Below are 105700 nucleotides of genomic sequence, written 5' to 3' on the forward strand. Positions count from 1 at the left end.
GCCTTTTTGATGGATGAACCCCTCTCCAACCTCGACGCCAAGCTGCGGGTCCAAGCCCGCGCCGAACTCAGCAAGCTGCACAAAAAGCTGAGCACCACCTTCATCTATGTCACCCACGATCAGGTAGAAGCCATGACCATGGGCAGCCGCATCGCCGTGATGAATCAGGGCATTTTGCAGCAGGTCGATACCCCCCAAACCCTCTACGACCAGCCCAACAACGTTTTCGTCGCTGGCTTCATGGGCAGCCCCTCCATGAATTTCTTTGACGCGACTCTGAAGCCCGAGGGCGATGCATTATTCATTAAAGCGGGCGCGTTGCGATTGCCGATTCCAGCAGAGGAGCGATCGCGCTACCAGCCCCACATCGGCACCCCCGTCATCTTCGGCATCCGCCCCGAAAACATCTACAACCCCAAATTTGCACCCCCTGGCATCAACCCCTGCGAAGTTGAAGCGACGGTCTCCGTCGTCGAAATGATGGGCCACGAAGAAATCGTGTATCTTGCCTTGGCGGACGGGCATGAATTTTTAGCCAGAGTCGATCCGCGATCGCGCTTCACCCCCGGCGAAATTGTCCGCGTCAGCTTTGATATGAATCGGTTTCATCTCTTTGAGCAAGCCTCCGAGCATGTCTTGGCTTAAAACATGGGCTGCTGAGGCATCGGTTTTCTGCCGTCGATTAACGGTCTTGGCTTAGCTGACCAGTCTCACTTCGCCTGCTTTTCAAACCATTTAAGGGCATCACCCCCAAAGTCTTAATGCGAGAACTGGGTTAAGGGCGATCGCCCAAACACACCTCGATAATCCTCAGCATTTAGGAGGGTGATTATACTGAATGCGTCTACCTAATCACCCATATCAGGGCATTAGACTGACAAATTTCCAACTAATTAGCTGCGTCAGGGATCCAGACTTGAATTTTCCGCCTAACTACAAGTTGACTAATGTAGAGTCAGCTATTACTTAGACAGCTTCTCAGCCTACTGTTGAGATAGCCGAAAACCATTTTCTCCTACGTCTGAAAATCAGATCTCCAAACATGTACAGCCCGTTGCGCTAGCTGTCGTTGCCTAGAAGCAATTGCATTAATAGTCCACTCTTCAGCAGCAATATTGCGCGTCAAGTTATACACACTCTGCTGATAAGCATCACTTTTAGCTGCATAGAATTCGTTACCAACCTGGCGATTAAGACTTGGTTCTAGAGGAGTCAAATTACCAATTCGATATGTTACAGCCTCAATTTGGTCTTCTGAAAAGGCTCTTCTCCAATCTTCAGTAGGTGATTCGGGCAAAATGTGCTCAATAGAGAAGCCATCTTCACTAATGTCATTTCGTTCTGAAGCATCTATCTCAAGCTTCCAAAGTATATACCTCACTAGCTTCCTTTTCTGGCCTTTTGTAGAAATTGAGAGAAAGGAGAAATCTTGAGAGAACTTTTCATCGGAAACATAAACTGAACGCAGATTTTCAAAAACCTGCCTTGGAACAACTATCTCGCCATTCATAATGCCAATAGCCACCCTATTGTAGAGGGTTTCTAATTCATTAGGGTTTAGGCTGCTCACAATGGTATAGCGAAAAGATAAAACGCAAACCAGTTTCAGTAAGCGGACAAAATCTTGAGGTGAAAATTTTTCATATGCAGCAAATAAAGTTGGATAAGCCTGTTTCACTCGAAAAAGCTCTAGTTCCCGAATATAGTGCTGACTATCTGGGCTATCGCGCCAGAAATCGTCATCAGAATTTCCAAGAGCAACAAAAAGACTGCTATAGTTCTCAAGCTGGTCTAGCAAATCGAAAGCTTGCTGACCATCTTTCACGCTATCTCGAACTATTTTGAACAGCCTTTCACGCCTAACTCGGGTTCTTTGAAGACTTAGATAATATCGAAGAAACTCAGGAAATTTCTCCATCTGCACGGTGTTAATAATTCTTCGCCACTGCCGTTGAGCTTCTTGCAAATCATCTGGCCCCTCAAATTGGGAAAATAAATAGTTTTTCAATAAATCTGTTGAACTCAGCTCTATCCCTCTGGCATTTAAAGTTTCAAATACAGTATAAGCATTTAGCTCATCCTGAACATTGATTTGAATGAATAGTAACTCCTGAGCTATTATGTTCGTCAAAAATTCGGCAAGTTTTTCGCCATCCTGAACTAAATTCTGAAGTTCACCTATATGACTTGAAAAATATTGAAAAGCCTGCCAAAGTAGCTGATTTGATTTAGAAAGAGAGCGAATATTACGTGGCCTTCTAAGGTTGATTAAGTTGCTTTGATAGAAATCATTGTTGTTTTCATTCAAGATAAGCTTACTTGAATAACGCAGAGAACGTGGATCTCTATCACTTAGATAAGTTCGTTTCAGGATTTCTTGTCGTTCCTGATTAGCTTCTTTGCACTTTTCTCGCTCCACGAGATTTTGAATTTTTTCAATTACAGCTATAGCAATAACACTTAGAGTGGCTAATCTTTGTTGCCCATCGATCACAGTAAACTCTTTGTCTGAAACGTCGGAGCTTTGTAAAACAAGAGCTCCCATATAATGACTAGAGTCAGGCTTGTTACGAATGATCAAAATATCTTGCCAAAGATCCTCCCAATTCTCTTCCTTCCAGGAGTAATCACGCTGAAAAGGTGGAACTCTGTAAATCTTGCCATTACCAATCAAGTCACCGAAACTAGTGGTACGTGTATCTAGTAAGTTGCTTCGGGCCATATTTTTTGGTGAAGAGGTCAGTCTTATCCTTTAAGTTATCAAGCAACTGCTTATTTTTGCCAGTCCGAAACAGGGCAAGTAGCCAGAATTACGTTACTACGGACGGTCTAGATGCCATTGCTAAGTGTCAAAAGATACTTGCCGGCGCACAGCTTCACCTTTAGAAAATGGGATCTCTCACCGGGCACGGTAGATTTTCGGTGTCATCTCCGTCGGTCAGTTGTCGAAATGTTCGGCCAAAATGGCTGTGGCTATTTAAAGTTAAGCTCCAGGGTGATCGCCATAATTAGGTTTATCGGTACACTTCAGCAATGTCTTTACCCGCTCGACCCATTGTTGCAGCAGACATGGATAGGGAGATCGTCTTGAAACTGGCTGGTGCCTACCAAATTTTTGCCATCTGCAATTGGAACCCCGGTAGTTCTGGGTCGCCGCTGACCCTGTCAGGGTTTTCCAAAATCTCGGGTGCTTGACCGGGGCGATAAACATGCACTTGGCGCGGTTTGCGATCGATCAGAAATCCGAGCAGCGCTCCATTCGCCATGTATTCTTCCATCTTGGCCTGCAGTCCGCTCAACGTATCGCTGGATGACTTTAGCTCCACGACAAAATCTGGACAAATTGGCGCAAAGGACGCCTTCTCGTCCTCTGTTAGTGCATTCCAGCGTTCGAGCCGAATCCAGGCGGCGTCGGGCGATCGCGTTGCTCCATTGGGTAGCGTAAAGCCAGCACTTGAGTCAAACCCTAGCCCGTTACCATCCTGCTCAGCCCAGTTACCAATCTGCACAGCTAAATTGAAGTTACGGTTTCCCGTGTCAGAAAAGGCAGGTGGCATGATGATCACCTCTCCGTTAGCATTGCGCTCAATCCGCAGCTCACGATTGGCCTGACAAAATTCATAAAACTCTGCCATCGTCATCTCAATCGGCATCGGCAGGTTTACCGTCAGAGGAAAGCTCTCCGTCTGAATCAGCAGCGTTGTCATGGGTCACCTTTGGTCGCCTAGTCGCAAGGGCTTGGGATTGATCATTACCGTTGATCCTAGTGCTAATCCAGTCAGATGATACTAAAAAGGCACCCAACGGCTTGAGCCTCACGCTGCGTCACCCCTTAGCCTCTAGTCATCAACCGTACACGTTTGGATAGGAGCGGAAAGGCGTTATGTCTAACCTGCTGCAAATTGGGGAATTGGCAAAACAGACCGGACTGTCAATCCGCACCTTGCGGTACTACGACGAGATTGGCCTGCTGGTGCCCTCGCACCGCACCGAGGCCGAGTATCGACTCTACAGCGAAGCCGATATTGCTCGACTCCAGCAAATCTTATCGCTGCGGCAATTGGGGTTTGCGCTCAAGGAAATCCGTGAGTGTCTGGAGAATCCTGAATTTTCCTTGCCGCAAGTGATTGACCTGCATCTAGCGCGCCTGCAAGAGCAGATGGCGGTATCGCGATCGCTCTTCACCCAGCTCAGCCAGCTAGCTCAACAGCTCCAAACCTCTCAGTCCGTTGCGGTTGAAGACCTGATGACCACAATGGAGACGATCACCATGACCCAGCAATATTTGACCCAAGAACAGCACGATTTACTCGCAGCTCGGCTCCAGCAGGGCCAGGCCGAATGGCAGCAGTTCCTGACCCAAGCGCGATCTCAGCTCGCTGAGGGGCGCAACCTCAACGATCCGGAAGTCCAGCAAATGGCGTGGCAGTGGCGCACCAGCATTCTCGAGTTTGTCGGTGGCGATCTCCAGCTCTACGAAGCCCTGACTCAGCTCTACCAACAAGCAGGCGCTGAAGCGGCGAGCTGGGGCACGCTGGATGGCCCGACCTTGGAATACATTCTCAAAGCGGTGGCGATGCTATCCATGCGGGAAGAGTTCGTGGGGTCTACCCTGGGTCGCTTAGCGCCAGCAACCCAGGCGGTGCTCACCCAAGGCCAGTCAGCCATGCGAAACAAATTGCAGATTCACGACTTCATGGGTACGGAAGGTCTGCTGCTGGGACTGCTAGCAGTGGAAACGAGCGTGGCCGCCCAGGCGCTGGGGGAACAAGGCGTGGATTTCGCCACCGCAGCAACCCTATTTCGCGACTGGTTAGCCGACTGCGCCACGTCACCTGCCGAAATCCCGGCCAACATGCCGTTTACCCCCCGCGCCCACCGCGTATTAGAACTGGCCGCTCAGCAAGCACAACAGCAGGGTGACGACCAGATTACCCCGGAACATTTGCTGCTCGGTATTTTGCAAGAAGGCGAAACCGGGGGCGGCATGGCCATGCGCGTTTTGCAGGCGTGTCAGGTGGACTGCGATCGCCTAAAGCAACAACTCAGGCCCTAGCAGGGAGACCTTTGGCCGAGGGTCGCCTGCCCGGAGTGTCTGTTTCACGCCAGTTGAGTGACTCTTGGCAGGGCTCATACTGCGGCCTGGTAATAGAGATGGCGCTGTGCAGATCGCTCCGTTCATTGCTTTGCATAAACCTGAGGGGATGAGATGAGGAAGCAGGACTTTATCAAATCCAAGTTTCGTCAGGCAGGCAGCTTGTCTGCTGCGGGACAGCCGAGACGGCTGTCCACACTTAGATGTAAAGCTTTTGGGCTCTCGGCATTTGACTGCGGATTGCGATATCTGGAACCTTGCAACCCAGCATCACGCCTCGCGATCACCCCCCGGTTTAGTCTTGTGCAACCATATCCGCCTGCGCCTCTGACACCGGCTTGCGCGTCAGCAAATACAGCAACGGCCCAAAAGATCCGGCCACCAAAGTGATGCCCAACCAAGGCCAGGGATTGCGCTGCATTTTCTGCGCGTCTTGCCACATCCAGATCATCACCAGACCTAACGCAATCACCAGGTCGGCAAACACCTGGCCCGCCCCAAAACTCTGAAAGTGGGGCATTAAAATCCCCAGATATCCGTGATACCAAAGCGCCGCGCCACTGAGGGCACCAAATAACATGAGCGTCAAAATAATCAGGCTACGGTTCATAGGACACATCTCGATAGGCAGCAATATGGCTCAGTATTGAGGGCTCAGGTTATCGCCGCAATTACCTGACAGGTAATTGCAGCCAGTGGGTCTGGCGATCGACCATCAGTCCGCACAGTTTTCATCATGCCGATGTATTCCCATGCTCGATACCTTGCGTCAGGCGCGTAAATATCGTCATCTCAGCCAGTTAGAGTTGTCCTTACGGCTGGGGGTGTCACAACGGCACATCAGCTTTGTCGAAAGTGGGCGCGCCCGGCCCAGCCGAGAACTCTTAGCGGCCTGGCTGCGAGAATTAGAGGTGCCCATGGGCTTGCAAAATGAGCTGATGCGGCAAATTGGCTATGCACCGATTTACAGCCAGACGCCGCTACATGAGCCGACCCTCGCCCCGGTAAATCGAGCCCTTGAACGGCTATTACAAGCCCAAGACCCGATTCCAGCCTTAGTGATCGATGCCCACTGGAATTTGTTACGTCTCAATCGGGGTGCGGCGTGGCTGGCGACAACACTGACTGGCGGCAGGGTCAACCTGGCTGAGGCCCAAGCTATGAATTTGTTAGATCTGCTCATCCATCCCGAGGGGCTCACTCAGTCGATCCTCAATCTGCCTGAAGTCGGCCCGGCCTTTCTCGCCCGGTTGCGCTACGAGGCGGCGATTCATCCCCCGCTCACTGAAAAAGTCAACGCCTTCGAAGCTCTGCTCGTCGCCAAACTCGGCCAGCCCCCTCTGCCACCCGAGGACTTGTCACCGACTGACCCCGTACTGACGACTCGTTATGCCACACCCTGTGGGGAGTTGGCTTTTTTCAGCATGTTCACCACTTTTGGAACACCGCAGGATATTACGCTGGCATCCTTACGGGTAGAGCATATCTTTCCGGCAGATCAAGCCACCCATGACATCCTCAAAGCCCAGATTCAGTAGGGATTCGACCGATCGCTCATCGTCATTGGGTGGCTGAAGCCTTGATCACGACGAGAGGCCCGAATTGACGTCAGCGCTTGATGCACAGTTTCTTTGATCTTGTCAAACGAGCTAGCGATGCGGCACCTCAATGCCTTAGCGGTGAATGATTTAGTCAATGCTGGAGGCTGGAATGTTACGTTCGCGTTTTAACCAAAAAGTGCTGATGACGATACCCGCGATCGCTAATATCGCCATGGGATAAAACACAAAATTGTACGTGCCAAATAAATCGCGAATGCGGCCAGTAACCAGCGTGCCGATGAGCGCCCCGATGCCGTAGGCGGTAAACACAATGCCATAGTTTTGGGCATAGTGCTCCGGATCAAAAAAGTGCAGGGTGATGGTCGGAGCCATGGCCAGCCAGCCGCCCAGACAGAACCAGAACAGGCTAAATGCCACTAGATAAAGGGCCACCTGTCCGGTCTGCGCATTCATCATCAAAAGGCAGGCGATGAGAATAAGCGTGTAGGAAAAGATGGCGACATGTTGCGGCTTAAAGCGATCGCTTAGCCAGCCAAAGAGGGGTCGACTGACTCCATTAAAGACGGCAAACATAGAGACACTAATGGCCGCCGTTGTGGGTGTAATTTGGATGATTTCTTCCCCCACTGGCCCGGAAATGCCAATGGCACTTAAGCCGACCAGAGTGGCGATCGCATAACAAATCCATAGCCCATAAAACGACCGACTCTTCAATAAGTTATGCGGATAGCTATGGGGCTCAAGCTGTTGAGCTTTAGCAATATCATGCTGTGGATGCCATCCCAACGGCGGCAATTTCATCACTAGGGCCAGCCCTAGAATAATCAGAGTAAATGCGACGCCTAAAATCCGTAACGTTGGTCGCACCGTGTAAGCGCTAATCAAATAATTGGCTAAGGGAGCAGTGATAAAAGGAGACAGCCCAAAGCCTAAAACTGTTAGGCCCAACGCTAACCCCTTTTTATCGGGAAACCAGCGGGAAGCCACGACCATCGGCACGCCATACACAATGCCGACCCCCATGCCAGCAATCACACCATAGGTCAGCGCCAAGACGCCAATCTGATTAGCAAAACTGGAGAGAATGTATCCTGCCCCCACCACAAGTCCGCCGATCGCGGTCGTGAGCCGAGTACCAATGCGGGGAATGTAAAAGCCCGCGATCGGCATGGTCGCCGCATAAAAGACGAGCGCCAACGTAAAGGGCAACAGGCTTTGGGTGGCACTAATACCGAGTTCTCCTTCTAGCGGAGTTCTGAAAATGCTCCATGAATAGACCGTTCCTAAGCACAACAAAATCGTCATCCCCAAAGGCAACAAAAGCCATCGACCTTGCTCGGCGGGTCGGCCCAAAATCTGCACATTAGGCACATTCTCATGTGTGATATTCATGACATATTTAAGCCCCACATCACTAGATTGAGTGCAGAGGCAGCGCACATTCTAGCTGCCCGATCCATGAATAGCGTATGGAGCTTTCATGACCCTAATTTTTATAGAAATGCTTATTATTTAGACCCGCAATACCGCCTCGTTTGTGATGGCAGAAGGAACAAAGGAGAGCATAACAACCGACGTTCTAAAACAGAGGTCATGCAGGCTAATCGTTGGGGCAAACAAACGGTTGCAGATCGGACTTTGCCACCATGGTTTGCGTGTCGCCTCGCACAGCATCTGCATTTGCGTGGGGTGTTCCAGTACTTCCATGAGGCGCACCGCGATCGCCTCTCGTGCAAAGAAGTCCACCCGCCAACCCTGGTGCCCCTTCCGCATGGCCTTTTCCTCACAATGTGTCGCTCAGTGTCGCTGCTCTTAGCCGCTTTGAGGTGAACCTGATCGATATTTAGGAGTTCTTAAAAATACGTTGAGACCCTCGCCTCTCGATGGAACGCACACTTACAATGGCGACGTTCACTCCACTAAATTTCATCCATGTTGCATCGCATGTTTCCCACAGCAGGTTGGTTAGCGGCTCTATCGTTATCGGCGGCTTTGCTCCCCATCGGCACAGCCCAGGCGCAGTACACCGACTTGACTGAAAACCAGTCTTACATTCGGGGCTGTCGCCAAATTAAGCAAGGGGCGAACGCGATCGTTTACGACAATACCGACCTGGCGAATAAACCGGACAATCAAATCGGCACTTTATTTTCGGGTACGCAAGTGGTTTTGACGGGGGTGCTGCGGGAAACCAGCGACTACACTGCGGCCCAGGTGTATTTAGCGAATGACGATCTCACCACGACGCAACCCGTTGGGTGGGTCAATGCGAACCAGCTTGCTCCCTGCTCCGGCACGACTCCACCGCCAACCAGCAACACCTGCTTCCGGCCACGCACGACTCTGATCGTTCGCAGCGGTCCCAGTTTGAATGCCGCTAATACAGGTATGACCTTCACGCCAGCGTCGTTGATTACGCCCCACACGCAACCGCCCAGCTTCGAAGTCAGCAGCGATGGTCGCGTATGGCTGCATGTTGATACTTATCGCGGCCCCAACTGGGTCGCCAGCACTGGCCCCAATGGCGCAGGCAGCAATCTTAATACGGAGCCGTGTCGATAGAGCAGGCCATGATGAACCTCTAAAAGCGCTATTTGAACAGCCGTCCGATCGCTGAGTCAGCGTTTCCCCGTTTTGACCTGGAGCGGCTGGGGCGGACTCGTTGGCCCGGCACTGTCGCCCTTGACGGCAAGGCGACGGTGACAGCGATCGCCTTCAGGAATGCTGTAAACTAGCCCGCAAATCGCTACTTTGAGGGCGCTTTTTCATGGAATCCAGCTTTTTGACAACGGTCTTTTTGCCCCTAGCGCTGTTCATCATCATGTTGGGCATGGGCTTGGGATTAACCCTGGCCGACTTTCGCCGCATTTTGACGGAACCCAAAGCCGTTGTGCTGGGATTGGCGGCTCAACTCATCGTCTTGCCTGTGATTGGGTTTGCCCTGGCGGTAATTCTGCCATTGCCGCCAGAACTCGCCGTCGGCGTAATGATTTTGGCGGCTTGTCCGGGGGGACCAACCTCCAATCTTTTGACTTATCTCGCCAAAGGTCGGATTGCGCTCTCCATCACGCTCACCGCGATCGGGAGCTTAATCACGGTCTTTACGATTCCCCTGGTCGTGAACGCAGCGATGGGCTATTTCATGGGAGTCGGCTCCGATTTACAACTGCCGTTTATCCAGACCGTGGTGCAGATTGCTGTCATTACGTTCGTGCCTGTCAGCTTGGGCATGTTGCTGCATCACTATGCTCCGCGCCTAGCCGCCACCGTCGAAAAGCAGGTGAAATGGCTCGCTCTAGTGTTTCTGGGGCTAGTGATTGCCGGACTCTTGCTCAAAGAGCGCGACAACGTCCTGGGTTTCTTTGCCCAGGTGGGCTGGGTCACGGTGCCGCTCATCGTGCTGTCGATGTTGGCGGGCTGTGGGTTAGCGATCGCCGCCAAGCTCGATCGCCCCAGCACCACCGCCATCACGATTGAAGTAGGCATTCAAAATGGCACGCTGGCGATCGCGATCGCCAGCGCCCCCACTTTTCTCAACAATCCGACGATGGCCATTCCGGCTGCCATCTACAGTTTGATGATGTTTGTCATTGGCGGCGGCTTTGCATGGTGGGCGCAGCGCCATATGCCCCCCCTCAGTCCACTCACCAGCCCCCCAGAAGACGAAGAAGCCACCCTGTTGCGACGCTAAACACCGTCCGATAAGGTGCCAATTGTGAGCCGCGATCGTAGGCATCGCCAAAATTAGCTGTAATAATGCTCAGAAGGAAAATCGACAGGAAGCATATGGTTGATTTTGGGGTTCGGAGCTGGCGTCTGAGTCGTCATTTACGGCAATACGGCAAACGGTGGCTGTTAGTCGTGTTGGCCTTAGTGGGCGCGATCGCCTTTGCCGGCTGCAATCCGTCACAATTCACAACGGCGGAGGCCACCTCGTCACGCATCGTCTTTAGCTCCCTCGGCGACCCCAAAACCTTTAACCCCGCCCTCAGTCAGGAATATCCCAACATTTTTCTCTACACCTTTGAGGGCATGGTCACTCGGGATGGCATCACCGGGGAAATCGTGCCGCAAATGGCCGAATCTTGGGACATTTCCGAAGATGGCTTGACCTACACCTTCACCCTGCGCGAAGGATTGAAATGGTCTGACGGTGAACCGATCACCACCGACGATGTCATCTTCACCTACGACGACGTCATCTTCAATGAAGCGATTCCGACCTCGGCGCGAGATGTGATGCGCATTGGCCCCGAAGGCAAACTGCCCAGCATCACCAAACTGGACGATCGCCGCTTCCAATTCACCCTGCCAGAGCCCTTTGCCCCGTTTTTAGAAACTACGGGCAATGGCATCCTGCCCGCCCACATCCTCCAAGACTCGGTCAACACGTTGGATGCAGAGGGCAGTCCCCAATTCCTCTCCATGTGGACGACGGGCACCCCCCCCGAAGAAATCATTGGCAACGGCCCTTATCGCCTCAAGCAATATTTGCCGAGCCAGCGTGTCATTTTTGAGAAAAATCCCTACTACTGGCAAACCGACGATCAGGGCAACCAGCAGCCTTATATCGAAGAACTCGTTTGGCAGGTGATCGAGTCCACTGACAACCAGCTTTTGCAATTCCGGTCTGGCGGCCTTGACACCATTGGCATCGGCCCCGACGAATTTGCCCTGATGAAGCGTGAAGAAGAGCGCGGCAACTTCACCATTCACGAAGGCGGACCCGCCCTGAGCACGTTATTTATCACCTTCAATTTGAATAAAGGGGTGCGGGATGGTAAGCCATTAGTCGATCCAGTGAAATCGAAATGGTTTAACTCCGTCGCCTTTCGTCAGGCGGTGTCGTATGCGATCGATCGCCAAACCATGATCAACAACATCTATCAGGGCTTGGGCGAACCGCAAACGTCACCGCTACCGGTCCAAAGCCCGTTTTATGCCAGTCCCGCCGATGGCATGCCCACCTATGAGTACAGCCAAGAGAGAGCGCGCGCACTTCTAGAGTCCGACGGCTTTCAGTACAACGCCGCCGGGGAACTGCTAGACGCCGAGGGCAATCGCGTTCGCTTTACGCTACTCACCAACTCGGGCAACAAAATTCGCGAAGCGACCGGTGCACAGATCAAGCAAGACCTGAGCAAAATCGGCATCCAGGTCGACTTTCAGCCCATCAGTTTTAACGCTTTGGTCACCAAACTCAGCGACAGCCTCGACTGGGAAGCTCACATCATCGGCTTTACAGCGGGCTTAGAACCCAATGGCGGGGCCACCGTCTGGCTGCTTGATGGCTCTCTTCATGCCTTTAATCAGCAGGCCCTGGCGGGGCAAGAACCCCTCACCGGCTGGGAAGCTGCCGATTGGGAAAAAAGCATTGCCGACATCTACATCCAAGCGGCGCAAGAAGTCGATCCAGAAAAGCGCAAGGCGCTGTATTTCGAGAGTCAACGCTTGACTCAGGAATATCTGCCCTTTATCTATCTGGTCAATCCCCTCAATCTCGGTGCGGTGCGCAACACCATTGAGAATGTGAACTACTCTGGCATCGTCCGCCCGTTTGCCCTGTGGAATGTGCAAGAACTGAAACGCACCGAATAGCCATCGAGAGGGGAGCAGCCCATTAATACAACCGCCTCGGCTATTCACGATGGGGCACTCATGCGCAACCGACCGACCGGCCCATGCCCGCCCTCAAGCAGGGTCGGCAAGCGCGATCGCGGGCAACTCGCAACGTTTATTCTTTTTATGCCAAAAATAGGCATTTTTAATGACGCTACAAAACTTCAAACAAATCCAGCAATCAGGCCAAAAGACGTTGCGAATTGTTACGCATGGCGCTGTACCCCTTATCTGACAAGGTTTTTCTGCTACAAGGTTGATAGGTTTCTCAACCTTTTTAGCTCTGTGCTAGCAGCTTCTGTACACGCATTGTTGGGTTTTGTAAATAGCCTTCTGCTGAATAAAAATCCAGCCATTTAGAGTTGTTACCGGAAGCTCATCGCCACCCCTGAGACCAAACTGATGGGATGAAGGGTGGCGGCAAACGTCAGGCTTGAGGGTTGACTAGCCAAGTCATTTTGGGATCTAGATACGTCACAAAGGAGTCATCACTGCATGTTCACCAACGTCAAGCCCACTGTGCGCCACATTGCGCCCGATGATCTGAACGGGCGATCGCTGGTAAAGGTGGTCTACGTGGTGCTGGAGCCTCAGTACCAGAGCGCTCTTTCGTCGGCCATTCGGGCAATTAACAGCAACAACTCGGAAGTTGCGTTTGAAGTCAGCGGCTATTTAATCGAAGAGCTCCGCAGTCAGGAGAACTACGAAGCCTTTAAGCAAGACATTTCGGAAGCGAATATTTTCATCGCCTCGCTGATCTTTATTGAAGACCTGGCCGACAAGGTCGTGGAAGCGGTGCAGCCCCATCGCGACAACTTGGATGCTGCCGTTGTCTTCCCCTCCATGCCCCAGGTGATGCGCCTGAACAAGATGGGCAGCTTCTCGATGGCGCAACTTGGCCAGTCCAAGAGCGTCATTGGCGAATTCATGAAGAAGCGCCGCCAAAAGAAGGGCAGCGGCTTTGAAGACGCCATGCTGAAGCTGCTGCGGACGTTGCCCAACGTGCTGAAATACCTGCCGGTGGAAAAGGCCCAGGATGCCCGGAACTTCATGCTCAGCTTCCAGTATTGGCTGGGCGGCTCCCCGGAAAACCTGGAAAACTTCTTCCTGATGTTGGCCGATCGCTACGTCTTCACCGACCACGCCATTGAGGGCGCACCTCAGGTCGAGATTGGCGACTATGCCGAGCCCGTGACGTTCCCCGATGTGGGCATCTGGCACCCGATGGCGACTCAAATGTTCGAAGATCTCAAGGAGTATCTGAACTGGTATGAGTCCCGGAAGGATCTGCCGGAGGATCTGCGGGATCCCCTGGCTCCCTGTGTGGGTCTGGTGCTTCAGCGGACGCACCTCGTCACCGGGGACGAAGCCCACTACGCGGCGATGGTGCAAGAGTTGGAATATTACGGGGCGCGAGTGATTCCCGTATTCTCCGGCGGTCTGGACTTTGCCAAGCCGGTGAACGAGTACTTTTTCGATCCCCTGGATAAGGATCGGGCGATCGTTGATTCCGTCGTGTCTCTGACGGGCTTTGCACTGGTCGGTGGACCGGCACGGCAGGATCATCCGAAGGCGATCGAAACCCTGCGCCGCCTGAACCGCCCCTACATGGTGGCGCTGCCCCTCGTCTTCCAAACCACTGAGGAGTGGGAAGAGAGCGACCTGGGTCTGCACCCGATTCAGGTGGCGTTGCAGATGGCGATTCCCGAGTTGGATGGCGCGATCGAGCCCATCGTCCTCTCCGGTCGCGACGGCATGACGGGCCGCGCCATCACCCTGCAAGACCGCATCAGCTCTATCGCGCAGCGGGCAATCAAGTGGGGCAACCTGCGCCGCAAACCCAAGCTCGACAAAAAGCTGGCAATCACCGTCTTCAGCTTCCCCCCGGATAAGGGCAACGTCGGTACTGCCGCGTATCTGGACGTCTTCGGCTCCATCTACAAAGTGCTGGAAGCCATGAAAGGCAACGGCTACGACGTGCAGGATCTGCCCGAGTCGCCAGAAGCCCTGATGCAGGAAGTCATCCACGATGCCCAGGCCCAGTACGCCAGCCCTGAGCTGAACGTGGCTTACCGCATGTCCGTCCCTGAGTACGAGGAGCTGACCCCCTACTCCACCCGGTTGGAAGAAAACTGGGGTGCGCCTCCCGGACATCTGAACACTGACGGGCAAAACCTGCTGGTGTACGGCAAGGCATTTGGCAACGTGTTCATCGGCGTGCAGCCCACCTTTGGCTACGAAGGCGACCCGATGCGGCTGCTGTTCTCCCGGTCCGCCAGCCCCCACCACGGCTTTGCGGCCTACTATACCTACCTGGAGAAAATATGGGGCGCGGACGCGGTGCTGCACTTCGGGACCCACGGTTCGCTGGAATTCATGCCCGGTAAGCAGATGGGCATGTCCGGCACCTGCTACCCCGATAGTCTCATCGGCACTACGCCGAACCTCTACTACTATGCGGCGAACAACCCCTCCGAGGCGACGATCGCCAAGCGACGCGGCTACGCCGAAACCATCAGCTACCTCACCCCGCCCGCTGAGAACGCCGGACTGTACAAAGGGCTGAAGGAACTGAGCGAACTGATCGGCTCTTACCAGTCCCAAAAGGACAGCGGTCGGGCAGTGCAGATTGTGAACGCGATCGTGGAAACGGCGCGGGTCTGCAACCTGGATCGCGATGTGGAGTTGCCGGAAATCGACGCCAGCGAAATGTCCGAGGGCGATCGCAGCAACCTGGTCGGCAAGATCTACATCAAGCTGATGGAAATTGAGTCGCGCCTGTTGCCCTGCGGCCTACACGTCATTGGTAAGCCCCCGACCGCTGAGGAGGCGATCGCCACCCTGGTCAACATCGCCGGACTGGACCGCGAAGAAGAAGGCATCATGAGCCTCCAGCGCGTGATCGCCGAAAGCATCGGTCGCGATATCGACGAAATCTACGCCAACAGCGATAAGGGTGTCCTCGATGACGTGCAACTGCTGTACGACATCAACCAGGCGGTGCGCGATGCCGTCGGTGCCCTCGTCCACGAACAGGTAGACGCCGAAGGTCGTGTGTCGATGGTGTCGCGCCTGAACTTCCTCAACATTGGCCGCAAGGAGCCCTGGGTCAAGGCGCTCCACGATGCGGGCTACACCAAGGTGGAAGGGGAAACCCTCAAGCCTCTGATGGAATTCCTGGAGTTCTGCCTGGAGCAGGTCTGCGCCGACAACGAATTGGGCGCATTGCTCAAGGGTCTGGAAGGCGAGTACGTCCTCCCCGGCCCCGGCGGCGACCCCATCCGCAACCCCGACGTACTGCCCACGGGCAAGAACCTGCACGCGCTGGATCCCCAGGCGATTCCTACCCTGGCGGCGGTGCAGTCCGCGAAGATTGTGGTCGATCGCCTCCTCGAACGCCAAAAGCAGGAAAACGGCGGTCGCTACCCCGAAACCATCGCCACCGTCCTCTGGGGCACCGACAACATCAAGACCTACGGCGAATCCCTGGCGCAAATGCTCTGGTTCGTCGGCGTCAAGCCCGTCCCCGATGCCCTCGGTCGGGTCAACAAGCTGGAGTTGCTCTCGCTAGAAGAACTCGGTCGTCCCCGCGTCGATATTGTGGTGAACTGTTCCGGTGTCTTCCGCGACCTGTTCATCAACCAGATGGCCCTGCTCGATCGCGCCGTGAAAATGGCCGCCGAAGCCAACGAGCCTTTGGAAATGAACTTCGTCCGCAAGCATGCCCTGGAGCAAGCGGCAGAAATGGGCTGCGACCTGCGGACGGCAGCGACCCGAATCTTCTCCAACGCCTCCGGCTCCTACGCCTCCAACGTCAACCTGGCAGTGGAAAACAGCAGTTGGGAAGAGGAAAGCGAACTCCAGGAAATGTACCTGAAGCGCAAATCCTTCGCCTTTAACTCCGACAACCCCGGCGTCATGGACGAATCGCGCGGCATCTTTGAGTCCTCGCTGAAGAAGGCGGAAGTCACCTTCCAAAACCTGGACTCTTCGGAGATTTCGCTGACGGATGTGTCCCACTACTTCGACTCTGACCCCACCAAGGTCGTCGCGAGTCTGCGGGGCGACGGCACCAAGCCCGCCTCCTATGTGGCCGACACCACCACCGCCAACGCCCAGGTGCGCACCCTGTCGGAAACGGTCCGCCTGGATGCCCGCACGAAGCTGCTAAATCCCAAGTGGTACGAGGGCATGCTTTCCCACGGCTACGAAGGCGTGCGGGAACTCTCGAAGCGTCTGGTGAACACGATGGGCTGGTCGGCAACGGCGGACGCGGTGGATAACTGGGTTTACGAAGACACCAACACCACCTTTATCAAGGATCCGGAGATGTGCAAGCGCCTCATGGATCTCAACCCGAACTCCTTCCGCCGCATGGTCTCGACCCTGCTGGAAGTGAACGGGCGCGGCTACTGGGAAACCAGCGATGACAACATCGAACGGCTGCAAGAGCTGTACCAGGAAGTCGAAGACCGCATCGAAGGCGTCGAGTAAGCGCAAAAAAGGGAACGGTTCCCTGAGCGACTTAAAGGGGTAGGCGATCGCTTGCCCCTTTCCGCTATATTTGAGCCCACGTGATGTGACGAATTGCCATGACGTACGCCCCCTCTCAACTGCTGACCTTTGAAGCTTTCCTAGCTCAGTACCGCGACGAGCCAGCCTTTGAACTGGCTGACGGAGAACTCATTGATATGGAACCGACTGGCCCTCATGAAGCGGTTGCGGGAAAAGTGGCCAGCAGGCTTAACCTGGCCATTGACCGGATGAGTACTGATTGGTTGATTCCCCGAACGTGCATTTTAAGACCCTTTAGTGACCAAGCCACTGCGAGACGCCCCGATGTCACCGTATTGGATGAAAGTGCATTAAGAGACGAGCCATTATGGGAGCGAGAGCCAGTCATCACCCAAAGCACTTCAGTCAAGCTGGTAGTCGAGGTCGTCAGCACTAACTGGGAAACCGACTATGCCCGCAAGGTTGAAGAGTACGCGCTGATGGGCATTCCTGAATATTGGATTGTGGATTTTCGGGGACTGGGTGGTGTGGCGTTTATTGGTCGGCCCAAACAGCCCACATTCACAGTATGTCAGCTCGTCAATGAGGACTATGTAAAAAGCACATTTCGGCTCGGGCAGGAAATCGTCTCTCCAGCATTTCCCGACTTAGCCCTAAAGCTGAATGATGTAATGCCTTTGTGATACTAAAGCCGTCTGAAATAATTATCTTGGAGCAGGCTAAAGTTTTTATCTACTGCAACTTATGAGTCTGGATACAGCATTTCTCACTCTAGTGAGGTGCAGTAGCAGCAATTTGTAAACCAGTTTTTAATGTCTGTCAAAGAAACTTCCTTGAATGCCTTTTCTAAGGCTTTTGCTAAGTCGGGATACGTTCTTGCTTCAAGTGACCGTAGTATCGACTTGACCTTTGACCAGAAATTCTCAATCGGCGAGAACTCAGGTGAGTAAGGTGGCAAATAAATGAGTGAGGCTCCCGCCTGATGAATCATATCCTCAATTTCTTTACCTAAATGAATAGAGCAGTTATCCATGATTACCCAAGCTCCTGGCCATAACTTTGGCACTAGCCGCTGGGAGATGAAAGCCTCAAAGGTCAAGCCATCAAAGGCCCCCATGATACTTGCACTAGCTAATAATCCAGTTAAGCTCAGGGCTCCGACCACGGAAACATTCTGACCTCTTTTCTGAGGTCGTTTGCCATGAGCACGTTGACCTTTAGGAGCGCGCGCCCGGAGTCGAGTCAAAGCCAGATTCACTCCAGATTCATCAATAAAGATGAGGTTTTTAGCCAAAATCCCTCGTACTAACTGCCAAAACTCTACCCGCTTTAGCTGGACGCGCTCACTTTCCTTTTCGTCGGCGTGGAACGTCTTTTTTTTACGGTCAGGTCAAGCTTTTTAAGAGCTCGATTAATGGTTGAAGTACTGACCCAGAGGTCAGTTTTTGCCGCCAGTTGTACTCGTAGTTCTGCCAGGGTCGCGTCATTTTGCGCTGCCACTAATTGTTGCAGCACATCGAGATGTACACTCGTGAGCTTTGGGGGTGTCTGCTGCGTTCGGATTTTGGGGGCGAAGGAATCGGTTTCTCGATATTGCTTCAATAACTTCTGAACAAAGCTTGGGGCAACCCCAAATCGTCTTGCTAGCTTTCGTTGCGAAATCGATTCGTCTTCATGTGCCTTGATGATTTTTCGACGGAACTCGATAGAGTAAGCTTTCATCCCTGTCTCTTAGCAAATTCCAAAACATACTAAGTGTATCTCACGAGACTGGAAAAGGCTGTATAGTAGCCGGACATCAAACTCTATGCGCAATCCAATCAAACAAAGCGTTCTATTTGATTGATCGTTCTAGCGGCTTATTTTTCTCTACTGGAAGTATCCACAGATGATGACAACTGGCATCGCTGATGCAGTGGGGCAGCGATCATAAAACTTGTGAATTTGAGTAATGAACTTTTGCCATCTTTACGGAAAACCCCGCACAATTACGGAAGACAGGGATGTATATTTTCGCAGCACTGCCGTATTTTTGCGCAGATTCTCGCACCACAGGGATCGTTTACAGTGACGGATTAAGTCATTTAAGGCTGGGATGGGTTGAATTTTAATTAAATCTGCGAAGCTCTCCGACTACTGCATCTACTTATAATTTGCGTAAAGGCAGTGTATTGATTGTCTTTTTGAACTTGCAGGCCAGTTCATGCTGCTTTCTTTCTCTGTAGAAACTCCGGTTGAGTTCGGTGAAGTTTTCGACAGGTTAGCCGATATCTTTTCTCAGTTTCATCAGGCGACTCAACTTGAAGACCTGTTAGCCTGCGGAGTACAACACACCCGCTACTTATTTGGCTGCGATCGCGCGCTGATTTATCAGTTCACCGACGGTGGCGATGGGGCCGTTACCGCCGAATCTGTGGGCGAAGGCTGGTCGCCGACGTTGGGACAACTGATTTACGACCCCTGTTTTGAAAATGTTTGGGGCGAAAAATTTCAGCGCGGAGAAATTACCGCGATCGCCGATATTGAACAGAGCGATATCGAGCCTTGCTACCGCGAGTTAATGATGCGGTTGCAGGTTAAGGCCAATCTCATCAGTCCGATTTTGCTGCCGTCACCAACTCCAGAGGGCACCGCCCAGTTGCCCGTGTTATGGGGACTGCTGATTATTCATCAATGCGGCGAACCGCGAGAGTGGGCCCCGATTCATCGGCAGGTGAGCCAACACTTGGCCGCGCAGCTGGGCATTGCGATTCGCCACCTGCAGACCGCTCAAACCCTGGTAGCCAGCCGCCGAGCAGTGGAGCCATGGCAGCAGGCTGCGGCACTAGCTGGGTGTGTGATGTGGCAATGGCAGCTAGACACTGACATCATTCAATATTCGCCGCAGTGGCGATCGCTGCTGGGCTATCAACCCCCAGATATTGAGACCGATTTCAATGCGTTGCTGGCGTTGATCCACGCGGATGATCGCGAACGGGTACGGGCCGCCATGCGTCAACATTTGGAGCACCGCACCGCCGCCTATCGAGTTGAGCATCGGCTGCGCTGTCGCAATGGGCAGTGGAAATGGGTCTACAGCCAGGGGCAAGTGACAGCTTACCGAGCCAATGACACGCCCCTCAAGTTTGTCGGCATGATGGTGGATATCAGCGATCGCAAAGCGCAGGAATTAGCGCTGCAACAGCAGACTCAGCGAGAGCGCGCCCTCTACGAAGTGATTGATGTCATTCGGCGATCGCTCGATTTTCAACATATCTTTGCCGTGGCGGCGACACAAGTGGCCCAATGCTTGCAGTCCCGAGTGCGGATTACGCAATACATCACCAACGAAACGGTGGCCTGCTGGCGAGCCGTAGCGGTAGATGGCGGCCCCCATGACTGGACAGCAGAACAAGAAGCGCAAATTTGGGTAGATGTGCCTGACCAGGATAATGCGATCGCCGCCCAACTCAAGCAGCTCCAAGTAGTGCAGATCAGCGATACCGCCGACATCAGTCTCACCGATACCGTCAATCAGCCCTATGCCCAATCATTTCCTGGGCACTGGCTGATCGTGCCCATTGCGATTGAGACGGAGGTCTGGGGTGCCATTGCAATGACTCGCCCCAGCCTAGTTGACTGGATCCCCGCAGAAGTGGAGCTAACCCAACGGATTGCCACGCAGTTAGCCAATGCGATTCATCACGCCCAGTTACATCGGCAAACGCAATTGGCTTCAGAGCGTGATGCCTTAGTGCTCCAAAGTATCGACGAAGGCATTTGGGAATGGCGCGCCAACACGGGCATTGACCAGATCTCCGATCGCTATTGGGAGATTTTAGGCTACGACCCACCCGCAACACCGCCAGCCTTGAGAGACGAACTCGCCCGAGTGCATCCTGACGATCGCCAGTGGTTGGTAGCTTCCATCGAGACCCACCTTTATACGCAGCAACCTTTTCAGCAAGAATTTCGGCTACAGCATCGCGACGGTCATTACATCTGGGTGCGGGTGCGAGGGCGCGCCATTTGGGATGAGGACGGCAATCCCACCAGAATGCTCGGCACTGTGGAAGATATTAGCGATCGCAAAACCCTCGACGTCAGGCTCCGTCAACAGGAAAAAGAGTTTCGAGGGCTGGTGGAGAATAATCCCGACGGCATCATGCGGGTCAACCGGCAGTTTCAGATTTTGTATGCCAACCCGATGATCGCCTCCAGAATGGGGGTACCCCAAGCAGATTTGCTCGGTCAAAGACTCAGCGATTTAGAGCTGTCTCGATTGGTGAGAAACCGCTGGCAAACGGCTATTTCACGAGTGTTTGAAACGCAGCAAGAACAGCTACTTGAAACCCAAGAAATGCTAGCGGGTCAAGAGCAGACTTTTTACTCCCGCATTGTGCCAGAGGTGAATGAGAGCAACCACATTCAATCGGTTTTGATCATTTCTCGCAATGTGACCAACTTGCGGACAATACAAATTGCGCTGCAACAGCGCATTCAGCAAGAGCACAAGCTGCGCCTAATGATGCAGCACTTTCGCGCCACCTTGAATCTGGATGAAATTTTATCGACGGCGGTGGTTGAGCTGCAAACGGCCTTTTATGCCGATCGCACTTTGGTGGTTCAACTCTTTGCCGATCAGTCACGACAGGTCATTGCTGAAACCCGCGATCACCAATATCCCAGCCTGTTGCACACCCGGTGGGAAAATGCCCCGATCACCTCTCACTGCCTTGCCCTTTATCGAGCGGGGCAAGCCCAGATTGTGCCCGATATCGCGCAGGCCGACTGCGACCCGGAGGCAGTAATCGCCGCTTGGCAGCGGGCAGGCGTCAAGTCGGCCATGGTGGCCCCGTTGACCCAATCGTTGGGAGCCGAAGCTAACGTCTGGGGCTTTTTGATCACCCAGGCCTGCGCCACCCAACGCGATTGGCATGCGGATGAATTGCACCTGCTGCAACAGGTGGCCGAGCAGCTGGCGATCGCCATCCAACAGTCAGAACTGTATCAACAGCTGCAAGCCGCGAACCAAGAGTTGGCCAGCATCTCGACCACCGATGCCTTGACCCAGATTGCCAATCGTCGCCATTTTGATAACACCCTCGAAGATGAATGGCTGCGGGGGCAGCGTCACCAGCGCGAGATCAGCCTGATCCTCTGTGACATTGATTGGTTTAAAGACTTTAACGACACCTATGGTCATCCGGCGGGCGACACTTGCATTGCGGCGGTGGCTCAGGCTTTGCAGCAATGTGTCAACCGCTCGACAGACTGCCTGGCGCGCTATGGGGGCGAAGAGTTTGCCCTCATTTTGCCCCACACCAATCAGGCAGGGGCGATCGCCATTGTGGAACAAATTCGCGAGGCGATCGCAGCGCTTGAGATTCATCACCCGGCCCCTCAATCCAGTGGTCGACTAACCCTCAGTTACGGCATTGCGACGGTGATGCCGGTACCAAGCACGACGCCCCAATCGCTGATTGCCTTAGCTGACCGTGCCCTCTACCAAGCCAAGCAAGCTGGCCGCGATCGCTACGTTATTGCCGATGTCAGTGCTCCGCCTGAAGAGTAACGAGCACTGGCACGCGCCGGATAGGCGTTAACTTGCCAATAGCCACTCCCATCCCCGAGAGTGGGCAGTGCCCAACCCGCACAGATCCGTAGCTGGTTTGGGGACGTTATAGCGTTGCGCAGATAGCTCCATTCATTGATTTGACAGAAAAACGAGGGGCTTAGGTTAGGAAGCAGGACTTTTCAAATCCAACCCAAGTTTTGTTGAGCAAGCATCTTGCTTGCCCCAGGACAGCCGAGACGGCTGTCCACACTTCGATCAATGCCCATACTTTAAACTTTTGGGCTCTCGGCACCTGACTGCGGATTGCTATATTGCAGCGCACAGTCCGAAGACAAAAAGCCCCCTGCTGGTTGCAGAGGGCGGTGCTCTCAGAAAATTCTTAATCAGCAGTACTCGTTGACTGAATCGCTATCAGACCTTGGCAAGGCGGCGCTCTACTTGGAGGGCCGGTAAGCGATCGATGACGCGCTGCATCATGGTGCTGGCATTCAGCGCGACCTCTTTGGCACGGGGGCTGTGCACCATGAGAAACATCATCAGCGGATCCACTGCCGACACCTCGACGCGGCCATCCGGGCGCTCTTGCACGACGACGTTGCAGGGAAATAACACACCAGCCTTATCGTCCTCTTCCAAAATCTGAAAAGCGGTTTGCGGATGACAAGCTCCCAAAATGGTGTAGCGCCGAAAATCGATATCCAGCTTTTTCTTAAATGCCGCCTGGGCATTAATTTCAGTCAACACGCCCATGCCTTCTGCCTTTAGGGCATCGGTCACTAGCGCGATCGCCTCATCAAACGAGGCATTCACAATTTTGCTGAAGTGATACATAGCTTCCTCATGGCGCCCCAACAAGCGGAGCAATTCAAAGTTCTATATTTACAATACTACAAATTATCAATTGAATAACTATATAGTTGAATATTATTGCATGAGTGAACGGGTGACTGGTGCGGATGTAGGCCGCAACTTTGCCGTCAGTGTCAGCCAGGCGTCCCATGCTCAGGCCGCAAAGACTCAAGCGTCCACTGTCGTCCAAAAGGATGCGATGGCTCGCAGCTTCCTCACCAGGGATCTTCCAATAGCGTGTCGGGCAGACGCAGGGTGGCACCGGTCGTAGTTTGCATAATTTGCGTAACGGCACCGCTCAGGGTCTGCGTCACCAGGGCATATCCCTGAGCACTGAGGTGGATGTGGTCACGATATAAAGCGTCTGGGTTAGCGGTGGCTTGGAAATCGGCCAGAAAGTCAATGTAGGGAATCTGCTCGAGCTCGGCGAATTGGGTCACCCGTTGGCGGGCAACGATTTCGTAGTCACGGGAGCCCGGTGGCTGAACTTCGCGCAACAGCGGCGTCATCGCCAAAATCAGCCGACCATCGGCTTGGTCGGTCAGCTGCTTGAGTTGTCGCACCGCTTCGAGATTTACTCCCACGCGATCGCCCCCTTCTTGCCGCACCGCCTCCAGTTCAGGAATGGCGGGCGACTTGAGAAACCGTCCAGCCACTTCGACCAGCGCCAAGGGCGGATACCGTTGGGGATAAGCGCGATCGCGACCCACCTGCACCGATGTCGGCGCAGTGGCAAACAAGTCGTCAGTGTTGAGCAATAGCACCACCACTTGCGAGTCAAAGGTGCCAAATTTCAGCGCGTAGGCCAACTCATTGCGCGGTCCCCAAGAATTGGCCGAAGCATTCAACACTTCGACCTGGGTGTAAGGCCCGGAGAGCGTAGCGGTGAGCTGCTGTTGCAACCGCTGCGACAAGATTTTTGACTGGTCAGTCCACCAGCCACCATTGGCAATGGAATCGCCCAAGAGCAATATCCGTAAGGTGTCTGGTGTAGGCTGGGGGGCGATCACGTCTCCCCGCATGGAATATTGGTTGATCTCAAAAACGTTGCCAAAGCGCTTGGTGCGCTGGTTGGGGGCGAGTCGATACCCGGTCTGAGTATCGGCAACGTACAGCGGGGGCTTGCCAAACCCCAAAAAGACTCGCAACGCTAGCTCGGCAGCGCCCAATATCAGGATGAGCAGCCCAGCAATAATCAACGTGAGTTTCACCGATAAGTCTCCCAGCGATGCCTTAACAGTTTAGAGGATGCCCCATCACGGCCTTCGATGCGAATGCAACAATCTATGAAGGTTACTGTGACTGTCCACCTCAAACGCTTTGAATGAACTAGCAAGGGTTAGCCTGATAGGCGTCTGGGTTACGCAAGCACATGAAGAAATCACTGTTTTTATTTAGCGCGATCGCGGTGGGCATTTTGTTTCCGCAAGGTCACCATTACGCCTATCTGATCCGCTACTTGATCATGCTGATTCTCTTCTGCTCATTGCTGGATCTGAAGATCGATGTGAAATCAGCCCTGAATCCCCGCTTGGGCACGATCATCGCCATGATGATGGCGATCGCGGGCATTACCGCCTGGGTCAGCAACTGGGTCAGCCCCGAACTGGCGCTCGCCGCCTTTATGATTGCCATGGCCCCAACCGCAGCGGCAGCGCCGGTCATGACTCGATTTTTAGACGGGCGAGTGGACTATGTGATGTCTTCGGTGATTGTCACCAATAGTTTCTCAGCGATCGCCTTGCCGTTGGTCTTGCCCTTGTTGAATCCGAATGGTCATACCAGTATTGACCTCACGGGGTTGGCGAATACTCTGACCGTGATTTTGCTGCCGTTGGGCCTCACCCAACTGATGCAAAATTATGCTCCCGCCCTAGTCAAAGCTTTAGAGCCTGTGCGGAGTACCGGCTTTTACTTTTGGATGGCAGCGATTTACCTCTCGACAGCCAAAGCAACATACTTCATTGAAGTTGAGTCGACCTATCCCTGGATCGTTATTTTAGAAATTGCATCGGTCTCGCTGCTGCTCTGTACTTTTAACTTTGGCCTGGGCCGCTGGCTCGGGGGCTACGACTGGGGCCAAGAGATGGGCCAATCCCTCGGACAAAAAAATACCCTGTTTAGCATTTGGGTCTGCCTGACATTTTTGACGCCCGCGATCGCCCTCGGCCCCATGTTTTACGTGGTATTTCAGAATCTCTACAATTCCTATTTGCTCGCTCGCAAACCGCAGTTGAAATCGGGCTAGAGTCATGTATTCCAGCGTTTATTACCTGCTGCGCTCTAAACAAGATGGTCGCCACCTCGCCGCGCGTCCCGAGGGGCCAGAGAGCGATCGCACCTATTTGCTCATCTTCTCAGCAGATCATGAAGCCCTGTCGTATTTGAGCGCCCATGCGCCCGAGGTGCGCGATCGCTTTGCGGTGGAATCCGTTCCGGCGTATCAACTGAAAGGTATGCTGAGCCGCTGGGGCTTTGCGGGTATCGGCTTAGTTAGCGATCCCAGCGGCCCCAAGGTCGAGTTTATGCAGCGCGATCGCCTCTTTTAACGACTGGCCCTAGCGAAATTCAACTATCGGCCGGAGTTCCGAACCGTGAGCGAGTAACGCCTCCGGATCAATAGCTAGAGCCTGAGCGAGTTTGAGCAAAGGTTTTAACCACACCGCAGCCTGGGCGGGGTCTTCTTGTCGTAGCCAACTCAGCCATTCCGCACTGTGCTGCCAATACAACTCCTGCGAACGCACCAATGAAATACCGCCCAAACGGTAACCCAGGTTAATCAACCGTCGCAGCCAATCCACATTCTCGACCAGATGCTCAGGCCGGGGATTATCGAGGAAATGTCGTAGCGATCGCCAGATGATCCCCTCCAAGATGCGTTGCCCTTCAGGAATGGCACAATCACATTGAAACTGCTGGGCCTCTTGGGCGATGCTCTCTAGCTGCATCAGGTGCACCGTGCCTCGATTGAGCGGCCCCCCATTCAAGTCAATCGTCTCTTGATCTAACATCCGGAGGCTTTCTAAAGCCCGATGGCGGATCGCCACTTCTGCGGCTACTTGGAGTTCTTGGGGCACGGTTAGCCCATCGCGGTGAAAAGCTTTGAGCAGGCCGTGATTATTGCGATAAACCTGATCGTAGAGCTGATCCAAACGCTGTAGCGTATCGCGACTAAGGAGCTGCATAATGCGGTGCCGCTCTTCGGCAAACAGGGTCTGCAAATTATAAGCATGATCCCCGAACGCCTCGTTCATGGCTAAAATCACCTGCGCGGCGCTGCCACTGCTAAACGCTGCCAACACAGTCTCTTTGGCCCGTTGATAATCCAGCCGTCGCCGGAAACCGCTGACACTACAGTGGAAGTCCCAACCGCCGAGATGCAGCACAACAAAGCTGAGATCGGAGCGATCGCCCATCACATCTGACATCACCTGTAAGCGACCCACCGCAAGGGACAACGGCCCCATGCGCTGCACCTGATAATCATGCTGCTGAATGGTGTAGCAATAGAGGCGCTGTTCCGTTTGATAAGGCGTAAACAGGGAGCTCATGGCATAGTGCGCCACCACCTGCTCCAAGCTCACCTGAGAGGGAATCGCCAACTGACGATAGACGCCCGCCGCATTGTGAAACTGCGGCACATTGCTGAGACCAGGTTCGAGCTGATTGATGAACTCGGTTTCTAGCTCAACGCCGCTGATTTCGCCCGCCAGTTCGATCGCCCGCGCCGCATAGCGCAAAATCTGCGTGCCCTCGGGACGTGACACCTCATCAAAAAACCAACCGCAACTGGTATACATCAACAACGCATGATGCTGCATTTCCAGCAGCCGTAGCGCTTCGACCTGTTCGGCATGGGTCAGCGCGTGATGCTGATATTGGCGAAAGAACTGCTCGCGACTCTGGGCCGTGCGCTGACGAATCACCTGCACGTAGCCATTTCGCGCCGCCCAGGGATCGGTAAACAAGGCAGTGCCATACTGCTCAAAGATTTCGGCCAGTTCATTCCGCAGCCAGTCCAAGGCATCGCGCAGGGGCCGCCGCCATTTTTGATGCCACAGGCCACCGCCGCCGCAACCGCAATCGTCTTGCCAGCGATCGACCCCGTGAGAACAGCTCCAAGCCGTGACAGGCTTCAACACGGCCTCCCAGGTGGGCGGACAGTGATGCAAGTAATAAGCGTAGTTCGTGACCGTCCACCCCTGATGGGGAAATTCTTTGGTCACGGCATAAGCGAGGGTTTTCTCCGCGCCGCCTCGGTGATGCCCAAAGGTCTCGCCATCGGTAGCGACGCCCACTAGTTGCGACGGCCGATGATCGCCCCGTACCGCTTGCCCAATACGTCCGGCGAAATGCTGCGATGAACTCAGCACATCGTTAAAGCCCATGTCGCGCGAGATCGGCCCGTCATAAAAGAAGACATCAATGTAGCGGTGAGTGTCGTCCGCATTGCGGCTAGGCAAGTAACAGCGATAGGGCCGATTGGGATCAATTTGGCCGCCGCCGACTTCGTGCCAGTCGGGCTCCGGCTCATCCGCCGTGGGAATCGTGCGACACCGCTGCACCTGCGACGGTGCCAGGATGGTGAACTTAAAGCCTTCATCTACCAGAGCTTCGAGGGTGGGATAGTCCACCGCGGTCTCCGCCAGCCAGATCCCTTCGGGCTCACGGCCAAAGCGGGCCACAAAATCGGCCTTACCCCAGCGAATCTGCGTCTGTTTGTCGCGATCGCTCGCCAGAGGCATGATGATGTGGTTGTACACCTGGGCGATCGCATTGCCGTGGCCCGCGAAGCGATCGCAGCTCTCGCGATCGGCTTCTAAAATGCGGCGATAGGTTTCGGGATCATGGCGCTCCATCCAACTCATAAGCGTGGGGCCAATGTTGAAGCTGATGTGAGCAAAATTATTGACAATATCAATCACCTCACCCTGCTCATTCAAAATGCGGGCGTAGGCATTGGGGCGATAGCACTCGTGGTGAACCCGCTCATTCCAGTCGTGAAAGGGCGCCGCACTGGGTTGATGTTCGACCGCCCCCAGATACGGATTTTCGCGCGGCGGCTGATAAAAATGCCCATGAATACATACGCACACCCCCAACGCCGTTTGGGGATCAGGCGCAGTCTGCACGGGCATGGTTACTGGAGACAAGTTGCTGGTTTCGCTCATATGCTCAAAGCACTGGGGATTATGTTCATCGGGCTGAGACATCGCCTTCGTCAACCCTCGGGACTTGATTTAACTATCGCCATGACATCGGGCGTGCTTCTTGGCTGCAATGCCAATGCGTATCTGGCCGATATTTTGAAAATAATAAAGTCTATGTCTGAGCGCTTTCCATTACTGCGACGATCAGAGGCGTAGCTAACTCGTCTTAAAAGATGCCTGATTTCGCAAAAGATAATCAATACTCACCGCTTTTATCGCGCAATTCTCTAAGGCTGAAAGTTAGTTTATGAAGCCATACAACAGTCAAACAATTCATCTGTAACACTGATCACCAAAGCGTTTAGGTCGTTACGAATCAGCGAGGAGCACTGGGTATAAAGCTTATCCAACTTTTTGTGAATCCCTGAGTTACACCGTCATGATCCCCTCAACAATGCTTTACAGCCAACCACCGCTGCCAGGGTTTGCCGCGACGGTTTGCCTCAAAAAGTTGAATGCTCCAGTGATGACTGCACTAGGTGCATCCCCTGCCGGTGCTGATGCGGCATGGGTAACGGCCAGGGATCTTTCGGAAAAATTTATCTGGCGAATGTTGAGATTCGCGGAAATTTGAGAACACTAGGCGAAAGCATAAGTAATTATCCGGGAGTGGTCTCCCGTTTTTTCTATGATGCAGTGGCCCTCAATCAGCATTATTGTGCCGACCTATCAACGGGAAGCGGTGCTCTGCAGCACTCTCACCGACGTGCTCAAGCAAGACTATCCCGATTATGAAGTCATTGTGGTCGACCAGACCCAGACCCATCGGCCTGAGACCCAGGCTTACTTAGACGAGCTAACCGCCAAAGAGCAGATTCAGTATTACCAGTTGAGTTGGGCCAGCCTGCCTGGAGCGCGGAATTACGGGGTGGAGCGATCGCGCGGCGACATCATTCTCTTTATCGATGATGACGTGGAACTGCCCGAGGGCTACCTTTACGCCCACGCCAAAGTGTTTATGGAGAAGCCCGAGGTCGGGGCCGTGGCCGGGCGCGTTTTTGACCGCATGAAGCTGGGCGATGATCCCGATTCATCCATTGACCAGCTGCCGCCCGAGGCGATGGATCCGGGGATCGCCTGGTATCACATCGATCTCGTCCACACTACCCAGCCCCAGCAGGTGATTAGCGCACGGGGCTGCAATATGTCCTTCCGACGAGAAATTTTCGGTAAACACGGTCTCCGGTTTGACGAGCGCTTTCGGGGCAATGCCGTGCGCGAAGAGTCCGACTTTTGCCTGCGCTTACGCGAGACCGGGTACATCGTTTGGTATTCGCCGGAGGCCAATCTGATTCATCTGGGGGAAGAAAGCGGCGGCTGTCACGATATCAGCACGCGATCGCTGGCCTACCAGATCACCTTCTATCACAACCACTTTTTGATGGGGTTGAAAAATCTCACCCCTGGCCAAGCTCTGCGGCTTTACGCCAAACTCTTTGACTGTCACGTGTTGGGCCATCCTCCCTGCTACAAAAGCGGCTCACCGATCAAAGTGGCGACCCGCTTCGTCTTTTACTGGCTGGGCTTTTTAGACGCGATCGGCACCCTGATCAAAACCGGCAAAAAACACCGCGTTTACACCACGCCCGCTGACACCCCCATGTCCCTCTCGGCTCAATATTGAGTCGGCCCGCTAGGGGACGCTCCCTTTCAAAAGGGAGCGTCCCCTGAAATCCCTGAAATCCCTTCAAACTATCCAACCTCAACGGAAACGTACCCATGAGAGTTTTGGTCGCCAGTCACACCTACATCGTTGACCTGAACTGCGAAAAGTTTCGCACCCTAGCTCAGGAACCCGATGTCGAAGTCACCATTGTGGTGCCCCAGCGCTGGAAGCCGGGCGGCGTACAAAATCGCATTATCGAAAAAGAAGCCTGGCAAGACGGGCGTTTTCGCGTCGTGCCCATTTCCAACTTCAGCCAAAACAACCAAGGTATGTTGACCTTTGGCCTGGATTTGGTGAAGTTGCTGCGCGAGTTTCGCCCCCACGTCATCCAGGTTGAGCAAGGTTCTAAAGGGCTCGCCTACGCCGAAATGATTACCCTCAATCGGCTGCTGGGCCTCAACGCCAAAATGCTGTTCTTCACCTGGTGGAACCTGCCCTACGAGCTGAAATTCCCCATTTCCCTGCTAGAAAAATACAACTTGGGCGGCACTGACGGCATTATCTCCGGCAATCAGGACGGAGCCGATATTTTGCGCGATCACGGCTACCGTGGCCCCATCCGCGTCATGCCCCAACTCGGCATCGACGAAACCCTCTTTCGGCCCCAACCCCAACCCGAACTCAACGAAAAACTCGATATTGCCCCTGATGACTTCGTCATCGGCTTCGTCGGGCGCTTCGTCGAAGAAAAAGGACTCCTGACCCTGATGCAAGCCCTGGGGCAACTCAAAGACCACCCCAAGTCTTGGAAATGTCTGCTCCTGGGTCGCGGCCCCTTAAAAGATGATCTGCAAAAACAGGCAACAGAAATTGGGATCAGCGATCGCATTCGCTGGGTCGAAAGCGTCCCTCACGATGACGTACCCCGCTACATCAACCTCATGTCCACCCTGATTTTGCCCTCCGAAACCACCTACAAATTCAAAACCATGACCGCCGTCGGCTGGGTCGAACAATTTGGCCATGTGCTGATTGAAGCCATGGCCTGTCAAGTGCCCGTCATCGGTTCCAACTCCGGCGAGATTCCCCACGTCATCGGTGATGCCGGACTCATCTTTCCCGAAGGCAACGCCGATGAGTTGAGCGATCGCATTCGCACCCTCATGGACTCCCCCGAAACGCACACCGACCTCAGCAAACGCGGCTACGACCTGACGATGGAAAAATACACTAACCGCGCTCTCGCCAAGCAAGTCCTCGACTTTTACCAAGAACTGGTCGCATGAGCCAAGTACCTTTTTTGCCCCGAATGGAAATTTTGCAACCTTTGCAAATTGGGAGCAAGGCAGGGGAGCTAGGGAGCAGGGGAGCGAGAGGGCAGATATGAGGCATTACTTACGATGTGGAATGACGAGTCACTTTAATGTGCTCGCGGCAGACCAGCGGTCACAGCCGATCGTGGACTGGGGCGATCGCCCTCACTCCCTCACCCGAATACCCTTTCGTGAGGTCCAGGACGGCGGAACGTCTTGGTGGATGAGGGTCTGGGGGAAAGCCAAATTTCCCCCAGTCGCATCGCCATAAACTCACCGACATCATCGCCTAACGACCTCTTCCCCCCACTCAACCGACTCCCGGACCACACGAAAAGCCTCTACCCCATCACCAACAGCAATGCCCTCCTTGCCCCGCTTCGCGCCGCCCCTCATCCCGTTTAACTGACCCCTTCCAACCATGAGCCAGCCCCTCAAAATCCTCCAAATCGTCCCCTCTATCTCACTGGTTTACGGCGGCCCCAGCCAAATGGTGCGCGGCTTTTCCCATGCCTTAGCTGCCGCTGGCGCTGACGTCACCATTGTCACCACCGACTCCAACGGCGACGTGGACGAAGCCCCCCTCAACGTGCCCCTCAACACCCCCGTCCCCGAAGACAACTACACCGTCTACTACTTTCGCTGCTCCCCCTTTCGCCGCTATAAGTTCTCTCTCGACCTCCTCCGATGGCTGTGGGATCACGCTCAGGACTACGACATCGCTCACGTCCACGCTTTGTTTTCCCCTGTCAGTTCCCTAGCCGCTACAGTTTTAAGGCAACGAGGTGTTCCCTACCTCATGCGACCCCTCGGCACCCTCGACCCCGCCGACCTCAAAAAAAAGCAACAGTTCAAAAAACTCTACGCTGCCGTTCTAGAACGGCCCAACCTCGCCGGAGCCGCTGCCATCCACTTCACCAGTGAGCAAGAAGAGCGCATTTCCGAACGCTTTGGCACCGATACCCCTGGCATCGTTCTGCCATTGGGCGTGGCTCCACCGCCACCCGCCGCGATCGAGATTGACGTCTACAACCAGTTTCAGATTCCCCGCGATCGCCCCCTCATCCTCTTTATGTCACGCCTGGATCCCAAAAAAGGCATTGACCTGCTGCTCCCCGCCTTGGAAACCTTGCAGCAAGACGGCGTGAACTTTCATCTCGTCATGTGTGGTGCAAATCCCCAAGATCGCGCCTACGAACAGTCGGTGTACCAGCGAGTCGAGCATTCGGAACTGCGATCGCACGCCACCCTCACGGGCTACGTCTCTGGCGACACCAAAGCCGCCCTCCTGCAAGCCGCCGACCTCTTCGTGCTCCCTTCCTACTACGAAAATTTCGGCATCTCCGTCGCCGAGGCGATGCTAGCCGGTATGCCCGTCGTCATCTCCAACCAAGTCCACATCTGGGACACCATTCAGCAAACCGACTCCGGCTGGATCTGTGAATGCACGGTCGAGTCAGTCACTGCTCAATTACGAGCAGCACTACAGTCCCCAGAAGAACGTACCCAACGTGGCCTTAACGCCCAGCGCTGCGCCAAAGATCACTACAGTTGGGACGCCATCGCCGAAAGCGCGATCGCAATTTATCGAACTAACCTCTAGAATATCAAGCCGTTATCCATGAAAAAATCAGAGGATACGTAGAAATTAAAATGTTAACTCATCATCGTCATGGCAACGAGACCAATAAGGTGAATGTATTTGCCCAATCTCCTAAGTGCAATACTACAGAAGTACATCCACTTTTCCTTCTACATCTCAAGCATCTCATCGATAAATTTTCCTTGTGCTTACCCTACATTCCTTGTATTCCTATTCAATCTCAAATCGGCAACATCACATGAAGATTTCTTTTTTAGTCGCAGGCTTTAAAGTTATGACGGGAATTACGGACTATACCCTGGCATTGGCTAAAGAATGCTTGGAGCAAAAACATGTTGTCCAAATTCTTGCCTTAAACGCAATTTCTAGCCGTGATGAGGCAAAAATTGTTAATACCTTCGGTGGCGACATTCTCAGGACTATTACGACTGTAGACATCCCCCTTGCTATCAGCGATAAGGTTGACATGATCGAGCAACATCTACAAAGTTTTGATCCAGACTGGATTAGCATACAATTCCAATACCAATATTTTCGGCAAGGCAGTCTTGATAGCTTAAGCTACCTTGCAAGATTTCTGCGTAAGCAAAAGTCGAAAGGCCGAATGACTAATATTTTCGTTCACGAAATATGGCAAGACCCAACCGATATTGACGCCCTTAAGAATACTTTTGTGAGACGAATTAAGCGCCTGGTTATCACCAATTTTCTGAAGTCCTCTAAAGCAGATCTAATTCTCACATCCAATACAAACTATGTCGATAGTCTTCAGGCTTCGGGAATTTCGTCTAAGCAACTTCCTGTCTTGAACACGATCCCCATATGCAGTAAGAACTTGGACCTGGTCAACCAAGAAATTCACAACTGTAGTGGACTAGATCTAATGCGAAATAGGCTAAAATACTGCATGGTTGGCATCTTAGAGGATGTTTGAGAATTCATCCGAGGTATCAAATTAGGCTAAGCGTCGCACCATAATCCGAATCATAGCGAGGTAGATGAATGCCTCNNNCTCAAGGGCTGATGGTTCGTATCTTCAGCTTATGGCGAGTGAGCTTTTTTACTGACTGAGCGATTTATCAAACATCCTCTTAGGCTCACTAGTCCACCATCCCCAAGGCATATGGGAAATTGAACCACTTCTTTCAGATCTCTTAGTATTTGCGCAGGAATCCCAACGCGAAGTTTTGTTGGCCTGGGTGGGACGCCAAAATGTTGGTAGCCGTAAACAGTGGAATCGTGTCGTCAAGCGTTACCACTCTAAACTGAATTTCGTAGAATTGGGGAAACGTGATGCTGAGTTTGTTTCTCAATTTTTGCAGGCATGTGACTGGGGTTTATCAACTACTCAGTTTGAGTTTCTAGGGAAAAGCAGCTCAATTTCAGCAATGTTGTGCCATGGATTAACGATTCTATTTAACGAGAAAAATCCCGATTTTAATGTCGAAAGCCAACTTTCTCCCTTCTATTCAAGAGAACAAATTTCGTTTGGCCTTCCAGATTCTTTAGTACCAATTAAACATCCATGTCTTTCCAAAAATGCTCGAATCGCTCAAAAATTCTCAGAAGTTCTGGCTTGTGAGTTGTGAAGCCAGCTATCCGTAACACCAACACCAGAGCAATTTTATAGCTCTTTCCAGTTTAGTGAGGTGCGCTTAATACTGCTTGAATTGCTCTGAGCAACGGTCATGAAAGCTTATACCGATCTGAAATGAAGTTGAGCATAATGAGCGGAGTGTCCTTTACTGCGGTTTAGCAAGGGCCCGACTTTTTGTTTTTGAGATCAGCGAGACGGCTGAGTACCTAGAAAAAAGCCTCAAGCAAGCTCAGCGAGGAAGTCAAAAAGAACGTCTGCTGATGCTGTGGTGGGTCAAAACGGGGCAAGTTAGCCAGCGCCAGGAACTCCATGAGCGTCTTGGTCGGAGCCCCGCCACCGTGACCCGTTGGTTAGCGACTTACCGACAAGGTGGACTCTCCGCGTTGTTAACGGTCAAGACTGTCCCAGGAGCGACCCCCAAAATTCAAGGGGCCGCCTTGAGTAAACTGAAACAACAACTGGAGTCGGCAACTGGCTTCAGCAGCTATGGAGAGATTGTCGAGTGGCTGCGAGAAGAGTGTGATTTAGACCTGAAGTACGATACGGTCAATCGCTTTGTACGTGAGAAGTTGCAAGCCAAACTCAAGGTGCCTCGCCCGCAAAGCCTCAAACAACACACCGCCGCCGTGAACGGCTTCCAGCAAACTTCCGCCCGGTCTTGAGGGAGTTCCAAACACTGCTCGATATCCCGAAACTGCGCTATCTGACTCAAGATGAGAGTCGGATAGGCCGTAAAACCGAGACCTCACGGGTGATTACGGCGAAAGGAGTCAAACCGAAAGCCAAAGTGGCGTGGCCTCGGGAAGCCTTCTGGCTGTACGGGGTCGTTGAACCCTTGAGTGGTTGGCACTGGACTCAACAGCATGACCACCTGAATAGTGAGCATTTTCAGCAGTTTATCGATGACCTCTCTCACGCCTTGGGCGATACGGTTGTCGTGATGCAGCTAGATGGAGCCCCGGCTCATCGCGCTAAAGCCCTTGTCTGGCCCGATAACCTCATCCCAGTTTTTCAACCACCCTATTGTCCTGAGGTGAATGCGATTGAGCGCCTATGGCAGTATCTCAAGCGACAGTGGAAGGGCGAAAACTTTGACTCTTTAGCAGCATTGAGGCAGCGAGTGGAGCAAGCGTTAACCCACCTCAGTGCCTCGCGGGTGCAGTCGCTAACCTCCTTTGATTTTATTCTCGATGCGCTGCTACAAGCCGCATTCTAGACGGCTCTATTCTGCTCACCCTCATTTCCGATTGGTATGAGAACCGCTACATTCTATAAAACGCTTGAGGGTGCTAGGCATATTTACAATAGGTCATATTGTTGAAGTTATTTGAGCGATATAGATGAGGGAGAAATTGCGATCTCACGCTACCTTTATAAACTACGTCGCTGGTGACACAAAGCCGCCCTGCTCCAAGCTTCTGACCTTTTTCGCTGCCTTCTGAGTTACGAGAATTTTGGCATCTCTGTGTCTGTAGATTCTCTCAAGCAGTAATTTTGGCGAATCCACTTGCACTCCTTGTAAATTAGGATTGCGTTGGAACACTAATTAACAAGCAGAGTTTGGCTGAGTCTGTGAATGCACGGTCAAGTCCGTTACTACTTAATTACAGGCAGCGCTACAGTCCCAAGAAGAACGTACCCAACGTGGCCTTAACGCCCAGCGCTGCGCCAAAGATCACTACAGTTGGGATGCGATCGCCGAAAGCGCGATCGCAATTTATCAAAACCTTCTGGGCAACCAATAGGCTCACAAACGGTCATGCCTATTTAGCAATAATGCCGATAACGTGCCCAAGTCGTAACTGCCGGAACTCCCTCTGCAGACAATCACTATTGAACATCCAATCCACATCCACTCACTTACCCGAGCCGCCAATACTCACCACGTCAAGATCCCAATTGTCAACAGAACGATTTCCCCATAGAGCGTTTTTGCTATTCTCGCTATGCTAATAGCACACGTATTCGCCCTTACATCTGCCCGTGTATTCCGAAGAGCGCCCCACCTTAGTCAAAGATCCTGAACGGCTCGAAACTATCCTCAAAGAGCTGCCTCTAGAACCCGGCGTCTACTTTATGAAAGATGCGCGGGATCAAATTCTCTACATCGGCAAATCGAAAAAGCTGCGGAATCGGGTGCGATCGTACTTCCGCGACACCCATCGCCACATGCCGCGCACAGCCATCATGGTGATGCAGATCGTCGATATCGAATTTATCGTCACTGACACTGAGGCCGAAGCCCTCGCTCTCGAAGCCAATCTGATCAAGCAGCACCAGCCTCACTTCAATGTCCTGCTCAAAGACGACAAAAAATATCCCTACCTTTGCATCACGTGGTCGGAAGATTATCCCCGCATTTTCGTCACCCGGAAGCGCCGTAAAAACCTGAAGGATCGCTACTACGGCCCCTATGTCGATGCCGGACTGTTGCGCCGCACTCTCAGCATTGCCAAGCGGACTTTTCCACTACGTCAGCGTCCCCAGCCGTTATTCAAAGATCGCCCTTGCCTGAACTACGACATTGGGCGCTGTCCCGGCGTCTGCCAAGAGCTGATCTCCTCCGAGGATTATCACAAAACCGTGCAGCGGGTAGCGATGGTGTTCCAAGGCCGTACAAATGAATTGGAGACCATTCTCACCCAACAAATGGAAAAAGCGGCTGAAGAGTTGCGGTTTGAGCAAGCTGCCCAAATTCGTGATCAGCTCCAGGGATTGGAGCGGTTGACAGCCCATCAAAAGGTCGCACTGCCAGATGATACGGTATCACGGGATGCGATTGCCCTCTCCAGCGATGACCAGTTTGCCTGCATTCAGCTCTTCCAGATTCGGGCCGGCCGCCTAGTAGGACGGCTCGGCTTCAATGCCGATGCCCAAGCCGGCACCCCGGGTGAAATCCTCCAGCGGGTATTGGAAGAGCATTACTCCATGGTCGAACCGATTGAGATTCCAGCTGAACTTCTAGTGCAGCATGAGCTTCCTGATGCCGATATTTTGGCGGAATATCTGACTGAGCGGCGCGGTCGCAAAGTAGTGATTGAGGTACCCCAGCGACAGACTAAAGCCGAGTTAGTCGAAATGGTCGAACGCAACGCCCAATATGAGCTGGTACGCACTCAGAAAGTCGCAGATCGCAACGCTCAGGCCATGCAAGACTTGGCTGAAATTCTCGATTTACCCGATCAGCCAAAACGCATCGAAGGCTACGACATTTCTCACATCCAGGGTTCCGACGCCGTCGCCTCCCAAGTCGTCTTTATTGACGGAATGCCTGCCAAACAGCATTATCGACACTACAAAATCAAAAATCCAGCAGTCCGAGCTGGGCATTCTGACGACTTTGCCAGTATGGCCGAGGTGATCCAGCGGCGGTTTCGGCGATATGCCACTGACCCCAACAAACAGCGAGTAGGCAACCCCGACTGGCCCGATCTAGTGATGATTGACGGTGGCAAAGGGCAACTTTCGGCAGTGGTGGAAGTGCTGCGGGAGCTCAACTTGCTGCAGGAGTTGAACGTGGTCAGTCTAGCCAAAAAGCGTGAAGAAATTTTCGTGCCTGGGGAATCTTTGCCCCTTAAAACCGAGGCTGAACAACCCGGTGTGCAACTGCTCCGGCGATTGCGCGACGAAGCCCATCGCTTCGCCATCAGCTTTCACCGCAAGAAGCGAACAGATCGGATGCGGCGATCGCGTCTATCCGATATTCCCGGTTTAGGCCAACATCGCCAAAAGGAACTGCTGGCAGCCTTTCGCTCTATCGACTACATCCGCGAAGCCACCACAGAACAACTGGCACAAGTTCCTGGCATTGGTCCCCACATGGCGCAGCAGATTTACGAATACTTTCACCCCGCCACTAGGGATGACTATCAAACAACCGCTAGACAAGTGATTTAGGCTTCACAAACATATCAAAGGCTGGACGAATGGTGTCCTAACCCAAAATCCAATTAATTTGCTAGCTGTTGCAGATCAAGCTTCTCGCCTCAATCGCTTAGTAGCAAACCAATATGAGCATCCACTACTCCCACACATCTTTGAGCGCAGTACGGGCTGCTAGGTGATTACGGGTAGTTGTTAAAATTTCAGCTTCTCGCTCTAGCCGATTTTCAGTATCAAGCATCTCCAATAGCGCTTGCTGCTCATCTGCCGCATCATATAGGTTGCTGGCAACCCAGTAAGACAACTCTTGAGGCATCGATGGAATGTTGCTCGGCAATTCAACTTCCCGACTAGTTAATTTGGCAGATAAATGAACAACGTCTCTTAGGAGCTGATCAACTTCGTGAACTAGGGTAGATAAATCTTGTTCGGTTGGCTGATCATCAATCCACTCGACTAAGCCTACCAAGTAAGGCTTTTCGCGAACATAATCTAGTACCCTAAATCTCTGCTTACCGATAGTAAGCATCTTCATGCGATCATCGGGCAATTTTTGTGAATGCAAGACTTCGGCCGCACAACCAATGCGAGCAGGTGATTTAGTTTCGGGATCAAACATCAATACTCCAAAGCTGCGATCGCCCTGGAGTATTGTGTTCATCATGATTCTGTAGCGAAACTCAAAGATGTGGAGGGGCAAATGAGCCCCTGGAAATAAGACGAGTTCAGGTAAAGGAAACAGCGGAATTTCTCTAACAGCCAATGAAGAAGCAGGCATTTATCTTGTCTTGCCGTGATTGCGATAATAGTAATGGCTAGCAATTTTTCTTCAGCCAACCAAACAGTTTCATTGTATCGCATCATTTTTTAACATGTAGCTGAAATAGAGCTATTCCTAGCTTTACCCAAGACATCTTCCAAGAGTTGATTACTCATCTAGAGTTTGACTTCGATGTCAACTCCAGCCGGCAGGTCCAATTTCATGAGTGCATCAATAGTTTTAGAAGAGGGCTGATAAATATCAATGATGCGACGATGAGTTCGGGTTTCAAAATGCTCTCTCGAGTCCTTGTTAACGTGCGGTGATCGCAATACACAATAGATCTTCCGCTTAGTCGGCAAAGGAATTGGCCCAATTGCAGTAGCATTGGTGCGATTAGCTGTATCAACAATCTTTTCACATGAGGTATCCAGTAATCGACGATCAAAGGCCTTTAAACGAATCCGAATTTTTTGCTGCTGAATAGTTGCCATGCAAATTACCTACAGTAGATTTTCAAGGTTCAACGTTGGCGTTAAAAGACCAACAATAGTGAAAAAGAGCACAAGAGGAGAGCCCCAGATAGTAGAACTCTCCTCTAGCAGAATCAACGAAAGTGCTTAAGCCACGATCTTAGATACAACGCCAGCACCAACAGTCCGACCGCCTTCACGAATAGCAAAGCGCATCCCTTGCTCGATCGCGATGGGGTTAATGAGCTTCACGGTCATCTTGATGCGGTCACCGGGCATCACCATTTCCACCGTGCTGCCATCATCAGCAGTGTAAGCAGAAATTTCACCCGTCACATCAGTGGTACGAATGTAGAACTGGGGCTTATATCCAGCAAAGAAAGGTGTATGACGACCACCTTCTTCTTTCTTAAGGATGTAAACCTCGCCCTCAAATTCAGTATGGGGAGTGATTGTACCGGGCTTCACCAGTACCATGCCACGCTCGATGTCATCTTTCTGAACACCACGCAGCAACACACCTACGTTGTCACCCGCTTGACCTTGATCCAGCGTCTTCTGGAACATTTCAACACCCGTCACGGTGGTGCTGCGAGTGTCTTTAATCCCGACGATCTCGATGGTCTCGCCAACCTTAACAACACCCCGCTCAATCCGGCCAGTGGCAACCGTACCCCGCCCCGTAATTGAGAAGACATCCTCAACTGCCATCAAGAAGGGCTTATCAACGTCCCGCTCAGGCGTGGGAATATAGTCGTCAACGGTATCCATCAGAGCGAGAATCTTGTCGACCCACTCATCGTCACCCTTAGCGATCGCGGCATTGGCAGTCAACGCTTCTACAGCTTTGAGCGCCGAACCAGTAGTGATAGGAATATCATCGCCTGGGAACTCATAATCACTCAAGAGTTCACGCACTTCTAGTTCTACCAGTTCGAGAAGCTCTTCATCGTCGACTTGATCTTGTTTGTTCAAGAACACGACGAGTGCTGGTACGCCGACCTGACGGGCCAACAGAATGTGTTCCCGAGTTTGAGGCATGGGGCCATCAGCAGCGGAGCAGACTAGAATAGCGCCGTCCATCTGAGCTGCGCCCGTGATCATGTTTTTCACATAATCTGCGTGACCAGGGCAGTCAACGTGAGCATAGTGACGATTTGCTGTCTCATACTCAACGTGAGCCGTGTTGATAGTAATACCACGAGCCTTTTCTTCAGGTGCGGCGTCAATATCCTCGTAATTACGGGCTTTTGCGCCACCCGCTGCAGCAAGTGCCATGGTGATTGCTGCTGTCAACGTGGTTTTACCATGGTCAACGTGACCGATGGTGCCAATGTTGACGTGAGGTTTGTTTCTTTCAAACTTCTCTCGTGCCATTTACGTTACGTGTCCCTAAACTAAACCTACGCGTTCCCATTGTTTTTAGCGATGATGGCTTCTGCCACAGTCCGAGGTACCTCTTCATAGTGGCTAAACTCCATCGAAAAGATGCCACGACCTTGGGTCTTAGACCGAATATCGGTGGCATAACCAAACATCTCAGCCAAGGGAACTTTGGCAGTTACCTTGGTGATGCCTTCTTCAGATCCCATACCCTCAATATGACCGCGACGGGCATTGAGGTCACCAATAACGTCCCCTAAGAAATCTTCAGGGACTTCAACCTCAACTTTCATCGTGGGCTCAAGGAGTACAGGAGAAGCTTTTAAGACGCCCTCACGCATAGCCATCGACCCTGCAATCTTGAAGGCTACTTCTGAAGAATCAACGTCATGATAAGAGCCGTCTATCAGTGTAACCTTTAAATCGATCACTGGATACCCGGCTAGAATACCAGATTCACAAGCCTCTTTCATCCCTTGCTCAGCAGGAGGGATGAACTCTTTCGGAATCGTTCCGCCGACAATTTTAGAAACGAACTCAAAACCGCTACCCACTTCGGTTGGCTCGACTTCGATGACAACATGACCATATTGTCCTTTGCCACCACTTTGACGAATGAACTTGCCTTCCACTTGAGACGATTTCCGAATCGTTTCACGATAGGCGACCTGAGGATTACCGATGTTGGCTTCTACTTTAAATTCTCGCAGCATCCGATCTACAAGAATATCTAAGTGGAGTTCTCCCATCCCAGCAATCACAGTTTGATTGGTTTCAGGATCGGTACTCACTTTAAAGGTCGGATCTTCATCCGACAGCGATTGCAACGCTTTCGAAAGCTTGTCCATATCCTGCTGAGTCTTGGGTTCAACTGCGACAGAAATGACTGGCTCAGGGATATAGAGAGATTCTAGGATTACAGGGTCTTTCGGCTCGCAAATCGTATCTCCCGTAAAGGTATCTTTCAATCCCAAGACAGCTCCGAGATCGCCGGCTCGCAACTCGTCCACCTCGATGCGATCATCGGCTTTCATCACAATCAAGCGGGAGACCCGTTCTTTTTTGCCTTTAGTGGCATTGAGAACGTAGCTGCCTTTTTCTAAAACGCCAGAATAAACCCGAATAAAGGTCAATCGACCGTAAGGATCTGACATTATTTTGAAGGCAAGGGCTGCAAAAGGTTCATCGTCATCGGCTGGTCGGGCTACTTCACCGCCATCAGGAAGCATGCCCTGAATGGGCGGGACCTCGGTCGGAGCAGGCAAGTAATCTACCACGGCATCTAGCAGCAATTGCACGCCTTTATTCTTAAAGGCTGACCCACACAGCATGGGAACAATCGCTCCGGTCAACACTGCATGTCGAATTCCAAGTGCAATTTCCGACTCGCTCAACTCTTCCCCTTCCAGATACTTCTCCATCAGGGTGTCATCGGTTTCAGCGATCGCTTCAATCAGTTCCGTACGATATTTTTCCGCGACTTCCAGCATTTCGACAGGAATGTCGGTGTCGACCATATCCATGCCCAAGTCATCGTTGTAAATACGAGCTCGCATCTTCACCAAATCAACGACGCCAGTGAAGTCATCCTCTGCGCCAATGGGAATCTGAATCGGTACCGCATTCGCTTTGAGGCGATCTCGAATCTGCTGATGAACCCGGAAGAAATTTGCTCCGGTTCGATCCATTTTGTTGACGAAGGCAATGCGAGGCACTCGATAGCGATTTGCTTGCCGCCAAACGGTCTCAGACTGAGGCTGAACACCACCAACAGAACAAAACACCGCAATCACACCGTCCAAAACCCGCATGGAGCGCTCCACCTCAATAGTGAAGTCAACGTGGCCAGGGGTGTCAATAATATTGATCTGATGTTCGCGCCAGTTGGTACTAATAGCCGCTGCTGTGATCGTGATGCCACGTTCACGCTCTTGAGCCATCCAATCCGTGACCGCAGTGCCATCGTGAACTTCTCCGATTTTGTGAACCACACCGGAGTAGAACAGAATCCGCTCAGTTGTCGTCGTCTTGCCAGCATCAATATGAGCGGCAATTCCGATGTTTCTAACTTTTTCGAGAGGATGAGTGCGTGCCACAACGTTCTCCTTAAGCCATTCAGACAGCTCGATGTTCAGCACATCGCTGCTAACATCAAGCATCCGACGCGAACTACAAAGGTTCAGACTCTAATAACGATAGTGAGCGAAAGCTTTGTTGGCTTCAGCCATGCGGTGGGTTTCTTCGCGTTTGCGCACAGCACTTCCAGTCTCATTTGCCGCATCCATCAGCTCATTCGCCAACTTCATGGCCATGGTTTTACCGCCACGAGAGCGAGAAAACTGGGTAATCCACCGTAACGCTAGCGCTGTGCCCCGATCTTGACGAACTTCCATTGGCACCTGGTAAGTCGCACCACCGACTCGGCGAGCCTTAACTTCAACCAGTGGCGTCACATTTCGCACAGCCTCTTCAAAGACCTCTAAAGGATCACTGCCGGTTCGCTCAGCAATGATGGTGAAAGCGTCGTAAACAATGCCATTCGCTACGGATTTTTTACCATCCAACATGATCCGACGAATCATCATGCTAACAAGGCGACTGTTGTAAACCGAATCGGGAGGAACCACCCGTTTTTGTGCAGAAGTACGACGAGACATATCTATCCTTAAGCTGAAATAGCAAACATGCTGAAAAGTTTGTGGGACTGGTTAGTTGCGGGCAAGCCCCAAGCCCTAAGGGTTGTATAGAACCACTACGAAAAAGCTGTGTGCCCGAACTTACTCTTTGGGGCGCTTAGCACCATACTTAGAACGGCCTTGGCGCCGATCTTTGACGCCTGCGGTATCTAAAGTGCCGCGAATGATGTGATAACGCACACCTGGCAGGTCTTTAACACGACCGCCACGAATCATGACCACAGAGTGCTCTTGCAAGTTATGACCGATGCCAGGAATATATGCAGTCACTTCAAAGCCAGAGGTCAGACGAACCCGCGCCACTTTGCGAAGTGCTGAATTGGGCTTCTTCGGAGTAGTTGTATAAACACGGGTACACACACCACGCCGCTGAGGACAGCTCTTGAGCGCTGGTGATTTGGTTTTCTCTTGTAATTTGGCTCGTTCTAGGCGAACTAACTGCTGAATTGTTGGCATTGGGTCGTCAAATTAAGTTGAATGGTGTGAATTTCTATTGAGGTCACAAGCTCTAATCATACTGAAGAAAATCAGCGTGTGTCAACGAAAACATTTTGCAGCCGTCTAGGAACAGTTTTCTAGTTATTGAGTAAGCGGATGAAACCCTTGGCAAGAGAGTGGTGTGGCCTGATGCACTGGAGTCACTTTTTGCATGGCAGCAACTTTTCAAGTGACAGGTAGGTTTTGGCAAGCGGCAGTCGGGCTTCAAGACACCCTGGCGACAATTGATTGTTAGAGATTTGGGAAAGTCAGGTGGTGGTGGCTTGTTAGCCATCGACTATTGATGACACAGGTAACGACAGTTTTGACGCACTCTGGGAATATGCGCTCTGGGAATAAATGTTTGGTGTAGGTCAGCGTCGATCGCGGCCTCTACCACGCTGCCTTTTGAGTGATTCTTCAGATTAGTCACTTAAGGCGGTATTGATTTGGCTCAATACCTGCTGAATCTCAAAACTATCAGGCGCATCAGGGTGATTCAAGAGGTAGTACTTGAGATCGGTCTTCGCTTCAGATAATTTCCCTTCGCGATAGTAGATGAGGCCACGATCGCGGCGCTCCATCAGGGCATTCGGCAAGAGTAATAAGATGCGGTCAATCGCAGCTAATGCCCGGGCAATATCCTGCCGCTGCAGATAAATAACTTTGAGGTTAGTGAGGATTCGCGCGAGAAATGGTTTTTTGCCAATGGGTTCCAGGTGCTGTGGCAGCATTCGGGCTTCTGCCCCGTACATGGTTTTGATGCGATCGCGGCAGTCTTCTTCAAACATGACTTCGCCCTGGTGAAAGGCATCGACAAAAATCGCCATTTCCGCCAGCGTTGGGCGAACTAGAAAATGACCGGGCATGCCGACCCCCGCCATGGGAAAGTCAATGCGGTTGGCCAGTTCTAAATAAACCAATGACAAGGTGATGGGAATCCCGGTACGACGCTCAAGTACGTGGTTTAGAAAGCTGTTTTGGGGATTGTAGTAGTCCTGGGTATTGCCAACGAAGCCCTGAGCCGCGAATAGATAATCATTAATAGCGCGAATAATTTTGAGGGGATAGGCTTCTGCGGGTAGGCGATCGCGCAACTCATCGGCCATCTGGTCTAGACGCTGCAGGTAGGTTCGGCAGTCTACCTCGGGATACTCTTCTTGCGCAATGTAAAGAGCCGCTAGGGCTAAATTGATGACCTCATCCGGGCGCTGAACTTCTGTGGTAAAGCGATCGCGGGCCAACGATGAGCTCATGTACTTCCCCTATAGTCGCTACCGGTACCGTATTGCAAAGCATCTAACCAACGATGGTACTGGTATTGCTGCTTTTCAGAAAGCGTAGTTGTTAGCGGTTGGATGGCTCGAGCGGCTGGCCGCAATAAGGAGTATCCGGCCAGGGCAGTGTAATGAGGTAGCCAGCGAGCGATCGCGCCTACCCCCACCTGCGGCAAAATTTGCGCGACCAGAGCCGGATGCTTCACAGAGGTCCGTAAGAGTGTTTTAGCCAGTGCCGGGAACTGCACCACATCTTGCAGAAACGGCTTGAGGGTCGCGTTCCCCAGAGCGGCCATGTCGCCAAAAATCGTCCCGAGAATGCGGTTGATTTGGTCTGGTGGCAACGATTGCTCCATACCCACGCGCATCGACTCTTGAAACAGCCACGTCACAGACAAGTTGGGCTGATAAGGCTGCAGCCAACCTAACTCAGCCGCACCTAACGAATTCGTTTCCAAAGCTTCATCAATGCCACGGGTTAACCGCGATAAATGGCGAATCATGGCCCCAAAACCACCAAAGCTCAAGGGTGACTGACTGCCGCTACTATCTCCCACGGGCAATACCCGGCCCCAAGGATATTGCAACGGACTATCGCGATAGCAGGGAAAAAAGCCAAACAATGCTCGCTTAATATCGAGTTGACTGAGTTCAATTTGCTGATAGTCGGGCAAGAGTTGCCAGTAGTCATCGAACAAGTCGGTCAGACTAAGCCGATCAGGATGGCTATCGACATAAGTAAATAAGTAAGTCGTGCGACCATCTCGAGCCGGAAAAGCCTCCCAAAAATACTGGCATTGGCGGCGCACTGGCGTAAAGGAGACGATCAAATCACCCGTCTCGTTTTCAACATAGCCATCGGCACAGGTCCCCACCACCAGACAAATGCCATCGGGTTGGCTGCCCTGCCGCGCTTGCTGCACCAGTGGCGAAAAGTGGCCCATCGCATCAATCAACAAGCGAGCTTGGAATTGTTGATCGCCTGCGGTGACCGCCACGCCATTAGGATGTACTGAGGCCTTCTGAAATGCAGTCTGCTCGACCAGAGTGCCGCCGGCTGCGACAAATTTCTGCTTCAGCGCCTCTAACAGATAGACCGGATCAACCCCAACGTTCAGCACATCGCGCACCCAAACCGGCTCACTATCACCAAATTGGATACGGGCGGGATTGTATTCAGTGGCGATCGCCTCTTCTAGCTCTGCCTCAGACAACAGATCTAGCTCCACCAAGGTTTGCAGCTCGTGGCGCGAGATATTCCATTCCTGGTCACGTCCCCGCAATGCCCCTTTTTCTAAAACTGCGACTCGCCACCCCTTTTGAGCCAGCGTAGCCCCGAGCAAAATGCCCAAGGTCCCGCCGCTGATCACTACATCCCACTCCACCGTAGGTAGCTGTGTCTGCGCTTGATGGATCACCTGGGGCACGGGCCAATTTCCCTGACGATATTGTTGCCAGCGCGTATCGGCCATCTGCAACCCGGTAAGAGTCTGCGGTAAATGGGCCAGCCAGTCGGCTGTCGTGCGGGAAGGGGACAAAGTCATCGGCACAATTGGTTGAAATTCAGCAATTTATCGGAGATGGCGACGAGCGGCATCGGGAATACTAGAGCCTAAATAGCAGCCACCGGTCGGCTGTTGTAGGCCCACGGTTGAATAAGAGACAATGCCACAGCCAACTCCACCTTCAGAACCGAGAGACAATCCATTTTGGGCCTATCGCGACCCGCACTCCGGGCGCTGGGTGACTTTAATGACTGCGCAACAGTGCCAGCAACTTAGCCAGCCGGTATTCAAGCCGCGCAATTCACAAACTCCATTATCAGCTCCGGAAGAGCTTATAGACTCAGACGCTTAGCCTGCAAGCCTGCAAAAACCGCCCTTAGATCCTAAACTTTTGTTAAGTATCTAAGGGCAGTTTGACATGTTTATTTCGCGCCGTCATTGGCTAGCTGGGCTGACAGCAGTGGTCGCTCTGGTCATGAGTTGGACATTAGCAGCCTCACCGGCCTGGGCTCTGGGCGGGCCGCAACCCACTATTGGCGAACCCGCACCTAGCTTTACCTTGCCGACCAACTCTGGGCAGGGAGAGATTGCTTTGGAAGATTATCGGGGTCATTGGGTGGTGCTTTATTTCTATCCGCAAGATGGGACTTCGGGTTGCACGCTAGAGGCTCGCCGATTTCAAGAAAGTCGAGCCGACTTTCAGGCCCTCAACGCAGAAATTGTTGGCGTGAGCGGCGATGATATCAGTTCTCACGAAAGTTTTTGCGCTGCTGAGGGCATTGAGTTTCCGCTGCTGTCTGATGTGCGCGGTGAAAAGCGTGGTGAAGTGAGCAAAGCCTATGGCTCTTGGCTGACGGGGCGATCGCTCCGCCACACTTACTTGATCGACCCGGACGGCATTTTGCGCGAGCGCTTTTTAGGCGTGCGACCTGCAATTCACAGTCAAGAGGTTTTGCTCACGCTAGAATCATTGCTCATGCCGTCAAACAGCACTGCTAGCTAACGCCTGGGGAACGGTTAAAGGCGCGATCGCAACAATCTGCCATGGCATCCTTAAAATAGAACTCATCAAACAAATAATTTGCGAAGGAGAATCATGCAAACTTTGGCCTTGACTTCAGACAATGTGGAAACGGTATTAGACGAACTGCGTCCCTATCTGATGGCCGATGGCGGCAACGTTGAACTCGTCGAGATTGACGGCCCGACTGTTCGCTTGCGTTTACAAGGGGCTTGTGGCTCTTGCCCCAGCTCCACAATGACCCTGCGCATGGGCATTGAGCGTCGCCTGCGCGAGTTCATTCCTGAAATCGCCGAAGTTGAGCAAGTCGTTTAGCGAGATCGTTACAATTACAGCCAGAAAAACAGCCAGCCATTACCATCTAGGTCGTAGTGGTTGGCTTTGTTTTTGGCTTTATTTACGAGCCTTAGATTGAAAGCACCTCTATCAAATTGCGTTTGCTCCGCCTTGTGATAGCCCGGTTACTCACCGACGACGATTACTTTTAACTCTTACATTTCGATGATGAGTTGATTGTCTGCATCAATCTCATCTCTAAACTTGAAGTGACTTCAGTTCGGGCGGTTACTGTCAGTTGCTTACAGCAGGTTATTTTTCAAGGTTAGTTGTTGGCTTATTGACTGATTAGGCAAATCGTTTTGCCTGGCTGGATAACTCAGCCAACTGGGCTAGCAATCGTTTAGGCTGAAAGCGAGCGATCGCAACTCAAATGATCTATGTACGCAGTAATTTACGACGGCAACTGTAATTTGTGTGTCACGCTGGTGCGCCTGCTAGAGCAACTCGACCAAGGCCAGCAGTTTCGATATGTGCCGATGCAAGACGAAGAAATGCTGAGCCAATGGCACATTACCGCCGAGGACTGTGAAGCGGGGATGATTTTGCTAAATCCGCAACAGCCTGAGACCCGCTGGCAGGGCAGTGATGCCGCAGAAGAAATTGGCCGCTTGCTGCCGTTAGGAAATCTCTTTGTACAGGCGTATCGATCGCTGCCGGGAGCCAAAAATGCTGGCGACGGTTTTTATCGATTCATTCGCGACCATCGCTACGCCCTCTTTGGCGGACGTGACGACCTTTACGAGTCAGCGTATCAAGTCTGTGAAAGCGATCGCTGCTCCCAAATTTGACCATATCTACTTAAGTAAATTACGCACAAAAAAGCGGAAACCGGAGTTTCCGCTAGCTCTTCGTGTTGTTTGAGGCAGGATTAAACCACTGAGATGGATTTAGACCGGACGCAAAGTCAAATCAGTCTTCGTAAATGCGGCACTCTGGCGCATCTGGATTAGCTGAGCAATATCGCTCCAAGGAGTTAGTTACGACAGGCTGGCGTTGATAAAACGCGACTTGTAACTCTTCAACGGTTTCCCAAGCGATCGCCACTTCGACATCAGATGTTCCTCGCATCTCAGTCAGTCGACGGGCATGTTCTAAAGCCGCCTGCAAACGAGTTGCTAACGAAGGAGACGGAATTACTTTTGCCGGAGCAGTCGTATTCACAGGAGCCGCAGCAGTTGTTATGTAAGTCATAGCAGTTGTGAGTTGATGGTTATCGGTTGAACTAGATATAGCCTAGCGATAAACCCAGCGAATAGGCGAGCGATTTGAATATAAGTTTTTTCTATGTTTTATGAGTTTTTCTTACTCCTTGTCAGGAACTGTTGCTCCGCATAAAGTTACCTATATTTTGAACAGCAGCGGTTTACTTTGCTGCCTGAAGACTGGCATCGCGCACGGCTAGCGTGGAGATTTTCCACTCCCCGGGCATATGCGGCGATCGCACTCGCTAGAACAACCGCCAATCAGCTGGCTCCGGTAGACAGGTCAGAGTGTCTGCAACCGGTAAGCCATGGGGATCATTTGGGGATCAAACTGATGAGGACAATTAATTTCGGTCAGCGTAAGCTAACTAATCGCAGTAGACTAATGAATAAGCATATATACACATAAGACTTATAGATACCCATGGCAGGCAGTGAGACTCCCGACACTCAACTTCAAGGTACGCTCTCGGAACGTGAACTCCAGATTGTGGAACTCGTCGCGGCAGGACTTACCAACCAAGAAATCTCTGAGGAGTTGGAGATCAGCAAGCGCACAGTCGATAATCACATCAGCAATATTTTGACTAAAACTGCCACCGGCAATCGTGTGGCGCTGGTGCGATGGGCACTCCAATGGGGCAAGGTCTGTATCAATGATGTGAATTGCTGTACGCTGCCCAATGTGGATCAGCAGGGATCGATATCTTGAGCGCATGGCAGATTCGATAGAGCAAAACAGCACTTCGGCCCAGCCGACTTCCGCCCAAGCGGCCGTTTCCGAGCAGGTTGAATATCGCTTGCATAGTCCCCAGTTGCCCTTAGCGGTTTATCGGGAAGTGGCGGCCCATTTGCGGCAAATTGAGGGCGTGAATACGGGGTTGTTACCCCAGACCGCCAAAGAATTTGACTATTTGCAAAGCCAAGTTGGCGGGGTGTGGATTCGCTACAACGCCGATGCTGCCGAGCAGTGTCAGCCCCAGGTAGAAGCGATCCTGACCTACTATGGCGATCGCTACGGCCAGTGGGAGACCTTAAGCAAATAGCGACATCATTCCTCACAGCGGATGGGCAACAGGGCAAGCGCTCGCAAAGCGATGGCTGAGATCGGCCAGTGCAAGTTTCTCTCGGTTGTTGCCCACCCCATGAGCCACAGACTTCACAAGAGACAGTAAGGGTATGAAGACGATTCAAGCGCTACGGGGCACCCGTGATATTTTGCCGGATGAAACGCCGCTCTGGCAGTGGGTCGAAACAACGGCCCGCGACCTGTTGCAGCGGGCGGCTTATCGTGAAATTCGGCCCCCCATGTTTGAGCAAACTCAACTGTTCGAACGGGGCATTGGCGAGGCGACCGATGTCGTCGGCAAGGAAATGTACACCTTTGAAGATCGGGGCGGTCGTTCCCTGACCTTGCGGCCTGAAATTACGGCGGGGTTAGTGCGAGCCGTCAATGAGCACAAACTCACCGCTCAGGGCAGTGTGCTACGGCTTTGGCATGTGGGGCCAGCGTTTCGTTACGAGCGGCCACAAGCCGGGCGGCAGCGGCAATTTCACCAACTCGATGTGGAGCTATTGGGGAGTCGTGATCCGCGCGCAGATGTAGAGGTGATTGCGATCGCTACCACGCTCTTGCAGACCCTGGGGCTCAAGTCCCTCACGATGGATCTCAATTCAGTGGGCAACGGTGACGATCGCCAGCGCTACCGCGATGCCCTGGTAGACTTTTTGACTCCCCACAAGGCCGACTTAGACGTCGATTCCCAGAATCGTCTAACCACCAACCCCCTCCGCATTCTGGATAGTAAGGACACCAAGACCCAAGAAATTGTCCAAGCGGCTCCTAGCCTGCTGGACTTTTTGAGTCCCGATTCGCAACAGCACTTTGATCAGGTGCAGCAGTACTTAACAGATCTGGGCATTGCCTACAACCTCAATCCGCGCCTAGTACGCGGGCTCGATTATTACACCCACACTGCCTTTGAAATTCAATCCGCCGATTTAGGAGCGCAGGCAACGGTCTGCGGCGGCGGTCGCTATGACGGTCTGATTGCGCAACTGGGCGGGGCCGATACTCCCGCCATTGGTTGGGCGATCGGGCTCGAACGGCTGACGCTACTGCTCAAACAATTGGCGGTGGAACCGAGCACCGCAATGGATGTGTACATTGTCTCGCGGGGTGAGGCGACGGCAGGTAAGGCGCTACAGGTGGCGCAAGCTCTCCGCCAAGCAGGCTTAGCAGTGGAGATGGATTTGAGCGGATCGGCCTTTGGCAAACAATTCAAACGGGCCGATCGCAGCGGCGCGGTTCTCTGCGTCATCTTGGGAGAAGCCGAAGCCGAACAAGGAACCGTGCAGCTCAAGTGGCTCACCTCAGGCGAACAGTCAGAAGTCAGTCAGACATCTTTGACGCAAGCGGCCGATGAGCTGGTGCAAAAAGTGCGCCAAGCCCAGCAAGCGACCTAATTTCACAAACATTTGCCGGATTCGATATAAGTCGATAGGATGACCGCTATACTGCGTAAACTTCGCACTTGCTAACGCAGGACGGGCTATGGCGTATTGGGAGTTTTTACTACAAAAAGAGGGCGATCGCGACTGGCTCCCGTTGGAGACGGCCCACGTTGAAATTTCGGAAGGGCGATATCGCATCATCGCCCACAGCAGTTATTGCCAAGCCGACGTCAACATTCGCCTCAGTCGCCTGCTGACAGAGCAAATGCCGCCCCAACGCAAAACCCTTAGACGCACGGGCACGACTAACGAAAACGGGTTGATGGTGGTCATTCCCTTCACCCATCTCACGCCAGGACACTGGACCGTCACTTGTACCGCTGCCCAAACAGAGGGGAATGCGCCTTGGGAATTTGGCGTACAGCTAGAAGTACTCGCGATCGAATCTGGGGTGGAATATTGGGAGACAGAACTCGATGAAGCATCCCTGGCCGAGCAGCTCACCTATTCTCCGCCCCTAACTACCTCTTTGCAATCGGCTAATCAAGCGGCCTTACCGACGGCTACCGCCACTTGGACGGGCTCAGATGCCACTCCCGCCGATCCGTTCACGATTCAGACCCCGCTCGCAGATCTGCCCCTGCGTTTGCAATTACAGCATCAAGCCCTGGTGGCCCAGACGGCTGAGCCATTAGCTTTACAGGGACAGGTCATGACTTTTTCCCAAGTTGAGGGCTTAGCTGGGGAAGGCACACTGTGGATACAACTTCGAAATCCAGAAACAGGGGCGGTTGTCCATCAATCGGCGCGGGCGCTTTCCATCGCTGCACTACCGAGTCGGTTTGAGATCATAATGCCGCTACCCAGCGTCAGCAATACGCGGCTCCTGATGGGGGAACTTAGCCTGTGGACGGCGTCTGACCCACCACAGGTATTGGCCATTCAGGGGTTCACCGTGACCCTTAACCTCGATGCTCTACTAGAGGTGGTGGCTAACCAAGCTGAGGGAACGGCCAGCAATCGCTTTGAAGATGTCGCCACCGCAGGCGACCCGCCTGATTCCACGCCTGCAGAGAATACCGCTAATCGCATTGCTAATCCTTTATCGCCGCGTTCCGTGCCATTTCGGCAAATTTATCTGCCGTCGAATGGGTTAACACTGCCTCCGGTCATTTATCGACCTATAGATAAAAAAACGGTGGGCGCACCGACGCTGCCGCGACTGTCAAATCAACCCGAACGCGATCGCCCAGCGCCTAATCCCCCTGATAATTCAGCCACCACAGAATCGACGCCGAAACCTCTCACCTTGCCCCCCTTGGGTGCAGCAGCCAAATCTTACTCGGTCCCCGCCCCTGAGGTTACCGACACGACGGCATCACCACAATTACCAACGGTGGGCAAATCTCCCTCGTCATCGCCGATCGCCGACGCAGCTTCTGACCAATCTGCCGCCACTGCTCAATCCCAGGCATCCACAGCGGCATCTGCTGACACCACATTTGAGCCCGACCTCCAAGGGCGGTTTTGGAATCGGCTCAGTGCCCTGGCCGAAGCAGCCCAAAAAGCCGCAGCAGAACATAAAGCTCAACTGGAAGCCGCAGGTGTCCAAGATATCCCAGCGACCGACAGCCAGCAGTCGAGCAGTGATGCCGAGATCGCCGCTAATACCGATGAGCCGATCAACTATGAAGTCGTCGTGTATGACTCCGACGATGAGCCAATTGTCGAAGCCCTTGATATCACCACAACTGACAGCGAGCCCCTCGTAGAGGTGCTCCAACCCGGCGAACCCAATCGTCAGGAATTAGGCGATGTTCCGGTTCCCGAATGGGTCTTCCCCCAGGGCGAACTCGTCGCAGGGCAACCCCTACCCATTACCGTCCGCTTGCCACGCTATCCCCGACGGCTGGCAGTCAAAGTTTGGGTGACGGATATTCAAAGTCGCACCCTCGTCGATCGCCCCCGCTGGTTAATGAACTGGTCACCCACTGCAGAAGGCGACCAAACCGCTTTTTTGCAGTTGCAGGTTCCCCTCGGGAGTATCGAAGCCCAATTTGAAGCGATCGCGATCGACCTTGCGACCCAGCAGGAAAGTTATAAAACTAGCCTCGTTCGTGAAATCTTACCTGCCAATCCTCACACTTCAGACAGCGATGCTCCTCTGTGAGCATCTGTTGGTTGACGATATTCATGACAAACAGCCTAGATATGAGAGCAGCAATCGGCAATCGTTAAGAAATGCAGCAATGACTGTTAAGCAATGCAGCATTTCTGGCCATTTCACAGTACGCTAATCTGTGAGTTTGCTCGTGCAACATTGCTCTGGCAAGCTTTTGACGCTGTATTGAGTGATAGGAATATATAGTTTATGGCAGCTTCTTTTTTACCCACAATTTTGGTTCCTCTAGTCGGCATCGTCTTCCCCGCTGCGGCAATGGCCTTCTTGTTTCTGTACATCGAGCGCGACGAAGCCGCTGACGCGTAACATTAAATCAACTCATCTCTAAATAACTGTGACCTTTATCTTCCGTCAATGGAGGGTAAAGGTCTTTCGTTTTATCATGAAGGTAGGCAATAAGTCCTAACATATCGGCCATTTGAGGCAACTCAGGAACGATGAAAGGACTCAAAAGCAAATTTTTATGTCTGTCATTGCTCGTAGCGGGGATCGCCTGCATTTACTATCCTCACTGGCGACAGACTTACGCGACGACAGCCATCAGCACAGAATTTGAGACAATAGTCACTGATCGCTGGTTACCTTTGAAAAGTGCTCAAGAACACTTCATTTTGGGGACTATTCAAGTTTTAGAAGGATGGACATATTGGGGCGAGCTATCCAGTCCCGTAACGACTTCCTTTCAGTATCAGGGAAAGCACATTCTCATAGCCGTTCGCCTTCAATCAAAACAACAGCCTTTCCCTTTCATTTTTGATACAGGGATGAAAACATCTCTTATTGATAGGCATCTTGCCGAACAGACTCCCTTTTTAGTATCTTTCCGTATCAATCCCCAAACTCTTTACGGAGTCGTAGAGCACGTCCAAATTGCCGATGCTACTTTTCATCAAGTAGGTACTTTTGCTGTCCCATTTAGTACACCTGGACAGCCGCTCTTTTGCCTGTCAGACAGTGGTGCTCTTGGGGGTAGCCTCATGCATCACGGCATTTGGCAAATCAACTATCAAAACCATACATTAACTGTCTCCGATGACATTTCTTCCTTGGATCATATCCAAGGAGCAATTACCTTACCTTTTGAATTAGTTGATCTTAGACCCATAGTAAGATTAACGGCTAACCATAACGTTGAAATTCCAGCCATGATCGACACCGGTTGGAACGGCAGCATCCATCTAGCTGACATGTCAGCTAAGCAATTAGGAACTCAACATCTACAGCCCATAGACATCTCTGAGGGACTCGTAGAAACGCTTGGTGGCTGGAAAAAGGTTCGGCAGAAAACCGTAGAATTGTCACATTTATCAATCGGCAGTTTGTCCTTAAATAATTTCCCGGTTTCTGTTGATGTAGATCAACCTTTATATTCAGACACGCTCATTGGCAATGACTTTTTAGAACACTTTATTCTCACGCTTGACTATACTCAGCGACAACTTTATCTATTTCCCACAGACTTTTTTGACGAGCTATATCCCTCACATCCTCTGTACGGTTTTCAGTCAATGATGCAGGGAAATAAGTTGATCATTACAGGACTTCGTCGACCGTCTGCAGCTGTCCAAGCAGGACTACAGATTGGGGACCAAATCATATCAGTCAATCAAGACCGCTACGATCGCTTGACCTCTCAGCAGGTATGTAACTTTATTCAACAGCCAATGTTGAGTCGCTACACTGGCCTCATTAAGGTTCAGGTCAACAGAGACGGAGATTTTCTGACATGTGTAATTGACCCAGATAAACCGGCCTTCGCATCTTCGAGCAATTCTGGCTGCGCTTTTTAAGCGCTTACCCATTGGGTTCTACTAATGATAGGCAACGAACACATGATATGGGGCAGTAGTTGCCAGAAGTTTGATTCAGTGACGAAAATCAAACGATTCAGGTTATTGAGGAAAATGACCTAACCTGACACCTCATAAAGTTACAAATTTACTCTGCATAGTTAAAGTTATTGCAGCTCTTCAGAAACCTAAACTGAATCTGGGAGCTTGATGTGTGGCAGCTCAAAATTGAGGTCTAACAACATAGCTTTGTTTTTTGTTCGTACTCTGCTTTAGGATTTTGATTCGTCCCTTAAAGCAACGCACAGCCTACAGAGATTTAAAGCTTACACACGAATTTCAAGAGAGGCTGAATCTGAGCTTCCAAACCCTTGATTCCTTATTTTCAACAGATAAACCAAAGGTTCTCATCCAAAACAGAAATAAACTGCTCAGATGAGAACCTTTAAGCATCAGCGAGTTTGAACGTTGAGCGTACTAGACCTCAACAGTTCTAGCCAGACTTGATTTAGCGGAAAGGAGGTGCATACAGCAGGCCACCCTCTGTCCACAGCGCATTCTGACCACGATCCAGATTGAACTGAGAACTGGCTCCTAGATTACGCTCGAAGACTTCGCCATAGTTGCCAACATGGGTAATAGCGCGAGCCATGAAGTCATTAGAGATTCCCATGTCTTCACCTAGCGTGCCTTCTTCTCCTAGGAAGCGAGCGATATTAGGATCATCGCCCCCTTGGAACTCAGCGATATTCTCAGAAGTAATGCCAAACTCTTCGGCCTGAATGAGGCCAAAAGTCACCCACTTCACCACGTCAAACCAAGCGGAGTCATTGTTGACTGTCAAAGGCCCTAAAGGCTCTTTAGACATCGTGACATCGAGCAATACGTGCTCATCAGGAGTCGGTAGGGTGCTACGACGAGCAATCAACTGAGACTTGTCCGAAGTCATGCCTTCGCAACGACCTTCGTCATAGGCTGCATACGCAGCGTCAGCATCTTGGAAGACCACAGGTTCGAAGTCAACCCCTAACTTCCGCATCTGGTCGGTCAGGTTCAACTCAGTAGTCGTACCCGTTTCGACGCAAACTGCACGGCCAGCAAAATCTTCTAGCGAAGTGATACCGCTGGCTTCTCGTACCATCATGCCTTGGCCGTCATAGAAGGTAGTCGGGCCGAATTCCATACCCACTTGCGTATCCCGGCTCAGTGTCCAAGTGGTATTACGGGACAACATATCAACCTCACCACCAGCTAGCGCAGTGAAACGCTCGGTAGAGTCAAGACGACGATACTCTACAGCATCAGGGTCATCAAATAAGGCTGCAGCTACAGCCCGACAGACATCGACGTCGAGTCCAGAATAGACACCGCTCTCGTCGACGAAGCTGAAGCCAGGAATACCCCCATCGACACCACAGACTAGTTGTCCCCGCTCTAGAACAGCAGCTAAACGGCTACCACCAGCAGTCGCTGTAGTCTCTTCACCACCATCGGCATCACCGCCGCTAGCAGCATCATCGGTCGTTGGACTTGCACAAGCCGTCGCTAAGGAAAGGGCCAGCGCTAATCCGAGAAAACCCCATTTTTTCATTGGGTCACACCTCACTAACTTATCGTAATCACGTATTCATACAGGCTGCCCCAGAATAAGCAGCCCATCATGGCGTTGGAAATCAGTTCAACATAGGCTTAACATTCCAACGCATGAAGAAATATTTTTGTATCTTAGGTCACTTTGTGAAGAGTGCGGGCACCAGCGACTTAAAAAATCTGACCATAGGGAGAGCTCATAATGAGGCTACCAATGGTTTTGATAAGTTAAAGTCACAAAGGGTTGGCTAAAGAATGGTGCTGAGAGTTTGGTCTGAAGATCGGATGGTTCAAGCTGAGTTCGGACTGAATGCTCTGCTCGGTCGGAAGAAGTTTAGTCGAGGGCTCTGTCAATGCTCAACATTCGAGTGCGGCTTAGCAACGAACTTTGTGCCGTGTCAAAAAAATGCGTGCTGATAGTCCTATGCGCCTATGGGGTTGATTGGCTCAGATGGCCTTACTGGTCTTCGAAAGCAAGCATCGCTCTACCAAGCGTTCATGCTGACCGCAGCACAAACGTGGGGCATAGTAGCTAACCCTTAGCTAATCATCCGGTAAACGACTCTGAAGATTGCTCAATTATTCGTCTTCACCAGGCTCAAGAGTAAGGCTTGATTGGATCGTAGTGATTAGGTGCCAGCTTGCTATCAGACGGCTTCAATGAGCCGCGCGGTCAGGCATACGGTGACGGTCATTTCAGAAAAGTTGAAGAGGTGACCTAGCCCTTGCACGACGGGGCGTAGACTACTGACGAATCAATGCCAGCCTGACATCAGACTAATTTTAGCTTTGGGCAATGTCGCGAATTAAAGGGATGCGGCTGCGGATATAGCAGTTGAGGTTAGCGGTTTCTACAGTATCTAGCGATCGCTCACCCGATACCTGATCAATTAGCCAATGCACAAGACTATTGTCGTCGAGGCTCAAGATGCGATGACTTTGAGACTGTTCAACTAGAGCCCATAATTGACGAAGCAGATGAGGGTTCATAAGATGAATCTCTTAATGTTTACTTTAGATTTCGAACCTAGATTTAGGTTACTGCATGGGTGGAATAGCTTGCAGCGGTTTGCAGTGTTTGTTCATCTTTATCGCTAAAGCGTAATGTTTCTCGCGAAAGGATGTCGCATTGCGTCGAGTTGCAACAAATCACGACGGCGCAACTCATATTGGCTTCAGGTTCGACCACGCCAACGTGATGCCTCCCTTGATCATCAGTCAAAAAATAACGGGGCCACAAACCATTGCAGCCCCGTCAAGACATTTCACACTGTGCGGTCTTAGGATTCCGGCACCAATTGAACAATCAGCGCACGGGTATCAAGACTCTGCACCTTAGCCACGTCGTTCAGGTCTTGCACAATGCGCTCTAGTAGTTCACGGGCGCGATCGCGATGCTGATGCTCCCGTCCCCGTAGGCGAATTTGAAACTTAACGTGATTACCCTTGTCAAGCCACTTGGTCGCCCGCTCAATCCGAATGTCGTAGTCGGAATCATCAACATTTGGGCGCAGCTTGACCTCTTTCATGGTCGGCTTGGAACTTTGCTTCTGCCGCTTTTTCTGCTGATATTGGTGCTTGCCGTAATCGAGGATCTTAGCGACGGGCGTATCCTTGCCTTCTGATACGACGACCAAATCAAGCCCGACTTCTTCCGCAATGCTGACCGCATCTCGGGTATCCATGACGCCACGGTTTTCATTTTCGTGATCAATCAGTCGCACTTGCGGCGCTTTAATGTTGTGATTGATGTTCGGCTGCTCAGGGCGTACACGGCGATTGGTAAACCTTCTTCTAACGATAGCGATTTCCTCCGAAACTCATTAGGGTGCAGTGTGCTCTAAACATACCCCAAGCTTGCCCGCCTTGCCATCTATCAACCTGTAGACGTTAATGGAAAGCAATGAAAACAGCGACCTGCAGCATAATTGTGAACTTTCGCATTGCAGAGTTGGGACCACCGCAGACAGTCGTAGCGAGGGTTATAGAGGCACTGGTAGCATGATAGCCCGAGGTCGGTGGAGGCAATGCTGGGCAAATCGATGACGGTCAGTGACGAGTTAGCGCTCATGGCATACCTAGAAAGTTTTGTAACCTCCCAGCGACTCGGGAGAATCGATGCGGTGTTAGCCCACAGAACTCGTCATGTCACGGTAGTTGCCGAAGATTTTCATGATCCCCACAATGCCAGCGCTTTACTGCGAACGTGCGATGCCCTAGGCATTCAAGATGTACACGTGGTGGAAAATTACAACACCTTTAAGGCGCGGGTGGGAGCGGCTTCGGGAGCGACTAAATGGGTGACACAACATCAATATGGCGAGCCAGAGCAAGACAATACGCTGCTCTGTTGTGAAAAGTTGCGATCGCAGGGCTATCTCATTGTGGCGACGAGTCCGCACCTTAACGCGGTGCCCCCCGAAACCATGCCCCTGGATCAAAAATTAGCCGTCATCTTTGGGAGTGAGCAGGATGGCGTCTCGCAACGGGCGATCGCGACCGCCGACTATCAGCTCAAAATCCCCATGGTAGGTTTTGTCGAAAGCTTGAATGTCTCTGTCAGTGCCGCCGTGTGTCTGTACACGATGATGCAGCGGCTCAAATCTCTGGAGGTGGCCTGGCAACTGAGCGATCGCGAAAAACAAGCTCTCCGGCTAACTTGGCTTCGCCAGTCAATCCAACATAGTGCTGCGCTGGAACGGCGGTATTGGCAACAAATCAGATAAACTTTTCGTCTCACTGCTAGCAGCTAAGCTTAACCCTCTCTAATCACGAGGCGAAGCGGGTCAGAATAAGCAGCGGGGAACTTCCCATGGCACAATGGATTCGCCTTGCAGTTCATGAGTTAGCAACTATGCGCGGCAATTCCAACAACCTTGCCATCATGATTGTGCTGAATATCGTCGGCGTCATGTTGGTATTGGGGGCAATTCTAGTAGTGCTGCGTGGCTTGGGTTGGGTACAGCAAATTCCCGAATACGTTACCTGGGCAATGTTGCTCCTATCTCTAGGAATTGGTATCTTGGGCGGCATTCGTTCCGCTCGCTAAGTAAGCTGGTTATATGCGACGTCTTTCCCTACCGAGTCGAATTTTTCTGGCTTTATTAGGCACAACCCTGCTGATATGGGTGTTGCGGGGCATCACGATTTTGTCATTCATTCCAGGCATCATCCTCTGGTTGCTGTTGTTGCTCACCATCGGGGCCGGAGTGATTACGAGCCTACAGCGGATGCGATAGGCAACTGACGAAATTTTGATGCCCCCACTGTCCATACCGTTGCGATGGACTACTGGGCAGGCTTTGGCACGAGCTCGGTCGGCGATTCAAACATGACTGTGAGCTGAGAGTTGGGCGTCTGTCGGCGCATTAATTGCAATAAGGCATCAGCATCCTGATACCGCCGAAATCTTTCCACGACTGCGATTTTGGCCTCGGGCAACTGACGCACGATACACCAAGGGCGTAGCTGAGTTTGATAAGTCATGGAGTTCACCATTAATGAGGACAAAGAATTGACAATGAAGTGATCATCCTTAAACTCGACAGCGAACCATTTGGATCACTGCTGGGGGCTTTTACCCCAGATTTAATCGCGCAAAAATCAAAACCAGCCGCAGGAAACGGCACAGGTGTCTGACGATTTCACAATCCACTCGAGAAATCACGCCTACGTCATCCCAGGCCACAGCAGATAATGGCTCTGACCTGGGATGACGTTAATTGCCAATTCTGAGAAATACGGTCTAGGACTGCTGCCAGCTGCAGGCTGTTGTCGGCTAAAGCAGTCATTGCGTAAAGACTAGCACCAAGACACTAAATAGGCGTACTGTTTTGCATTTGTACACAAAATATAGCGTTCACACTCTGGGTGTTGCTCAACGAGTCTTGCTCAACTCCCCATTGCAAAGTGAGCAAGATTTTTTATGATTGCCACAAGCGATCGCAACTTGACTGGCTAAATTATCGTGGACGACGAACAAGACCAAACACTTCCAGACAATTCAGAAGGTTCTGACCGATCTGAGAAGCCCAAACGCCGATCTCGCGCCAAGCGCAGCAAAAAATCCTCCTCCACTATGCCGGCGCTGCCACCAGCGGCAGGGTCGATCGCAGGGGGCATTTATAAGGTGCAAATTTTTTATCTTGCCGCCCGCAATACCAACCCCAAAGCGCCGGTCAAAGATGCTTTGTGGTTTGCGACTTATCCCATCATCCCACGAGTCGGGGATTGTTTATTCCACGATGGCGTTTATTACCAGGTTGAGCGAGTCTTTTTATACGAAAACATGGGTCCAGGCTGGTACGCCGATGTCGAAGTCTCATTTTACGGGCGACGGTAGAAATATGTGACCATAACGGCAGAGTGAGCGGGATGCTAGCCGTATGTTGAGGGGTGAGATCGCAGCGTTGACTGCGGCATTTTTGTGGGCATTATCGACGGTGATTTTTGGGCGGTTGGGCAAATCCCTGAGTCCGCTAGTTTTGAATTTGGCGAAAGGGGGAATCGCGATCGCCTTAATTGTCCTCACCCTCGTCATTCAGCAAAATTTACAGCCCCAATTGCCGCCTGCCGCGATCTTCTGGCTAATGCTCAGTGGCGTTGTCGGCATCGGCTTAGGCGATACGGCCTATTTCAAATCGATCAATCACTTGGGAGCGCGGCGTGCCCTGCTAATGGAGACTCTCGCTCCGCCGCTGACCGCTTTAATTGCTTTGATTTTTTTGCAAGAACGGTTAGGCGCGATCGCCTGGTGTGGCATTGTGCTCACCGTCGGCGGCATTGCCTGGGTCATTTCAGAACGGGTGCCCGCCGCCGACCAATATTCTTTCAACCTGAAAACGGGGCTGCTCTGGAGTGTGCTGGCCCAACTAGGACAAGCCAGTGGGGCAGTGATGTCGCGCGGGGCACTCGCCAACACCACCGTTGATCCCCTATGGAGTGGTTTGCTGCGCATTGCGGCGGGTGCAATCGTGCTCGTGATTTTAGTCAGCAGCCGGGGCTCGATTCGCCAGCAGTTCATCCCCTTGCGATCGCGACAACTCTTGCCGCTGCTCGGGATCGCCGCTTTTTTAGGAACCTATCTAGCAATTTGGTTACAGCAAATTGCCTTCAAATTTACTCCCGCTGGCATTGCCCAAGCCCTGCTGGCGACCAGTCCGCTCTTTGTGTTGCCTATCGCCGCCAGTTTGGGCGATCGCATCACCGGAAGAGCCGTGCTCGGGGTCATGATTGCGATCGCGGGAATTTGGCTGCTCATCGGCACATCCTAATTCGAGGCAGGTGTTGATAGCCCGAAGATCAGGGGGGCCACCCACCGAAGAGATTACAAACCGGTTACGTTACGATAAAAGCGTTACTGGCTTCGAGGTAGCCCGACAGCTACTGGCCAAACCGTTGATATATCTGGGAATTAACGCATATCACCATGGTTCAAAAAGTCCAAAAATCCAAGCAAGAGTGGAAAGCGCAACTCACACCTGAGCAGTACCACGTCACCCGCGAAAAGGGCACTGAACGAGCTTTTACTGGGGTTTATCACGACAACAAAGAACCCGGTACTTACAAGTGCATTTGCTGTGGCACCGAACTATTTCGCTCTGATGAAAAGTTTGACTCTGGCACTGGCTGGCCGAGCTTTTGGGCTCCTGCCAATACCGAGAATGTAGAAACTGAAACCGATCGCAGCTTTTTTATGGTGCGGACTGAAGTTCACTGTGCCAACTGTGGTGCGCACTTAGGCCACGTCTTTAACGATGGTCCGGCGCCCACTGGCCAGCGTTACTGCATCAACTCAGCCTCCTTAGATTTTGAGAAAAAGTCTTAGCGGCAATGTCCTATGTGGTCGCTCATTGTGGCTGCGATCGCCGATGAAATCAACCTTTCCAGCACCGCCTAGCAGAGTCATTGTGGTGCTGGATTATTTTTTCAAACCACAATCAGGGCCACTTCAGGCAAGTGCGACTCACCACAGCATCTTTGAGAAAGCTGTGACTCAATCTTTCCATTGCTAACAGGCACCATGCAACTCAATGTTGACGTGAGCGGGCAGGGTTATCCGCTTTTATGCTTGCACGGTCATCCAGGCAACGCCGCTTGTATGCAGGTATTCACCGAAAAATTATCCCGGCGCTACACTACAATCGCGCCGGACTTACGGGGATATGGCCATAGCCGCACAACCCAGCCCTTTGCGATGATTGACCACTTAGCAGATTTATCCGATTTGCTGGATCAGTTGAATATTCAGCAATGTCTGGTTTTGGGGTGGTCTTTGGGCGGTATTTTAGCCATGGAACTAGCGCTCCAACAGCCTCAGCGAATCGCCGGTCTCATGCTGTTGGGCACCGCCGCGCGTCCCCGTGGCAACCATCCCCCCATCAGTTGGCAAGACAATGCGCTCACCGCGATCGCGTCATTGATCAATAAAGTCGCTCCTGGTTGGCAGTGGAACATTGATACCTTTGGCCAGCGATCGCTCTATCGCTATCTGATTCAGCAACATACTCCCCAGGCTTATCAACGACTTGCCAACGAAGCGTTCCCCGCCTTTCTACAAACCTCAAAACCGGCCCAACAAGCCCTCAATCAAGCGTTACGGGCTGGCTATAATCGCCTGCCGGATCTCGAAAAGATTGCCATTCCCTCATTAATATTGTGTGGTGAGTGCGATCGGCATATCACCGCTCAGGCCAGTCACGAAACCGCTCAACACCTCCCCCACAGTACTTTCAAGCAATATCCCCAAACCGCCCATCTCTTTCCTTGGGAAATTCCTGAGGGGGTGCTGGCCGACCTAGAGCACTGGCTACAAACCCACTTTTGAGCTGGTTGCGCCATGGGGGATGAGGCGCTTCAGTCAGTCTCTGAAAAGACTTACATCTAAAGCGTTTACGCCTTTTCACCAGCCCCTATACTAGAGGCACTAGCTGGCAGCAAACGCTGGGAGAAAGCGATGGAATGGCATGTGAGTGACGCTCAAAGTTTGAGAGTAATTGATCGCGAAATCGGCGATCACATGTTTACTCCGTCAGAATATGAACTCGTGCGTCGCGTGATCTATGCCACTGCCGACTTTGAATTCGCCTCACTCATTCGCTTTTCAGAACACGCTCTGACCTCAGGAGCCGCCGCATTGGCTGCGCGCACCACCATTGTGGTCGACGTCCCGATGGTGCAGGTGGGCATTGCCCCCCCCATTCAAGAGACTTTTGTGAATCCGGTCTATTGCAGCATGGATGCCCTGACCCGTCCGCAAAAGGGCAAAAGTAAAACGGCCTGGGGCATCGAGACCCTGGCGCAGCGCTACCCAGAAGGCATCTTTATTGTGGGTGAGTCTCAAACCGCTTTAGAGTCTCTAGTTGACCTGGTTGAAAATAACCAGGTGCGACCGGCATTGATCATTGCAACGCCAGCCGGTTTCCTCGATGTCGATGTGCTGAAAGATCGACTCCAAGATACGATGGTGCCTCACATCAGCATTAATAGCCAAAAGGGTAACCCTGTCTTGGCCGTGGCGATTATGACAGGACTGATTGATCTAGCCTGGCAAGCCTATGGCAAAGCCCCCAAAGCGATGTAGACAGAAGCCGCACGGCTGGCTCAGCAAGAACACCATCCCAATTCAAAGCAATAGCGGGTTGGCAACGGTTGGAGCTGTCCGCCGTTCAGCACAGATTGTTCTGGGCAAATCTCATGACACCTTTGGCCCAGGGTTTAGCTCAGCGGCGTAAACCAATCAGATAGAGGCATTAGCGCATAGCTACTCGGGAGAAGCAACCGGGTCAGAGCGATCGCGTTCCCATAGAGCTCAAAAACAGCAGCCAACAAAAAGCGGCGTAGCATTGCCACGCCGCATCTGCATTAGATTCAGTGAATTAGCCGTATCGAAACTTACTCAATAATCGTCGGGGCCACCAAGGAAGCCGTACGCTCAGGCGATGCGATCGCGCTAAACATGGGTTGATCCGGCTGGTCAGCAATCAACACCATGGTGTCTTGTACTCGATCCAGCACCGCAACCGTCTTCGCATCGTAGGTTTGAGTTGCCAACTTGGGATACAACCCAATCCCAATCACCGGCACCAGCAAGCAGGCAGCGATGAAAGACTCACGAGGACGAATATCCAGCATCAGCGGCGTCTTTTCGATTACCTCACCCGTGTCGCCGTAGAAGATGCGACGCAACATGGTGAGCAAATAAATCGGCGAAAGAACAACACCAATCGCCGCGAGCACAATGATGCTGACCTTGAACGTCAGGGTGTAAGCGTCGCTGGTAGCCATCCCGAGGAACACCGCGATCTCGCTAACAAAACCGCTCATGCCAGGCAGCGCTAGGGAAGCCATCGCTGCAGCCGTAAAGAAAGCGAATGCAGCCGGCATCTTGCGCGCCATGCCACCCAGTTCAGTCATATCCAGCGTGTGAGTCCGCTCGTAAGTCACGCCAGACAGGAAGAACATCACTGCCGCAATGAGACCGTGAGAAATCATTTGCAACACAGCACCGCTAATACCGACGGTGGTGAAGGCGGCAAAACCAATGAGCACAAAACCCATGTGTGCAATGGAGGAGTAGGCCATACGACGCTTCAGGTTGTCTTGACCAAACGCATTCAGCGAAGCATAGACAATGTTTACAACACCCAGAATCGCCAAGAAGGGCGCGACAAAGACGTGGGCATCAGGCAGCATCTCGATATTCATGCGCAAGATGCCGTACCCAGCCATCTTCAACAACACGCCCGCGAGAATCATCGAAACCGCAGCAGGCGCCTCACTGTGAGCATCGGGCAACCAAGTGTGAAAAGGGAAAATCGGCAGCTTCACGCCAAAGGCCACAATCAAACCAGCATAGGCAAATAACTGGAATGGCAAGGAATATTCCTTGAGGGCGAGGTCAGTAAAGTTGAAGCTAACTGTGTCGCCATAGAAAGCCATGGCCAGCGCCGAAACCAAAATAAAGATGGAACCGATCGCCGTGTAAAGAATAAATTTGGTTGCTGCGTAACGGCGCTTTTTGCCACCCCAGATCGAGATCAGCAGATAGACCGGCACCAACTCAACTTCCCACATCAGGAAGAACATCAGGATGTCTTGACACAGAAAAACCCCGACCTGAGCGCTGTACATCAATAACAGCAAGAAGTAATACAGGCGGGGTTTAGTCGAAATATTCCAAGAAGCGAGAATGGCGAGGGTCGTGACGAGACCACTCAAAATCACGAGGGGCATTGAGAGGCCATCGGCAGCAACCGTCCAGTTCAGACCGATTTGCGGTACCCACTGGTAAGTCTCAACGAGTTGCAGGCCAGCGTCTTGCAGAGAGTAGTAGCGGCCAAATGTAAAGAGAATGAGGGCGAACTCGGCCAGGCCTGCGGCCAAAGCGTAGCTTCTTACAACTTTATTGTCATTACCGGGGAGGAATGGAATTGGCAAACTTGCCAGAAACGGAAAAAGGACAATCGTGGTTAACCACGGAAACTGCTCGCTAATCATGACATTCACGTGAGTTCTACTGAACAAGTGCACATAGAACGCCGGTTTAGGAGTTGTCTAGCTCAAGGCTGATGGATACATCTGAGCAATGCATCGTCTCATTTTCGCAGCGGCCTTACCCAAACAGTAAAGGTCGGAGGAGTGTCAGCAGGTGATTTCCAAAACTATTGAAAATCTCGATGACTAGGCGAACCAACCGGGAAATTCAAGGTGAGCATTTTTACTCATCCAATGCATAGCCCTAGTATAAGCAACTTCATTAACTTTTGCGAAGGAAGTTTTACGGAGATTGTCAAAAAAATATCCACATCAAGCGCTCGCAAAGGATTTCAAGCGTAGCCTCTTGAATACATGATCAAAATCAATGTGACTAACCACTCGATATTATGTAAATAAATGTCAATCACGCCCATTTAACTTGTCCCCTTGATGCTCGGACAGTTAGCGAATTGAGCAGCGTGAGTCGGCTTGCCGCAGCCGTTTCGCTTTTGGCTAGGTGTCATTTTTCGCATGCGATATAGCCGCTCAACATTGGAGCAGCCGACGGAGTTATTCACAAAGTCCCAATGCCCATTTTTTTCTTTTCAGGAAATATTTTTGTAGCTGGCCAATTTGACGGATGAGTCAATACTTTGATGACCATTTCTCGCAAAGGACAACTGGCTGTTCGTCTGAGATTCAAGCAAATCGATTAGCAGATATGCCTCGGTGTAGCAGGTACAGCCACATAGGTTGGCTGCAAGGTGATCCGGGTAAAAGGCTAGGCCATTCTGGGGCGGGGAAAATGTCTGCGCACAGTTGGTGCTGAGGCCAACTTGATGCACAATTGGCTCAACTTATGGTGTGGTCAAAGGAGTGATGTCATGTTGAGTTGGGACAAAACGCCTGCCTTGGCGACCATTCGACAATGTCGGGCCTGGGTCGAGATTGATTTGGAAGCGCTGCAACATAATGTGCGTCAGTTAACTCAACACATTGGGGCGAAAACCACATTGATGGCGGTGGTTAAAGCCGATGCTTATGGCCATGGGGCGATCGCGATCGCCGACGCGGCGTTGGCAGCAGGGGCAAGGTGGCTGGGTGTCGCCACGGTCCCCGAGGGCGTCGAGCTACGAGAAGCTGGCATCACCGCGCCCATCATGATCATGGGGGCCATCAACAGTCCTGAAGAGGTGGCCGCGATCGCGCGTTGGCGACTACAGCCCACCCTTGTATCACCTAAACAAGCTCTCGTCTTTTCAGAAGCGCTGGGACAGGGCAGTACCGGCACGCTGCCAGTCCATCTCAAAATCGACACCGGCATGTCGCGACTAGGGTTTCCCTGGCAACAAGCAACCGAATTTGTGCAATTTGTCCAGCGCTTGCCGCAATTGAACATTCACAGCGTTTATTCGCACCTGGCTACGGCTGACGATCCTGACCCGACGGTCATGTGCCAGCAGCACCAACGCTATGAAGCCGTCTTAGCTCAGGTGGCCGCGCAAAATATCACCCTACCCAAGCGTCATCTCGCTAACTCTGCCGCGACTTTGACCGATCCGGCATTGCACTATGACATGGTGCGGGCGGGCCTTGCCCTTTATGGACTGTATCCAGCGGCTCATCTGAGTTCGAAGTTGGCGCTGCGCCCAGTATTGCAAGTCAAAGCCCGCATCACCCACATTAAAGAAATTCAACCGGGCACTGGGGTCAGCTATGGTCATACCTTTGTCGCCGAGCGTCCCATGCAGATCGCAGTGGTGGGCATTGGCTATGCCGACGGTGTGCCCCGGGCCTTGTCAAATCGCATGGAGGTACTGGTACAAGGACAACACGCGCCCCAAATCGGCAACATTACGATGGATCAGTTGATGATTGACGTGACCCACATTCCACATCTGCAAGAAGGGAGTGTGGTGACTTTGTTGGGACAAGATGGTGAGCACCACATTGGAGCCGATCACTGGGCCATGCTCACCAATACAATTTCCTGGGAGATTTTGTGTGGCTTTAAGCACCGTCTGCCTCGGATCACCACAGCCCCCTCCTCGATGTCATCATTGTTGTCCTCGGAGTCGCGAGAGTGGCGCGATCGCGCTTAGCCGGCATCAGGGATCAGTAAGAGCGGAACAGTCCGTGTGAGAAGTGGATGAGCTTTCAAGGAAATCCACTATTCAGCGTAGGTACTTTCATGCTGGTACATATCAAGATGCGTGGTGGGATCGCGGCTGAAGCTTGATGAGAGAGGATGGCTCAATACTGTGGCAAACTTAGCGGCAGGGAGCGATCGTGTTCCCTGCTTCAGTGCCATGATTATTGATCTCTCACTTCCCACTGTTCCCAATGTCGCCAGTTAGTCCACGCCAAATCCTGCACGAGCTGGTTGCCCGCGCTGAACAAAGTCATCAATCGCTGCAATTCACGACTTATATCAGCGCCTATCAATATATAAAGCTATACGAATTGATGGCGCAGTATGCCCCCCCGGGCGCAAAAGTGCTGGATTGGGGCACAGGTTCGGGGCATTTCTCCTACTACTTAGTGCGATCGGGCTATGCTGCTAGCGGCTTTGGCTTTAGTGATGGGCCGCCGTTTTGTCAGGAGTTTAACCAGTCAGAATACCGTTATCAGCCAGGAAGTCCAGAGCACCCGATCGCGATCCCGTTTGCCGATGCCACCTTTGATGTCGTCGTTTCTGTCGGCGTTTTAGAGCATGTGCGAGAAACCGGAGGCGATGAGTTGGCCAGCCTGAAAGAAATTCATCGCATTTTGAAACCGGGTGGATACTTCATTTGCTACCACTTTCCAAATCGCCATAGCTGGATCGAATTTCTCGCGCGCCGCACCCAACGATTTTCTCATCCTTATCTATTTAATACCCAAGACATCCATGCCTTGGTCGGGGCGACACCGCTGCAGTTGCAATGCTGGGGGCGCTATGCCCTGCTGCCTCGCAATATTTGGCAAACCAGGCTGGCTAGCCACCCACACTGGGGACCGATCGCCGCCACCTGGTACAACCAACTGGATCAAGTTTTGGGACAATTGCTGCCCTTCATCTGTCAGAACTACTACTTTGTGGCGCGTAAACCTGACGGCCTGTAAGCGAGTGCAACATCTGTAGAAAAGCACTAACGACTATGTCAGACTGAATGGGCAATTGGTGGTCAAAAAAGTCTGACTTGCAGTCCATCAAGAGGAGATCGAGATCGCCCTCAGCCCTTGTAGTTTTTCTTCAGCAGTGCCGATGACGGTCTACGACATTTTGCGAACAACGGCCCGTGAGCGCGTGAGCGATGGCGCTCAGACGCCAGTCTTAACTGGGGAGCGCACGGCAGAACGAACCCTTGTGTTGATTTGGCCACAGTTGGGAGATTTCGATAGTTTGGAATATGCCTGGTGGGTAATGCGCGACTGGGAGCGGCTGCGGGCAGAACATATTGACGTCCGCGCGGTAGGGATTGGCGATCGCGCCTCGGGACAAAAGTTTGCCGAGTTTACCCAATTCCCGGCGGACTGTCTGTGGGTCGACCCCAGCGCCGACCTACATCGCCAACTAGACCTGTATTCTGGATTAACCATTGACTGGCCCATCTTGCGCCCCAGCCAAGCCGCCTGGGTAAATTTAATGCTGATGTGTGCGGGAATTGCGAGTCCGGGCACCTTGCGCGAAGTGTTGCGCGGCTACACGGGCGATCGCACCGCGCCCCAGCTCATCGGTGATGAAGAAACGATCGAGGATACGCCGCTGCCAACTATGAAAGGCTCGTTTTTTCGCTGGGCGGGCGGTAGCGGCTTTCAGCGACCGTTTGAGTTGGCGACCTTACGGCTGCGCAACATGACGGAGGTGCTGAGCCACTGGTCAACCTATGTACCCGATGCCCAATACATGACGCAACGCGGCGGCACCTTCTTATTCAATCAAGCGGGCGAGTTGCTGTATGAATATCGCGATCGCGGCATTCTGGGCTTTGCCGAAAATATGAGTAATCCCCTCAGCTTTTTATGGGACGAGACCGCCACAACTGCCCCCGCCGCCACTGACCCCACTCAGCCGAGCAACGATCTCCCTTCATCCATCAGTTAAGGAGCGATCGCGCTGGATAGATTTTTTCCACTTCGTTGTCTGCCTGGCCACTGGCAAACCCTGACCGACGTAATCAGACAAGGGCTGTCGAGGCGGTTTTCCTCACGGGCTGAATGCGAAAAAGCACAGTAGAGTAGAATCGAAGAATTTGAAACTGCACCCAGTCAAAGGAGAGAGAACTCAACATGTCTCAAGGACAAGGATTTAGCATCCCAGGCATCGGCAAAATGAAGGAGTTGGCTGACGCAGTCAAAAAAGCGCAGCAGATTCAAGAAGGCGCAAAGCAATTACAAGAAGACCTCGAACAAATGGAAATCGAGGGGCAAGCAGGCGACGGCCTGGTGAAAGTTTTTGTCAGCGGCAACCAAGAACCTCGCCGGGTCGAAATTGCTCCCGAAGCCTTAAATGAAGGCGCAGAAATATTGGCCGATTTGGTCGGCGCAGCCATGAAGGATGCCTATCAAAAATCGACCGACACCATGCGAGAGCGAATGGAAACCCTGACTGGTGGCCTGAATCTGCCTAACCTGGGCTAATGCCGCGAGCCATACAGCAGCCCTCTAATTTGCTCACCCCCAGCATTGGGAACCTGAGTGCTTTAGAGGGCGTTGCTTAGTGTGTCTCATTCGGCGGCACAACTATTTCAGTTGCGATTTACGAGAAGCATTATGACCACCCGTCTGCTGTTCGTCTGCTTGGGGAATATTTGTCGATCGCCCTCCGCAGAAAACATCATGAATCATTTGCTCCAGTCGCGTGGCCTTACTCACCGTGTGAGCTGCGACTCGGCGGGCACTTCTAGCTATCACATCGGCAGTCCCCCGGATCGACGGATGGCCCAAGCGGCTCGGCAACAAGGCATCGATCTCGTCGGGCAGGCCCGACAGCTACAAGTAGCTGATTTTGAGGCCTTTGACTGGATCTTAGCAATGGACGATGACAACTATCGCGACATTTTGCGGCTCGATCCCCAAGGCCAATACACCCATAAAGTTAAAAAGATTTGCGATTTTTGCCGGCATCATACCGATACTGAAGTGCCGGATCCCTACTATGGCGGGGCCGAAGGATTTCGTTACGTTATTGATTTACTGATGGATGCTTGCGAAGGATTCTTAGACGAATTACTTCAGGAAACAGTTCCCAATGATGTGTAAAGGTAAAAAGAGTTCCTAGATATTTGGGCATCCTCACCGGGAGAGTTACTGTTCAGGGGGCAGATTTTAGACTTTAACCGTCGATCTGGCACAGCTATGGTGGATGTAGGCGATTGGTGGCGAAAACTTGGCGCAGCGATAGGCACACGAGTCAGCAGTGCGATCGCCCTCGCTGGCTTGGGCTGGTGTGCCACCGCCTTACCGGCTCACAGTGCTGAAACCATCATCGTCAGCTACGGTGCCCTTGAACGCAGCATCCTGGTCGAAGATTTAGAAGCGTTTGCGCAGGGCCAGGACTTGAGTCCGCAACTGGCTGCCTATGCCCGTTATGCCGAACTCACGGACTCTGACTTAGCCGCTTTGCGAGATATTTTGACCGAGCGAGCCGAGCTCAGCCACGTCGATTTATCCCAGTTTCTCTACACCTCCCAGGGCAAAACCTTGCTCGAACTCTTGGGCAACATTATTCAAACCCCAGCCCGTCAATCAGGCTTTTCGGCGATTCGCGCTGGGGTGATCCTGGCGGCAGCCGATGACAAGGAAGGGTTGTCGATTCTTAACTTTTTGAAAAAATATCCGACGCCGGGCATTCGGATTGATTTAGCCCAAGGTTTATCCGTCGCCGAATCAGTATTCGTCACCCTAGATCATGCAGAGCGGGCGTTTACCCTGGTACATGCGCTAGCGGCAGAATCGGCCCAACAAACCTCACCAGAGGAGGTTTTGGCGACCCAGCAACTCCTATTTGAGCTGCCTCGTTTTGACGTTACACAAGAACTGATGCGGCTACCGGCCAGGCAAGTCGAAGCCACGTTATTTTTGCCACAGCCTCGCCTTTCCGGACAACCCTTGCCAGAAGAGATTCCGGTGGTGGTGATTTCGCATGGCTTAGGCGACGGTCGTACCAGTTATGACTATTTAGCCAACTTTTTAGCTGAGCGGGGGTTTGCGGTGGCATCGCTAGACCATCCCGGTAGCAATAGTCAGCAGATTGCTCAGCTATTATCTGGTCTCTCGCCCGAACTGATCGACGATCACGAATTTGCCAACCGACCGATTGATGTGTCTGAACTGCTGAACGAGTTGGAGCAGTTCGCCAAGACTAGACCTGACTTAGGCGATCGCCTCAACACTAACAATGTCGGCGTCATCGGCCACTCATTTGGGGGATACACCGCCCTGGCCCTGGGTGGAGCCACCTACAGTCCCGAAACCTTATTGCAAGCCTGCGAGCCGCAGCCCGACTATCTGAATCCATCACTGTTGCTCCAGTGCCAGGCCTCCGGGGTCATGGAGGAGGCCCAGGGGTTCAAGGACGATCGCGTCCGAGCAGTGCTGGCCGTGAATCCGGTCGGTCGAGACATCTTTGGCCCGTCAGGGTATCGCAACATCGGCGTGCCGACGATGATTTTCAGCGCCACCGATGATACCGTTGCGCCCGCCCTACCAGAACAAATTGAGCCTTTTACCTGGCTACAAACCCCCTCTCGTTACTTGGTCTTGGCGAGTGACACGACCCACTTTTCGGTAATTGACTGGGATCCGACAAATGAACCTTTGATTGCAGTGCCAGAGGGGCTGTTGGGCACGAGCCCAGAATTGGCCAAAGATTATCTGCAAACCCTGGCATTGGTATTTATGTTGCGCTATTTGCAGCAAGATAGCCGTTATGATGCGGCCCTGACCGCTCAATTCATCGACAGCTCAGTGATGCGATCGCCCCTCACGCCCCTCAGCCTGATTGACAACCTGCGGGCTGAGGCACTCGATCAAGCGATTAATGGCGATGACTTACTAACTGACCTGCGGCCAGCACAGCAATCGCCCAAGCCCATCCGGAGTTTAGGCCAGCGCCGCTAACTCGTCTCGGTAAGGCCGCGATCGCTCAATCCCATACGGTGATTTGCGCAATATTTAGAGCGATTGCTCCGTCAATGTGAAACATTCGCGGGCGCTGCAGCGCGGGAAAACGCAGTGCGACCCACCAGGTTATCTAAGCTGTGGGACTCGCCCACTCAACACCACCCGACTAACCCGTAAATTGAGGTTTGACGTTGCCCTAGTCACCATCATCCGGCAAGTCTTCCGGCGTTATTTCTGGCGGTGGGGTATCCAGCAGATTCTTTTTGGACAGCTTGAGCTGTTTCCATAACTGCTTAATTTCCTGATAGGCTTCCTCCGACTGAATTTTGCCCCCAGTTTCCAAATTGCAAATGAACGAAACCCGTTGGGCAAACTCTTGCAAATTTGAGTTGAAGGTCAAATTCGGTAACGTCGGTTTTCCCCAGTAGGAACTGCGAGGCGTCAAAAAATCGTCTTTGGCGTTGTTATTGGGCATGGTAAAACACTAAGTAAATGCCGGAAGAAAGCCAACCGTTAAACACGTCTATACGATTAAGGATAAAGGGTCATTCTCGATCTTTCCCAAATCAACCCTATCTAGAACTGCCCAGGATGACTATTTCACGGAGCCGTTGAATCGACTCAAGGATCTGTCGTGGCCGGAACTGAGAGTACTGACGGACAAATCAGTGCGGTTCAAATTACCTGCGGCTTAACGGTGTTGCTGACTCTAATTCAAGACCCTCGCTCATTTTTGTCAAGTGAGTTTGCCCATTATGCTGAGAGTTTGGCCCACGGCTAGAGGCTTTGCCGACCTGAGCAACGGCCTTCTAACTGCTAATGCAGCGATGCCTCACTCCGCCAGGTAGCGCCGGGTTGCCGCGATCGCCTCGGCAATCGTGGCAACCGGCACTAGCGGCGTAGAAGATAGATCCGATAGCGTTTCCAGCAGACAACCTGAAGGCTGAAGCACAATCAGCGGCTTCCCTAGCTTCAGAGCCAGCGCCATTTCTGACAGGGTGCCGGGGCCGAGGCCACAGGCAATCACAACACGGCTGGAGAGAATATTGATGACGTTGCGGCCTTGACCCATGCCAGTGACGATCGCAATATCCACGGCCGCCGCCTGCGTCACGTCGGCATCCGGCAAAATGCCCACCACCAGACCATTCGCCGCTTGGGCTCCCTGACTCGCAGCCGCCATGACGCCGGCGGCTCGCCCCCCCGTGAGTAATCCCCACCCAGCTTGGGCGATCGCCTCGCCTAAGGCATGAGCCGTCTGCATTTCAGCCTCACTGGCAGTCTCACCAGGCCCAATCACGCCAATTAGAATGTGGGTCATGTCAGCATTAGCGGTAGCAATCCGCTCAAGCCTAATCCCCGCATCCGGTTCATGCCGGGCCGCAGGAATGATAGACGTGAGCGCCCCACACCATCAACTGGGGAGTATTTTTGGCTGGCAACAAAATTTGACATTCGCCCTCCTCTCAAACCCCGCTGACATCTATTAGATTAGATTAACCCTGTCCTTGTGATGGGCATTGGCTCGATTCATAGCGTTAGTTTAGATGCGTCCAGGCTTCCTCAAAACGATATGGCAGCTAGCCCGATCTTGCAGTTGGTATTGCCGTTTGGGAGTGCTGAGTAGTGGAGCGATCGCCTTCACCGCTTTACCGAGCCCAGCCGCGAGCGACATTCATGTCCAATTTGGCCCCGTGCAAACGCGAGTCACGGTCGATGATCTGGCAACGTTTGCCCAGACCGGCCAGGTTGCCCCTCCGTTAGAGCCGTGGCGCCCCTTACTGACGCCAGCAGTACAGCAATCACTCCAGCGTCGCCTGAATGTCGAACCGACGCTGCGCGATCGCTTTTTAGCAGACCTCATCGGCACCAGCAAAGGGCGACCTTTTGTCACGGCTCTGGCGCAAATTGCCCCCGACCTCACGCCCGCAATGATACAAACAGCCCTGCAAACAGCAGAGGCGCATCCTGAAGGCGTGACGGCAGTGACCCTGCTAGAGTCTTTGCCTGATGACACCTTGACATTAGACGGCATCGCCCTCATGCGATTGCTTGCGCAGTTGGGGGTGTCACAGCTAGAACAAACCGCCCTGAGTCGCATTCTGGATCGCGAGCTGCTCTCAGGCGGGGGCTCAGCCCTGACCAGTGAACTGGTGCCCGCCCAGCCTGGCCCCCATGTTCCTCAGCGCTGGGCGGTCGCCTTTCGAGATCATGAGCGCGATCGCATCGTGCCCGTTGATTTATATTGGTCGGAGCACACAACCGGGCCGATGATTGTGCTCTCCCATGGGTTGGGGGCTGATCGCAACTTTCTGCGATATCTGGCCGAACACCTGGCCTCCTACGGGTTAACCGTGGTGGCGCTAGAGCATCCGGGCAGTAATGTGGATGCCTTGATTCAATCCGACGGGGCCATCTTATCGCCCGAGGAATTTGTCGAGCGTCCCCGAGATGTCAGCTTCATTCTCGATCGCTTAGCGGATCTGCATGAGCATTCCTTTTTTCTGCGCGATCACCTCCGCATGGATTCGATCACGTTGATTGGCCACTCCTTAGGGGGCTATACCGGCCTGGTATTAGCGGGGGGCAAGGTCGATCCCATTGCCCTGGCTGATTTTTGTGCCGGGTTAGAAGTGGGAGCCTCTTCACCGGCTGAATGGTTTCAATGTGCGGCGACGGAGGCGCAATTTCCGCCAGAGAGCTTGGCTGACCCGCGCATTACGCAACTCGTGTTGATGAATCCGCTGGCGGGGCAACTGTTTGGCGATACGGGCTTACATACGGTAAAACTGCCCACCTTGTTTGTCACAAGTACCAGTGATGGCATCGCGTCAGTCTCTGATCAACAATTACGCTCCTTTAATCAATTAGCGGGGCCGCGATCGCTCGTAGCAATCATTGGCGGTACTCATCTCAGCGTTGGCGATCCGGAAAATATCAATCCCGCGCTCACCCAAGTGCCGTTAATGCCGGAGCATCCCCCCACCGAAACGACAGCTCTGCGCACTTACATGAAAGGCGTCGTGCTCAGCTTTGCCATGCAACAGACGCCCCAGGCCACCACCTATCGACCCTTTTTAAGTGCTGAGTATGCGGCCCAGTTCTCCACCTCTGACTTACCCCTGCGGTTTAGCGATCGCCTGCCCGCCCGGGTCGATCGTTGGCTTACCAACCGCGATCGCCTGGCCCGGCGACTCACCCCAACCTTCAAAGGTATTGCCTCATTAATGCATTTAGAACTTATTGACGCGCAATATCGCCTCGCCAATTTGCGCCGTAATACGGTCGCCCAGGCTCCCATTCAGCCGCTCGATCTGGCGGCCCGCATTGCGCCCCGTCCCCACGGCCCATTTCCCATGGCTAACCAGTCGCCGTTTACTCGTGCGTCCGACCGTCCGGCAGAATCGCCCCCGTCAGCACCGCATTCCGCAAATTAACGTAGTCCATACTGGCGCTGATCATCACGGCTTCCTTTAAATCAGCACCGCTCAAGTTTGACCAGCTCAACTTAGCCCGATAAAACGTCGCCCCCCGCAACTCCGCGCCACGCAGTGAGCTCCAACTCAAATTGGCCCCGCGTAAGTTTGCTTGCACCAGATGAGCATTGACCAGCGTACTGCCCTGCAACTTAGCGCGGCTCAGGTCGGCACCGCCCAGATCCGCATTGTCAAGGTTCGCACCACTGAGTGAAGCCGCCGCCAGATTAGCCCCAGTTAAAATCGCCCCCGTCAGCATGGCATTCGCAAAACTTGCCCCCTCCAACTTTGCCAGGGTGAGATCCGCTTCAATCAAATGACAGCGATTGAGCGCAGAATGGGACAAATTGGCTTCCCGCAGGTGGGCTTCATCCAAAACCGCTTCATTTAAGTTGGCATCCTGAATATTCGCCTTGTTGAGAATGGCCTTAGTCAGATTGGTGCCCCGGATGCCCGCTTCGTTCAGATTGGCTTCCGTCAAATTGGCATGGGCCAAATCGGCCCCAATCAAATTCGCAAGTTCAAGATGAGCCCCTTGCAAGTTGACCTTCTCAAGCTTGGCTTCGCGAAAATTGGCCCCTTTTAAGTCGCACCCCGACAAATTAGCGTCATTCAATGTCGCTTGACGCAAATTAACATCTCGTAGGTTTTCATTCGCGAGATTGACGCCCCTCAAGTCTAAGCCCCGAAAATCTCTTTCTCCTGCGGCGTATCGGGTGATGATTTCATTCGCATCCATGTAATCGAAACCTTAATTCAGGAACTTATTGCTATTGTCTCGTTGATGAAGTTTCTGAGCAATGACACACCTTGAAAATAGGGACTGTGGCTCTCGCACAGCGGCAACAATCATGCTTAGGAGACGGGGCTGGGCAGACGATCGCAGCGCTCCATAATAGTGGGCTCATCTTAACGCGATTTCAGGGATTGGCCGCATTCTCAAGACAAATTGTAGAGGGCTCTGGGATAGGTTGCTGCCGAGGGGGACAAGGCGATCGCTCCGGCATTATCCGCAGTTTCCTCATGCCCTTATGGGTCTCTGCACTCGGCGGAAATCTGCCCCACAACTTCACAGAACTTTGCTGATTGCAGGCATCAAATATCGGGGAGGTCACTGATTTAAAGTCTTCTACCCTGCCTATTTTGGGGCTCGCAAGACCTTACTTAGCGATCGCCAGCAACAGTAGTCGATCCTTTTTAGGCAACGTTTAGACCCATTTTCTCGACCCCCGATGCGCCTTGTTGAAAGCCCTGGCGAGGCTAGTTGAATCCCGATAAAATCAGCATTTTTATGATGGGTCAATGATCGAGTCTATGCTGGGAATCCAGGTGAATTCGATAGGATTAGGGAGCATTTTTCAGTACAGGCGGACAAGGTAGTCATGTCAGATAACCGTAGAAGTCAGGTCGTTACCCAAGGGGTACAGCGCACGCCCAACCGAGCAATGTTGCGGGCGGTGGGATTTGGCGACAATGACTTTACCAAGCCCATCATCGGCGTAGCCAATGGCTACAGCACGATCACCCCTTGCAATATGGGCATTGGCGATCTCGCCGAGCGCGCCGAAGCAGGGGTGCGTGAAGCCGGCGGCATGCCCCAAATCTTTGGCACTATCACCATCAGCGACGGCATTTCCATGGGGACGGAGGGCATGAAGTATTCCCTCGTTTCTCGCGAGGTGATCGCCGACTCCATTGAAACGGTGTGCAATGGCCAGAGCATGGATGGCGTCATCGCGATCGGGGGCTGCGATAAGAATATGCCGGGCGCGATGCTGGCGATGTGTCGGCTGAATATTCCTTCGATTTTTGTCTATGGCGGCACGATCAAACCCGGTCACTACGAGGGCGAAGATCTGACGGTCGTGAGCGCCTTTGAAGCCGTGGGTGAATATAGCGCCGGCAAAATTGATGAAGAACGGCTCCTGGGAGTCGAACGTAATGCGTGTCCTGGGGCTGGTTCTTGTGGCGGCATGTACACGGCAAACACCATGTCCTCGGCATTTGAAGCCCTGGGCATGAGCTTGATGTACTCTTCCACCATGGCAGCAGAAGATGAGGAAAAGGCGGAGAGTACCGCTAAGTCGGCCCAAGTTTTGGTGGAAGCAGTGCGCAAGCAAATTCTGCCCCGGCAGATTCTTACCCGCAAGGCGTTTGAAAATGCGCTGTCGGTCATTATGGCCGTCGGTGGTTCCACCAACTCGGTGCTGCATATGCTGGCGATCGCCAATGCGATCGGCGTCCCCCTCAGCATTGACGATTTTGAAACGATTCGCCGCAAGGTGCCTGTGCTGTGCGATCTCAAACCCTCGGGCCGCTACGTAGCGACCGATTTTCATCGGGCTGGCGGCGTGCCGCAAGTGATGAAAATGCTACTGAGCAAAGGGCTCTTGCACGGCGATGCCCTCACCATTACTGGGCAAACCGTGGCTGAACTGTTAGCCGATATTCCTGCAGAGCCCCGCGCCGATCAAGACGTGATTCGCACCTTTGACCATCCCATGTATCCCCAAGGGCACCTGGGCATCCTCAAAGGCAACTTGGCAACAGAGGGCGCTGTGGCCAAACTCACGGGCATCAAAAAGCGGCAAATCACTGGCCCCGCCCGCGTGTTTGAGTCGGAAGAAGAATGCTTGCGGGCCATTCTCGATAAGCAAATCGTGGCGGGTGACATCGTCGTCGTGCGCTATGAAGGGCCGAAGGGCGGCCCCGGTATGCGCGAAATGTTGGCCCCGACTTCGGCCATCATCGGTGCTGGCCTGGGCGATTCCGTGGGCTTGATCACCGATGGTCGCTTCTCGGGTGGCACGTATGGCATGGTTGTGGGTCACGTCGCCCCCGAAGCTGCGGTGGGGGGGACGATCGCCCTGGTGCAAGAGGGCGACTCCATCACCATCGACGCCGACCACAACCTGCTACAGCTCAACATCTCCGACGAAGAACTGGCGCAGCGGCGAGCCGCTTGGCAGCCGCGTAAGCCTAACTACACTCGCGGCATTTTAGGTAAATACGCCAAGCTGGTTTCCTCCAGCAGTCGCGGTGCCGTCACAGATCTCGATTTGTTTGAGTAAGGACCGACTCCAGGGGGGACGGGCGCGATCGCGTCCCTCTCAAGCCAACGGCAATCCTTTGCGCCCGAGCTGTAATGCGGCTCGGGCTTTTTTTGGCAATCTGGAATGATTCGAGTAAACGGAAGGCTGTTACCGCAGTCGATGCGGCCACTGAGCGCCACCTGACCTGATGGCGGTTTTCTGTGCTTTTAGGTTGACTCAACTGCAAATTTCTATCGCAAGATGCTGAGTGCTCGGCCCTTCATCCGCGACAATGCAATAGGTCCAGTGTTGGCTGCGCTACCTGTACGCACTGGCCGCCCCGTCACACATGAGGATGCCCCATGACTCTTTCTCGTTGGTTTCGACCCTTTTTGCCACTGATGTTGGTGACAGTGCTGACAGTCACCGCCTGTAGCTCTGCTCCCTCCAAATACGATCAGGTACAAGAGGACACGACGGGGTTTAATGCCCCCGCCGCGGTCGAAAAGGGCGCTGAGCAGGGTGGTAAATTCAACCAATTTTTTCCGGCCTCAGAAGGTGACTTCAAGGTCGTACCTTCGCAGGAAAAGCAGGGATTTGCGGAATACAAACTCAAGCGCGACGGTGAAACCCTGGCGATGCTGACGATTAATGACACCATCAGCCTGCCCGCGGCCGCCCAAAAGTATGAAGATGCCACCGAGTCGTTGGCGGGCTATCCCGTAGTACAGCAGGGCAACACAGCCACAGGACTCTTGGTAAATGGTCGCTATCAGGTCAAGGTGCTCTCTCGTAGTGACAGCTTTACCGCCAGCGATCGCGCCACCTGGCTCGAAAAATTTGACCTCGACAGCCTGGCGGAGCTGGAAGCCAACACGAAAGCCTATCGCCGCGTGCAAAAAAAGCAGGAGAAAGCTGCCCAGAAAGCTGCAGCTCAATCAGCCCCCACCCTCAAGTCAACCGAGACGACAAACTCGGCAACTTCGCCCTCTTCAAAAGCGCAGAGCGCACCCGTCACAAAATCCACTCCCGCTGCGGCTCAACCTAGCACCACATCAGAGTCATCAGCCCCCGATGAAGCTGCCACAGCGGAATCAGCTGACTCATCGGCTCCAGCGACCGCCACACCGGAAAGTGGGCCAAACTCGACCCTGGAAACCTCACCGTTTTTAGTGCCCACCCCCGCCAGCTAAGCCACCAATCACGCCAGTTCGATCCATCTCAGCAATATTGACCCCTGATTTTTAGGAGCGCCCCATGAGCGTCAAAATTTACGAAAAAGTAGATAAGCTACCGACCGGCGGGCTGACCGTGCGCGCCTTGAAGACGCTGGATACCTTTGTGCCCGGACAGTGGAATAACCTGGTGGGCTTTGACCACACCATCAAAACCATCACCGGGGAAAACGACGAGGCGATGGTGCAGGCCATTGGCGAACGAGCGATCGCCCTCTTCAACGACAAATCTCAGGGCTACCAACGAGCCCTGTGGCTGTATGAAACTGTCGATTCGGCGTCAGGCATGTTGGGTACCGCCGCCCTCGCCAACCGCATTGGTCAGGATACCTTTCTCGGCTTTCTCAAAAACATCACTCCCAAACCCGAAAAAGCGCAGACCATTGACCTCTCAGTGAAGCTGGTCACCGAAGTTGTCGCCTTTTGCCACATCAACGGTATTCCCGGCGATAGTCTGGGCGATTTTCTCTCCGCCCTGGGTGACTACAGCAGTGAGTCGCTGATGCGCATGGCGGCTCTGGTGTCCTTTGATGGGGTGATTCCCCTGGGGGCCGATTTCAGCGCCAAAGCCCTTAACGCCATCAAAAATCTAGGGCCAGACGAACTGGAGAAAAATAACACCTTCAAAGGCGTGAAGAAAGAAATTCCGGGCAAGGATGCCAAGGGCAAGCTCTCTTTCATTACGGAAAGCTTTGAGTCAACTCAGGGCTGGATGGATAACTTTGTCAGCGACAAGGGCATCACCCAGAGCGGCTTGGTAGACAAGCTGGCGGGCTTCATGGAAGGTTCCAAATCCAAGCTCGACTATTTGGGAGCCTTTTTGGATGTGTCCGTTCACTATTACGAACACACTGGCGTGCAAACCCTGGCCCGTCGCCTAATTGAACGCGCCGTAGCGGAACTGTAGTCACCGTCAAGCATGGACAGACCCAGTTAACGCGATCGCTGTTCTCAAATGGGATGAGAACAGCGATCGCGCCCAAAATTCTTTGTCCTACTGGAAGTTGACGATGCGCGCAAAGCCTTCCGCCTGCAGGCTCGCACCGCCGACGAGTACGCCGTCGATTTCCGACTGGGCCATGATTTCGTCAATGTTGCCCGGCTTCACTGACCCACCGTACTGGATGGGCACATCCTGATTGGTCAGTTGCGCGCGGATGGCCCCGATCACCTTATTCGCGTCGGTGGCTTCGCAGGTATCACCCGTGCCGATCGCCCAAATCGGTTCGTAAGCAATCACCAAGTTGCTCTGATCCACATCGACCAAGTCTTTGCTGATTTGTGCGGCAATGATGCTGTCAGTTTCGCCCGCATCGCGCTGTTCCTTGGTTTCACCCACACAGAGAATCGGCGTCAACCCGTGGCGCTGAGCAGCGAGTAAGCGCTGGTTCACGGTTTCGTCCGTTTCGCCAAAATACTGTCGGCGTTCGCTGTGACCAACGATGACGTAGCGCACGCCCAATTCGCTGAGCATATCGCCGGAGATTTCCCCCGTGAACGCGCCTTCATCCGCCCAGTGGATATTCTGCGCCCCCAATTTGATCAAGCTGCCGTGGAGATTTTTGGAGAGGGTACCCAGCGCGGTGAAGGGGACACAGAGTACCGCTTCGCGATCGTCGGGGGTCTCTGTCAAGTAGTTCAAAAACTCTTGGAGAAACGCCAGCGCGTCCCCCTGAGTTTTGTGCATTTTCCAGTTTCCAGCAATGACAATCTTACGCACAGGTCGTCTAACTCACGTTCTTTACAGCATTTCGCATCACTGCATCCTACTAGGAAAAGGTGGCCTGAATCAAATACCGATTCGAGTGGTTGCGAGTGGGATTCAGACGATCAGCAGTTGGTTTAGAGGCACCTTTCAGCGATGAGCAACGCGCCGGGGGCTAACGAGGTGGGGTAGGTAAGACCAACTGTTGAGCATCGCCAGACTCTGGGACATATCCGTTGTCTGGCGGGCCACCAAAGTAGCGATCGCTGAGTTGCTTCACCACGATGTACAAAATCGGTACCACAAACAAACTGAGGAAAGTCGCCACAAACATGCCCCCAAACACCGCCGTCCCCAGCGACTGACGGCTCCCGGCTCCGGCCCCAGTGGCAATCACCAGGGGAAAGATACTGCTCAGGGTCGATATCGCCGTCATCAGAATGGGGCGCATCCGTTGCTCAGCCGCTTCAAAGGCTGACTTGACGATGGGGAGCCCTTCACCGCGCAGTTGATTGGCAAATTCCACAATCAGAATGGAGTTTTTGCTGGCAAGGCCAATCAGCATCACCAGGCCAATTTGGCAGTACACGTCATTGGGCAGACCACGCAGGGTTTGGGCCAGCAGCGCCCCCAGCACCGCCAACGGTACCGCAAAGAGAATCACCACTGGGTCGATAAAGCTCTCGTACTGGGCCGCGAGAACGAGGAAGACAAACACCAATCCCAGGCCAAAAATGATCGGCGCTTGGTTACCTGATTCAATTTCTTCCAACGAGGTGCCCGACCATTCGTAGCCCATACTCGGGGGCAACACTTGAGCCGATAGCTCCTCCATCGTGTTGAGGGCCACGCCTGAACTCACCCCCGGTGCAGGACTGCCCGTAATTTCGATCGCTCGATACAGGTTGTAGTGGTTGATGGTTTGCGCCCCTGTTGCGGAGGTCAAAGTCACCAGGTTACCCAGGGGAATCATGTCGCCCCCCGCAGAACGCACGTACAACTTGTCGATGTCGTCGGGGTTAGAACGATATTGCTGGTCAGCCTGCACGTAGACCCGATAAGTGCGCTGCCCCTGGGTAAAGTCATTGACATAGCGGGAACCGACATAAGCCTGCAACGTGCTGAACACGTCATCCACATCAACGCCGAGGGCTTTGGCGCGATCGCGATTCACATCCACAAGAATTTGAGGGGTCGCAGCAGAGTAGGTACTGAACACGTTCTGCAAGTTCGGGTCTTGATTGGCCGCGCCCAACAGCTCGCCCATTTTTTGCACCAGGGCGTCAATGCTCAAATTCCCGCGTCGATCTTGCAGCTGATACTGAAACCCGCCAAACTGCCCCAATCCCTGAATTGCGGGAGGATTCACCGGAAAGACCCGCGCTTCTGTAATTTGGGAGAATTTGCCAAACAGTTGCCCGATCAACGCTTGGGCGGATTCGCCAGGGCCGCGTTCTGACCAGGGTTCCAAAGTCGTAAACACGACCCCAGAATTAGACGTGCTGCCCGAAAAGCTGAAACCCCCAACGGCAAAGGTCGCTCGCACTCCGGGCAACGCCAAAATGTCTTCTTCGACCTGGCTCATCACCTCGCTGGTGTAACTGAGTGAAACCCCCTCCGGCCCCTGAATCAAGGTAATAAAGTAGCCCTGATCTTCATCCGGCAAAAAGGCGGAAGGCGCGGAGCGATAAAGCCAGCCAGTGATTACCAGTAGGGCAACGAAGGCGGCCAGTACCAACGGTTTCACCGAGTTCAACAATTCCAAGGTGCCGCGATAGGCGCGCCGCAATCCGTCCAAAAAGCGGTTGAAGCGGTTGAAAAAGGCGCCGAGCCAGCCGCCCATCGGCGGTTTTTGGCGCAGCAGCAGGCCTGCCAACGTCGGTGTCAACGTCAGGGCGTTAAAGGTGGAGAGGGCGATCGCAAAGGCGATCGTCAACGCAAATTGGCGATACAGCGCCCCCGTCGTGCCCGGAAAAAAGGCCACGGGAATGAACACCGCCATCAGCACCAAGGAGGTCGCAATGACCGCTCCGGTGAGTTCCCGCATCGCCTCGATCGCGGCTCTGGTCGGCGGCATGCCCAAGTCCTGAATCTTGCGAGCAATATCCTCAACCACCACGATCGCGTCGTCTACCACCATGCCCGTCGCCAGGGTCAGCCCAAACAGCGTCAAGCTGTTGATGGAGAACCCAAAGATTTTCACAATGGCAAAGGTACCGATCAGCGCCACCGGAATCGTCACGGCGGGAATGATCGTGGTGCGCCAGTCTTGCAAAAAGACAAAAATCACCAGGACAACTAGCAGTACCGCCTGCACCAACGTCCACACGACTTCGGTCAAAGACTGCTGCACGTAGTCCGTCGTATCAAAGCCAATGCCGTACTCCATGCCTGGGGGAAACTGTTCGGCCAAACGGGCCATTTCATCTTTGACCCCTTGCGCCACCTCTAGAGCGTTACTGCCAGGCAGTTGGTAAATCCCCAAGCCGATGGCCTCTTGGCCCCGAAACCGCAAAAAGCTACCGTAGCTTTCGGCCCCCAGTTCGACCCGTCCCACATCACTGAACTTGACCAGTTCAGCATTGTCGCCCGTTTTGATGACGAGATTTTCAAATTCGTCAATGTCTTGAAAACGGCTCAGCGCCCTCAGGTCAATTTGAAACTGTTGGGAATCGGCGGATGGCGGCTGGCCCAGTTGTCCCGCCCCGACGGAAATGTTTTGCTCTCGCAGGGCATCGATCACATCTTGCGGGGTGAGATTGCGACTCGCCAGCTGCTGCGGATTGAGCCACAGGCGGACGGCATACGTCCGTTCGCCAAAGATCACCACGTTGCCCACCCCGTCGACCCGCCGCAACGCATCCACGATGTAGAGATCGGCGTAGTTGCTGAGAAAAATGTCGTCGTAGGTATCGTCTGGGGTGTAGACGCTCATCGCCAGCAGAATATTGCTGCTTTCTTTGCTGACCGTGACGCCTGTTTGTAAGACCGGCTCGGGCAGCTGCGGCTCGGCGAGGGAGACCCGGTTTTGCACATCCACTGCGGCGATGTCTTTGTTACGACTCGAATCAAAGGTCGCCGTGATGGCGCTAGTGCCATCGTTGCTGCTGCTGGAGGTCATGTAACGCAACCCTTCGACCCCGTTAATTTCCCGCTCAATCAAGTTGGTAACGGTCTTTTCCACCGTTTCAGCATCCGCACCGATGTAGTTGGCGCGAACACTAATCTGGGTGGGCGCAATATCGGGAAACTGGGCGATGGGCAGGGTCGGAATACTGATCGCGCCCACCAGCAGCAAGATCATCGCGCAAACCGTAGCAAATACTGGGCGTTTGATGAAGAAATTGACGAACATTGAGGGTTCCTTGACGGCGGGATGCGATCGCGCAAGTTAAGAGACAAATTCACGTTGACCGACTAGGAAGGAGGGCCAGAACTGGCGTCTTCCGGAGGGCTATCCGCATCGGACTGGGGCAAGATTGGGGTGCCGTCTTGTAGATTCAAAATGCCGGAAACGACGATGGTTTCCCCCAGTTCGAGGCCACTGAGCACTTCAAAATCATTACCTTGAATATTGCCTAACTGCACTGGACGCAATCGGGCCACTTGCTCTGGAGCAGGCATCCCCGGCGGCACCGCATTCGGTGGGGGCAACTCTTCTTCAGTGCCTTCATCTGCGACGTAAACAAAGGTCTGGCCGCCCAGCCGAGTAATCGCCGCCGTGGGCACTAACACCCCGGGCTGTTCTGACCAGATCAATCGCGCTTCGACTTTTTGGGCGTCTTGCAACTGCCCCTGCGGATTGTCAAATTGCGCTTTGACCAACACAGTTTGGGTGTCGGAGTCAGTTTGGGGCGAAATGAAGCTGATGCCGCCCGTAGCGATCGCAGTTTCACCATCCACCGGCAGCAATTCCACTGGCAGACCCAATTGCAAGCGATCGCGCTGCTCAATGGGGATCTGCAAATCAAGTTCCAGGGTCGCGTTTTCCGTGATGTTGGTGATCACGGTGTTGGTGCTGACAAAATCACCGAGTTTAACGTTCAAATTGCCGACGGTACCAGCGATCGGAGCCGTCACCGTCCGATCTTGCAAACTCTGCTGGGCCGCGGCTTGATTAGCTTGAGCTTGGGCGACACTGGCTTCCGCCTGATTCAAATTGGCCTGGGCGGCAGCAATTTCATCTCGGGCCGAAGCCAGGGTCGCCTGGGCTACCTCTAAATCTCGGCGAGCCAAATCAAGCTCTTGTTGCGACTGGGCGCCCTGAGCAACGAGTTGTTGTGTTCGGTTAAATTCAGCTTCTTGCAGGGCGAGTTCAGCCTCTAGTTCGGCCCTGCGTGCTAACAAGGCTTGCAGAGAAGACGCCGCTGACTGCCGGGCCGATTCGGCGGCGGCGACATTTGCCGTTGCCGCGTTAGCCTCAGCCTGAGTGCGATCCGGGCTGATTAAGACGATGGGTTGCCCCGGGCTCACGCGATCGCCCGCGCTGACATACACCTGCGTTACTCGACCCGAAACCTCGGGCTGCAACACCACCCCAGTTTGCGCCTCCAGGCTGCCCAAAAACTCCGAAGCATCTTGCACATTCCCCGTTTGCACGGGCTCTAGCTGCACGGTCACCCCCGGCGGCATACCCATCCCGCCGGGGCCGCGCGAGCCCATCAAGCGCCAGACCAGAAACCCGCCAGCCAGCAATAAAATACCGATGCCCCCAGCGATGAGCCACCGCCCCATACCAGGACGACGATCGCTGGCCGCACTTGTTGACAGTGGCTTGGTAGAAGATAGATTGGGCGCAGCCATTACCGAGACCCCAAAATTAAACTGAACCGTTTAGGCAATTTGACCATAGTAATGCAACTCAACAACTTTGTCGGTATCTTCCGAACGCAAAACTGAGGCGATTGCTGTGGATATAAATGCCTTCATCAAAGTGGGTGATCGCTAGTGCGATCGGGAACTGTCGAAAGGCAGATTTTTGGGCGGTGAATTGAAACCCGTTGTCAATCGGCATCTGACTGCGGATGGTCAATCCCAGCGTTGCGGTTCAGGATAATGAAGGTCCATCTTGGCGGAATCAATGCGCCGCTAGCCAGGAACCGTAGAAACGGCTGTTCCCACTCGTTGAATGCTCATGATCTGAAGCGATCGCTCCAAACTGCCACACCTTCACTACAGCCGCGCCTTGACAAAGGCTTCCAGGCGATTCATGCCTTCTTCAATCGTGGCCATGTCGGTGGCGTAGGAAATCCGCACTGTGCCGTCTTTGCCAAATGCTATCCCCGGAATCATGGCCACATGATGTTCCTTAAGCAGGGTTTCGCAAAATTCAATTGACGGCAGGTTCAGGCTGGCAATATCGACATATAAATAGAACGCTCCATTTGGTTTAGTCGCTTTAAGCCCCGCAATGCGATTCACCCGGTCAAAAATAAATGCGCGTCGTTCGGCAAATGCCAGGCGCATATTTTCGACACAATCTTGGGGGGAGGTCAGGGCCGCGATCGCCCCATACTGCGCAAACGTACAAACGTTGGACGTGCTTTGACCTTGCAAAATGCTCACAGCTTTGATCAGAGACTGTGGCCCCGCCAAATAGCCCACACGCCACCCCGTCATGGAATAAGCCTTGGCAAATCCGTTGCTAATGATTGTCCGCTCAAATACTGCTGGACTGACCGCCCCAATGCTCAGGTGTTGGGTGTCGTCATACAAAATCTTTTCGTAGATTTCGTCAGACACCACATAAATGTCCGTCTCCAAAACCACTGTCGCCAACGCCCGAATTTCGGCTGGCGTGTAAACCGTGCCCGTTGGATTGGAAGGTGAATTAAGGACAAATAATTTGGTTTTATCCGTAATCGCTGCTCGCAATTGGGCAGGCGTAATCTTGTAGTCACTTTCTGGCGTGGTCGGCACAATAACTGGCGTGCCCCCCGCCAGCTTCACCATCTCCGGATAGCTCACCCAATAAGGCGCGGGAATGATCACCTCGTCCCCCGGCTCGATCGCCACCATCATCAGTCCATAAAGCGAATGCTTGCCGCCGTTGGTAACAATAACGTTCTCCGCCTGGTAGTCGAGATGATTATCGGTTCGCAGTTTTTGGGCGATCGCTTCTCGCAGGGCCGGCTCCCCAGCGGCTGGACCGTACCGGGTTTTGCCTTCGTCCAGAGCACGTTTAGCCGCCGCTTTAATATGAGTCGGAGTATCAAAATCCGGCTCCCCCGCACTAAAGCTGCAAACATCAATCCCCGCAGCTTTCATGGCCTTGGCCTCTGCGGAAATTGCCAGGGTCATCGACGGGGTGACTTGCTGAATTCTGTTGGCCAATTCCATGTCTGAATCCGTGTTCGGCTCGGTACTTAACAACGACGATTAGCTCTTAAGCGTAACCTGAATCACGGCTGGGTGCTGTCCCCACCAGCATTTCTTTGCCTGGGATAAAAAACTCAATATTGGCGGGCGATCGCGGCGCCAAAACTCCGTGCGAGTGCAGCCACTAACGCTGCCCTGGTCGCCGCCAGACAAAAATTCGGCTCATTATTTTGTCATTGTTAAGACTAATGAAGTCAGCGCGTTCACCGGTTATGGAAATTCAGCGATCGCGGGGAAAAGTTGACGAAATCTGACAGTGCGTTATCGACTTTGGCAAATTGCGTCGGTAACCCCAGCATCGCAGTAAGATTAAAGGCGATCTGATCATCAACCCGCATTCCCGAATGGCACCACGCAAACTTTCTGACGCCGATAAACGACAAATCACTAGCATTTATTGCCAACCGGGAGAAACGACCTCGACCTTAGCAAACAAGTTTGGCATCAGCAGCAGCACTGTCAGCCGGGTGTTGAAGCAAGTCCTCCCCGACGAGGAATATACCAAACTCATGAAATGGAAGCGGAGCGGTGAGCGAGGCAGTTTTCCACTCGCGAGTAGCCCCGTAGTGGAACAACTGGAAGCTGAAACCAACACCTCGGAGACAGCCGAAGACACATCTTCAGAAGCGCCCGATTCCGCAGCACCGGCTGGTACCGATACGAATGCGGAAGAGGCCGACTCAGACTCACCAGAAGTTGCCGCCGACTCAGATACCGCGACTACCGCCACCAAAGAGCGCCCCATGCGGCGACGCCGACGGTCAACAGCAGCGACGACTGACACCGAAGAGCCACAGCCAGAAACTGCCGCCACCTCCGATGCCTTAGCCGATGACTCAACTAAGGATGATTCAGCTGAAAATGCTGCAAAAACCACCACGCCCAAACCCGTCCCAGCTCCCCGTCGAGTGATCGCCCCCCCTGTAAAAGCTGACGAAGATGAAGAGCAAGAAGTCGCCGCCTGGGTCTCTGAGGGGCTGGCCGACTCGGAAGACTATGACGAAGAAGCGGATGAAGACTGGGATGACGAAACTTGGGATGATGATGACGAGACCGACGAGGCCGAATCCTACAGCGTGCCTCGCGAAGCTGAGTTAACGATTCACTCGTTCGATAGCTTCTCGCTTACCAAGCCGTGCTATCTAGTCGTCGATCGCATGGCAGAGCTCATCACCTGTCCACTCAAGGACTTCTCTGAGCTGGGGGTGATTCCCCCTGGAGAAGAGCAAGCCCGGACATTGCCAGTATTTGATAACCATCGGGTCGCCCGACGCTTTGCCCGACGCAACCAACGCATCATTAAAGTGCCGGATGGACTGATGCTGAATAAAACTCAGGGATACCTAGAAGCGAAAGGGATCACCCGAATTTTGTTCGAGGGAGAAGTCTACGCTTTGAGCCCCAATTAAACCCGCACTGGGCAACAAGGCCCAAAATTCTGGGGTGCATGACACGATGTCATGCACCCCCAAAGGTTCACAGCAGGTATATTGTGCAAGACCTGTCCAGCTGCTTCATCTGCGTAGTCATCATCCCACGCAAAAATAATCACGCTGCAACAGGAAACTGCTGAGCAATCAGCAATCTATCCTGAAAGTTCTTGGCTAAAGTGGCGATCGCCGAGCCCAGCGAAGCTACCGATCAGACCAATCGTCTGCCTCTTCATCAGTGTCAAAGAGGGCTCCCATTAAGGAAGCATCCATCTCCATACGCTGTTCCATTTGCCGCAGAAAATATCCAGTCATCATGGCCGACGCCAGTAGACCCGCCAGATTTTCTCGGTCAGTAGAGACTTGGACATTAAAGCCATCACCGGGCAATACCCCAATGAGACCTTGCACATTTTGCGAAATGATCTGCTTAATTTCGGGAGTGACCGCCTGGGCCACCCGACTCAATACCTCCGGCGACTGATGCTTGAGGTATTGCAGAAGCTGATTACCAGCTTCGTCATCGACATGCAGGCCTACAAAATCAACGCGCTCAGGGTTAAATGTCATGGAAATCCTGCTGTTCCTATCTCCTAAACCTTAGACCGCCTGACTAAATTATTCCAGTCGGTAATCTACACAAACGCTGCAAAAGCCTTGACCAGCAAGGGATCACTGGCTTGACGGCCAACTTACAGCATCCGCCCGGTTTTGTGTTGTTCCACCTTAACAAATGATGGGCTGTTCGCTAGGGTGCTGCTCCGGTCTCTAGCAACTTGAGATTAGGCCTCTGGTCCGGTCGCAGAAGATAGCGACTCAGCAGTTGCTTCCGACTCGGCTGGTGATGGGGGCGCGCCATCAGGACTGTCATCAGCATCCCCATCAGCAGTGGACTTTTGAGCCTTGGCGACTGGTTGAGTAAAGGCGGGCAGGTCGTCAATTTCGAAGTGCTGGTGAAATTTATTAGTCACCTGTAGCCAAAACGAGCGGCCATCGGCTTGGCGACGTTTCCTCACGAAGCCCAGATTGACCAGTTCGTTAACGTGTTGATACGCGCCCGACCCCCGAATATCGATCAGGTCAGTCTGGGCGATGGGGCCTCGCAAGGCGATCGCGGCCAAGGTGCGCAGGGCCCCCACTCCCAAATCGAGGGGAATCAGCGTATCGACCAGATGGCGAAAGCCCGATTTCAATTGCAGGCAATAGCCATCTTTAGTCTCAATGATTTCCAGAGCACTCTCGCGGTGGGCGTACTCATTCATGAGGTCCATCAGCCCTTCTTCGGCCATCTCGCGATCGCACCCAGCATATTCCGCCAGGTTAGCGATATTGAGCGGCCGTCCCTTGAGATACAAAATTGCTTCGATGACGCTGGCCAGTTTAGGCATGGCGACGTTTAATCCAGATTGCGACCAGTGAGCTCTACAAAGATATCTTCTAAATTCGATGGGCGCGTCATCATGCCAGTTTTGTCGGGCTGCTGCTCAAAATAGTCATTGGCTTCGGCCAGGGTGCCAAAAAACTGATAATCCCAGCGATCGCCCGTTTGCCGCATGAGAATGCCCTCACCATGCCGCTCGCGCAACTCAGCCAGCGTCCCCAAGGCAATGAGCTGCCCCTGATCCAAAATGCCAATGCGGTTGCACAAAAACTCCACCTCTTCCATATAGTGGGTGGTCAGCAGCATCGTCATGCCTTGCTGATTCAGTGAACGAATAATTTCCCAGAGGCGGCGACGAGTCTGCGGATCGAGCCCCACCGTGGGCTCATCCAAAAACAAAATTTTGGGGTTATGTAAGAGCGCTCGGGCAATTTGCAGCCGTCGCTTCATGCCGCCAGATAGCGTCTTGACCTTGCTATCGCGGCGATCGCCCAGCTCCACAAACCCGAGCCATTCATCAATCCGCTTTTGCCGTTGCGGGTTGGGAATGTGGTGCATCCGCCCATGTAGCTCCATGTTTTCCCAAACCGTGAGATCACCATCCACACTGGTTTGTTGCAACACCACGCCAATCTGGCGTCGCACATCCATTGGGTCACGCCGCACGTCAAACCCTGCCACCACCAAATTGCCATCCGAAGGCTGAGTCAACGTCGTCAACATGCGAATCGTGGTGGACTTACCGGCTCCATTGGGGCCGAGCAACCCAAAACTTTCACCCGGCTGAATCGTCAGAGACAAGTCATTTACAACGTGCAAGCTGTTGTAAACCTTGTGCAAATTTTGAACGCAAACGGCAGCTGTCATAGAGTAATCACTGGGCCGGAAAAGGATTGAAGTTAGTAATAGCCCACTGATTAAACGTATCAAACCCTTGGCAGATTTAGCGGATAATGACGCACTGCTGGCCAAATCTGCACATGAGTACAGATCTGAAGAAATATGCGCTGTCATCTCGAGTCGTCCGTGTTGCTCATCCACAAGGATGACGTCCCCCCTTACAAAAAGCAGGGTTCAGTAGTACGCAACAGCTACTTTTGGGCGCTGGAGTCGATCGCTGATACCGCCCGATTTGACCAACCGTGGGAATTTGAACAGTCCGTGTGGATTGCTCTATGCCGCCTGCTGACCTCGTTTGCCATGTCGGGTTACTTAGGCGATCGCGAAACCCTGCTCGAATTTCCGCCTGATGCTCAAATTCCAGATGAATTACGCGCCATGAGCACCTGGGCATCTGACCCTGATGATGAGCAAGAAACCGCTGAGCCAAATTATTAAGCTCAGCGTCAGCCCTCCAGCCCCAGGAAGTGATTGCCGCTAGCGCCGCCGATCGTCACCCAGGCCAACAGCCAGCCAGAGATGGCTGGTTTCTCACGTGGCAGAAAGTGGGAAGAGAAACAATATTGGCTATTGGTCCGTCCTGCTGGCGTCATGCCTCCATCTCGTAGCCATTGACGCCACTAGCCTCTGTATTTTCCTCAGGAGAAAATTCCTAGCCCGAGGGAAATGCAAAGCGTATGTAAAATTCATGCTCTGATTATCAAGAAACAAAGAAGAAACCATACAAACCTGCCAATAATGGTTCGTGAGAACAAGGGTCGTTAAAATTATTTGAGGATCTACGTATTTCTCCCAGTTTGCGTTCTCTTGACTGCCAGAGTTTGTGCCTACGCTCTGTGTTGAGCGCCCTCTTACCATCATTGTGTATGTCAGAAAATCGCCATCCAGAGCTTGAAGGTCACCAGTCTGAGCCCCTGTACACCTTTGAGCTGACCAACCATCGCAAGGCATTTCGCAACCGATTGCTGTGGACTCTTGTGGGCGTCGGCATCGGCATTGGCGGTATGTGGTTGGCATTGACGACAAACTTGTCAGGCTTGAAGCTGCAACCTGAGACCAGAGGAGCCTTATCTATCGAAGACCCTTTTGCCCAGGGGTCGCGTCAGGCGATGAGTGCAGCAGAGCTCACCCAAAGTGCCCAATACCGAGAAGAGTGGAGCCAAGTCGCCATTTTGTGGCAGCAAGCGCTGACCAAGATGGAATCGGTGCCCATGTCGCATCCCAGCTATGAGATTGCTCAGCAAAAGCAGGTGGAGTACGCGCGCAACTTACAGTACGCCCAAAGCAATATCGATTCCCGGGCACCCATCAATCCCAAAGCGCAGTCTTATTGGACGATTGGCTCTGATCGGGAATTGGTGATTGCCTTACAGGGGATGCCCGCGCGAATGACGCAGTACGGCAATTCTTGTAAAGAGGTGCTGTATTACGGCGATAGTATTGTCGAGCTGAAGAATGGCTATGTCGTTGATTTCAGTGATGCGGATGGCAATCTTAAAGTATTGGGTGATGGGCAAGTCGCGTTGTCATTTCAGTCTTCGCCAGAACATTGGGCCATTGGTTCTTCCCAAGCGGAGGTGTTTCAGATTCAAGGAACCCCCACTCGCACCAGCACCTTTCAGAATGCGGTGACGTTGCACTATGGCAGCAGCATCGTGCAGTTGGAGGGCGATCGCGTGATTGGCTACACCAACGCCAACGGCAACCTCAAAGTGTCGATGATGCCGACGCCGGTTAACAGTTCAACAGCCGCCACATTTTGGCGCATTGGGGCCAATCGGGTTGATGTCTTACAGGCAGAGCAGCAAACGCCAACCGCCGTCAGTCGGCTGGACACCAACTGCAAGGAAGTCTTTAGTTTTGGCAATAGCACCGTGACGTTTCGCCAAGGGTTTGTCAGTGAATACATCAACCAAGGCAACGCCCTTAACTTGAGATAAGGGGGTCGGCAGGAACAACACAGCCTGATTGAGGACAGCCGACTGACGCCAGGTCAATTAACACTGATACTTTGCTTGGGCAGGCAGCCGATCAGCCGCCGCCAGGTTCGGCCAACCCGCGATTTCTCAAACTACAAAATCTAGGGACGAATGACATTCGCCCTAGATAACCTGAAAAGACTAACAATCAGACAGCTGAGAGCTTGGCCTGCATCATGTTCTGGAGAGAAAGGCTACTCAATCAGGCAATAGAGGAAAAACGGGAGGGAGCGGAGCACCCGTCCCACATCTTCCCGAACTGACTAGAAGGGCAGTTTCTTCTTGCTGGCTTTTTCGCGATCGTAGTCGAGTTCGCGGAGCTTCTTCATAATGCGGCTGAAGTATTCGCCCAGGTACTCTTCGACGGTGGTAATTTCACCGGAGTCAATGTGAAAAGTTTCGTAAACCTCGTCCATCGGCGCAATAATCGCCTCCGACCCGACGACCACTTCGGTAAAGGCGAGGCGATCAGCGACATTCCAACCCCATTGAAAATAAGTCAGAATTTTTTTGACCGTACGCAATAGCCCCAGTGGCATGCGAGAGACGCGCGCATCTTGCCCAGTCAAGCGCTCGCACAGTCGAATAATTTCGTTCGAGTCCCAGGCGCGACTGCCCGCCAAAGGAAAGCTGCGCTTCACCGTGTCGGGATTATCCAGCGCGGCGATCGCAAATCGGGCAATATCCTGGGTGTTCATGTAGGCAATGGGGGCCGCTCCGTTCATCACCCAAATGCCCTGCTTCTCCAGAATGGGAATGGCGTATTGGCCGATCAACCCCTGTAAAAAGCCGCAGGGCTTCAGAATGGTGTAATCGAGGCCCGACTCTGCCAAGAATTTCTCCGTGCAGTGCTTGATATTCATCAACGGCACGTCAGGGTACTTCTCAGCCCCCAGGATGGAAATGAAGACGTAGCGATTCACCCCCGCTGCTTTGGCCGCCTTGATCAAATTGACTTTGCCATCCCAATCCACTTGGTCGATCGCATCCGTAGGCCGTGCTGTAGCCGCGTCAATGACGGCCTCCACCCCTTCTAAGGCTGGAGGTAGCGTCTGAGGCGCACAAAGATTGCCGCGCAGCAGCTGAGCCCCCCACTCTCGCAAAAAAGCGCCGCGCTGAAAGCTGCGAACCAAGCACTGCACCTCATGCCCTTCATCCAGCGCTCGGCGCACAATCTGTCTGCCCAGCGTGCCAGTGGCACCGACGACCAAAAGTTTCATGAGAAATTAGAAACAAAAGTTTACGTTCTTCTAACCATAGCAGATGAACCCCAGGTGTCTGACGAATCGTCCCTGGGGTTTTGGGCAAATCTACTCTTCACCGCCCTGCAGCTTCAGCATGACAAAGCCTAAGCCCAGACCCACCAAGGTCAAAACAAAGAGTAGAATACCCGTACTAAAAATTTCGCCGCCCATGATGAATTTATCTCCTATGCTTAATTGCGTTTGATCATTGAAAACGCGGTGTTCGCACCGTTTATTCTACAGTTTCGAGGTCTCACGTTTAGTCTTTGTGTCGCTGGTGCCGCTGGTGGAATATGGCTCATCCTTTGGATTCCCATCTCGATCAGGTGAATGCTCGGTTCAAGGCCGCTCGGCTCGGGCTCAAAGTCGAGCGGCGCGGCGATATGCTGGCGTTGCGCGGCACGTTGCCGCCTCGACCAGGCAGCGATCGCAGCCGCCCTTATCAACAGCGCATTCCCCTCAAGCTGCCCGCGAATAAAGCCGCGTTGAAACAGGCCGAACAGGAAGCCAAGGTCATTGCAGCCAGGCTGATTGAAGGCACCTTTGACTGGCGACATTATTTGGTACAGTCTGGCCCAATGCTCGGGTCTGATGACTTGGCGGACAAAATCGCGGCCTTTGAGCAGCATTATCTAGCTGAGGCCCAAGCCGACCCCGACAAGCATCCCGCCTCAGTGCAGGCGACGTGGAGCAAAGCCTATGCTCCTTACCTGCGAAAGTTGCAGTCGCTCAGCGATCGCCGGGCAAATCTGAGCTTGCCGGAGGCGATCGTCGCAACGGTGCAAGAAACGCGGGCCAATTCTCGCAGTCGGCAGGTCTGTTGCACCGCGCTGGAAGCATTTGCCCAATTCCTCGCGCTAGAGTTGCCCGTTGAGCTGAAAACACTGTGGGGCAAATACGGCAGTAGTCGCACCCAACGGCGCGATTTGCCTACTGATGACCAAATTGTGGAATGGTTTCATCGCATTCCGAATCCGGCGTGGCAGTTTGTTTACGGCGTGATGGCCGTGTACGGTCTGCGTAATCACGAGGTGTTTTTCAGTGATTATCAGGCGTTGCAGTCGGGGGATGCCGAAGCGGCGATCGAAGTGCTTGATACCACTAAAACCGGGGCGCATGACGTTTGGCCGTTTCCCCCCGCGTGGATTGCCGAATTTGACCTCCGGACAGTCTGCCTGCCGAACTTGGAGACTGACTTGCGGCACACGACCTTACAACGCATTGGCCAGCAAGTGACCCTTCAATTCCAGCGTTACAGCATTCCCTTTTCCCCTTATGACTTGCGCCATGCTTGGGCAGTCCGCACCATTTTGCTAGGGGTGCCCGACACAGTCGCGGCGCGCATGATGGGGCATTCCGTCGCGATTCACAATCGCACCTACCATCGGTGGATTACCCGTCGCGATCAACAGCAGGCGGTGCGGACTGCCCTCAATATTTAACCCCTCGCGGCTCCCTGTGAGGTTTCCTCGGTTAGGGAGTTGCTTGCAAGTCGCATCCCCTACCGTTGGGGTTGGGCAGTGCCCAACCCGTATCGATCTTCGGCGGGTCTGGGGAGTTTTTTCAGCGCATCGCCCTGAGCACGATCGCCTGTGAAGAAATGTGTCATGGTTTAGAGAAGTTGATTTCACTGCACGCTTGATGACACGTTCTTGGCTTCGTCTGATTGCCGGTATTTTGAGTTTGACGCTAGCGTTTGCCTCGCCTGGTTGGGCTGCTAATGGAGCGATCGCTTCGGCGAACAGCGCCAGTGCCGTCAACGGGGCCGAGACCGCCACTGCGATTTTTGCGGGCGGCTGCTTTTGGTGTATGGAAAAGCCCTTTGACGAGTTACCTGGCGTCATCAGCACGACTTCGGGCTACACCGGAGGCACGGTAGCCAACCCCAGTTATATGCAAGTTTCGGGCGGCGGAACCGGACATGTCGAAGCGGTGAAAGTGGCGTATGACCCGGCTCAGATCAGTTATGACCAATTGTTAGAGGTCTTCTGGCACAACGTCGATCCGGTAGATAGTCGCGGTCAGTTTTGTGACAAAGGCAGCCAGTATCGCTCGGTCATTTTTTATGCGGATGAGCAGCAAGCGGCCGCGGCTGAAACTTCGAAGCAGGCCCTCGCAGCCACCCAATTCGACCAGGCGATCGCCACTGAAATCCTCGCCGCATCAACTTTTTACCCAGCCGAAGATTACCACCAGAATTATTATCAAACCCATCCGGTGCGCTACAAGGTCTACCGCTATGCCTGCGGCCGCGACCAACGTTTAGAAGCCATCTGGGGCGAAGCAGCGGGCGAGTCTACCGAGTCAGCTGCCAGCTAATCACGCCCCGTTCAGACCCAAGAATAAAAAAGGGGATATCGCGGGCACTGAGGGACCCGGTCCCTGCCGGGATACCCGCAACCTTGAGGTCTGAACCGAGGGACCGGGTCCCTGATGGACTGCTGGAGTTGGCGAAATCCTGAGATCGTATGAGAAATTCACGGATTGATGTGTCTACATTTCCACCGTTTTTGCCGCCCTGGTATCTTGCTAACGGGATGGTCATGACGGCTTACATCGCTAAAATTGCGCCCCAGATTTGGGAGTGGCAAACCTCGGTGGCCGAGCCCCATTACGAGAGCCACATCTTTACGGGGGCAAAAGACGTGCCGATTTATGGCATCTGGGCTCGGCCACCGCAGCCTAAGGGAACTATTATTGCCACCTACGGCATTACCGGCGATTTAGACAATCAGTGGTTTCTGAGAATTTTGGGACGCAAGGCGATCGCGGCGGGCTATGCCGTTGTGTTGTTTGACTGGCGGGCACACGGCAAAACGGCCACGCTGTCGCCAGCGGTGACCTCCGACGGTCTGTATGAAGGCGAGGACTTTGTGCGCATTGCGGCCCAAGCCAAAGCGTTAGGCTGCCCTGCCCCCTTTTGGTTTATGGGGTATTCGTTGGGGGGACAGCTGGCCTTGTGGGGCGTCAAGGCAGCACAAACCGCCGATCGCGCTCTCATTTCGCCGGACGAAATTCAAGGCGGGGCGGTGATTTGTCCGAGTCTCGATTCGGTGCGATCGCTGCGCTATCTGACCTCACACCCCATCGGTAAATTCATGGAACAGAGCATCGCCAGCAATTTGCAAAAGCTGGCGTGGCAACTAAATCAGGCCCATCCAGAGCAGTTTGACCCAGCAGCGATTGAACGGGCCAATAGCATTTGGACCTTCGATGAAGAGTTGGTCATTGGACCACTAGGCTTTGACTCGGTGACAGACTATTACACGGCCAGCAGCGCGTTGTCGCTATTGCCGCATCTGGCCAAACCGACGCTCATTCTCTACGCGGCGGATGATCCGCTGTTTGCACCCGCTCTGATTCCGGACCTGCAAGTGGCCTGCGCCCACAATCCCCAAATTGATCTGTGTCTAACGTCCCAAGGGGGGCATGTCGGGTACGTCAGTAGTCGCCGGGGGCAAGCGATCGCCCACGACCCTGACCCTTGGTGGGCTTGGAACCGCGTTTTAGAATGGTGTGGCCAATTCCACTGACGCCTGACGCTGATTATCTGAAGTGCGCCCATGACTCATAACTATTCCCCTCCGGTTGCCCAACTGCTGAGCTACGAAGCCGTTAAACCCGTCAGGCTCCCCGACTGGCCCGACTATGTAAGCGAGTTTGGGTTTACGGCTGAGCATGTGCCCGCTTTGCTGGAGTTGATGAAGGATACGGCCTTAGCCGCATATGATCCCGACAATCCGCCGCCATTGCCCGACTACATTGACCTGGAAACCGCCTGGTGCGCCCCCATTCACGCCTGGCGATCGCTGTACCAACTGCGATCGCTCGACATCTTTGGAGCGCACACCATCGACCTGTTGCAATCGGAGTTGGATGAATGGGTCGGCGAAGAGTTCATCGACATGATTGAGGCCTGGGGTCCCCCGGTTATTGAGCCCGTCACCCAACTGATTGAAGCTAACCTCGCGACTGAAAACCGCATTTTGCCGCTGATCGAAGGGCTGTATAAGGTGCCCGAAAAGTTTTCCGAGAGTCGCGACCAAGTCGTCTCAATTCTGATGCAACTGCTGGAAACCTATGCGACCAATCAGGTTGATAACAACTCCTTTCTCGCGATCGGTTTATTAAGACTCAAAGCGACAGAAGCGGCTGAATTGCTGGAACAGGCCTATGCGGCGGGACAAATTGATGAATTCATTACGGCCACTTGGCCTGGTGCCCAAGTGGAGCTCGGTCTGAAATCAGAGTCTGACTTTACGGAAGAAGAACTCACGCCGGCACTTCCTCCAGAAATGCAGCGAATGCGAGACATGATCGACGTCCTCCAGCGGATGGACAAGCCGAATGCCTTTGAGACGGGCCTGCCGGTCGATCCGAGTGCCTTTCCCGACAGCCGTCCCCCCGGCTTTGATGACCTGCTAGCGGGCAAAAAGAGCGCCACCCCTGAGGCCAAGCCAGGCTTTGGGACTCCCGCTGCTAGCAAGAAGAAGAAAAAGGGCAAAAAGAAAAAGCGTTGATCATGACTGGCTCAGAGTCTGATGACGGACTGCCACAGGAAGTTGAAAGCCTGACCGAATCAAGCTTTTGGCCGCTTTTGCTGCCCCCACGCGACCATAGATGGCTCGCCGTGAAGCGCCCAGATGACCATTCCCATCAAATGCAATCTCCCTGCCCCGGTCGCGTTGGCAGGCGGGCACGGGAGAGCCCGCCCTTGGCATTACCGTCTCGATGCCTGCAACATGCGGATAAACTTGCACCGTTTTGACAATTAATCGGTAGACTTATCCATATTTTTGAGCGCAATTGTGATTGATCAGTTAACCTGAGGCCAATCTTGGCGTCACTTAGGTCAAGCGAGTAACAGGAGGCAACGGCAGCGGTGCGCAGGCAACTGGTAGATGAACTCAGAGTGTTGGGGCTGCGGTCGGATGCGAGTTTTGCCGAGGTCAAAGCGTCATATCGGCGACTGGCGCGGCGTTATCATCCGGATATGAATCCGGGCGATCGCGAGGCTGAGGATAAGTTTATCCGCATCACCAAGGCGTATCAGGCGCTGGCCGACGCGATGCCCACCGTGACCACGGCAACGGTCGCGGCGACGGTCACCACGTCACAGACCACCGCGTCACCATCGCGGCCCAAAGTCACGATTCACAAGACTGCCGCGTCGAAGGTGACGGTGCAGGTAAATCCCAATCTCACCCCCGAAGATCAGGCATTGAAACAAAAGGGCTTTGACCAACTGCAACTCTTGTTTCAAGCGCAAAAGTTTCCCCGAGCGATCGCGCTGGTGGATGGACTCGCCCAACGACTCACGGACGACCCGGAAGTGACCCAATGGCAAGCGATCTCCTATCAGCGCTGGGGGCGCTATCTAGTTCGTCACGGTCATCATGACAAGGCCCGCCGCGCGTTGAAAAAAGCGTTGCGCCTGGACCCCCACAATAAAGTGCTGTGGCAAGAGGTGAACCGCGATTTTCAGCGCATGGAACATGCCTCGCAGCAGCGAACTACCGCTGCTAAATAAGCTGCTCTAGACGGTCGTGGGCGGGTGAGTCGTTATCCTGCCATGCCCTGGTGAGATGGGCGATCGCGCTAAGCCGCGTCAGTTTCATCAGTTTGTGCAGCATCCAACTCGGCAGAGTCGAACAGCGGCAGGTACTGCGCATAGCCTTCGGCAGCCAGATCCGCCACGGGGACAAAGCGAAGCGCCGCTGAATTCATGCAGTAGCGGAGTCCGGTCGGCTTTGGCCCATCGTTAAAGACATGCCCGAGGTGAGAGTCGGCCTGACGACTGCGCACTTCCGTCCGCGTCATAAAGAACGAGCGGTCTTCCCGTTCGACGACGTTGCTGGGTTCCAGCGGTTGCGAAAACGAGGGCCACCCGGTACCCGACGCAAACTTATCGAGGGACGAAAACAGCGGTTCCCCAGAGACGATATCCACGTAAATGCCGGGCTTTTTGTTGTTCCAGTACGTATTGCGGAAGGGGCGCTCGGTGGCGTCTTCTTGAGTGACGGAATATTGCAAGTCGGTGAGCTGCGATCGCAACACGGCATCGGTGGGTTTTTGAAAATCCGCAGGCGCATTCAGAGCCGCAATGGGGCCAGCGATCGCCGCCGTGATGGAATGATTGGGCAGGGGGGTCAACAGTGTGACCACGCCGAGCACAACGCTAACGCAAACCAACCAATACAGTCGTTTCATCAAACCTCTTCACTCCGTACCCAACGCTTCCGTTACTTAGCGTAACGATTTTCAGGGCGAGATTCCGCGCCAATGAGCAAATTGCGATCGCACAATTCCATGCGCGATCGTCAATTCTGGTTTCTTGCTTAAGGCTGACCGCAAACTAGCCGTTGATACCTCATGGAACCAGCCATTCTCGCTAGCGTGGCATGGTGCAGCATTGCCGATGAATGAGGACGTCATGAACTACAACCGAGCCCCCATCCAACTCGACTCGACCGACCCCCAAGCGGTCACTGATTTGGTGATGTCGCTCATGCAGAGTGACGCCCAAGCTTACACCGTGCTGAATGAAGACCAGGAGGACATTACCCACGAGATCCGCAAACTCGTATCTTTTCAGGCCCGGATGCGGAGAGGGCGATAGTTTTGGGGTTAGGGTGAGAGCGATCGCGCGTTTCGATTCCTGATTGTACTGTTGTAAGAGTTAATGAGGTGAAACAGTCAGGTAACCTCTGAAGGGTCTCAGAAAAGTGTTCAGTATCAGTTGCGCTCTAAGCTTGAAAAGATGTAGAAACTTTCTTGTGATCGACCAAAATCAGGAATTAGGATGCGGCGAGTTTCTTGCAGTCGGACGTATTTAAATCGATCGGCAGAACGATCCCTGTAATCTGCCGCAATACGAACATGTGCATAAAATCTCCATTTAAAGGATTTCATAAATCTCAACCTTAGTGGGTACGTAGCTGAAAGATCATCTACCATGTAAAGTCAAGGGAATGGAAGTCCCAAGTGAATCATCTATCTAACTATCACAAGATTAACTATTTTGGGCGGTAATTTAGTTGCCAGCCAGGGGCTTTTCAGATCAAATGGTTGACTTACAATTCGAGAAAACTCAAACCCACTATTGTGAAATTTGTGACGGTTGGCTAGACTTCTGTTTTGACAGACATTTAATAGTGTTTGAGGGCATAAACATATACTTATCAGATATTCCTCTCCTGCGTTGTGACAACTGCTCTACATACTATTTTCCAGAAAAAACAAAAGCAGTCATACTAACAGTCAGTGAGCAAGCAAAAGAGCAAGCAAAACCAGTAGTACGTCTATCTCCTAGGCAAGATTTCAAAAGACACTTTAATTATGGAAAAGTAGAGTTTCTCTATGATCATAGAGACTATGAAAATATACCAGGATTGCAAAGACCTTGGGATGATGGCTTCCTAACCCCAGTTTTCTTCAACCTTGCGGTGTTGAATAAATATTCTCAACATCCTGACTATCGCCTAGATTTATTTTCCAAAACTTATGGAAGTATCGAAAATAAAGATGACTTCAATATTTCTTTCGGCATCAATAGAAATCGAAAAGTAATCATGTGGCTAGGTGATATTGACAAGCTGCCTCTAAATGAACAGCATTATCTAAGATCTGAAAATGTGTATTCTGACCATGACTTATGCTCGGAATTTTATGAATCTCAGATAGAAGTTCAGTTCTCTAACCCATCTCCTGAAAATGCTTTGTTTCATGTTAGGTCAGAGGTCGTAAAAGCTTGTTTGAGAGAGCGGAAAGGATATCTTCACACATTAGAAGGAGAAATAAGTAAAGTTATTGAGAACCTTGACCGACCAGTATTTTGGCAAGAAAAGCATGTTGGTCCGGTCATAGAAGCACTTAATCGAGTTATGATTGAAAGCTTAGATGCTCGATTTCTCAAGAGTGAACTAAAAGATTTACTGAGTAAAAACGAGCTTAAGAGCCTTCGATCCCTAAAGCTCCTTGAAAAGTGGCTAGAAAATATTCTTCAAACACCTAGGTTTTCAGAGGTTGCACTCCCATTTTATGTACTCTACGATTTTCGTATTTTGAGTTCTCACCTGACCTCAGAATCCAAAAGACAGCAAACCATCAAAAACATCAATAAAAGACTCAATTTACCAGAAGAAAACAAGGATTATGAATTGATTTACGATGAGCTAATCTCCAGGCTTCGAGAGTCATATGAAATCATGCTTGTCCAGCTTCAGGGTTAGTTGTACTTAGGACGTAAGACGTTGACCCTGCATAATAATTCCGCTGTATAAGTCAGTGGTTAATGAAGTCGCTCCCAAAGTTGCCTGCGTCCAGCAGAAACATTGTGCCAAGAGTGTGTGCCTGATTTATGTAGAAGCACATGTCGCGATAGCTCATCATCTCTCAGGGCTGCTTGAGTACATCTAAGTCTAGAACAGGCGAATATTCTGTGCCAACAGGCCGACAGCTTGTGGATCAATTCAGAGCCGAAATGCCTCTAGAGGTCAAGAAAAATTGGTTGCTGCGGTCTATCTGACCTGAGTCAAAGTAGCCGCGATCGCTCGTTTTTAAGACACTTTCCCAGCCCGAGTTCCCAATTGCCAACCAACTCCCAGAACGGCGCGGATTCTCTCTGACCGACTAGAATCATGGGTGTCGCCGCTTGCCGTCAGATGTTAACGAGTGAGCCGTGACGAGATGAACATCAACCCCATGGTTGAGCTAATCCTGTAGGGGTTTTGTACGAGCCTATCAGAGAATCGCAGACACCTCGTTTAGCAGAAGCTAGCGGTGATTGTATAGACTAAG

General features: G+C 52.8%; 93 protein-coding genes and 1 pseudogene (1 of these 94 only partly in view). 57 read left to right on the forward strand and 37 right to left on the reverse strand.

What is annotated here, in order from left to right:
* Positions 1-645 carry the 3' portion of an ABC transporter ATP-binding protein gene (locus DYY88_RS15340; RefSeq protein ID WP_039726765.1) on the forward strand. The gene continues 462 nt to the left of window position 1, outside the view, so 645 of the gene's 1107 nt are visible here — the last part of the coding sequence; its start codon lies off the left edge, out of view; the stop codon is at positions 643-645.
* 370 nt (positions 646-1015) lie between these two features.
* Here DYY88_RS15340 and DYY88_RS15345 read toward each other — a convergent pair whose 3' ends face one another.
* Together DYY88_RS15345 and DYY88_RS15350 are read right to left on the reverse strand one after the other, a co-directional pair.
* The gene (locus tag DYY88_RS15345; RefSeq protein ID WP_039726764.1) at positions 1016-2722 is read right to left on the reverse strand and encodes a DUF262 domain-containing protein; all 1707 of its coding nucleotides are present in this window, start codon (positions 2720-2722) and stop codon (positions 1016-1018) included.
* Between the two features lie 382 nt (positions 2723-3104).
* A complete protein-coding gene (locus DYY88_RS15350; RefSeq protein ID WP_039726763.1) occupies positions 3105-3707 on the reverse strand; it encodes a Uma2 family endonuclease in 603 nt (200 codons plus the stop codon).
* A gap of 176 nt (positions 3708-3883) precedes the next feature.
* Between DYY88_RS15350 and DYY88_RS15355 the strand changes: the two genes are divergently transcribed.
* On the forward strand, positions 3884-5056 hold the full coding sequence (locus DYY88_RS15355; RefSeq protein ID WP_039726762.1) for a MerR family transcriptional regulator: 1173 nt from the start codon (positions 3884-3886) through the stop codon (positions 5054-5056).
* Between the two features lie 334 nt (positions 5057-5390).
* Here the strand turns inward: DYY88_RS15355 and DYY88_RS15360 are convergent, their stop codons facing one another.
* Complete coding sequence (locus DYY88_RS15360) at positions 5391-5705, reverse strand: DUF2834 domain-containing protein (RefSeq protein ID WP_039726761.1); 315 nt, start codon at positions 5703-5705, stop codon at positions 5391-5393.
* Positions 5706-5847: 142 nt separating this feature from the next.
* On the opposite strand from DYY88_RS15360, the gene DYY88_RS15365 reads away from it, so the two are divergent.
* Positions 5848-6633, forward strand: a complete 786-nt coding sequence (locus DYY88_RS15365) for a helix-turn-helix domain-containing protein (RefSeq protein ID WP_039726759.1) — start codon at positions 5848-5850, stop codon at positions 6631-6633.
* A 150-nt stretch (positions 6634-6783) separates the two neighbouring features.
* Here DYY88_RS15365 and DYY88_RS15370 read toward each other — a convergent pair whose 3' ends face one another.
* Both DYY88_RS15370 and DYY88_RS15375 read right to left on the reverse strand, forming a co-directional pair.
* Complete coding sequence (locus DYY88_RS15370; RefSeq protein ID WP_039726758.1) at positions 6784-8049, reverse strand: L-lactate MFS transporter; 1266 nt, start codon at positions 8047-8049, stop codon at positions 6784-6786.
* Between the two features lie 120 nt (positions 8050-8169).
* A complete protein-coding gene (locus DYY88_RS15375; RefSeq protein WP_039726756.1) occupies positions 8170-8430 on the reverse strand; it encodes a hypothetical protein in 261 nt (86 codons plus the stop codon).
* A 159-nt stretch (positions 8431-8589) separates the two neighbouring features.
* On the opposite strand from DYY88_RS15375, the gene DYY88_RS15380 reads away from it, so the two are divergent.
* From DYY88_RS15380 to DYY88_RS15400, 6 genes are all read left to right on the forward strand, one after another.
* Complete coding sequence (locus DYY88_RS15380; protein ID WP_039726755.1) at positions 8590-9219, forward strand: hypothetical protein; 630 nt, start codon at positions 8590-8592, stop codon at positions 9217-9219.
* A gap of 32 nt (positions 9220-9251) precedes the next feature.
* The gene (locus tag DYY88_RS24235; protein WP_160299542.1) at positions 9252-9392 is read left to right on the forward strand and encodes a hypothetical protein; all 141 of its coding nucleotides are present in this window, start codon (positions 9252-9254) and stop codon (positions 9390-9392) included.
* Between the two features lie 32 nt (positions 9393-9424).
* Positions 9425-10348, forward strand: coding sequence for a bile acid:sodium symporter family protein (locus DYY88_RS15385; protein ID WP_044151198.1), 924 nt, complete (start codon positions 9425-9427; stop codon positions 10346-10348).
* Between the two features lie 95 nt (positions 10349-10443).
* Complete coding sequence (locus DYY88_RS15390; RefSeq protein ID WP_039726754.1) at positions 10444-12255, forward strand: ABC transporter substrate-binding protein; 1812 nt, start codon at positions 10444-10446, stop codon at positions 12253-12255.
* 516 nt (positions 12256-12771) lie between these two features.
* The gene (locus tag DYY88_RS15395) at positions 12772-16770 is read left to right on the forward strand and encodes a magnesium chelatase subunit H (RefSeq protein WP_039726753.1); all 3999 of its coding nucleotides are present in this window, start codon (positions 12772-12774) and stop codon (positions 16768-16770) included.
* Between the two features lie 98 nt (positions 16771-16868).
* Positions 16869-17474, forward strand: coding sequence for a Uma2 family endonuclease (locus DYY88_RS15400; protein ID WP_039726752.1), 606 nt, complete (start codon positions 16869-16871; stop codon positions 17472-17474).
* Between the two features lie 83 nt (positions 17475-17557).
* Here DYY88_RS15400 and DYY88_RS15405 read toward each other — a convergent pair.
* Positions 17558-18513 (reverse strand): IS630 family transposase gene (locus DYY88_RS15405; RefSeq protein ID WP_207223348.1). Its coding sequence is split into 2 segments (ribosomal slippage): positions 17558-18174 and positions 18174-18513, totalling 957 coding nucleotides; the frame shifts between segments, so codons are not numbered across the junction.
* A 481-nt stretch (positions 18514-18994) separates the two neighbouring features.
* Between DYY88_RS15405 and DYY88_RS15410 the strand changes: the two genes are divergently transcribed.
* Complete coding sequence (locus tag DYY88_RS15410; RefSeq protein WP_052288170.1) at positions 18995-22345, forward strand: diguanylate cyclase domain-containing protein; 3351 nt, start codon at positions 18995-18997, stop codon at positions 22343-22345.
* Positions 22346-22759: 414 nt separating this feature from the next.
* Here the strand turns inward: DYY88_RS15410 and DYY88_RS15415 are convergent, their stop codons facing one another.
* Both DYY88_RS15415 and DYY88_RS15420 read right to left on the reverse strand, forming a co-directional pair.
* The gene (locus tag DYY88_RS15415; RefSeq protein ID WP_039724900.1) at positions 22760-23179 is read right to left on the reverse strand and encodes a DUF302 domain-containing protein; all 420 of its coding nucleotides are present in this window, start codon (positions 23177-23179) and stop codon (positions 22760-22762) included.
* A gap of 233 nt (positions 23180-23412) precedes the next feature.
* Positions 23413-24408, reverse strand: coding sequence for an SGNH/GDSL hydrolase family protein (locus tag DYY88_RS15420; RefSeq protein WP_044150186.1), 996 nt, complete (start codon positions 24406-24408; stop codon positions 23413-23415).
* 161 nt (positions 24409-24569) lie between these two features.
* Between DYY88_RS15420 and DYY88_RS15425 the strand changes: the two genes are divergently transcribed.
* The gene (locus DYY88_RS15425) at positions 24570-25445 is read left to right on the forward strand and encodes a hypothetical protein (RefSeq protein WP_039724899.1); all 876 of its coding nucleotides are present in this window, start codon (positions 24570-24572) and stop codon (positions 25443-25445) included.
* 4 nt (positions 25446-25449) lie between these two features.
* Entirely contained in the window at positions 25450-25746 is a 297-nt protein-coding gene (locus DYY88_RS15430) for a hypothetical protein (RefSeq protein WP_039724898.1), read from the forward strand.
* Between the two features lie 9 nt (positions 25747-25755).
* Here DYY88_RS15430 and DYY88_RS15435 read toward each other — a convergent pair whose 3' ends face one another.
* Positions 25756-28410, reverse strand: a complete 2655-nt coding sequence (locus DYY88_RS15435; protein WP_242517622.1) for a DUF3536 domain-containing protein — start codon at positions 28408-28410, stop codon at positions 25756-25758.
* A 625-nt stretch (positions 28411-29035) separates the two neighbouring features.
* Between DYY88_RS15435 and hpsN the strand changes: the two genes are divergently transcribed.
* From hpsN to DYY88_RS15470, 7 genes and pseudogenes are all read left to right on the forward strand, one after another.
* A complete protein-coding gene (gene hpsN, locus DYY88_RS15440; protein ID WP_242517623.1) occupies positions 29036-30031 on the forward strand; it encodes a hormogonium polysaccharide biosynthesis glycosyltransferase HpsN in 996 nt (331 codons plus the stop codon).
* 95 nt (positions 30032-30126) lie between these two features.
* Positions 30127-31299, forward strand: coding sequence for a hormogonium polysaccharide biosynthesis glycosyltransferase HpsO (gene hpsO / locus DYY88_RS15445; RefSeq protein ID WP_039724897.1), 1173 nt, complete (start codon positions 30127-30129; stop codon positions 31297-31299).
* 448 nt (positions 31300-31747) lie between these two features.
* On the forward strand, positions 31748-32929 hold the full coding sequence (gene hpsP, locus DYY88_RS15450; protein WP_039724896.1) for a hormogonium polysaccharide biosynthesis glycosyltransferase HpsP: 1182 nt from the start codon (positions 31748-31750) through the stop codon (positions 32927-32929).
* 238 nt (positions 32930-33167) lie between these two features.
* Entirely contained in the window at positions 33168-33863 is a 696-nt protein-coding gene (locus tag DYY88_RS15455; RefSeq protein WP_039724895.1) for a hypothetical protein, read from the forward strand.
* Positions 33864-34116: 253 nt separating this feature from the next.
* Entirely contained in the window at positions 34117-34518 is a 402-nt protein-coding gene (locus tag DYY88_RS15460; protein ID WP_130199469.1) for a hypothetical protein, read from the forward strand.
* Between the two features lie 193 nt (positions 34519-34711).
* Complete coding sequence (locus DYY88_RS15465) at positions 34712-35188, forward strand: helix-turn-helix domain-containing protein (RefSeq protein ID WP_039724894.1); 477 nt, start codon at positions 34712-34714, stop codon at positions 35186-35188.
* A pseudogene (locus tag DYY88_RS15470) lies at positions 35173-35742 on the forward strand (IS630 family transposase); the annotation flags it as partial. The gene DYY88_RS15465 and the pseudogene DYY88_RS15470, both read left to right, overlap by 16 nt.
* 400 nt (positions 35743-36142) lie before the next feature.
* Here the strand turns inward: DYY88_RS15470 and DYY88_RS24910 are convergent.
* Positions 36143-36277, reverse strand: coding sequence for a hypothetical protein (locus DYY88_RS24910; protein ID WP_302849249.1), 135 nt, complete (start codon positions 36275-36277; stop codon positions 36143-36145).
* A 232-nt stretch (positions 36278-36509) separates the two neighbouring features.
* Here DYY88_RS24910 and uvrC point away from each other — a divergent pair, with 232 nt between their 5' ends.
* The gene (uvrC, locus tag DYY88_RS15475) at positions 36510-38423 is read left to right on the forward strand and encodes an excinuclease ABC subunit UvrC (RefSeq protein ID WP_039724893.1); all 1914 of its coding nucleotides are present in this window, start codon (positions 36510-36512) and stop codon (positions 38421-38423) included.
* Positions 38424-38547: 124 nt separating this feature from the next.
* Here uvrC and DYY88_RS15480 read toward each other — a convergent pair whose 3' ends face one another.
* The 8 genes from DYY88_RS15480 to DYY88_RS15515 form a co-directional block, all read right to left on the reverse strand.
* Positions 38548-39186: an LON peptidase substrate-binding domain-containing protein gene (locus DYY88_RS15480; protein WP_039724892.1), complete on the reverse strand. Its 639-nt coding sequence runs from the start codon at positions 39184-39186 to the stop codon at positions 38548-38550.
* A 158-nt stretch (positions 39187-39344) separates the two neighbouring features.
* Positions 39345-39662 carry a 30S ribosomal protein S10 gene (gene rpsJ, locus DYY88_RS15485; RefSeq protein WP_039724891.1) on the reverse strand — a complete coding sequence of 106 codons (318 nt, stop codon included), beginning with the start codon at positions 39660-39662 and terminating at the stop codon, positions 39345-39347.
* A gap of 126 nt (positions 39663-39788) precedes the next feature.
* A complete protein-coding gene (gene tuf, locus DYY88_RS15490; protein WP_039724890.1) occupies positions 39789-41018 on the reverse strand; it encodes an elongation factor Tu in 1230 nt (409 codons plus the stop codon).
* 26 nt (positions 41019-41044) lie between these two features.
* Positions 41045-43183, reverse strand: a complete 2139-nt coding sequence (gene fusA, locus DYY88_RS15495) for an elongation factor G (protein ID WP_201278894.1) — start codon at positions 43181-43183, stop codon at positions 41045-41047.
* A gap of 27 nt (positions 43184-43210) precedes the next feature.
* Positions 43211-43681 (reverse strand): 30S ribosomal protein S7, encoded by a 471-nt coding sequence (gene rpsG / locus DYY88_RS15500; protein ID WP_039724889.1) that lies wholly within the window; start codon positions 43679-43681, stop codon positions 43211-43213.
* Between the two features lie 120 nt (positions 43682-43801).
* On the reverse strand, positions 43802-44176 hold the full coding sequence (rpsL, locus tag DYY88_RS15505) for a 30S ribosomal protein S12 (protein ID WP_039724888.1): 375 nt from the start codon (positions 44174-44176) through the stop codon (positions 43802-43804).
* 446 nt (positions 44177-44622) lie between these two features.
* Positions 44623-45453 carry a SirB1 family protein gene (locus DYY88_RS15510; protein ID WP_039724887.1) on the reverse strand — a complete coding sequence of 277 codons (831 nt, stop codon included), beginning with the start codon at positions 45451-45453 and terminating at the stop codon, positions 44623-44625.
* Positions 45450-47018 (reverse strand): NAD(P)/FAD-dependent oxidoreductase, encoded by a 1569-nt coding sequence (locus DYY88_RS15515; RefSeq protein WP_044150193.1) that lies wholly within the window; start codon positions 47016-47018, stop codon positions 45450-45452. Before DYY88_RS15515 ends, DYY88_RS15510 begins: the two co-directional genes overlap by 4 nt.
* Positions 47019-47397: 379 nt before the next feature.
* On the opposite strand from DYY88_RS15515, the gene DYY88_RS15520 reads away from it, so the two are divergent.
* The 3 genes from DYY88_RS15520 to DYY88_RS15530 all read left to right on the forward strand — a co-directional run bounded on the left by DYY88_RS15520 (position 47398) and on the right by DYY88_RS15530 (position 49127).
* Positions 47398-47982, forward strand: coding sequence for a peroxiredoxin (locus DYY88_RS15520; protein WP_084606921.1), 585 nt, complete (start codon positions 47398-47400; stop codon positions 47980-47982).
* Positions 47983-48075: 93 nt separating this feature from the next.
* Positions 48076-48315: a NifU family protein gene (locus DYY88_RS15525; RefSeq protein ID WP_039724886.1), complete on the forward strand. Its 240-nt coding sequence runs from the start codon at positions 48076-48078 to the stop codon at positions 48313-48315.
* A gap of 401 nt (positions 48316-48716) precedes the next feature.
* A complete protein-coding gene (locus DYY88_RS15530; RefSeq protein WP_039724885.1) occupies positions 48717-49127 on the forward strand; it encodes a thiol-disulfide oxidoreductase DCC family protein in 411 nt (136 codons plus the stop codon).
* Positions 49128-49248: 121 nt separating this feature from the next.
* Here DYY88_RS15530 and DYY88_RS15535 read toward each other — a convergent pair whose 3' ends face one another.
* Positions 49249-49530, reverse strand: coding sequence for a Calvin cycle protein CP12 (locus DYY88_RS15535; protein ID WP_084606920.1), 282 nt, complete (start codon positions 49528-49530; stop codon positions 49249-49251).
* Positions 49531-49965: 435 nt separating this feature from the next.
* Between DYY88_RS15535 and pedR the strand changes: the two genes are divergently transcribed.
* From pedR to DYY88_RS15565, 6 genes are all read left to right on the forward strand, one after another.
* Positions 49966-50253 (forward strand): photosynthetic electron transport-dependent transcriptional regulator PedR, encoded by a 288-nt coding sequence (gene pedR, locus DYY88_RS15540; protein WP_039724884.1) that lies wholly within the window; start codon positions 49966-49968, stop codon positions 50251-50253.
* A 4-nt stretch (positions 50254-50257) separates the two neighbouring features.
* The gene (locus DYY88_RS15545) at positions 50258-50587 is read left to right on the forward strand and encodes a hypothetical protein (protein WP_044150197.1); all 330 of its coding nucleotides are present in this window, start codon (positions 50258-50260) and stop codon (positions 50585-50587) included.
* Between the two features lie 133 nt (positions 50588-50720).
* The gene (gene hisS, locus DYY88_RS15550) at positions 50721-52007 is read left to right on the forward strand and encodes a histidine--tRNA ligase (protein WP_039724883.1); all 1287 of its coding nucleotides are present in this window, start codon (positions 50721-50723) and stop codon (positions 52005-52007) included.
* A gap of 88 nt (positions 52008-52095) precedes the next feature.
* Entirely contained in the window at positions 52096-54165 is a 2070-nt protein-coding gene (locus DYY88_RS15555; protein ID WP_039724882.1) for a hypothetical protein, read from the forward strand.
* A gap of 201 nt (positions 54166-54366) precedes the next feature.
* Positions 54367-54483: a photosystem I reaction center subunit VIII gene (psaI, locus tag DYY88_RS15560; protein WP_039724881.1), complete on the forward strand. Its 117-nt coding sequence runs from the start codon at positions 54367-54369 to the stop codon at positions 54481-54483.
* Between the two features lie 131 nt (positions 54484-54614).
* Entirely contained in the window at positions 54615-55967 is a 1353-nt protein-coding gene (locus DYY88_RS15565) for a retroviral-like aspartic protease family protein (protein ID WP_039724880.1), read from the forward strand.
* 508 nt (positions 55968-56475) lie between these two features.
* Here DYY88_RS15565 and DYY88_RS15570 read toward each other — a convergent pair.
* The 3 genes from DYY88_RS15570 to infC all read right to left on the reverse strand — a co-directional run bounded on the left by DYY88_RS15570 (position 56476) and on the right by infC (position 59365).
* Positions 56476-57558, reverse strand: coding sequence for an amino acid ABC transporter substrate-binding protein (locus tag DYY88_RS15570; RefSeq protein WP_039724879.1), 1083 nt, complete (start codon positions 57556-57558; stop codon positions 56476-56478).
* 782 nt (positions 57559-58340) lie between these two features.
* Positions 58341-58547, reverse strand: a complete 207-nt coding sequence (locus DYY88_RS15575) for a hypothetical protein (protein WP_039724878.1) — start codon at positions 58545-58547, stop codon at positions 58341-58343.
* 290 nt (positions 58548-58837) lie between these two features.
* Entirely contained in the window at positions 58838-59365 is a 528-nt protein-coding gene (gene infC, locus DYY88_RS15580) for a translation initiation factor IF-3 (protein WP_367889300.1), read from the reverse strand.
* A 219-nt stretch (positions 59366-59584) separates the two neighbouring features.
* Here infC and DYY88_RS15585 point away from each other — a divergent pair, with 219 nt between their 5' ends.
* The 3 genes from DYY88_RS15585 (at position 59585) to DYY88_RS24240 (ending at position 60796) form a co-directional block, all read left to right on the forward strand.
* Positions 59585-60283 (forward strand): TrmH family RNA methyltransferase, encoded by a 699-nt coding sequence (locus DYY88_RS15585; protein ID WP_084606918.1) that lies wholly within the window; start codon positions 59585-59587, stop codon positions 60281-60283.
* A gap of 86 nt (positions 60284-60369) precedes the next feature.
* Entirely contained in the window at positions 60370-60606 is a 237-nt protein-coding gene (locus tag DYY88_RS15590) for a hypothetical protein (RefSeq protein WP_236146268.1), read from the forward strand.
* Positions 60607-60619: 13 nt separating this feature from the next.
* Positions 60620-60796: a hypothetical protein gene (locus DYY88_RS24240; RefSeq protein ID WP_165390125.1), complete on the forward strand. Its 177-nt coding sequence runs from the start codon at positions 60620-60622 to the stop codon at positions 60794-60796.
* Positions 60797-60845: 49 nt separating this feature from the next.
* Here the strand turns inward: DYY88_RS24240 and DYY88_RS15595 are convergent, their stop codons facing one another.
* Positions 60846-61043 (reverse strand): hypothetical protein, encoded by a 198-nt coding sequence (locus tag DYY88_RS15595; RefSeq protein WP_039724875.1) that lies wholly within the window; start codon positions 61041-61043, stop codon positions 60846-60848.
* A 592-nt stretch (positions 61044-61635) separates the two neighbouring features.
* On the opposite strand from DYY88_RS15595, the gene DYY88_RS15600 reads away from it, so the two are divergent.
* The 5 genes from DYY88_RS15600 (at position 61636) to DYY88_RS15620 (ending at position 65139) form a co-directional block, all read left to right on the forward strand.
* The gene (locus DYY88_RS15600; protein ID WP_044150338.1) at positions 61636-61899 is read left to right on the forward strand and encodes a hypothetical protein; all 264 of its coding nucleotides are present in this window, start codon (positions 61636-61638) and stop codon (positions 61897-61899) included.
* A gap of 43 nt (positions 61900-61942) precedes the next feature.
* Positions 61943-62830, forward strand: a complete 888-nt coding sequence (locus tag DYY88_RS15605; RefSeq protein ID WP_039724874.1) for a DMT family transporter — start codon at positions 61943-61945, stop codon at positions 62828-62830.
* A 155-nt stretch (positions 62831-62985) separates the two neighbouring features.
* On the forward strand, positions 62986-63384 hold the full coding sequence (gene msrB / locus DYY88_RS15610) for a peptide-methionine (R)-S-oxide reductase MsrB (RefSeq protein WP_039724873.1): 399 nt from the start codon (positions 62986-62988) through the stop codon (positions 63382-63384).
* Between the two features lie 195 nt (positions 63385-63579).
* The gene (locus tag DYY88_RS15615) at positions 63580-64383 is read left to right on the forward strand and encodes an alpha/beta fold hydrolase (protein WP_039724872.1); all 804 of its coding nucleotides are present in this window, start codon (positions 63580-63582) and stop codon (positions 64381-64383) included.
* Positions 64384-64524: 141 nt separating this feature from the next.
* Complete coding sequence (locus tag DYY88_RS15620) at positions 64525-65139, forward strand: precorrin-8X methylmutase (RefSeq protein WP_367889299.1); 615 nt, start codon at positions 64525-64527, stop codon at positions 65137-65139.
* Between the two features lie 311 nt (positions 65140-65450).
* On the opposite strand, the gene DYY88_RS15625 is transcribed toward DYY88_RS15620, so the two are convergent.
* Positions 65451-67055: an NAD(P)H-quinone oxidoreductase subunit 4 gene (locus DYY88_RS15625; RefSeq protein ID WP_039724870.1), complete on the reverse strand. Its 1605-nt coding sequence runs from the start codon at positions 67053-67055 to the stop codon at positions 65451-65453.
* A gap of 863 nt (positions 67056-67918) precedes the next feature.
* Between DYY88_RS15625 and alr the strand changes: the two genes are divergently transcribed.
* The 6 genes from alr to DYY88_RS15655 all read left to right on the forward strand — a co-directional run bounded on the left by alr (position 67919) and on the right by DYY88_RS15655 (position 74138).
* On the forward strand, positions 67919-69136 hold the full coding sequence (gene alr / locus DYY88_RS15630; protein ID WP_039724869.1) for an alanine racemase: 1218 nt from the start codon (positions 67919-67921) through the stop codon (positions 69134-69136).
* A 241-nt stretch (positions 69137-69377) separates the two neighbouring features.
* Positions 69378-70139: a class I SAM-dependent methyltransferase gene (locus DYY88_RS15635; protein WP_052288169.1), complete on the forward strand. Its 762-nt coding sequence runs from the start codon at positions 69378-69380 to the stop codon at positions 70137-70139.
* Between the two features lie 142 nt (positions 70140-70281).
* Positions 70282-71121 carry a peroxiredoxin-like family protein gene (locus tag DYY88_RS15640; protein WP_063776146.1) on the forward strand — a complete coding sequence of 280 codons (840 nt, stop codon included), beginning with the start codon at positions 70282-70284 and terminating at the stop codon, positions 71119-71121.
* Between the two features lie 185 nt (positions 71122-71306).
* Entirely contained in the window at positions 71307-71657 is a 351-nt protein-coding gene (locus DYY88_RS15645) for a YbaB/EbfC family nucleoid-associated protein (protein ID WP_039724868.1), read from the forward strand.
* A 132-nt stretch (positions 71658-71789) separates the two neighbouring features.
* Complete coding sequence (locus tag DYY88_RS15650) at positions 71790-72278, forward strand: low molecular weight protein-tyrosine-phosphatase (protein ID WP_039724867.1); 489 nt, start codon at positions 71790-71792, stop codon at positions 72276-72278.
* Positions 72279-72374: 96 nt separating this feature from the next.
* Complete coding sequence (locus tag DYY88_RS15655; protein ID WP_052288168.1) at positions 72375-74138, forward strand: alpha/beta hydrolase; 1764 nt, start codon at positions 72375-72377, stop codon at positions 74136-74138.
* A 199-nt stretch (positions 74139-74337) separates the two neighbouring features.
* Here the strand turns inward: DYY88_RS15655 and DYY88_RS15660 are convergent, their stop codons facing one another.
* Both DYY88_RS15660 and DYY88_RS15665 read right to left on the reverse strand, forming a co-directional pair.
* On the reverse strand, positions 74338-74616 hold the full coding sequence (locus DYY88_RS15660; RefSeq protein WP_039724866.1) for a DUF7219 family protein: 279 nt from the start codon (positions 74614-74616) through the stop codon (positions 74338-74340).
* A gap of 357 nt (positions 74617-74973) precedes the next feature.
* Complete coding sequence (locus DYY88_RS15665) at positions 74974-75462, reverse strand: SLOG cluster 4 domain-containing protein (protein WP_039724865.1); 489 nt, start codon at positions 75460-75462, stop codon at positions 74974-74976.
* Between the two features lie 295 nt (positions 75463-75757).
* Here DYY88_RS15665 and DYY88_RS15670 point away from each other — a divergent pair, with 295 nt between their 5' ends.
* Positions 75758-77578 carry an alpha/beta hydrolase gene (locus DYY88_RS15670; protein ID WP_052288167.1) on the forward strand — a complete coding sequence of 607 codons (1821 nt, stop codon included), beginning with the start codon at positions 75758-75760 and terminating at the stop codon, positions 77576-77578.
* On the opposite strand, the gene DYY88_RS15675 is transcribed toward DYY88_RS15670, so the two are convergent.
* Positions 77517-78356 (reverse strand): pentapeptide repeat-containing protein, encoded by an 840-nt coding sequence (locus tag DYY88_RS15675; protein ID WP_039724864.1) that lies wholly within the window; start codon positions 78354-78356, stop codon positions 77517-77519. The genes DYY88_RS15670 and DYY88_RS15675 overlap by 62 nt on opposite strands.
* Positions 78357-78999: 643 nt before the next feature.
* Between DYY88_RS15675 and ilvD the strand changes: the two genes are divergently transcribed.
* The 3 genes from ilvD to DYY88_RS15690 all read left to right on the forward strand — a co-directional run bounded on the left by ilvD (position 79000) and on the right by DYY88_RS15690 (position 82791).
* Positions 79000-80688, forward strand: a complete 1689-nt coding sequence (gene ilvD / locus DYY88_RS15680; protein ID WP_039724863.1) for a dihydroxy-acid dehydratase — start codon at positions 79000-79002, stop codon at positions 80686-80688.
* A gap of 323 nt (positions 80689-81011) precedes the next feature.
* Positions 81012-81842: a hypothetical protein gene (locus tag DYY88_RS24515; protein ID WP_201278893.1), complete on the forward strand. Its 831-nt coding sequence runs from the start codon at positions 81012-81014 to the stop codon at positions 81840-81842.
* A 64-nt stretch (positions 81843-81906) separates the two neighbouring features.
* Positions 81907-82791 carry a hypothetical protein gene (locus DYY88_RS15690; RefSeq protein WP_039724862.1) on the forward strand — a complete coding sequence of 295 codons (885 nt, stop codon included), beginning with the start codon at positions 81907-81909 and terminating at the stop codon, positions 82789-82791.
* Positions 82792-82878: 87 nt separating this feature from the next.
* Here the strand turns inward: DYY88_RS15690 and tpiA are convergent, their stop codons facing one another.
* From tpiA to DYY88_RS15710, 4 genes are all read right to left on the reverse strand, one after another.
* Entirely contained in the window at positions 82879-83604 is a 726-nt protein-coding gene (gene tpiA, locus DYY88_RS15695; protein WP_039724861.1) for a triose-phosphate isomerase, read from the reverse strand.
* Between the two features lie 160 nt (positions 83605-83764).
* Positions 83765-86944 (reverse strand): efflux RND transporter permease subunit, encoded by a 3180-nt coding sequence (locus tag DYY88_RS15700; RefSeq protein WP_039724860.1) that lies wholly within the window; start codon positions 86942-86944, stop codon positions 83765-83767.
* Between the two features lie 62 nt (positions 86945-87006).
* Positions 87007-88392 (reverse strand): efflux RND transporter periplasmic adaptor subunit, encoded by a 1386-nt coding sequence (locus DYY88_RS15705; protein ID WP_044150209.1) that lies wholly within the window; start codon positions 88390-88392, stop codon positions 87007-87009.
* Positions 88393-88761: 369 nt separating this feature from the next.
* The gene (locus DYY88_RS15710; RefSeq protein WP_039724859.1) at positions 88762-89928 is read right to left on the reverse strand and encodes a pyridoxal phosphate-dependent aminotransferase; all 1167 of its coding nucleotides are present in this window, start codon (positions 89926-89928) and stop codon (positions 88762-88764) included.
* Positions 89929-90311: 383 nt separating this feature from the next.
* On the opposite strand from DYY88_RS15710, the gene DYY88_RS15715 reads away from it, so the two are divergent.
* Positions 90312-91376, forward strand: coding sequence for a hypothetical protein (locus DYY88_RS15715; protein WP_039724858.1), 1065 nt, complete (start codon positions 90312-90314; stop codon positions 91374-91376).
* Positions 91377-91601: 225 nt separating this feature from the next.
* On the opposite strand, the gene DYY88_RS15720 is transcribed toward DYY88_RS15715, so the two are convergent.
* The 3 genes from DYY88_RS15720 to DYY88_RS15730 form a co-directional block, all read right to left on the reverse strand.
* A complete protein-coding gene (locus DYY88_RS15720; protein ID WP_039724857.1) occupies positions 91602-91967 on the reverse strand; it encodes a DUF760 domain-containing protein in 366 nt (121 codons plus the stop codon).
* A gap of 212 nt (positions 91968-92179) precedes the next feature.
* Entirely contained in the window at positions 92180-92785 is a 606-nt protein-coding gene (scpB, locus tag DYY88_RS15725; RefSeq protein WP_039724856.1) for an SMC-Scp complex subunit ScpB, read from the reverse strand.
* An 8-nt stretch (positions 92786-92793) separates the two neighbouring features.
* A complete protein-coding gene (locus tag DYY88_RS15730) occupies positions 92794-93645 on the reverse strand; it encodes an ABC transporter ATP-binding protein (RefSeq protein WP_039724855.1) in 852 nt (283 codons plus the stop codon).
* A 135-nt stretch (positions 93646-93780) separates the two neighbouring features.
* Here DYY88_RS15730 and DYY88_RS15735 point away from each other — a divergent pair, with 135 nt between their 5' ends.
* Both DYY88_RS15735 and DYY88_RS15740 read left to right on the forward strand, forming a co-directional pair.
* A complete protein-coding gene (locus tag DYY88_RS15735; RefSeq protein WP_039724854.1) occupies positions 93781-94116 on the forward strand; it encodes a hypothetical protein in 336 nt (111 codons plus the stop codon).
* A 428-nt stretch (positions 94117-94544) separates the two neighbouring features.
* Positions 94545-95618, forward strand: a complete 1074-nt coding sequence (locus DYY88_RS15740; protein WP_039724853.1) for a hypothetical protein — start codon at positions 94545-94547, stop codon at positions 95616-95618.
* A 302-nt stretch (positions 95619-95920) separates the two neighbouring features.
* Here DYY88_RS15740 and DYY88_RS15745 read toward each other — a convergent pair whose 3' ends face one another.
* Positions 95921-96877 (reverse strand): NmrA family NAD(P)-binding protein, encoded by a 957-nt coding sequence (locus DYY88_RS15745; protein ID WP_039724852.1) that lies wholly within the window; start codon positions 96875-96877, stop codon positions 95921-95923.
* A 90-nt stretch (positions 96878-96967) separates the two neighbouring features.
* A complete protein-coding gene (petM, locus tag DYY88_RS15750; protein WP_039724851.1) occupies positions 96968-97072 on the reverse strand; it encodes a cytochrome b6-f complex subunit PetM in 105 nt (34 codons plus the stop codon).
* Between the two features lie 122 nt (positions 97073-97194).
* Between petM and DYY88_RS15755 the strand changes: the two genes are divergently transcribed.
* The 5 genes from DYY88_RS15755 to DYY88_RS15775 all read left to right on the forward strand — a co-directional run bounded on the left by DYY88_RS15755 (position 97195) and on the right by DYY88_RS15775 (position 102431).
* Positions 97195-98343 (forward strand): site-specific integrase, encoded by a 1149-nt coding sequence (locus DYY88_RS15755; protein ID WP_039724850.1) that lies wholly within the window; start codon positions 97195-97197, stop codon positions 98341-98343.
* A 199-nt stretch (positions 98344-98542) separates the two neighbouring features.
* Positions 98543-99220, forward strand: coding sequence for a peptide-methionine (S)-S-oxide reductase MsrA (gene msrA / locus DYY88_RS15760; RefSeq protein ID WP_084606916.1), 678 nt, complete (start codon positions 98543-98545; stop codon positions 99218-99220).
* A gap of 149 nt (positions 99221-99369) precedes the next feature.
* The gene (locus DYY88_RS15765; RefSeq protein ID WP_044150211.1) at positions 99370-100434 is read left to right on the forward strand and encodes a YheT family hydrolase; all 1065 of its coding nucleotides are present in this window, start codon (positions 99370-99372) and stop codon (positions 100432-100434) included.
* 30 nt (positions 100435-100464) lie between these two features.
* Positions 100465-101421 carry a hypothetical protein gene (locus DYY88_RS15770; RefSeq protein ID WP_039724848.1) on the forward strand — a complete coding sequence of 319 codons (957 nt, stop codon included), beginning with the start codon at positions 100465-100467 and terminating at the stop codon, positions 101419-101421.
* A gap of 362 nt (positions 101422-101783) precedes the next feature.
* Entirely contained in the window at positions 101784-102431 is a 648-nt protein-coding gene (locus DYY88_RS15775) for a DnaJ domain-containing protein (RefSeq protein WP_084606915.1), read from the forward strand.
* 68 nt (positions 102432-102499) lie between these two features.
* On the opposite strand, the gene msrB (DYY88_RS15780) is transcribed toward DYY88_RS15775, so the two are convergent.
* Complete coding sequence (gene msrB / locus DYY88_RS15780) at positions 102500-103111, reverse strand: peptide-methionine (R)-S-oxide reductase MsrB (protein WP_084606914.1); 612 nt, start codon at positions 103109-103111, stop codon at positions 102500-102502.
* 223 nt (positions 103112-103334) lie between these two features.
* Here msrB (DYY88_RS15780) and DYY88_RS15785 point away from each other — a divergent pair, with 223 nt between their 5' ends.
* The gene (locus tag DYY88_RS15785; protein WP_130199472.1) at positions 103335-103520 is read left to right on the forward strand and encodes a hypothetical protein; all 186 of its coding nucleotides are present in this window, start codon (positions 103335-103337) and stop codon (positions 103518-103520) included.
* 445 nt (positions 103521-103965) lie between these two features.
* The gene (locus tag DYY88_RS15790; RefSeq protein WP_044150214.1) at positions 103966-105132 is read left to right on the forward strand and encodes a hypothetical protein; all 1167 of its coding nucleotides are present in this window, start codon (positions 103966-103968) and stop codon (positions 105130-105132) included.
* The last annotated feature ends 568 nt before the right edge of the window (positions 105133-105700 follow it).

The organism is Leptolyngbya iicbica LK (genome assembly GCF_004212215.1).
Lineage (GTDB): Bacteria > Cyanobacteriota > Cyanobacteriia > Phormidesmidales > Phormidesmidaceae > Halomicronema > Halomicronema iicbica.

Bases quoted from the DNA above. Each gene is read 5' to 3' on its own strand.
- DYY88_RS15350 (WP_039726763.1), bottom strand. From the start codon at position 3,707: ATGACAACGCTGCTGATTCAGACGGAGAGCTTTCCTCTGACGGTAAAC.
- scpB (WP_039724856.1), bottom strand. From the start codon at position 92,785: ATGCCTAAACTGGCCAGCGTCATCGAAGCAATTTTGTATCTCAAGGGA.
- DYY88_RS15525 (WP_039724886.1), top strand. From the start codon at position 48,076: ATGCAAACTTTGGCCTTGACTTCAGACAATGTGGAAACGGTATTAGAC.
- DYY88_RS15745 (WP_039724852.1), bottom strand. From the start codon at position 96,877: ATGAAACTTTTGGTCGTCGGTGCCACTGGCACGCTGGGCAGACAGATT.
- rpsJ (WP_039724891.1), bottom strand. From the start codon at position 39,662: ATGGCAACTATTCAGCAGCAAAAAATTCGGATTCGTTTAAAGGCCTTT.
- DYY88_RS15390 (WP_039726754.1), top strand. From the start codon at position 10,444: ATGGTTGATTTTGGGGTTCGGAGCTGGCGTCTGAGTCGTCATTTACGG.
- DYY88_RS15785 (WP_130199472.1), top strand. From the start codon at position 103,335: ATGAACTACAACCGAGCCCCCATCCAACTCGACTCGACCGACCCCCAA.
- msrB (WP_084606914.1), bottom strand. From the start codon at position 103,111: ATGAAACGACTGTATTGGTTGGTTTGCGTTAGCGTTGTGCTCGGCGTG.
- alr (WP_039724869.1), top strand. From the start codon at position 67,919: ATGTTGAGTTGGGACAAAACGCCTGCCTTGGCGACCATTCGACAATGT.
- DYY88_RS15365 (WP_039726759.1), top strand. From the start codon at position 5,848: ATGCTCGATACCTTGCGTCAGGCGCGTAAATATCGTCATCTCAGCCAG.
- DYY88_RS15675 (WP_039724864.1), bottom strand. From the start codon at position 78,356: ATGGATGCGAATGAAATCATCACCCGATACGCCGCAGGAGAAAGAGAT.
- DYY88_RS15645 (WP_039724868.1), top strand. From the start codon at position 71,307: ATGTCTCAAGGACAAGGATTTAGCATCCCAGGCATCGGCAAAATGAAG.
- DYY88_RS15655 (WP_052288168.1), top strand. From the start codon at position 72,375: ATGGTGGATGTAGGCGATTGGTGGCGAAAACTTGGCGCAGCGATAGGC.
- DYY88_RS15665 (WP_039724865.1), bottom strand. From the start codon at position 75,462: ATGACCCACATTCTAATTGGCGTGATTGGGCCTGGTGAGACTGCCAGT.
- DYY88_RS15770 (WP_039724848.1), top strand. From the start codon at position 100,465: ATGACTCATAACTATTCCCCTCCGGTTGCCCAACTGCTGAGCTACGAA.
- DYY88_RS15570 (WP_039724879.1), bottom strand. From the start codon at position 57,558: ATGAAAAAATGGGGTTTTCTCGGATTAGCGCTGGCCCTTTCCTTAGCG.
- DYY88_RS15735 (WP_039724854.1), top strand. From the start codon at position 93,781: ATGCGCTGTCATCTCGAGTCGTCCGTGTTGCTCATCCACAAGGATGAC.
- DYY88_RS15595 (WP_039724875.1), bottom strand. From the start codon at position 61,043: ATGACTTATCAAACTCAGCTACGCCCTTGGTGTATCGTGCGTCAGTTG.
- DYY88_RS15380 (WP_039726755.1), top strand. From the start codon at position 8,590: ATGTTGCATCGCATGTTTCCCACAGCAGGTTGGTTAGCGGCTCTATCG.
- DYY88_RS15455 (WP_039724895.1), top strand. From the start codon at position 33,168: ATGAAGATTTCTTTTTTAGTCGCAGGCTTTAAAGTTATGACGGGAATT.
- DYY88_RS15600 (WP_044150338.1), top strand. From the start codon at position 61,636: ATGCCGGCGCTGCCACCAGCGGCAGGGTCGATCGCAGGGGGCATTTAT.
- DYY88_RS15345 (WP_039726764.1), bottom strand. From the start codon at position 2,722: ATGGCCCGAAGCAACTTACTAGATACACGTACCACTAGTTTCGGTGAC.
- DYY88_RS15430 (WP_039724898.1), top strand. From the start codon at position 25,450: ATGTATTCCAGCGTTTATTACCTGCTGCGCTCTAAACAAGATGGTCGC.
- DYY88_RS24240 (WP_165390125.1), top strand. From the start codon at position 60,620: ATGCGACGTCTTTCCCTACCGAGTCGAATTTTTCTGGCTTTATTAGGC.
- DYY88_RS15720 (WP_039724857.1), bottom strand. From the start codon at position 91,967: ATGACATTTAACCCTGAGCGCGTTGATTTTGTAGGCCTGCATGTCGAT.
- DYY88_RS15605 (WP_039724874.1), top strand. From the start codon at position 61,943: ATGTTGAGGGGTGAGATCGCAGCGTTGACTGCGGCATTTTTGTGGGCA.
- DYY88_RS15435 (WP_242517622.1), bottom strand. From the start codon at position 28,410: ATGTCTCAGCCCGATGAACATAATCCCCAGTGCTTTGAGCATATGAGC.
- DYY88_RS15790 (WP_044150214.1), top strand. From the start codon at position 103,966: ATGGTTGACTTACAATTCGAGAAAACTCAAACCCACTATTGTGAAATT.
- DYY88_RS15535 (WP_084606920.1), bottom strand. From the start codon at position 49,530: ATGACTTACATAACAACTGCTGCGGCTCCTGTGAATACGACTGCTCCG.
- psaI (WP_039724881.1), top strand. From the start codon at position 54,367: ATGGCAGCTTCTTTTTTACCCACAATTTTGGTTCCTCTAGTCGGCATC.
- DYY88_RS15370 (WP_039726758.1), bottom strand. From the start codon at position 8,049: ATGAATATCACACATGAGAATGTGCCTAATGTGCAGATTTTGGGCCGA.
- DYY88_RS15715 (WP_039724858.1), top strand. From the start codon at position 90,312: ATGGCACCACGCAAACTTTCTGACGCCGATAAACGACAAATCACTAGC.
- msrB (WP_039724873.1), top strand. From the start codon at position 62,986: ATGGTTCAAAAAGTCCAAAAATCCAAGCAAGAGTGGAAAGCGCAACTC.
- DYY88_RS15530 (WP_039724885.1), top strand. From the start codon at position 48,717: ATGTACGCAGTAATTTACGACGGCAACTGTAATTTGTGTGTCACGCTG.
- DYY88_RS15625 (WP_039724870.1), bottom strand. From the start codon at position 67,055: ATGATTAGCGAGCAGTTTCCGTGGTTAACCACGATTGTCCTTTTTCCG.
- DYY88_RS15385 (WP_044151198.1), top strand. From the start codon at position 9,425: ATGGAATCCAGCTTTTTGACAACGGTCTTTTTGCCCCTAGCGCTGTTC.
- DYY88_RS15425 (WP_039724899.1), top strand. From the start codon at position 24,570: ATGAAGAAATCACTGTTTTTATTTAGCGCGATCGCGGTGGGCATTTTG.
- DYY88_RS15615 (WP_039724872.1), top strand. From the start codon at position 63,580: ATGCAACTCAATGTTGACGTGAGCGGGCAGGGTTATCCGCTTTTATGC.
- DYY88_RS15520 (WP_084606921.1), top strand. From the start codon at position 47,398: ATGTTTATTTCGCGCCGTCATTGGCTAGCTGGGCTGACAGCAGTGGTC.
- DYY88_RS15740 (WP_039724853.1), top strand. From the start codon at position 94,545: ATGTCAGAAAATCGCCATCCAGAGCTTGAAGGTCACCAGTCTGAGCCC.
- DYY88_RS24515 (WP_201278893.1), top strand. From the start codon at position 81,012: ATGACTCTTTCTCGTTGGTTTCGACCCTTTTTGCCACTGATGTTGGTG.
- DYY88_RS15565 (WP_039724880.1), top strand. From the start codon at position 54,615: ATGAAAGGACTCAAAAGCAAATTTTTATGTCTGTCATTGCTCGTAGCG.
- tuf (WP_039724890.1), bottom strand. From the start codon at position 41,018: ATGGCACGAGAGAAGTTTGAAAGAAACAAACCTCACGTCAACATTGGC.
- DYY88_RS15480 (WP_039724892.1), bottom strand. From the start codon at position 39,186: ATGCCTGCTTCTTCATTGGCTGTTAGAGAAATTCCGCTGTTTCCTTTA.
- rpsL (WP_039724888.1), bottom strand. From the start codon at position 44,176: ATGCCAACAATTCAGCAGTTAGTTCGCCTAGAACGAGCCAAATTACAA.
- DYY88_RS15705 (WP_044150209.1), bottom strand. From the start codon at position 88,392: ATGGCTGCGCCCAATCTATCTTCTACCAAGCCACTGTCAACAAGTGCG.
- DYY88_RS15355 (WP_039726762.1), top strand. From the start codon at position 3,884: ATGTCTAACCTGCTGCAAATTGGGGAATTGGCAAAACAGACCGGACTG.
- DYY88_RS15410 (WP_052288170.1), top strand. From the start codon at position 18,995: ATGCTGCTTTCTTTCTCTGTAGAAACTCCGGTTGAGTTCGGTGAAGTT.
- hpsN (WP_242517623.1), top strand. From the start codon at position 29,036: ATGATGCAGTGGCCCTCAATCAGCATTATTGTGCCGACCTATCAACGG.
- hisS (WP_039724883.1), top strand. From the start codon at position 50,721: ATGAAGACGATTCAAGCGCTACGGGGCACCCGTGATATTTTGCCGGAT.
- DYY88_RS15515 (WP_044150193.1), bottom strand. From the start codon at position 47,018: ATGACTTTGTCCCCTTCCCGCACGACAGCCGACTGGCTGGCCCATTTA.
- rpsG (WP_039724889.1), bottom strand. From the start codon at position 43,681: ATGTCTCGTCGTACTTCTGCACAAAAACGGGTGGTTCCTCCCGATTCG.
- fusA (WP_201278894.1), bottom strand. From the start codon at position 43,183: ATGCTTGATGTTAGCAGCGATGTGCTGAACATCGAGCTGTCTGAATGG.
- DYY88_RS15690 (WP_039724862.1), top strand. From the start codon at position 81,907: ATGAGCGTCAAAATTTACGAAAAAGTAGATAAGCTACCGACCGGCGGG.
- hpsO (WP_039724897.1), top strand. From the start codon at position 30,127: ATGAGAGTTTTGGTCGCCAGTCACACCTACATCGTTGACCTGAACTGC.
- DYY88_RS15510 (WP_039724887.1), bottom strand. From the start codon at position 45,453: ATGAGCTCATCGTTGGCCCGCGATCGCTTTACCACAGAAGTTCAGCGC.
- DYY88_RS15650 (WP_039724867.1), top strand. From the start codon at position 71,790: ATGACCACCCGTCTGCTGTTCGTCTGCTTGGGGAATATTTGTCGATCG.
- DYY88_RS15395 (WP_039726753.1), top strand. From the start codon at position 12,772: ATGTTCACCAACGTCAAGCCCACTGTGCGCCACATTGCGCCCGATGAT.
- DYY88_RS15660 (WP_039724866.1), bottom strand. From the start codon at position 74,616: ATGCCCAATAACAACGCCAAAGACGATTTTTTGACGCCTCGCAGTTCC.
- DYY88_RS15415 (WP_039724900.1), bottom strand. From the start codon at position 23,179: ATGTATCACTTCAGCAAAATTGTGAATGCCTCGTTTGATGAGGCGATC.
- ilvD (WP_039724863.1), top strand. From the start codon at position 79,000: ATGTCAGATAACCGTAGAAGTCAGGTCGTTACCCAAGGGGTACAGCGC.
- DYY88_RS15360 (WP_039726761.1), bottom strand. From the start codon at position 5,705: ATGAACCGTAGCCTGATTATTTTGACGCTCATGTTATTTGGTGCCCTC.
- hpsP (WP_039724896.1), top strand. From the start codon at position 31,748: ATGAGCCAGCCCCTCAAAATCCTCCAAATCGTCCCCTCTATCTCACTG.
- DYY88_RS15640 (WP_063776146.1), top strand. From the start codon at position 70,282: ATGACGGTCTACGACATTTTGCGAACAACGGCCCGTGAGCGCGTGAGC.
- DYY88_RS15575 (WP_039724878.1), bottom strand. From the start codon at position 58,547: ATGAACCCTCATCTGCTTCGTCAATTATGGGCTCTAGTTGAACAGTCT.
- pedR (WP_039724884.1), top strand. From the start codon at position 49,966: ATGGCAGGCAGTGAGACTCCCGACACTCAACTTCAAGGTACGCTCTCG.
- DYY88_RS15400 (WP_039726752.1), top strand. From the start codon at position 16,869: ATGACGTACGCCCCCTCTCAACTGCTGACCTTTGAAGCTTTCCTAGCT.
- DYY88_RS15765 (WP_044150211.1), top strand. From the start codon at position 99,370: ATGAGAAATTCACGGATTGATGTGTCTACATTTCCACCGTTTTTGCCG.
- DYY88_RS15635 (WP_052288169.1), top strand. From the start codon at position 69,378: ATGTCGCCAGTTAGTCCACGCCAAATCCTGCACGAGCTGGTTGCCCGC.
- DYY88_RS15555 (WP_039724882.1), top strand. From the start codon at position 52,096: ATGGCGTATTGGGAGTTTTTACTACAAAAAGAGGGCGATCGCGACTGG.
- DYY88_RS15375 (WP_039726756.1), bottom strand. From the start codon at position 8,430: ATGCGGAAGGGGCACCAGGGTTGGCGGGTGGACTTCTTTGCACGAGAG.
- DYY88_RS15585 (WP_084606918.1), top strand. From the start codon at position 59,585: ATGCTGGGCAAATCGATGACGGTCAGTGACGAGTTAGCGCTCATGGCA.
- DYY88_RS15545 (WP_044150197.1), top strand. From the start codon at position 50,258: ATGGCAGATTCGATAGAGCAAAACAGCACTTCGGCCCAGCCGACTTCC.
- DYY88_RS15755 (WP_039724850.1), top strand. From the start codon at position 97,195: ATGGCTCATCCTTTGGATTCCCATCTCGATCAGGTGAATGCTCGGTTC.
- msrA (WP_084606916.1), top strand. From the start codon at position 98,543: ATGACACGTTCTTGGCTTCGTCTGATTGCCGGTATTTTGAGTTTGACG.
- petM (WP_039724851.1), bottom strand. From the start codon at position 97,072: ATGGGCGGCGAAATTTTTAGTACGGGTATTCTACTCTTTGTTTTGACC.
- DYY88_RS15590 (WP_236146268.1), top strand. From the start codon at position 60,370: ATGGCACAATGGATTCGCCTTGCAGTTCATGAGTTAGCAACTATGCGC.
- DYY88_RS15730 (WP_039724855.1), bottom strand. From the start codon at position 93,645: ATGACAGCTGCCGTTTGCGTTCAAAATTTGCACAAGGTTTACAACAGC.
- DYY88_RS15700 (WP_039724860.1), bottom strand. From the start codon at position 86,944: ATGTTCGTCAATTTCTTCATCAAACGCCCAGTATTTGCTACGGTTTGC.
- DYY88_RS15710 (WP_039724859.1), bottom strand. From the start codon at position 89,928: ATGGAATTGGCCAACAGAATTCAGCAAGTCACCCCGTCGATGACCCTG.